This window comes from Micromonospora sp. NPDC005220 (genome assembly GCF_040607895.1).
Taxonomy (GTDB): Bacteria; Actinomycetota; Actinomycetes; order Mycobacteriales; family Micromonosporaceae; genus Micromonospora.
Window position 1 is genome coordinate 1 of sequence record NZ_JBEXHP010000008.1, and the last position, 115,343, is coordinate 115,343.

Here is a 115,343-nt window from a genome sequence, read left to right on the forward strand (position 1 = left end):
AATCTATTTTTTTTAGCTGGGTTCGTGGGGGGGGGGGGGGGGGGGGGGGGGGGGGGGGGGGGGGGGGGGGGGGGGGGGGGGGGGGGGGGGTTAGGGGGTTTTGGTGAAGGTTTTGGTGATTGCTGCGCAGAAGGCGGGGAGGTCGTCGGGGTTGCGGCTGCTGGTCAGGTTGCCGTCGGTGACGCACTCCTCGTCCACCCAGGTGGCTCCCGCGTTGGTCAGGTCGGTACGCAGCGTGGGCCAGGAGGTGATTCGTCGACCACGCACCACGTCCGCCTCGATCAGCGTCCACGGGCCGTGACAGATCACCCCGACGGGCTTGCCCGCGTCGAAGAACGCCTTCACGAACCGCACCGCGTCCGGGTCGCCCCGCAGGAAGTCCGGGTTCGCCACCCCTCCGGGCAGCACCAGCGCGTCGTAGCCGGCGGCGTCCGCCTTGTCGACGGTCACGTCCACGTCGTAGGTCTTGGAGTGGTCCAGGTGGTTGAAGGACTGAATGGAACGGGCCTTCAGCGAAACCAGCTCGGCCGTCGCGCCGGCGTTCTCGACCGCCTCTCGCGGCTGGACGTACTCGACCTCCTCGACACCGTCGGCGGCCAGGAAGGCGATCCGCTTGCCCTGCAATGTCGCTGCCATCTCGGTACATCTCCTCTCCGGGGTACCCCCATCCCCTTCCCGCCCACGAACGCCCGAAACAGGTCGGACGGCGTCGGACCGGCCCGGACGACGTCGGACCGGCCCGGACCGGTCAGGAGCCATCGAATGTCGCATGGCCAGCGACGGGACCGTCGGCGCGCAGGTTTGTGGGCCAGGCCGCTGGGGACCCGGGGAGGCATGGCAGGAGCAGCAGCGGAACAGCGCCGGCTCGCCACCGTCGTGGAGAGCTGGCTCGGACGCCCAGTCCTGATCGTCGGTGACGCCATGTTGGACGAATGGCGGTTCGCCGACTCCGACCGTCTCTGCCGGGAGGCGCCCGCCCCGGTCCTCACCCTGCGTCGGCGGATCTCCGCCGCCGGTGGGGCCGCGAACACCGCCGTCAACGTCGCCGCCCTCGGCGGCCGGGCGGTGCTGGTGGCACCGGTCGGCGCCGACGTCGCCGGGGACGAACTGCACGACTGCCTGGACCGGGCGAGCGTCTGGGACCGTACGGTCAACCAGCCTGGACGGCCCACCCCGGTGAAGCGGCGGATGTTGGCCGGCAACCAGATCCTGCTGCGCGAGGACTCCGGCGACCCGGAGGATGCCCTGGACCACGACGGGGTGACCCGGCTGCTCACCGCCCTGAGCTGCGCCACCGAGGAGTTGCGCGCCGCCGCCGGTGGGGAGGCGCCGACCCTGGTGGTCTGCGACTACGGTCTGGGCGCGCTGCCCGCGCCGGTCCGCGGGTGGCTGGTCGAGAACCGCCAGCGGTACGCCACTGTCGCGCTGGACGCCCACGACCTGGCCGACTGGCGGGGGCTCGCGCCGACAGTGGTCACCCCCAGCTTCGCCGAGGCGACAAGGCTGTTGGCCCGCGCGGGCGGTACGAGCCGACCGACTGGCGGCACGGAACTGCACCTGGAACACCCGGACGGCGACCCGGCCGACGGGCCCTCCGAGATGACCGCGGGCGCCGCCCCGGGCGCGGTACGCGCCGACGACGCCACCGCCGAGTTGGCCCGAGCCGACCGCCCGGGACCGGTCGGCGAGCCCACCCCGGGCGAGGGACGGGTGGCCTTCACCGGTGACGGGCTCAGCGTCACCGGCACCGGCGTCACAGTGAACACCCGGGCCGGGGAGGGCGTCGACCGGGCCGTCCTGGCCGAGTCACGCCTGGCCGAACTGCGTGCCCACACCGGCGCGGACGTGGTCGCGGTGACCCTGGACACCGAGGGTGCGGTGGTCGGCGGTGCCGACGGGGAGCCGCGACGCAGCCACAGCACCCCGGTGCCGGCGAGCCACGCCGTGGGTGCCGGTGACGCGTACCTGGCGGCGATGACGTTGGCCCTGGCCGCCGGCGCGCCGCTGCCCACCGCGGCCCAACTCGCCCAGCTCGCGGCCACCATCACCGTCTCGGAAACCGGCACCTGCGTGTGCCGGCGGGACGACCTTCTCGCCGCGCTCGACCAGCCGACCGGCACCACGAGCCACCCCGCGATGGTCGGCGGCGCCGAGTTGGACGCGATCGTCGCCGAGTACCGCGAGGCGGGACGGTCGGTGGTCTTCACCAACGGCTGCTTCGACGTGCTGCATCGGGGGCACGTGCGCTACCTGGAGCAGGCCCGTGCGTTGGGCGACCTGCTCATCGTCGCGGTCAACTCGGACGGCAGCGTACGGCGGCTGAAGGGCCCGGACCGGCCGGTCAACCCGGTCGAGGACCGGGGTGCCCTGCTCGCCGCGCTCGCCTGCGTGGACCACGTGGTGGTCTTCGAGGAGGACTCACCCGCCGCGCTGATCGAGGCGGTCCGACCGGACGTGTACGTCAAGGGCGGCGACTATCCGCCGGAGCTGGTGCCGGAGGCGCCGCTGGTGCGCCGGCTGGGCGGTCAGGTGCGCACCCTCGGGTACGTGCCGGACCGGTCCACCTCCGCGATCATCGAGCGGATCCGGTCGCACAGTCAGGACCCGTCGCCACAGCTCGACGACCGGGAGCCGGACCCGCTGCGCACCCGCACCCAGGCGTCGTGAACCGCCCCCTCGACTTCGGGGCCGCGGCGGAGTTCCGTGCCGATCGGCTGGTCGACGTGCTGATTCCGACCCGGAACCGGCCCGCCGAGCTGGCCGTCACCCTGGCCGGGCTCGCCGCCCAGGACGGGTTGCCCGGCTTCGGCGTGGTCGTCAGCGACCAGTCCGACGGGGATCCGGCGTACGCGCAACCCGCCGCGGCCACCATGGTCCGGGCGCTGCGCCAGCGGGGTCACCCGGTGCTGCTGACCCGCCGGCTGCCCCGACGAGGGTTGGCCGAACACCGGGCGTACCTGCTCGCCGCCTCGGCCGCCCGGTACGTCCTCACCCTCGACGACGACATCTGGCTGGAACCGGGTGCGCTGCACCGACTGGTCACCGCGATCGGTGAGCTGGGCTGCGGGTTCGTCGGCAACGGTGTGCACGGGCTCTCGTACACCGATGACGTGCGGCCGGAGTCGCACGGCCACTACGAGGAGTGGGCCGGTCCGCCCACACCGGAGCGGATCCGACCCGGCACCCCGGAGTGGGACCGGGCCCGGATCCACTCGGCCGCCAACCTGCTGCACATCACCGAGCAGTTGGCGTTGCCGCCGGGCGCGTGGCGGGCGTACAAGGTCTCCTGGATCGGCGGGTGCGTGCTCTACGACCGGGCCAAGCTGGTGGACGCCGGGGGCTTCGACTTCTGGCGTCGGGTGCAGGAGAACCACCAGGGCGAGGACGTGGCAGCGCAGCTCGCGGTGTTGTCCCGCTACGGCGGCGCGGGCATCCTGCCCAGCGGCGCGTACCACCTGGAGTCCCCCACCACGGTCACCGACCGGGACGTGGAGGCGTGGGAGGTCGTCCTCGCCGACGAGGACACCCCGCAGCCGGCCTGACCTACCGGGTGAGCAACTCCCGGGCGGCTTCCAGCACCTCGATCACCGGTACGTCGGTGACGAACGAGTCCCGGTGCGGGCACTCGCCGTCGCCGGGCCGGTGGGGATAGATGCCCGGTGTGCAGTCGACCCCGCAGACCGGGCAGTGCACCGTCCACGAGCTGATCGGCCGGTGCCGGCCCCGCAGCGGGCTGGCCCCGTTGATCAGGTTGCCGACCCAGAAGATGCCCACCGTGGGCGCGCCCACCGCGGCGGCCAGGTGCAGCGGGCCGGTGTCGTTCGAGACGACCAACGCGCAGTCGCTGTAGCAGCCCACCAGCCCACCGAGGCTGAGCGTGCCCACCTGTGGGCGTACCGGCACCTGCGCCGCGGCGACAACCCCGTCCACCACCTCCTGCTCGGACGGGGTGCCGGTGACCAGCACCTCGTAGCCGTCCGCATGCAGCGCACGAGCCACCTCGGCGAAACGCTCGGCGGGCCAGCGGCGGCGGGTGTCGGTGGCACCCGGATGCAGCGCCACCCGGGGACGATCGGCCGGGCCGAGCACCCGGGCGGCCTCGGCCCGGTCGGTGTCGGTCACCGCCAGCGTCGGCGTGATGGTGGTGGCCGGCGCGCCCACCAGCGCCACCACCTCCAGGTAGCGGATCACCTCGTGCTGGTAGTAGACGTAGCGGAGCCAACGGTCCAGCGGCGGCGCATCGTCGGCGCGCAGGCCGACGGTCAACCGGGCACCGAGCCGACTGATCAGCGGGTTGGAGTTGGCGCCCCCGCCGTGGATCTGCACGGCCAGGTCGAATTCCGCGCCGGTGGCGGCGGCCAGGAAGTCGTCCATCGACGACTCCGGCTCGCCCGGCTCCGGCGTCCGGATTCCGGACGCCGGCGGCACCACCAGCACCCGGTCCACCGGGCCGGGCCGGTCGCGCCAGAGCTTCGCGTGCCACGGCGCACCGAGCAGCACGATCTCCGCCGAGGGGTACGCGCTGCGCAGCGCGTCCAGCGCCGGCAGGGCGAAGATGAAATCGCCGAGCGCGTTGGCCCGCAGCACGGCGATCCGCCGCACGTCGGGAAGGCGCTCGACGGTCGGGCCGAGCAGGGACGGGGTGACCACCCGGCCGGCTACGGCCGGTCGATCTCAGCGGCGGTGTCCGGGCGGTGCAGCTCCCGGTCCGCGGCGGGATCGGCAGGCGTCGGCGTACCCGTGGAGAGGTCGCCGGAGCGCGGCCCGGCGCGGCCCACGGTGATGGTGCGCGGCGCGGGTCGGGTCGCCCGAGGCAGACGGACCCGGAGCAGGCCGTGGTCCATCACCGCGTCGATGGCGTCCGGCTCGACCCGCGACGGCAGGGTGACCCGGTACTCGAAGCCGCGCGTCTCGAAGCCGCCGGGGATGCCCTGGTCGGCGTTGACCTCCGCCTCCGAGCGGGCCCGCACGCACAACTCGCGGTCGTCCAACTCGACCGCCACCTCCTCCGGCGCCACCCCGGGCAGCCGGACGACGACCTCCCAGCCGTCCGAGGTCTCGGTCAACTCGACGTCGGACGTCCCGGCGCGACCACCGACCAGGCGGCTCAACTCGGCGCGCAGCGACTGCAACTCGCCCATCGGGTCCCAGCCCTGCTGCCGGCTGCCCCGCCACCCCCGGCCGAAGCCACCGAACTGCTGCTCGCTCATCACACCTCTCCGATCCGCTGGGCGGCCGTCGGCGGCCGAAGTGAGCTGGGCGCGTCCAGGCCGGCATCGCGGTCGACGCCCACACCGAGCCGGTCGACCAGCTCACCACCGAGCCAGGCGCTGACGCCGAGGATCGCCACCGCGACCACCTCGATGGCGACCAACGCGCCGCCAGCGGCCCGCGAATCGGCATTGAGCCGCACCGCCCACACGGCGGCGAAGAGCAGGATCACCGCGACGTTGGCGCCGGCGTGCAGCAGACCCACCCGCTTGGCGCGGGTGCCGGTCGGGATCGCCAGCAGGTCGAACGAGCCGGCCGCCGCGGCGAGCAGGCCGCCGATCAGGCCGACGGTGATGTTCCAGTACGCGACCTCGCCGAGGAAGTCGGGACCGCCGACGGTGTCGACCACGTCGAACAGCACCGCCGTGGTCAGCAGCGCGACCGGGAACATGACCAGCATCGGATGGACCGGATGGCCCAGTACCTTGAGTCGGCTCTCCATCTCCCGGCCTCCACTGCTCGGCGTCCTGCGGAACGGTCACGTGCGGCGAACGCGTCGGGTCCGGCCGTACCCCCGGCAACCCCGCACAAACCTCGCGCTGGTCAGGGCGGCCTAGGCTGACGACGGTGGTGCCCGCCACCGGATCAACGGCTGAGGGAGGATCACGTGACGGTGGAGATCACCACACACGCGGAGTTGCGCGAGTTGCTCGGCGTACCGAACGCGCGGGCCGCCAACAAGGACCGCGCCCGCCTGCACGAGCGGGACCGCGAGTGGCTCGCCGCCTCGCCGTTCTGTCTGATGGCCACGGCCGGCGCGGACGGCAGCTGCGACGTCTCGCCCAAGGGCGACCCGGCCGGGTTCGCCCGGGTGCTGGACGACACGACCATCGCGCTGCCCGAGCGGCCGGGCAACAAGCGGGCCGACGGCTACCGCAACATCCTCGACAACCCGCACGTCGGGCTGCTCTTCCTGATTCCCGGGCGGACCGACACGCTGCGCATCAACGGCCGAGCCCGCCTGGTCAGCGACGCGCCCTGGTTCGACGACATGGTGGTCAAGGGGCACCGGCCGGTGCTCGCCGTGGTGGTGGAGATCGAGCAGATCTTCTACCACTGCGCGAAGGCGTTCCTGCGGTCCGCGCTGTGGCGGCCGGAGACCTGGCAGCCCGAGGCACTCCCGTCCCGGGCACGCCTGATCAAGGAGGTCGAGGCCCCGACGGAGAGCCTCGAAGACCTGGAACGGCACTACGGCCCGGAGTACGCCACGAAGATCTACGTCTGAACGGCTCCGTCAACCTTCGCTCACCGAGGGCAATGACCCCGAGGGGCTGGCTGATAGCTTTCGTCGATGAGCTCGTCAACGGGGCAGGGCGCGGCGGGCCACGTCGGTCGTGTCGCTGACTACTACGACGACAACACCCGACGGTTCCTCCTGGTTGCCGAGAGCCCGGGCAGTGACGCCATCCACCGTGGCGTGTGGACGCCGGATGTCGCGAACGCGGCAGCGGCCATGGACACCGTCAACCGCCTGATGATCGAGCGTCTGCGCGGGTGCGTCCCGGCGGACGGCGCAAGGGTGCTCGACCTTGGCTGCGGCGTCGGTGGGACGATGGTTCGCCTGGCCCGCGAGGTGGACGGGTTCGTCTCCGGGGTGACCATCAGCCGGGTGCAGGCCGAGATCGCAACGAAACGGTTCGCCCGCGAAGGACTGACCGATCGCTGTGACGTGATCTGCGCCGATTTCGCCGAGCTGCCCACCGAACCGCACTACGACGCCATGGTCGCCGTGGAGGCGGTGGTCCATTCACCGTCGCTGGAGAACCTGATCCCGTCCCTGGTGGATCGGCTGCGCCCGGGAGGCCGCCTCATTCTGTGCGACGACTGGATGACCGAGAAGGATCGCGGGCTCGCCGCCCGGGAGCGTTGTCTCGACCAGTTCCGCGCCGGATGGCGGGTCGGAAGCCTGCATACCGTGGCCGAGCTGGTCGCCATGTCCGATCGTGCTGGCCTGCGCCTGGTCGAGGACCTGGATCTCACCCCGTACCTGCGTCTCGGTCGGCCCCGCGACCGCGCGATCAAGCTGGCCGTCGGCGCCACAGCCGTACTTCCACGGCTCCGCGATCGTCTTGTCGAGGTGCCATTCTGGGCCAACATGATCGGCGGTTCGGCGTTGCAGGCGGGATTGTCGCGGCGTTGGCTGGAGTACCGCTTGATCGTGCTCGAAAAGGTGTGAGCTCTGAGCCGCCGCGACGGAGGCAGCCCCCACCTCGGCAGTGCGACCCGGGCTTCGGTCAGGCCGACCAGCCGGCCGGGTTGCCGAACGACTCCCGCGAGATGCCCGAGCCGGTCTCCGGCCACGAAGCGAACCGGTCGTTGTGCAGGTGGGCGAAGAAGTAACACATGCCTTCGCACTCGGCGTCCGGCAGCGCCATCGAGGGGTCGGCGAGAACCGCGTCGTAGTACGCCCGCCCCAGGGCCACGATGAAACCTCGGGCGTAGAGGAAGCCGTCGTCCGACCCGTCGGTCACCTCGTGGATCTCCTCACGGTCGATGTCGTGCAGCTTGCGCTCCACCACCCGGTCGAGATCGGTCAACTCCGGCCCGGTCAGCTCGACGGTCAACCGCCCGAGGTGGTCCAGAAACCGGTCCAGCCAGTCGTCGATCGCGGAGGACGGGTCGTCATCGTCGTCGTCGCCGGCCGGGTCGCGTTCGACGAGGGCCTGCCGGAGCGCGGCAGGCTCCGCGCCCAACTCGGCCCACGCCGACTCGATGAGTGCCCACAGCCGGGCCTCGTCGGCGGGGGTGGGCAACGTGCCAGGGGCATCAGTGGTCACGGTCACCGATGGACCGTATCCACCACCACCGACGCTTTCAGGACCCCGAATCGGCCGAGACCATCCACAGGTGACCGTCCGGGTCGGCGAAGACTCCCGCGTACCCCCAGGGTTGTGCTGTCGGCTCGGTGACCACGTCGGCGCCGGCAGCGCGCGTCCGGTCGACGACCGCGTCCGCGTCCGCCGGTGCGGCGACGCCGAGGTTGAGCACGCACTCACTCTGCCCCTTCGGGGCCACCTGGTGTCGACCGATGACCCAGCCGAAACCTCCGGTTGGGACGAGCATCAGGCGTCTAGGCCCGCTGGGGAACACGCCCACCGTCGGGCCGGGTGGTCTCGGCCGGATACGACGGATCCTGCACCCCGCCACGCCCCCCGAAGAAGGCGTTGGCGGGTGGGAGTGCGAGCAGGACGAGGGCGACCAGGAGCGCGGGCGACGCCACGAACCCCGCCGCGGTGCTGACCGGCTCGGCCCACCCGGGCATCAGTTGAGCGGCGACCTCCTCGACCCGACTCGCGTCGGGACTCTCCGGGGTGTCGTCGCCCGAGGCGGTGAAGATGAGGCCCAGGAACAGCCAACCGGCCGACACCGCTACCGTCACGCCGCCGACCACCCAGGTGACGATCCGGGTCCAGTTTCGACCGGCGAGATTGGCCAGCGCCAGTGCCAGCACGACAAGGGCGGTGAACGCCACGACCAGGCCGACGCCCATGAGGAACACCATCGGCAGGGCAGCGAAGCCACTCGGCGTGCCCACCTGCTCGTGCGCTCTCAAGTAGGTGTTTTCTTGAACCGCCTCGGCCGCCACCTGCGCGAGCCGGGTGAGGCCACTCAGCCCCAGCAACACACTGGACGCGACGACGACGCGCCGCCCTGGCCGGACTGCCGTCCCTGGAACCCCTGCGTCCATGAGCGAATACTAGGCGCGGGCGGAACTGCCACCGATGTGGCCGGCCCGGGGTCGATTCCGGCGACGCCGCTCAGCCCGACCGGCCGGCCGGGTGCGGACCGCTTCGTAGTACGCCCTGCCCAGGGCGACGATGAAGCCTCGCGCGTAGAGGAAGCCGTCGTCCGACCCGTCGGTCACCTCGTGGATGTCCTCCCGATCGATGTCGTGCAGCTTGCGCTCCACCACCGGGTCGAGGTTGGTCGCAGTGCCAGCGGCATCGGTGGTCACGGTCACCGCCGGACCATATCGACCACCGCCGACACTTGCACCGCCACCGCTCCACAGTGGTCTCTTGCCGTGTCGCTGCTCTAGCGTTGCCGGGTGGACGACGACTGCTGGTTGACAGCGACCCGCACCTCCTACGACACGGTCGCGGTCAGCTACGCGCACCTGGTGCGTGACCTCCTGGCGGAGGCACCTCACGAGCGAACAGCTCTGGCATCGTTCGCCGAACTCGTGCTGGACGCCGGCGGCGGGCCGGTCGCGGATGTGGGCTGCGGGACCGGCCGCATCACCGCCCACCTGCACACGCTCGGCATCGACGCCTTCGGGATCGACCTCTCGCCCGGGATGATCGACGTGGCCCGCCGGGACCACCCAGAGCTGAGGTTCGAGGTCGGCTCGATGACCGACCTCGCACTGGCCGACGGCTCGGTCGCCGGCCTGGTCGCCTGGTACTCCCTCATCCACATCCCCGACGACCGGATCGGCGTCGTGTTCGCCCACTTCCGACGGGTGGTACGCCCCGGTGGCCCACTGCTGCTCGGCTTCCACGTGGGCGACGAGACCACCCTCAAGACGGAGGGCTACGGCGGCCACCCGATGAACGTGCACGTCCATCGTCGGCAGCCGGCCCAGGTAGCGGCCTGGCTGCGCCAGGGCGGCTTCACGATCGACTCGCAGACCACCGTCACTTCGGCAGAGAGCCGGCTCGGCGGGATCATCGTCGGACGACGGGAGCCCTGAGCGGGTATGCCCGCCTGGCAGCGCTGGTCCGGCCGGCTTCTCTCACCGCTCCCCCGCCATCCGCCGATTCTCGCGCGCCGCCACGCCGCTCACTCGCTGCCATCCCACCACCCACAAACCGGAACCGACTACCGGCAAGGCGATCGCCAAGCGCTAATGACCGACGGACTGAGCGATGGCGACGGTGTGCTGGTACTCGCGCCAGTGGGCCAGTTTGCCGTCCCGGGTTCGCAGCACCCCGATGAACGGCGCCGAGGCGGTTACCCCGGTGGCTGTGTGAGTGCCGACGAGTTCGTACTCGACCACGATCACCTCGGGGTCAGTGGTCTCGTGCACGACCACGTTGCGGCAGTCATCGAATCGGACCGGGAACGCCGCCTGACTCCCCTGCGTGTACTCGAGCACCTGCTGCTTTCCCTCGGTACGCGTAGGACGGCCGGGCGCGGCGAACGGTGTCTCGACCACCACGTCGTCCGCGAGCAGATCGGCCTCGAAGGTGGACTGGTTGGCGAGCCACTGGGCGCGCATGCCGTCGAAGATCGCTCTTGGTGTCACGGTCGTCCCCCCTGATAATGAGTCGGCACTCGACTTGTGCCGAGAATAGTGAGTGGAGACTCATTTTGGTAGAGGGTCCGCCGTTGCGCGCCGACGCGCAGCGCAACCGAGCACGCATCCTGGACGCCGCCGAGGCCGTCTTCGCCGAGTTCGGCCCCCGAGCCTCCACCGAGGAGGTGGCCCGGCGGGCCGGCGTCGCCATCGGCACGGTCTTCCGCCACTTCCCCACAAAGGACGACCTACTCGCCGCGATCATGAAGCGACTGCTGACACAGCTAGTCGAGGAAGCCGGACAGCGAGACTTTTTTGCCTTCTTTGCCCACATGGTGACGCAGGCCGCAGCGAAGAAGACCGTCGTCGACCTGCTTGCCGGTTCCGGGGTGAACATCCAGCTGCCCGACGCAGTCGGTCACCTGGAGGAGGCGGTGGGCCGGCTGCTCGAACAGGCCCAAGCCGCCGGAACCGTCGCCCCGCCAGTACGGCTACCCGAAGTGATGGCGCTTCTCGCCAGCGTTTGCCAAGGGGCCTTGCACGGGGGATGGGACGAGCAGCTTCAGGACCGTACGCTCGCGGTCATCTTCGCTGGCCTGAAACGCAACTGACCGCCAGCCTCGTGGATCAGACCCGTGCCTGCCGCAGCGACCCGGGCTGCCCGACGCACCGTCCGGTGCTTGTTCGAGTATCCGCACATCGACACGACAGGGCGCTGATCGTCGGCCAGCTGGTGCCCGGCCGACTAGACCTGCCGCGCAATGGTGGTGTCTCGTCACATGCCTGTAGCCGGGGCTCGGGCACGCCGCGGCGTCGATGACCGTGGACGTGTACGCGGACCTGTTCGGTGACGACCTGGACGCGGTCGCCAACCGCCTGGACGAAGCGTTCGCGGCACGGAACAAGGACCATCTAAGGACCGGCACCACGAACGGCGGCGAGATCGACCTCGGAAAACGGCGAAGCCCAGGTCGTTGACCTGGGCTTCCGTACGGAGCCGCCTGACGGAATCGAACCGTCGACCTACGCATTACGAGTCGCTCCAAGGCGCTGATCCGCCGCCTGCCGATCCTGCTCGACGTGGTGTCAGGGTCCGTGACCGTTCGCTGTCGCTCGCCGGCTTGGCTGCTTGCTTGGCTGCTCGGCAAAGCCCGGAGGATTCCCTGCCTCATGCAGGCTTCTCAGCCGCATGCGGAAGAGCGGCGCGCAGCAAGTATCTCCACGGCCAACCGCTCTGCTTCCTGTGCGGGATCTGTAGAGTGCGTCGCCTGATTGCCAAGCTGCGCCTGCCACTCCCGTCGCCGCACTAAGGGAAACTCGCTCTCGGCGATCCGTGAGTAGTGGAAGCCACGGGCAAGCGGTTGTACCAACATAGCCTCCTGGAACGCCTCTCGCCGCAGGAGTCCCCCCTGCCTTAAATAATGGCGGAGCATCTTCGTTCTAAAAGTCATATAGTCGAGTTGGGGGAGCAGTAAAGCCTTAGCAGTAGGGACCGCCATAGCGTCATCTGGGATGGGATACCACAAGCCATCCCCCATCTCGTAGAGACTGGCTGGGCGCGCAACAAATTCGTCCATTCCGCAATGAACCGTTAGTTCGAAGTACTCCCCTTCGCTGGCGGACAGCCAGGCAATCTCCAAACGTTGAACCTGCGAGTCGTCGAAGAGCAGGCCGTCCGGACCCTTTATTGCGTCGTTGAGCAACTTCGCAAAGTTGTCGACGTCTGCACCACTCGGGCTCTCCCATCGGTCCTGCTCATCAAGGAAGAGGTGCCACCTAAGTCGAACCTCTCCAGAAAAGTAGAACCCGTAAGAACGTAGCTCTTCGCCTACCCGTTGCTTAAATTCTCGCTGCCGCGCCCCGCCAACTCCGTAGTGGAGCGGGTCAAATCTAAATTGATGCTGCATGCTTCCGTAGTAGGGTCGCCATTCCGCATCGATGCCAGAGTTCACCCAGGAAGGATGTCATGGGCGGTGATCGCTGTATAGCCGTCGACAGAGGCTTGGCTGGGTAAGCGGTTGTCGCTTCCGTCACCTTGACCGACTGCTGCGGACGAACAGGCGACGTCTTGCTTACAAGCTCTGTGCACCGCGTCCGCCCTCGTCCGGAAACGGGCCGCACGCTCGGAGCCTCGTCCATGCCAGCCCACGTCAGCGTGCCGCCGCCCGGCGCGGTTGCTGCCAGCGCTGCTGTCGACAGCTATTCCTCCGGCGACCCGCGCCGATCCCCGTCGAGGGGGATGCGGACTCGTTTTGTCGTGGGCTGCCATCTGGCGGGCGGCACGCACCGTTGAGCACGGAGTGGGCGGGGTCGGTTGATGTCCACGGCCCATTGCCATCGACGACCGCGCTGCCTCCTTGCTGCCTCACACTGGTGCGTCGGTTAGGGGATTTAAGAGCGCAGCAACAGCCCTCCCCATCCGTGGCCTTGGCCACCTGAAGCACTCGCCCCTTGGGGCTGGCTGGCCTGCGCGCCGCACCTTCGGCCCAATGTCGGTACGCCTGTCGCTGCCTCTATGGCAGAAGCGCGTCGGCATTATATGCCGAGGCAAGTGAGAGCTTTTCACCCAACTCTCGCCGCAGTTGGTTCACGAGCCCGCGTTCGAGTTCCCAAAAGATCAGCAGCTTATCGTCTAGGTGTGGGTCGCGCTCGGCGGCGGCTACCGCGATCCTGCGGGCGGCTCGCGAAACCAGGTGGGCTTGATTGACTGTTTTTGCTCCCCCGTGACCAGTTGGAGCCTGGGCCTCGCCGCTTCAGGAACCTCTGGGCTCCGCGCGCGCTACTTAAATGCGACTTTGGATGAAGCGAACCTCGTTTCGCATCTCCTCGCGGCTCAATTTCCGCCGGTCAGCACTATCTACCGCAACCCTCGTCCCAGTGAGTTTCTCGAACCAAGAGCCGGGAGAACCAAGGTCTCCAGAAAGGCGGGGTATCACGTGAAGATGAAGATGAGGCACAGTTTGCCCAGCAGCCTCGCCCTCCTGAATGATCCAGTCAAAACCATCAGCGTCATACACGTTCACCAATAGGCTCGTTACCTCACGGGCAAAGGAGAAGAAATCCGGGATGTCGTCCGCGCTCATATCCAACAAACGTGGAACGTGATACTTCGGCACAACAAGGCTGTGACCTGGCACAATCGGTGACTGATTATAGATGGCAAGAAAGAGGCCATTCTCCTCAATCACAATTTGAGTGTTGACGTGACAGAAAGGACAGTCGTCAACCGACCGACGACCTGAGACTATGCGCTGAGTGCTCATTGAGACCCGGTCACGCGAGTCGAGTTCCTGATCCACGACGGCTCCTCCCATTGCTCCCCATTGACCCAAACCTCGTCGAACTCCCGCTCAAAAGTGCGTATCCATTGACTAGGGCTTTCAAAGCATATGAGAGGGCGATCACGCTCGGTCTTTGTGTAAAGGAAGTTCAGTTGAACGATGAGACGCGCCACAGGGTCCTCCTCAAATTTCGCGAGGAGCATGCCGAAGGACGGGAGGCCGGAGGTCATGCGCACTTCAAAACCGGCATTATTTGTGCCCACGTTGTGCCTGATGTAACGGAGGCGAGCTGCAACAGCGTTAGCATGGTTGTACATTACGGTTTCGCCACCGCCGTCGCCAGCAGGATAGAGCCTGCTTCCTAGGTCCAAAACTGGCTCCATCAGCAGTATTCGGACCTTCCCTCCATTTCGGACGATGTTGGCAAGTTGCCCAGCATGCTGATTGAGTACGTTTACAAGGGTTCTACTGTAGATCTTGACATCACGTGCCCCATTCAGCATCCGTCCTGGGGCGTGCTCGCCCGCCTCATCCATCGTGACAAGTCGCACCTCGTCGGCGCCGTCGTTCCGGCCTAAGCCTGAGGTGCCGTCACCAAAAGCGAGAACCTTCTCGCGGGGACGAGTGATGACTGGACTCACAGGAGAAGGAGCTTGCAGAGGCTCCTCGCCCTGAACGCCGCCGGAGGGACGCTTCCAAGCTAGCCACGCAACCACCAGCGCGGCACCGCTCAAGCCAGCACTCCCCACGGCTGCCCACCAACTCGCCCGCTCCAGGCCCTCGCCACGCAGGAACAGCACGAGTATCGCTAGGCCTGCGCCAGCTAGCAGCAGGAGCCCAGCCGTGATGGGACTGCGCGTATTCATGCCCATCATGATGACCCCGATGCTCACTGGTTGCACCAGCCCGGCGACGGTATGTTCGCCTTGTGAGGTTCGGTGTCGTGTAGACGACATCCGCGCCGACAGCGATTTCGCCCAGGCGGTCGGAAACACTGATCAAGTCGCCCGTGGCCGCAACAGGTCTTTGCCGCCACTAGTAACGGCACCCCCTGATGTTCAGCTGGCAAACCAGTTCACCCGCCTGCCTGGCTGACGCCTCGCCTACAAGCTCTGTGCACCGCGTCCGCACACGTTCGGGAACGGCTGTCGCTCGGAGCATCGTCCGTCCAGCGCTCGTCAGGGTGCCATCGTCCGACCCCGTTGCTGTCGACTGGCGTTCCGCCGGCAGCTCAGCCCGACCCCCGCGGGGGGATGCGGTTCCCGGTCGTCGGCCACTGCCGATCGGTGGCGGCTCGCATCGGGCAGCAGCTGCGGGGTGCCGTCGGCCGGCGTTCGGCACCGACCCGGATCAAGGCTCCTGCTGCCTTCTCGCTGCCCCGCTGCCACCGTCCCCGCCAGGGGCCTCGTGGGTTTGGGTCGCACCGACCACCGCCAGCCGCCAAGACTGCCCGGTCTCGCCGAACTCTTCCGCTGCCGCCCACCGTGCTATCGGCACTCCGCCGCCACCAGGGACACCAGGCAACGGAACGGTTCGACGCCGACAACTGGGCCGACCCGGGTCTGGTCTTTGCCACGGCCGTCGGCACACCTATCCACCCGCGTAACGACAACCGGTCGTTCCGGGAAATCATCCGGCAGGCCGGCCTACGGCAGGTTCGTCTTCACGATCTGCGGCACACGGCGGCCAGTGTCCTTCTCGCCCAGGGCGTGCCCGCCCGCGTGGTCATGGAGATCCTCGGTAACTCTCAGATCAGCGTCACTCTCAACATCCACGCACACGTGGCCCCCGAGGTCGCGCGGGAAGCTGCGGCACGGCTGGAAGGGGCGCTGTGGTCCGGTGAGTAGGTTGGCTGCTCACTTGGCTGCTCAGCCTCGCAAGGGCAAGCAAAAGGCCCAGGTCATGATCGGCGATCAAGCCGGTGACCTGGGCCTTTCTGTGGAGCCGCCTGACGGAATCGAACCGTCGACCTACGCATTACGAGTGCGTCGCTCTAGCCGACTGAGCTAAGGCGGCAACGATCAGCAAGTGTACGGCACCTCGGCGGCACCGACCGAACGGGATACCCCCGTCGCGCCGGCCAGTACCAACCGGACAACGGCCGCCATCTGGACGTTTACCAGACAGCGGATGATCGGGTCCGGGACTACGCTGCGGCGGGTGAGCGACGAACGCGAGGATTCCCCCCACCCGGAGCGTCCTGACCGCCCGCCGGCCGGTGAACGCGCCGCCCACCGGCCGCGCAGCACCGACCCGCTGGAGTTGGGCTTCACACCCCGCAAGCCGGTGCCGTGGCTGGCGCCGTTCCTGCTGATCAGCACCGGCATCCGGACGCTGCTGGCGGTGCTCTTCGGGGCGTACCTCGACAAGCGCGAGTTGCAGAACGCGTTCGGCGACGACATCTTCCGCCAGGTCGGGCCGGACGGCGGGCTGTGGCTCGATTACGTGGCCGACCTGGGTGACGGCTTCAACGCCACGTACTCGATGGCGTACCTGCTGGCGCAGCCCGAGCTGACCGTCGACGGGCACCGCCTGCCCCGGGCGCAGACCCTGGTGATGGGCGGCGACCAGGTGTACCCGTCGGCGGCCTACGCCGCGTACGAGGACCGGTGCAAGGGCCCGTACCAGGCCGCGCTGCCGGTGGCGCCGGCCGAGAAGCCCACGCTCTTCGCGGTGCCGGGCAACCACGACTGGTACGACGGCCTCACCGCGTTCCTACGGTTGTTCGTCCGCTCCCGGGACCGCAACTTCGCGGGCTGGGGCACCGGGCAGTCCCGGTCGTACTTCGCTGTGGAGTTGCCGGGCGGTTGGTGGTTGCTCGGCGTGGACGACCAGTCCGGCTCGTACCTCGACGACCCGCAGCTGGCCTACTTCGACAAGGTGGCCCGGCGGCTCGGCCCGGAGTCAAAGGTGATCATCGCGGCGCCGGCGCCGACCTGGGTCAAGGCCGCCGACAATCCAACGGCGTACGACTCGATCGACTACTTCATTCGTACGATCATCGACCCGACCGGGGCGCGGGTGCGGCTGCTGCTCTCCGGCGACCTGCACCACTACGCCCGCTACTCCGGGCCGGACCGGCAGCTGATCACGTGCGGCGGGGGCGGCGCGTACCTCTACCCCACGCACAAGCTGCCGGAGCGCATCGAGGTGCCACCGCGGGACACGCTGGCCCGCAAGGCCAGCTCCGCCCAGCCGTACGAGCTGATGGCCCGCTACCCGGACGCCGCGCGGTCCCGCCGCTACGGCTGGGGCATCTTCCCCCGGTTGCCGTTCCGCAATCCCGGCTTCACCACGTTGCTCGGCACCCTGCACACCCTGCTGATGCTGGCCATGGCGGGTGCGGCGGCGAACTGGGGAAACAGCACCAACCAGCGGCTGTTCAGCGTCCCGCTGGTGGTGATGGTGCTGGTGACGGTGGTGGCGGCGGCCCTGTTCGCCAAGCCGCCGAGCGCGAGTGGAAAACGCCACGCGCGGCACTGGATCCTCGGCGTCGGTCACGGCGTGGCGCAGGTGGCGTTGGCGGCGGCCGGCACCTGGGTCTGGTTGGCGCTGCCGTTCTACGACTGGCCGTGGCCACTGCCGGCAGCCGCCGCCGCGGTGCTCTACGGCCCGGTGATCGGCCTGGTGGCAAGCCAGCTGGTAGCGGCGTACCTGCTGGTGGCGGGCTCGTTCGGGGTGAACGTCAACGAACTCTTCGCCGGCCAGGGCATCGAGGACTCCAAGTCGTTCCTGCGGCTGCGCATCGACCCGGACGGCACGTTGACCATCTACCCGATCGGGGTGGACCGGGTCTCCCGCGACTGGCAGGTGAACCCCGACCAGTCCCCCACCGCAAGCTGGCTGGTCCCCAAATCCCCCCTAACCCCCCACCTGACCGAACCCCCCACAGTCCTCCACTGAACCCACCCCACCCAGCACACTCCGTTGATCATGAAGTTATTGCGCCGACACGCCGGTGGCATGGCAATAACTTCATGATCAACGCGGGAACGGTGGGGTGGGTGGGCTGTTAGGGGGTGTAGTGCTGGTCGTGGGCTTGGCGGGGGCGGGCGCAGACGGAGGCCCGGGAGCAGGAGCAGCGGGAGCCGTCGGCGTCCAGCGTACGGTCACCGCGTCTCTCGGGACGCTGTGGCCGACGACCCGGCCGTCACCCTCCGGGGTGGAGACCCGACTACCGACAGCCGGGGCGGTCTCCTGAAAGCGCTGGTACAGCGGGTGCCGTCATTTGCTCGAAAGCATCACATATTTTAGATTCATCGTCATGACTCCGGCAACCCGGACCATCAAGAGCGCCGCCCGCCGCCGCGCAATGAAGGCAGCCTCCCCCGGCACCACCGCACCGCACGCCGTGCTCTACCTAAGGATGAGCATGGACCTGACCGGCGAGGGTGCTGGACTGGACCGTCAGGAGCAGGCATGCAGGGCGCTGGCCCTGGCTCGCGGGTGGGAGGTGGTCGCGGTCATCGATGACACCATCTCGGCCACAACCACCCGCCTGGCCGCGCGTCCGGGTTGGCGGCGAGTCGTCCAGATGATCGAGGCTGGCGAGGCCGACCTGATCGTTGCCTGGCACCTGGACCGGGTGACCCGTTCGATGAAGGATCTGGAGTCCCTGATCGATCTAGCGATCGACAAGGGCATCGGGTTGGCCACCGCGACCGGGGACATTGACCTGACGACCGACGTGGGTCGGATGGTCGCCCGCATCCTGGCAGCCGTCGCCTCGGCAGAGACCGAACGCAAGGCTGAGCGGCAAATCCTTACCAACGACCAGCGGGTGCAGGAGGGTCGACCGCAGTGGATCAGGCGACCCTTCGGGTACAACCCCGACGGCACCCTGCGCGAGGACGAGGCGGCGGCCGTCAAGAAGGCGTACCACGACGTGCTCGATGGAAAGCCGCTGTCTGCCATCGCCCGAGAATGGAACGAGGCAGGGTTCACCACGTCGGCCCCGAACCCGGAGACCGCCCGTCCCCGGGCACCGCGGACGCGGAACTATAGCCCCACGGGGAGGTGGAACAACGTGGCTGTTCGGTTTCTGTTGCGCAACCCCCGCAACATCGCCAAGTCGACCCTGTACGGGGAGGTGATGGGTGAGGGGAACTGGTCCCCGATCGTGGATGAGCCGACCTGGCGGGCCGTAGATCGTCGTCTGGCCGACCGAGAGCGGCCCGACTCGAACTGGGGGAAGCTGGCCAACCTACTGTCCGGCATTGCGAGTTGCTCCGTCTGCGAGGGACCGATGGGGGCGACCCGGCGACCGACGGCGGGAGAGTGCATCTACGTCTGCAAGGGCAGGATGGACCGGCCCGAGCTGGGCCGTGGGCACTGCTCCATCGGCATCGAGTTCGCCGATGGGTCGGTGGTGCGCCGGCTGGTGCAACGGCTGGAGATCACCGGCCGTACTGCGTTCAAGCCGCAGCCGCCAGTCATCGACGTCGCGCCCCTGATGCAGCGAGAAGCCGAGATCAGCCAGTTGATGGCCGAGCTGGTCGAGGACCGCACCGCCGGACTGATCGATCGCGCCGCACTGGTCACAGGCACCGCAAATCTACGGGCCGAACTGGCGGAGATCCAGGCCGAGCTGGCGAAGGCTGGCGGGCATGGTTCGGCCAAGGTGATCGACATCGAGGCTGCCTACGACGAGTTCGACGCGATGGACCTCGGTGAGCAGCGCGAGGTACTGCGGGACGCCTTCGATGCGATCGTGATGCGACCGAGAGGCAAGGGAAGGCCGAAGAATGGCGAGCCGACCTGGAAGGCCGATCTAATCGAGGTCACGTTCTCACAGGCGTGGTCGTAGGCCTTGCGCAAGCTCGTGGAGCGCTTGAACAGCTGTCGGAGGATCACAGAACCGAACAGGCTGCCGAGCCGCGGCAAGGGCTGATGGCGGTCGCTCAGCTGATCCCCGAGTCGTAGGCACGGCGGGAACCGCAGACGTCGGACAGGGAACAGCGCTTGGTCTCCCCACCGGAGATCTGCCGGACGGTGACGGTCTCGCTCGGCGGATGCCGGGACACAACTTTCCCCAGGCCATCGGGAGTCTCGACTCGCTGACCTGGAGACGGATAATTGCTACTGCCAGCGTATAGGGGATGCTCGTACTTGAGGCAGCACATCAACCGGCCGCACGCGCCGGAGATGCGCAGCGGGTTGAGCGGCAGGTCCTGGTCCTTCGCCATCCGGATGGTCACCGGCTCGAAGTCGGTGAGGAACGTGGCGCAGCACAGGTCCCGACCGCAGGAGCCGATGCCGCCCTGCACCCGCGCGGAGTCCCGGGCGGAGAGCTGGCGTAGCTCCACCCGACAGTGCAGGGTCGCGCCCAGGTCGCGGACCAGGGAACGGAAGTCCACCCGGTGCGGGGCGGTGAAGTAGACGGTGCTGCGCTCACCGCCGCTCTCGGCGGAACCGAGCACGTGGTCGACAGCCACCACCTTCATCGGCAGGCCGTGCGAGCGGATCAGCCGTTTCGCGGCCACCTTCGCCTCGGCCTTGCGCCGACGCAACGCCTCATCCCGGCGTAGGTCGTCGTCGCCGGCCAGCCCCACCAGGCGGGGGAAGCCGTCGGTGTCCTCGGTCACCCACTGCGCGGCCCACACGCACTCCGCCACCTCGGGCCCGTCATCGGTGGGCACCAGCACCCGGTCGCCCACCTGCGGACGCAACTCACCCGGATCGAGGTAGTAGAGCCGCCCGTACCGGTTGAAGCTGACCGCGCAGAGCATGCCCATCCCCCCACCCTACGACGGGTCACGGCGCAAGGCGCACCGGCCGGCTACGCGCCGCTGCCATTCATGACCGTCGACTTGACCTATTGCCGGGCGTCCCGTCGTGCCATTGCTCCTCGCCCGGACGGTTGAATCCGGCGGCGGGCAGGAGACAAGACGTGCCTCGGCGGCGTTGAGTGGAGGCAGACCTGCGGGGGGTGCAGGGGAAGACCACGGCGTCGCCGTGGGCGACGGCTCAGGCCAGGCGCCCGCGAGCGACGCCGTGGCCTGCCGGGGGCAACGCGGCCAAGGCCGGAGCACCGAAATCCGGGGCAACAGGTCGCCGCGCGCCACCGCCGTGGAGACCTGCGCGATGTTGCGGACCTGGGCGGTCAGGTTCGACGCGGACCACGGCCGGAGGACAGAGGCCCAGTTACCAGCCGACCCGGGTGGGCTGGTCGTAGCGGGGCCGCCCGTCGGTTGACGGACGCCACGCGGTCTCGGCCAGGCTCGGCGCCCACTGTCGCAGCAGCGTCTCCGCACCGTCGTACGCGACGCAGAGCACCGCCAGCACCCGTGCGGCGATCTCGGCCGCGTCGGCCGCTCCGGGCCCGACCGGCCCGGGGCGCGTCGACGCACCGGTGGCGGTGGCGGCGACCACGGCGACCGCCTCGGCCGAGCGGAGCACGTCGGCCAACGTGCGGGCCAGCGCGAGACGGCTGCCCTCCACCCAGTCGGCGAGGGCGTCGGCGTAACCGGCGGTGGATTCGAGCCGGCCGACCAGGCTGTCCGGCCCCTCGTCGAGATGGCGCAGCAGCGCCGCCCGCTGTTGCCCGTACGCCGTGGCGGCCGCGCCGGACCAGAGCACCGAGTCGGTGAGCGCGGCGGAGACGTCGTCGTACCCCCGGACGAGCCGGCGCACCGCGTGCCCGGCGCTGGCGAGCGGCACCGGGTGCAGGTCGAGGAAGCTGCGCACCGCGTCGCCCGGCAGCACCTGCATGCGGCGCAGCAGCGGCCAGACCCGGTGCCCCTCCGGGACGCCGGCCGCGATCAGTGTGTCCACCCGGCGGAGCAGGTCGAGGCCGGGCTCGGCGAGCCGGTCCAGCGCGTCCATCACGGTTCCCCGGCGAGCCGGCGGCGGGCCGCCCGGTCGACCTCGGTGTAGCGGTCGGTGGCCTCCCGCACCGCCGCCGCGGCGGCAGCCAGTCGACCGGCGGCGGCGCGGGCCTCCCGGGCCCGGTCGTCGGTGGCGGTGGTCCACTGCCGGTGCAGCGCCCGACCGATCTCGCCCGGACGGCCCGGCGCGTCGGCGCCGAACGCGGCCTGGGCCGGATCGCTGGCGGTGACGGTGTGCGAAACCATGGTGAGCGTGGCGCTCGCCTCGTCCAGCCGGGCGGCGAGCGCGCGCAGAGTGTCCATCTCAGGCCCCCGCGAGCGGTCGGTAGGCGGCGAACGTCTCGTTGTGCAGCTTTTCCCGGGCCCATTCGGCGGCGTCGGCCGCCGCGGTGACCGCGGCCTGCACGGAACCGGCCACGTCGCGCGGGCTGCGGGTGTGCAACGGCCCGAGGAACCGGACGTCGGTGATCCGTCCACCGGCGGTGACCACCACCTCGACCAGGCCGTCCGGCGAGCGGACGGTCACCTCGACGGTCGACACCGCCTGGTCGAACTCGGCCTGGAGCGACTCGATCCGGCGGTAGCGTCGCACCGCCTCCTCGATCCAGGCTTCGTCGATCTCCCCCCGCGGCATCGGCCGACTCCTCCCGGGTGATCCATCACTCAGTGTGCTGCCACCGTCACCACGGCACACGGACCGTACCGCACCGCAATCGGGCCTGTCGATGCCTGTGGACAACCGCCGGGAAGTGCGGGTCAGCCCTTCCAGAGGGCGAGCATCATCGCCTCGACCGCGATCCGTGGCTTGACGTTCGCCTCGATCGCCGCGCGGCAGGCGAGCACGGCCTCCAGGCGGCGCAGCGCCCCCTCGGCGTCCCACTTCTGCGCGCCGGCGCCGGCGAGCGCGGCGGTGTCGGTGTGCACCGGGGCGACGGGTGCGCGCAGCGCCATGGTGAGCGCGTCCCGGTAGAAGCCGGCCAGGTCGACCAGCGCCCGGTCCAGTGCGTCCCGCTGGGCCCGGGTGGCCCGGGACTTCTGCCGCTTCTCCAGCTCCTTGAGCTGCCCGGCGGCACCTCGCATGGCGCCGGCCGCCCCCCGGCCGGTGCCGCCCGCGCCGAGCGCGGTCTCCAGCGCCGCCCGCTCGGTCGTGTCTGCCTCGGTGACCGACGCCTCGGCCTCCGCCTCGGCCGCCTCGATCAGCGCGGACGCCGCGTCGAATGCCGCGCCGACACCGGTCAACCGGCGGGGCACCGCGAGCACCGCCTCGCGCCGTTTGCGGGCCTCCGGGTCGCGGGCCAGCCGGCGGGCCCGACCCACGTGACCCTGCGCGGCCGCCGCCGCCCACTGCGCCACGTCGGGCGCGATGCCGTCCCGACGGACCAGCACCTCGGCCACCGCGGCGGCCGGCGGCTGCCGCAGGGGTACGACGCGACAGCGCGACCGGATGGTCACCGAGATGTCGTCCGGGTGAGTGGACGGGGCGCAGAGCAGGAAGACCGTTCGCGGTGGAGGTTCCTCGATCGCCTTGAGCAGCGCGTTGCCGGCGGCCTCGGTGAGCCGGTCGGCGTCCTCGATGACCACCACCTGCCAGCGCCCGCCGGACGGGGTGCTGGCGGCGCGGAGCACCAGCGCGCGCATCTCGCCGACGCCGATGGAGAGCCCCTCCGGCACCACCATCCGCACGTCGGCGTGGGTGCCGCCCATCGTGGTGTGGCAGCCGGGGCAGTCACCGCAGCCGGTGCCGTGCACGCACTGAAGTGCGGCGGCGAACGCCCGTGCGGCGACCGAGCGGCCGGAGCCGGGCGGCCCGGTGAAGATCCACGCATGCGTCATCCCGGCGGACGGGTCAGCCGCGCCGGTCGCGGCGTGGTCGGCTGCGGGCGCGTCACCGCTGGCCGGGCCGGCGGCGACCAACGCGGATGCGCCAGCACGCAGTACGGCGGCGGCCGCGGCGGCGGCGCGACGCAGCTCGACCACCGCCTCGTCCTGACCGACCAGGTCGGCGAAGACGTCAGGCATCAGGTCTTGTGCTCCATCGTCACCAGTTCCGCGTCGGATAACTCAGGCTGCACCGAGGTGTCCGGGCCCTGCGCCGGCCGCGGGTGCACGATGCCGCCCGGCTTGTCGAGCATCTCCTCGACCCGGCGGACCACCAGCCCGGTGATCTCCTCGGCCGGCCGGGACGCGTCGAGCACCAGGTAGCGCTTCGGATCGGCGGCGGCGAGGTCGAGGAACGCGTACCGGACGCGCTCGTGGAAGGCGATCGACTCGGCCTCCAGCCGGTCGGTGCCGGTGTTGCGCGAGGTCACCCGGGACAGGCCGGTACGCGGCTCGACGTCCAGCAGCACCACCAGGTCGGGCTTGAGCCCACCGGTGGCCCAGGACGAGAGCCAGGAGACCTCGTCGACGGGCAGTGTCCGGCCGGCGCCCTGGTACGCCAGGGACGAGTCGACGTACCGATCGCTGATCACCACGCTGCCCCGGACCAGCGCGGGCCGGACGACGGTGGCCACGTGGTGTGCCCGGTCGGCTGCGTAGAGCAGCGCCTCGGCCCGGGGGGAGGGCGCGTCGTCGCCGGAGGTGTCCAGCACCAGCGACCGGATCCGCCGGCCGACGCCGGTGGCTCCCGGCTCGCGGGTGACCACGACGTCGTGGCCCTGGCCACGCAGCCGCTCGGCAAGCGCGGTGAGCTGGGTGGACTTCCCCGCGCCCTCACCGCCCTCGAAGACCACGAAGAGCCCGGCGGAGACGAACGGCTCGGAGGGCATCAGCGGACGACCCCGGATGGAGCCCCACAGGTCGGCGAGGACCGGTACGCCCTTCTTGTCGTCCATCTGGCCGAACGCGCTGATTCCGGCGAAGATGCCGGCAGCACCGGCGGCGAGTAGCAGCAGTCGGGTGGAGGAGACGGAGATGCCGAGGTCGGCGATGGTCAGTTTGCGGGAGCCGCCGACACCGACCAGCAGGCTGCTCAGCCCGATGGCCAGGATCAGCACCAGTCGGGTGCCGATCTGCACCACCGCGAAGACCCGGCCGCGCACCTCGTCGGCCACCTCCCCGCCGAGCAGTGTGGTGCCGGCCAGGAAGGCCATCCCGGCGCCGGCGCCGACCAGCACCGCGCCGACGATCGCCATGGACAGGTGGATGGCGAAGGCGAGGGTCATCACGGCGGCGCTGGCCAGCACGATGCTCATGCCGAACCAGCGGCGCCGGGACATCTCCTTGACGACCATCGGGCCGAGCCCGATGCCGAGCGCCAGGCCGACGAAGATCGCGCCGAAGAGCAGGAAGAAGGCGGCGTCGCCGGCGCCGAGCGAGGCGGCGAAGAACTTGGCCGTGCCGATGACGATGCCGCCGCCGGCGAACGCGCCGAAGATGCCGAGCACCAGGCCACGGACGAGCGGGGTCTGGCCGATGTACTTCCAGCCCTCGGAGAACTGCCGGAACATGCTCTGCTCGGTGCGCTGCCGGTCGCCGGTCTGCGCCCGGCTGATCTCCTTGATCCCGAATGCCACCACGAGGGCGGTGGCGAGCCGGGAGAAGGCGTTGACCCAGAGCGCGAGTTGGGCGGGCTCCGCCCAGCCGAGGTCATCGCCGCCGACGATGGCCCGGACGCTGCGGTCGAGCCCCGCGGCCACCAGCGCCGCGAGGATCGGGGTGAGGCCGTACGTGGTGATCAGCGTGAGCTGGTTGGCCGCCTCCAGCCGGGCGCGCGGGATCAGGTTGGGGACCGCGGCCTCCTTGGCCGGGATCCAGATCAGCGTGACCGACTCGATCAGGAAGGTGGCGATGGTCGCCCACAGAACCACCATCGCGCCACTGACGCCGGAGAGCGCCACCAGCGGGATCGAGGCGAAGAGCACGAACCGGAGCAGGTCGCTGATGACCATGGTCCACCGCCGGTCGAACCGGTCGGCGAGCACACCGGCGACCGGGCCGAGCACCAGGGCGGGGAGCAGCCGGATGGCGATGACGGTGCCGAAGGCCGCGCCCTTCGCGGTGTTGCCCTGCACCTGGGAGGCGGCGAAGACCGAGGTGGCCAGCAGGCCGAACCAGTCGCCGAAGGAGGCCGCGCCGAGCACGATCCAGAGCCGGCGGAACGGCCTGATGCGCAGCACGGAGCGGATCGCGGCATAACCGGACGGATCTACCTGACCGCCGTTGGGCTGCTTGGCGGCGTTGCCCGACTGGTCGCCTGAGCGCGACACGCCGGGCGACTCGCCGCTGTTCTGGCTTTCGATGGCCGTACCTCCACGTGCCGGCCCATCGCTGGGCACCTCCGGTGCAACACTCTAGACCCGGTGGGGCGCCACCCCCCGGCGACATTCTCCTGCTCGCTGAGCCTAGGCCGCCGAAGGCACCAGCCGCAGCCCGGGCGTACGCGAGGGTATTTCGCATTCTCCGTCGGACAGTTAGCGTGCACACGTGGCCATCGAAAGCGACAAACTTCGCGAGCGCCTGGATCGGGCGACTGCCCACCTCGACCCCCCGTACGCGGTGGTCGACGTCACCGCCTTCGACGCCAATGCGGCCGCCCTGGCAGCTCTCGCCGCCGGAAAGCCGGTCCGCCTCGCCAGCAAGTCGGTGCGCAGCCGGGAGTTGATCAGCCGAGCCCTCGCCCGGCCCGGCTGGCAGGGCGTGATGGCGTTCACACTGCCCGAGGCGATCTGGCTGGTCCGCGCCGGCGTCAGCGACGACGTGCTGGTCGCGTACCCGAGCGCGGACCGGGCCGCCCTCGCCGAGCTGGGTGCCGACCCGACGCTCGCCGCCGCGATCACCCTGATGATCGACGGCACCGGCCAACTCGACCTCATCGACACCATCGGGGCCCCGGGGCAGCGCGCCGAGCTACGGCTCTGCCTGGACCTGGACGCCTCCTGGCGACCGCTGCGCGGGGTGCACGTCGGCGTCCGCCGCTCACCCGTGCACAGCGCGCGGGCGGCCGGCGCGCTCGCCGCCGCCGTCGCCGGTCGGCCGGGCTTCCGGCTGGTCGGGCTGATGTCGTACGAGGCGCAGATCGCCGGCCTGGGCGACGCGCCGCCGGGCAGGACGCTGCTGGCCGGCGCGATCAGGCTGGCCCAGCGCGGGTCGTACCGCGAGTTGCTGGCCCGCCGTGGTGCGGCGGTCGCCGCGGTACGCGAGCACGCCGACCTGGAGTTCGTCAACGGCGGCGGCACCGGCAGCGTGGCCGCGACCAGCGCCGATCCCGCGGTCACCGAGGTCACCGCGGGATCGGGCCTGTACGGGCCGACTCTCTTCGACGCGTACCGCGCCTGGCGGCCCACCCCGGCGGCGTTCTTCGCCTGCGCGGTGGTCCGCCGACCGACGCCGGAGCTGGTGACGGTGCTCGGCGGCGGCTGGATCGCCTCCGGCCCGGCCGCCGACAGCCGACTGCCCCGGCCGTGGCTACCGGCCGGGCTGAAGCTGGTCGGCACCGAGGGCGCCGGCGAGGTGCAGACTCCGCTGTCCGGAGCGGCGGCGGCCGATCTGCACGTCGGCGACCGGGTGTGGTTCCGCCACGCCAAGGCAGGTGAGCTGTGTGAACGGGTCAACGAGCTGCACCTGATCGAGGGGGACGCGGTCGTGGCGACCATCCCCACCTACCGGGGTGAGGGGCGGGCCTTCCTCTGAGGGCGGGCAGCCACCCGCACCGCCGGTCGAGGCCCGCGCCCCGCGCCGCTTCAGACGGGCTGGGCCGCCTCGGCCTGATTCCCGACTGTGGACTGGCCGTTGTCCGCGCCGTCCACCTGGCGGTGCAGGTACTCCCGGATCAGCGCCTTCGCCTCCAGCAGCACCCGCTCGTCGCCGTCGGACTTCCGGCGGAACGCGAGCTTGATCAGCGCGTCCGCAGCCTCGACCGCGATCTCCAGCACGAAGCGCAGCTTGGGCACGTCGGTGAGCCCGAAACGCTCGGTGAGCACCCGGGCCAACTGGTCGGCGATCACGCCGTTGTTGTCCCGTTGCTCGTCGAGCAGGTGCAGGTCGACCACGTCGCCGAAGTGCAGGGTACGGAAGCCGGGGACGGTGCGGTGCATCGTGATGTACTCGTCGATGCCCGCGTCGACGCCGTCCCACCAGTGGGTCATCTCGTCGGACGCGAACCGCTCGTCGAGGCGCTGGAGGTAGGACTCCATGGTCCGCAGGGTCAACGCCTGCACGATCGCCCGCTTGTCCGGAAAGAACTGGTAGACCGACCCGATGGCCACCTCGGCCCGCTCGGCGAGCAGGGTGGTCGTCAGCCCCTCGTACCCCACCTCGTCGACGAGTTCTGCGCAGGCATCCAACATGCGCTGTACCCGCGCGACACTTCGACCTTGCACCGGTACGCGGCGCAGCGGCCCGGTCGTGGCGGCTGGTGTGGACACTCTGCGCCACCCCCCTTCGACGGATGAACATATCTCCACGTCACGAGTCCGTGACTACCGGTACAACGAGCGGATCGCAATTGCGGTATTTACCAGCTAGAACGTTCCTGATATGAAGTCAGTTCATATTCATCAATGAGGAGCGCGCATGGTCGGCACGGCATCGCTCACCACCCCCTGGTCCAACTGGGCCGGCAACCAGCGCGGCTCCGCCACCGCCATCCTCCGCCCCGGCTCGGTGGCCGACGTCACCGAGGCCGTCCGTGCCGCCGCCGCCGAGGGCCGCCGGATCCGGGTGACCGGCAGCGGCCACTCCTTCACCGCCATCGCGCTCGCCGACGACCGGCGGATGGAACTGTCCGAGTTGGACACCACCGTCAGCGTCGACGTCGCGAACCGGCTCGTCACCGTACCGGCCGGAATGACCCTGCACACGCTCAACAGCCTGCTCGCCCGGCACGGCCTCGCCCTGCCCAACCTCGGTGACATCGACGCGCAGACCGTCGCCGGCGCGATCTCCACGGGCACCCACGGCACCGGCGCCGGCTACGGCTGCCTGTCCACCTTCGTCGAGGCGATCACTCTGGTCACCGGCAGCGGAGAGGTGCTGCGCTGCTGCGCCGACGAGCACCCGGACGTCTTCGCCGCCGCCCGGGTGTCGCTCGGCGCGCTCGGGGTGCTGGTCGAGGTGACCCTGCGCTGCGTCGACGCCTTCGTCCTGCACGCCCACGAACGACCCGCCGCGCTGGCCGATGTGCTCGCCGACCTGCCCACTCTGATCGGCGGCCACGGCCACGTCGAGTTCTACTGGTTCCCCTACACGTCCCGGGTCCAGGTCAAGACCAACGACCGGGTACCCGCCAACGACCGGCCGCTGTCCCGCTGGCGCGGCTGGTTGGACGACGACTTCCTGTCCAACACGGTCTTCGCCGGCGCCTGCCGGATCGGCCGGGCCGTGCCGGCGCTGGCACCCGGCATCAGCGCCGTCTCCGCCCGCGCACTCACCGAACGGCAGTACACCGGGCGCTCCGACCGGGTGTTCTGCACCCCACGCCGGGTCCGCTTCGTGGAGATGGAGTACGGCCTGCCCCGCGAGGCGTTACCCGAGGCGCTCGCCGCGCTCCAGCGGATCGTCGACGGGCTGCCGTTCAAGGTGCTCTTCCCGGTGGAGGTGCGGTTCACCGCCGCCGACGACATCTGGCTGTCGCACGGCTACGGTCGGGACTCCGCGTACATCGCTGTGCACCAGTACGGCGGCATGCCGTACGAGCCGTACTTCCGAGCCTTCGAGGAGGTGGCCGCCGGGCTGGGTGGCCGCCCGCACTGGGGCAAGCTGCACTACCGGGACGCCGCCAGCCTGGCCCCCGCCTACCCGAGGTTCGCCGACTTCCTGGCCGTACGCGACCGCCTGGACCCCGACCACCGGTTCGCCAACGCCCACCTTGACCGCGTCCTCGGCGGCGGCGCTCAGCCGCCCGACGCCTCCACCTGGTCCGCGCCGGCACCGAGAGCCCGGACGTAGCCGAGCACCCGCTGGTACGCCGCCCGGTAGTCGCCCCGCAGACCTGGCGGGGTGCCCGGGTCGGCAAGCGCTGCGGTCAGGTCGACCAGTCGGAGGGCCGGCGCCAGGTCGGTCCAGGTTGGCAGTGCCTCCATCCGGGTCACCGTCCAGCGCCCCGGGGCGGTCTCGGTGAAGGTCGCCCGGGCCATCACACCCTCGCGGTTGTCGTCGATCGGCTCCTCGTGCCGGGCCAGTTCGTTGCCCATGCCGAAGACCACCCACTTGTCGCCGAAGCGCTGGAACGGCTGCACCGCGTGGGCGTGATGGCCCAGGATGAGGTCCACGTCGGGCGACGAGATCAGCTGCTGGGCCCAGGCCCGCTGGTCGGCGTCCGGCAGGTGCTGATACTCCGTACCCCAGTGCAGGCTGAGCACGACGATGTCGGCGCCGGCGACGCGCGCCTTGTGGGCGGCGGCGCGGATCTCGGGCGGATCGATCAGGTTGGCCAGCCACGGCTTGCCCGGGGGGCGGCTCAGCCCGTTGAAGTTCAGGCTGTACGCCAGGTGGGCGACGCGGACGTCGCCGACCTGGTAGATCCGGGGCCTGGCCGCTTCGGCGGCGCTGCGGGCACTGCCGGTGTGCCCCAGCCCGGCGGCGTCGAGGGCGCGGATGGTCCGGGCCACCCCGTCGGCGCCCTGGTCGAGGGTGTGGTTGGAGGCGGTCGAGCAGCCGTCGAATCCGGTGGCGCGCAGCCCGTCGAGCACCTGCGGGGGCGCGTTGAACGACGGATAGCCGGCGAACGGGCCGGCGGGATCGGCCAGTGGCGTCTCGAGGTGGCACAGCGCCAGGTCGGCGCCGCGGACCGCCGGGGCGACCCCGGCGAACATCGGGGCGAAGTCCATGCCGCCGGCACGGGCAGCGTCCCGGCGCGCCTGGTCGGTCACCGCTGGATGGATCAAAACGTCACCCGCGGCGACGAGTCGCACGGTCCGCCGGTTGGCCGGATCCCGGGTCGGCCCGGTGGACGGCCCGGGGGCGACGGTCTGCGGGGGAGCGTGCGACGCGGTGGCGCCGGCCGGCGAGGGGCTGTCCCCGTCCATCGTCCGGATGCCGACCGCGACCACGGCGAGCAGCAGCGTGCCCGCCGCAGCGCCGACGAGCGCACGGCGGCGCGAAACAGGGGCTGCGACCATCCCCTCACGTTAGACAGTCCACACCAGAGCCCCGCCACCGAATTGGACATTTAACCCATTAGGGGCGGCGTGCTGGCTGTCACTCCTCGGCAGGACTGGCGGTGGCCTTCTTCGGGGCCGCCTTCTTCGCCGGGGCCGCCTTCCTGGCCGCCGTCGCCTTGGCGGTGGTGGTCTTCTTCGCGGCGGTGGACTTGCTGGCAGCCGCCGTCTTCTTGGTGGCCGTGGCCTTCTTCGCGGGCGCCTTCTTCGCCGCCGCCTTCTTCCGCGGCGCCGGACCCTTCGCCCGCTTCTCGGCCAGCATCTCGGACGCTTCCTCGAGGCTCAACGCCTCCGGCGTCTGCCCGCGCCGCAGCGACGCGTTGAACTCCCCGTCGGTCACGTACGGCCCGAACCGGCCGTCCTTGATCACCAACGGCTTCTCGGTCGCCGGATCCACGCCCATCTCGCGCAACGGCGGTGCCGCAGCGCGCCGTCCACGGGCCTTCGGGGCGGCCAGCAGAGCCAGCGCCTCCTCCAGGCCGACGGTGAACATCTGCTCCTCGGACTCCAGCGAACGGAACTCCTCGCCCCGCTTGACGTACGGGCCGTAGCGACCGTTGTTCGCGAAGACCTCGACACCGTCCGGCGCGACACCGATCAGCCGGGGAAGGCTGAGCAGCTTGAGCGCCTCCTGGAGGGTCAGCGATTCCGGGGTCTGCGTACGCAGCAGCGACGACTTCCGCTCGCCGCTGGACACGTACGGGCCGAACCGGCCGGACTTGAGCACGATCGGCTCGCCGGTGGCGGGGTCGTCGCCGAGCTTGCGCTCGCCGCTGCCGCCGAGGAACAGCTCGTGCACCTTCTCCGGGGTCAGCTCGTCCGGGGCCAGGCCCTCGGGGATCGGCGCCCGGTCACCCTGGGTGCCGCCCTCCTCGCCCTCGCCTGCGGCCGGTGCCGGCTGCTCGCCGCCGGGCAGCTCCCGCTGCAGGTACGGCCCGTACCGGCCGACCCGCACGACGACCTCGCGGCCGTCGTCGTCGGTGAACAGCGGGATGGAGTTGACGCTGCGGGCGTCGATCTCGCTGAGGTTCTCGGTGACCAGCTTCTTCAGCCCGCCGGAACGGGCGATGTCCTGGTCACCGGCACCGTTGGAGCTGCCGAAGTAGAACGCCGTGAGGAAGTCGACAGCGGCGTGGTCACCGCCGGCGATCTCGTCCAGCTCGTTCTCCATGCTGGCGGTGAAGTCGTAGTCGATCAGGCGGGGGTAGTGCCGCTCCATCAGCCCGATCACCGCGAAGGCCAGGAAGGTCGGGATCATCGCCTGGCCGCGCTTGGTGACGTACCCCCGGTCCTGGATCGTCTGCATGATCGACGCGTAGGTGGACGGGCGGCCGATGCCCAGCTCTTCCAGGGCCTTGACCAGCGACGCCTCGGTGTAGCGCGACGGCGGCTGCGTGTGGTGACCCTGCGCGGCCAGCTCGTCGGCGGTCAGCGGCTGGTCCTTGACCAGGGTGGGCAGCCGGCGCTCGGCGTCCTCGGCCTCGGCGTTCTCGTCGTCGCTGGACTCGACGTACGCGCGCAGGAAGCCCGGGTCGGTGATGGTCTTGCCGGTCGCGCCGAAGTCGGCCTCCTCCTGCGAGGTGGAGACCGCGCGGATGCGCACCGAGACGCTGGAGCCGACCGCGTCGGTCATCTGCGAGGCGATGGTGCGCCGCCAGATCAGCTCGTAGAGCTTGAACTCCTCGGCGGACAGCTCCTTGGCCACCTCGCCCGGGGTGCGGAAGTTGTCCCCCGCCGGGCGGATCGCCTCGTGCGCCTCCTGCGCGTTCTTGACCTTGCCGGTGTAGCGACGCGGCTCCGGCGGAACACTGCGCTCGCCGTACAGCTCGACGATCTGCCGACGGGCCGCCGAGATGGCGGTCTCCGACAGGTTGACCGAGTCGGTACGCATATAGGTGATGTAACCGTTCTCGTACAGGCGCTGCGCGGTGCGCATCGTCTGCTGCGAGGACAGCCGCAGCTTGCGGGCCGCCTCCTGCTGGAGGGTCGAGGTGATGAACGGCGCGTACGGGCGGCGCCGGTAGGGCTTCTCCTCGACCCGGGTGACGGTGAACGGCCGCCCTTCGAGGCGGGCCGCGAGCCCTCGGGCACCGCCCTCGTCCAGGTGGACCACGCCAGCGCCGGCCCGGACCCGACCCGTGGTGGGCTCGAAGTCCTTACCGGTGGCGATCCGGTCGCCGTTCAACGCGATCAGGGTGGCGTTGAAGTTTCGCGGACCCTCGCCGGCGTTCGCCACGGCGAGGGTGGCCAGGATGTCCCAGTACTCGGCGGTGCGGAACGCCATCCGCTGCCGCTCCCGCTCGACCACGATGCGGGTCGCCACGGACTGCACCCGGCCGGCCGAGAGCCGCGGCATGACCTTCTTCCACAGCACCGGGGAGACCTCGTAGCCGTAGAGCCGGTCGAGGATCCGGCGCGCCTCCTGGGCGTCGACCAGGTCGCGGTCGATCTCCCGGGGGTTGGCCACCGCCGCCTGGATCGCCGGCTTGGTGATCTCGTGGAAGACCATCCGCTTGACCGGCACCTTGGGCTTGAGGGTCTCGACCAGGTGCCAGGCGATCGCCTCGCCCTCGCGGTCCTCATCCGTGGCCAGGAAGATCTCGTCGACCTCCTTGGCCAGCTTCATCAGCTTGCTGATCTGCTGCTTGCGGTCGGCGGAGACGACGTAGAGCGCGTGGAAGCCGTTGTCGACGTCCACCCCGAGCCGGGCCCAGGGCTCCTTCTTGTACTTGGCCGGCACGTCGGCGGCGTTGCGCGGCAGGTCGCGGACGTGACCGAAGCTGGCCTCCACGACGTACCCCGGGCCAAGGTAGCCCGAGATCGTCTTGGCCTTCGCCGGTGACTCGACGATGACCAGACGGGTGGTTCCAGCGTTGCTCGGCACGTCTCTCCCCGACCTCACTCCTGCTCGTGGCCTGCCGGCGCCCGGACAGCGACCGTTTTCGACCCCGCCGTCGCACCGGCGGTCCGGATGTCCAACGTAACGCGCCGCCCGCGTTTCGGGTTCGCGGGCCGCAAACCGCTTCGACGCTGCCGGACGGCGCCACCGTACACCGTGGGTAGGGCTCGAAGCGGGTCACTGTGACGATGGCGGACCCACGACCGAGGTCCGACCCGCCCGTTTTCCCCCGAATCAACCCGCCCCCTGTCCAACACCAGACACCCGCCCGCCGCTGCCCACCCACCCGCCCAGCCCCCCTTCAAACGGGTCGATCAAGGACTTATGGTGGGCGTTTTCACCCCGGGCAAGCAGTCTGTCCCCCACCACAACTGCATGATCGACGCGGCGGAGAGTGATCGACGCGCCGAGGGGTGGGGGTCAGGTTGGCCAGGCTCCGGCTGGCGCCGCACGCGGCGGGCCGCCGACCAACTCGGCGAGCCGGGCCAACCGGCGGCGGCCGGTGATCCGGTACGCCGGGCCACCCGAACCCGGGCCGAGCAGCGCCCCAGCCAGCCCGGCCGCGGCGAGCGCGTCGCCGATCGACTCCCAACACTCCTGGTCGTCGGCGCCGAGCCGCAACAGGAAGCCGTCCGGAGGCTCCGGCGTCCCGGCGGCGGCGAGCCACAACCGCAACCGCCGGCCAGTCAGGTGGAAGGCGGCCGGCGGGCGTTTCGTCGTACCGTGCAGCCAGGCCGCCGCGAGCGGCTTCAACACGCGGGTGTACGACGTACGAACGGCGTGTCGCTCGTCCTCGGTCGGCTCCCAGCTCGCCGCCAGCCCGCGCGACGCCAGTTCGGCGACGAGCACGTGCACCCGCCAGGCGGCGTCCACCTGCACCGACAGACGGGCGGTGCCGCCCATCCGGACCACCTCGCCGGGCCCGGCGAGCAGCCCGGCCAGGTCAGCGACGCTCGGTTCGGCGGCATCCGCGCCGAAGAAGACAAGTTGCCGGCCCGCGTCGTCACCCGGGGTCAAGCCGTTCTGCGACGCCCCCTGCTGCGGCGCGCCGCCGCGGCGTCGCCCGGGGGTGGGCGTGTCGGACTCGGGCGCGGGGAACAGCGCCGGGGGCGGCTCTGTCCTCTCGGTGTCACCGAGCCCGCTCAGCGACACTCCGGCACCTCGTCGAACGCCTGTTTCAACTCCTCGGAGTTGAGCTTGCTGGTGTCCAGCGCGCTGGCGTCGTACTCCTTGTTGAGGGTCTCCACGGCGGCCCGCACGCCGTCGTAGAAGACGGTCGGCTCACCGGTGCCCAGGCCGTCGATGGTGTCCCGGGCGCGGCCGTACGCGTCCCGCATCTTCCCCAGCGAACTGCGGAAACCCGCGGAGATGGCCTCCCCGTTGTCGGTCTCCGGGATGCCCGCCTTCTCCACCTTGTAGCGCGCGGCCTCGCTGGCCTGCTCCGCCCCATCGAAGAGCCGCACCAGGTTCTCCTTGGCCTGCGCCGGCGTGGTCTGCGCGGTCATCTGCTCGTCGGTACTGCTGGTCAGCTTGCTGATCTCGGAGCGCCACGGGGTGAGCGCGCCGCAGACCGACGCCGCCCAGGCCCGCGGGCTGGGGCCCCCGCCGCAGCCGGCCAGGACGACGATCGTGGCCAGGACCACCGTGAGCTTTCCGGCGGCAGACGCCCGGCACGTACGCATGCGTTGCAGCGTACGGCCTTTGGCCAGGTGTGGCAGCGGGCCGGACGGCCGGGGTCCCCGGTCGACGCGGCACGTCGACCGGGGACCCGGGGCCGTTCCCGGGTCAGGCGTTGACCGTCTCCGGGCGGTGATCGGTGCTGCCGGCGCCGGTGTTGCCATCGGCGTCGGAGTCGGACATCGCGATGCCCTTGCGCTTGCTGAACACCACCGACGCCACGATGATCGCCGTCGCGACCAGCGCGATGGTCACCCGCAGGCCGACGTTGCGGTCGTCGCCGACGCTCCAGGCCACCACGGCCGGGGCGATCAGCAGCGAGACCAGGTTCATCACCTTGATCAGCGGGTTGATCGCCGGGCCTGCGGTGTCCTTGAACGGGTCGCCGACGGTGTCGCCGATGACCGTGGCGGCGTGCGACTCGGAGCCCTTGCCGCCGTACGCGCCGTCCTCGACCAGCTTCTTGGCGTTGTCCCAGGCCCCACCGGAGTTGGACAGGAAGACCGCCATCAGGGTGCCGGCACCGATCGCCCCGGCCAGGTACGCCGCCAGCGCGCCGGGCCCGAGGCCGAAGCCGACCGCGATCGGCGCCAGGATGGCGAGCAGGCCGGGGGTCATCAGCTCGCGCTGCGCGTCCCGGGTGCAGATGTCGACGACCTTGCCGTACTCCGGGCGCTGGGTGCCGTCCATGATGCCGGGCAGCTCACGGAACTGCCGGCGGACCTCCATCACCACGGCACCGGCCGACCGGGAAACCGCGTTGATGGCCAGCCCGGAGAAGAGGAAGACCACCGCCGCGCCGATGATCAGGCCGACCAGGTTGCGCGGGTTCGCCACGTTCAGCGAGTTGAGGATCTCCGTCCCGACGTCGCCCACGCCAGCCGTCGCGTACGCGCTGCGGAGCGAGTCGGTGTACGAGCCGAACAGCGCGGTCGCGGCGAGCACCGCGGTGGCGATCGCGATGCCCTTGGTGATCGCCTTGGTGGTGTTGCCGACGGCGTCCAGCTCGGTGAGCGTGCGAGCGCCGTGCTCGTCGAGGTCACCGGACATCTCGGCGATGCCCTGGGCGTTGTCGGAGATCGGCCCGAAGGTGTCCATCGCGACGATCACGCCGACCGTGGTGAGCAGGCCGGTGCCGGCCAGCGCCACGGCGAACAGCGACAGCGTGATCGAGCTGCCGCCGAGGAGGAAGGCGCCGAAGACGCCGGCGCCGATCAGCAGCGCCGAGTAGACCGCCGACTCCAGGCCGATGCTGATGCCGGCCAGGATCACGGTGGCCGCACCGGTCTGCGAGCTCTTGCCGATGTCCTGCACCGGGCGCCGGTTGGTCTCGGTGAAGTAGCCGGTCAGCGCCTGGATCGCGGCGGCCAGCACGATGCCGATGACCACCGCGCCGATGGCGACCAGCCGGGGGTTGCCGGGCGCGTCGGTGAGACCGCTGTCGAACTCGCCGAAGGTCGCCGGGAGGTACGCGTAGGCGGCGATCGCCACCAGCACGGCGGAGAGCACCGCCGACAGGTAGAAGGCCCGGTTGATCGCGGTCAGGGCGTTGCGGTCGGACGCGCGCAGCCGGGTGATGAAGACGCCGACGATCGCGATCAGCACACCGATGGTGGAGATGATCAGCGGGAAGACCAGGCCCTCTTCGCCGAACGCGGCCCGGCCGAGGATCAGCGCGGCGACCAGCGTCACCGCGTACGACTCGAACAGGTCGGCGGCCATGCCGGCGCAGTCACCGACGTTGTCGCCCACGTTGTCGGCGATGGTGGCGGCGTTGCGCGGGTCATCCTCGGGGATGCCCTGCTCGACCTTGCCGACCAGGTCGGCGCCGACGTCGGCGGCCTTGGTGAAGATGCCGCCGCCGACCCGCATGAACATCGCGAGCAGCGCGGCGCCGAAGCCGAAGCCCTCCAGCACGGTGGGCGCGTCACCCCGGTAGACGAGGACGACAAGCGCCGCACCGAAGAGGCCGAGGCCGACGGTGAAGAAGCCGACCACGCCGCCGGTCCGGAAAGCGATCTTCATGGCCGCCTCGCGGCCGCCTACCCGCTCTCTCGCGGCGGCAGCCACCCGCAGGTTGGCTCGGGTGGCCAGCCACATGCCAGCGCCACCGATGAACGCGCTGAACAGGGCGCCCACCACGAAGAAGAGTGAGCGGCCGATCTTCACCGCGAGCTCACTGCCATCGGTGTCATGTACCGGAAGCAGGAAGAGCAGCACGACGGCGATGACGACGAAGATCGCGAGGGTACGGAATTGGCGAAGCAGGTAGGCCGAGGCGCCCTCCTGGACCGCCCCCGAGATCTCCTGCATTTTCTCGGTGCCCTTACCAGCGGCCAGCACCGTTCTTGTCAGGGCGGCAGCGAAACCGAGCGCCACCAACGCGACAACCGCGGCGATGACGACGTAGGTGACATTGCTTCCGGTAAGGGAAAGCCCGCCGCCGTCGGCGGCCAAGGTCTCGGACATCTGTGTCCTCCTGTTACCGAACAATCGCGCCGGTGAGTGGAGACGCACTGACCGACGCCTGGATGCGGACTCGCAAGCGCGCGCCAACCCACCAGCGGACCAGCGATGAACACCCATACCCGCTGGCTGCGGGTTAGGTCACTTGCTGACAACCCGGGTACTGTAGCCCTCCGCAGTGTTGGAGGTCACACCCAGGTGGCACCGTGTCGCGATGATCTTCGTCGCTGTGTTATGAAACGAAATCTGATATAGGGCCCGATCCATGCAAAGAAGGCCGCATCCCCAGTAGGGAACGCGGCCTGTCCAGCGGAACTGATCAGCGGCCGACCGGCCACACCATCCGAACCTCGGTGCCGATGCCCTCGTCGACCGGGCGCACCTGAAGGTCCTCGACGAAGCCGGCGAGCAGGGCGAAGCCGACACCGGTGGTCAGCGCCTCGTCGGTGAGCGACTCGTTGGCCAGCTCGTCCGGCGGCAGCGCGGTCAGACCGATACCCGCCTCGATCGGCGCCCGGTCCACCACCCGCACCGCGTACGAGCCGCCGTCGGACATCTCCACCAGCACCGGGTCGGCCAGGCCGTACTGCCGGTGCAGGGCCACCGCGCGGGTGCACGCCTCACCGATGGCCAGACGCACCTCGTCCAGCAGGTCCTCCCGCACCCCGGCGCGGCGGGCGACGGCGACGCCGACCAGGCGGGCGGTGCGCACATGCACCGGGGCGGGCGAGAACGAGAGCTTGACTGTCGCCATCACGCGCCGGCGCCCGCCGAGTCGGCGCTGATCGCCGCGTCGACCGTCGAGTGCAGCGGAAACACCTGGTCCAGCGCGGTGATCCGGAAGATCTTGAGCAGCGGCTCCTTGTCAATGACCAGGGCGAACGAACCGCCGGCCGAACGGAGCCGCTTGAGCGCGCCGACCAGCACGCCCAGCCCGGTGGAGTCGAGGAAATCCACCCGACCCAGGTCGACCACCACGTGCCGAGCCCCACCGTCGATCAGTTCGAGGAGCCGTTCCCGGAGCCGGGGCGCGGTGTAGACGTCCACCTCACCACCGACCTCGAGCACCGTGTGCTCGCCCACGGTGCGGGTCGCCAGTGACAGCTCCATCGGTCCTCCTCGCCAGAGCCGTAAACTCTCGTGGGCATCTAACCACTACCGCCTGGGCGGCCTGCGGACGCCAGCGGAGGCTTCCCCTTACCCGGGTGTCCGACTTTTCATCTCCGAACACCAGTGCGAGAGTGCAGGGCGTGACCTCCAACGACTTCAGCTTCGCGCGCCACGCACCGCGCGACGACCTGGAGTCGTCGTCCGCGGCCACCGTATCCGCTGGTCCCGGCCCCGGGCCAGCGCCGGCCGACCTGCTGCGCCGGCTACGCGCCCGGGGCGCCGCCGACCCGGTCACCCACGTCGAGCGGGTGCCGGCCCGCGCCGGGGTGCCCGCGCCATGGCCGTCGTGGGCACCGGCGGAGCTGCGCGCGGCGTTCACCCGACGCGGCGTGGTCGCGCCCTGGCAGCACCAGGCCGAGGCGGCCAACCTGGCGTACGAGGGCCAGCACGTGGTCGTCGCCACCGGCACCGCGTCCGGCAAGTCACTGGCATACCAACTGCCGGCCCTGGCCACCCTGCTCGCCGACCCCCGGGCCACAGTGCTCTACCTGGCGCCGACCAAGGCACTCGCCGCGGACCAGGTGCGCGCCGTCGCCGCGCTGGAGCTGGAGGGGGTACGCCCCGCCTGCTACGACGGGGACACTCCGCGCGCCGAGCGGGAGTGGATCCGCCGGCACTCCCGGTTCGTGCTGACCAACCCGGACATGCTGCACCACGGCATCCTGCCCGGGCACGCCCAGTGGTCCGGCTTCCTGCGCCGACTCGCGTACGTGGTGATCGACGAGTGCCACACCTACCGGGGCGTGTTCGGCTCGCACGTCGCGCACGTGCTGCGTCGGCTGCGCCGGCAGTGCGCCAGGTTCGGGGCCACCCCGGTGTTCGTGCTCGCCTCGGCGACCTCCGGCGACCCGGCCACCACGGCCGGGCGGCTGACCGGCCTACCGGTGACAGCGGTCACCGAGGACGCCTCTCCCCGTGGCGGGGTGACCTTCGCACTCTGGGAGCCGCCGCTGCTGCCACCCGACTCGGGCTCGGCCTTTCCCCCGGCGCTCCCGCGCGGCTCGTCTCCCTCCGCACCGCCGCACGACGCCTCCGACTCACTGCCGTCGCAGGGTTCTTCACCCTCAGCGCCGTCGCAGGGTTCCTCACCCTCAGCGCCGTCGCAGGGTTCCTCACCCTCAGCGCCGTCGCAGGCGGACGGTGGTCACGACGACCTCCGGCAGGTCCGCCGGTCGGCGCTGCGCGAGACCGCGGACCTGCTCGCCGACACGGTCGCCGAGGGGGTACGCACGCTCGCGTTCGTCCGCTCCCGCAAGGGCGCCGAGGTGGTGGCCGCCAACGCGCGTCGAGCCCTGGACGACGCGGTGCCGGGGCTCGGCGGCCGGGTGGCCGCCTACCGGGGCGGCTACCTGCGGGAGGAGCGGCGCGAGCTGGAACGGGCCCTGCTGCACGGCGACCTGCTCGGCCTGGCCTCGACCAACGCGCTGGAGCTGGGCGTGGATCTGGTCGGGCTCGACGCGGTGCTGATCTGCGGCTACCCGGGCACCCGGGCGTCGCTGTGGCAGCAGGCGGGCCGCGCCGGGCGCTCCGGGCAGGAGGCCCTCGCGGTGCTGGTGGCCCGGGACGACCCGCTGGACACCTACCTGGTGCACCACCCGGAGGCGATCTTCGGCGCGCCGGTGGAGGCGACGGTGCTCGACCCGGCCAACCCGTACGTGCTGGCACCGCAGCTCGCCTGCGCCGCGGTGGAGGCGCCGCTCACCCCGGCCGACCTGGCGCTCTTCGGTGAAGGGGCGAAGGAGGCGGTCGGCGAGCTGGTCGCGGCGGGGGCGCTGCGGCAACGGCCCACCGGTTGGTACTGGCGGCACCGGGAGCGGCCCGAGGTGGACCTGCGCGGCGAGGGTGGCGCTCCGGTCGCCGTGGTGGAGTCGTCGACCGGCCGGCTGCTCGGCACTGTCGACGGCGGCTCCTCGCACTTCCTGCTGCACCCCGGCGCGGTCTACCTGCACCAGGGCGTCTCGTACGTGGTCGACCAGCTCGACCTCGCCGACGGTTGCGCGCTGGTGCACGCCGAGGAGCCGGACTGGTCCACCCACGCCCGCGACGTCACCGACCTGTCCGTGGTGTCGGTGCGCTCGTACGTGGACGCCGGGCCGGTCGGCATGTTCCTCGGCGAGGTGGACGTGACCAGCCAGGTGGTGTCGTACCAGCGGCGGCGGATCGCCACCGGTGAGGTGATCGACACCCGACCGCTCGACCTGCCCACCCGGGAGCTGCGCACGGTGGCGGTCTGGTTCACCCTGTCACCGCGGTCGCTGGCCCTCGCCGGGGTCCAGCCGGCCGATGTGCCGGGTGCGCTGCACGCCGCCGAACACGCCGCGATCGGCCTGCTGCCGCTGATGGCCACCTGTGACCGGTGGGACATCGGCGGGCTCTCCACCGCTCTGCACCCGGACACCGAGGCGCCGACGGTCTTCGTCTACGACGGGCATCCGGGGGGCGCCGGGTTCGCCGAGCGGGCGTACGGGACGGCGGCGGCGTGGCTGCGGGCCACCCGGGACGCGATCGCGGAGTGCGGCTGCGAGACCGGATGCCCATCCTGCGTGCAGTCACCGAAATGCGGCAACGGCAACAACCCCCTCTCCAAACCGGACGCGATCCGGGTGCTCGACGTGGTGCTGACGAACCTGCCGGACTGAGCACCTTGCATGAATCCGCATGGCACGGGGCACAATGATGTGGGAGCGCTTCCATCGATGCCTATGTAGCTGATCGCCCCCCGTGCCCGAGGAGAAGCTGTGGCCGACACCATCGCCGAAACCGTCGACCTGCTCTACACCATCGACCAGGACAATCTCACCCTCGACCAGCAGATCGCGCTGGGGTCGGCACTCGCCGCCCTGGCCCAGGCGGAACGGCTGGAACAGATCAACGAGCGGCTGCGCGGCATCCACCAGGTGCTCAACACCTGGGCGCTGCGCGCCGCGACCTCCGTCGACAGTCGCTGAGGTCCCCCGGGGTGATCCCTGCAAGGGCACCAGTGACCACTCCGGGCTGGGTAGTCGTCCAACGGGCGCGACGGCTACCCAGCAGCTACTGATCATGGACGCAGAGGGCGCGACGGTCGTCGGGCTGTGCGAGACTCCGGCGCACCAACCCCCGGAGGAGTGCACATGCAGCTCGACAACTTGCAGGGCCAGCACCAGTTCCACATCCGCCAGCGACTGCGCATGATGGTCAACCAGTACGAGGTCCGGGCGGTCGCCCCGGACGGCTCCGAGGGTGAGCTGCTCGCGTTCGCGCAGCAGAAGCGCCTCGCTTTCAAGGAGCAGGTGACCATCTACACGGATGACTCCAAGCAGCAGCCGCTGCTCGGTTTCAAGGCCCGCCAGCGCATCGACCTCGGCGCCACCTACGACGTCACCGACGCGGCCGGCAACCCGATCGGTCTGTTCCGCAAGGACTTCGCCCAATCGCTGCTGCGGTCCACCTGGCATGTCGAGCAGTCCGGCCTGCCGCAGGTGACCGGCCAGGAGCGGAGCATGCCGGTGGCACTGCTGCGTCGATTCGTCGACTCGCTGTCCTGGCTGCCGTACCACTTCGACTTCACCGCGGGCGGCCAGCCGGTCTTCACCGTGGTCAAGAAGTGGGGCCTGCGCGACAAGTACATCGTCGAGGTGCAGAACCCGCAGATCGACCGCCGCCTGGTCATCGCGATGGCCGTCGCCCTCGACGCGCTCCAGGCCCGCTGACCCACCCGGCCCGGACCAGGGCGCCGCGGTGACCCTCAACGGTCGCCGTCGCGCCCACCCAGTCCTCGGCTGTCGGCCGGGGCCTGGAGACCTTCCTTGGCTACCGGCCGGGACCTGGAGACCTCGACCAGTCCCGGCCGGCAGGCGCCGCCACCGCGACTTCCGGCCGGCACGCCGCCGGCACCGCGGCTCCCGGTCGGCAGGCCGTTGGGCCGGTGACTTCCGGCCGGCAGGCCGCTGGGCCGGTAGCTCCCGCCCGGCAGGCTGGCTTTTGGGCGGCAGGCCGTTGGCGACTCGACCCCCGACGAGATTCGCTTCCCCTTTGGAGCTGATGTCGTAAACGCATCACGCCTGATGTCGTAAACGATTCAGCTCCACAGCGTCCACCAACCCCAGGTCAGCCCTGGCTCCTTCAGCAACCCTGGCTCCTCCATCCGCCCAGGCTCCTCCATCCACCGAGGCTCCCTCAGCCGCGCGGCGGACCCCCACCTGCGCCGGGGCCGGGACGCGGAGTCAGGGCGGGAACCCACAGCACGTCCTCTGCTCTGACCGTGCCCGCCGCTGGACCGAAGCGCGCCACCAGCGCCAGCGCCGTGCACCGCAAGCTGACGGCGAGCAGAGCCGCCTGTGCAGGCTCAGCCGCGAGGGTCAACCGCGCACCGGGCCAGCACGGGCGCTCGCCGCGGCCACCCGGGTCAGGCCGGGTAGTGCCGTGAACGCCACCTCGACCGTTACCAGCACGTCCAGCCCATCGAGGTGACAGCTGACCAGCCGGCCACCGTTGCGACCGGCGAGGTCGGACGCGGACGCGCAAGCCGCAACGTCGCCGTCGAGCGCCCGGGCTGCCCCGGCCAGCGCGCCGAGGTCGGCTGCTACCGCCGCCCGCTGACTCGCCATTCCGGCGGCGACGATGGCGGCGCCGAACGTCCCGAACACCACAAGGACGAGCCCCATCGCCAGCAGCAGGATCGTCGCGCCACCTCGCTGTGGGTCCGGCCGCAGATCATCAACGAGCCGTCCGGCAGCCGGTTCGCCGCCGCAACGGTGCGCCGGATCGCCAGTTGGTCGCACTACCAACTCCCCTCGTGAGCGCCCGGTTCCACGGCGGCGACGGCGGTGGCGACCACGGTGATTCGCGGTAGTCGTCCGCCCAGCGTCCGGACGGGTGCCCGCACCGTCGCCTGCACCCGGTCGCCGTCGACGGACACCGACACCGCTGCCCCCGGCGGCGCCGCACGACCACCCTCCGCGCTGCCGTCCGCGCCTCGGGCGGCGGCGAGCGCCGCTTCCCGGGCCGCGTGCAGGCAGCCCGCCTGTGCGCTGACCGCGTTGACGGCGCTCAGGCCGGCCAGCAGGAGCAGAAGCAGCGCCGGCAGGCCGGCCGCCAGTTCGGCGGTGAAGGACCCACGGTCCCCGCCAGCAGCCGTTACGGGGACGCGTGATCTCCGCCCGCCGCGTGCCGCCCGCCCGAAGACGCTCGGCCCTGAACCGCGGCCGGCCCGCCGGCGCTCGATCACTTCAGTGCCCGGTCGATGACGGCGGTCAACGCCGACTGGACATTCCCGGAGGTCAGCACCTTCAACAGGATCCCGGCGAAGGCGACTGCGGCGAGCGTGCCGACGGCGTACTCGGCCGTGTTCATTCCGGCATCGCCGCGCAGGCGAGCGATGAGTTTGCGCATGACTGTTTCCCTTCTCGATGGGTCAGAGCACGTCGCCGAGAACGGCGACGATCACCGGCACCAAGCCGGCGAGAATGAACGCCGGCAGGAAGCAGAGCCCCAGCGGCAGGACGATGAGCACACCCGCCCGGCGGGCCGACGCCTCGGCAGCGGTGGCCCGGTCGGCACGCAGGTCGTCGGCGAGCCGGGTCAGCGCGCCGGCGAGGGCAGCACCGCTGTTGGCCGAGCGCAACGCCGCCGCGGTCAGGCGCTCCGCGCCGGGCACCCCGTCCAGCCCGGACCATGCCTCCGCCGGACCACCGCCGAGCAGCAGCGTGCGGCCGACCCGGGCCAACCGGCCGGCGAGCGGCCCGTGCAGCGCCTCGGCGACGGCCAGCACCGAGCGATCCACCGGGGCGCCCGCCCGCATCGCCGCGGCCAGGAGGTCTGCGGCGAGCGGCAGGTCGGCGGCCTCCTGCTGCCGCCGCCTACGAACAGCGGGCGACTCGATCCGCCGCAGCAGGACATCGAGCAGTAAGGCGACAGGGAGAGCGCCGAGCAGCCCGAGCCAGCCCCCGACGACGATGGCCAGGGCAAGCCCACCCAGCACCGCCACCAGCCGGATCGCATCCGGCCGCCACCGAATGGTCGAGCCGCCGTGGCTCGCTGAGCCGCCGTGGCTCGCCGAGCTGGGCTGACCGGCTGAGCTGGGCTGGCCTGCTGAGCTGGGCTGGCCTGCTGAGCTGGGCTGGCCGGCTGAGCTGGGCTGGCCGGCTGAGCTGGGCTGGCCGGCTGAGCTGGGCTGGCCGGCTGAGCTGGGCTGGCCGGCTGGACTCCGGGCCGTCATCCTGCCCGCCCCGGTGTCGCGCCCAGCCGTTCCGCCCAGAGAAGGCCCACGACCTGCAGGGCGACCGCGACAACCGCGCAGGCGCCGCCGACTGTGCTGTGCAGGAGCACCGCCATCGGGTCGACACCGATGCCGTACCCCAGCCCGATGCCGCCGATCGGCAGCGCCGCCAGCAGCCAGGCGGTGGCCCGGGCACCGGCCGCCTGGGCTGCCGCTGCGGCCAGGCCCCGATCGGTCGCCCGGGCGTCCGCCTCGATCCGCTCGACGAGCTCTGCCAGCGGCGCGCCGGTCCGGTCGGCCAACCGCACCGCCGCCGAGGTCAGCTGACGTAGGCGGCCTGCCCCGTCAGGCTCGACGGCCGCAACCTCGAGCGCTTGTGGGACGGGCAGGCCGGCCCGCAGGTCCGCCGCGAGACCGCAGAGTTGGTCCAGCCCACGTCGTCGGTCCCGCTCGGCGCTCCGGTTCACGCGCCACCGCAGCACGCCTCGCACGGCCAGCGTGCCGTACCCGGCCATCGCGACCGCGGCCACCGGACCCGCGACCACGGCACCCACGCCGCCGCCGAGCAGACCGACCAGCGGCAGCACGCGGCTCGTCGATAGCGACATTCGCCTGACCGCCGTCGGGTCAGGTCGTTGTGCCGCAGCGAGCATCGTGGTGGCCTGGGTCGGCTCGGCGGTGCCGGCCGGGCGTCGGGGATCACGACGGGCCGGCGGGTGGGTCGGGCCCGCCGGACGCGTGAACCCGCCTGCCGCTCCCGGCCACCGCGGGCTGCGGGTGACGTCCCGGTCGGGCCAGCCGAGCGCCGTCCGACTTCCGGTGGAACCCGCGGTGTTAGCTGGCTCATGAGCGATGCCGACCGGATGGCCCGAGGTCGGGGCGGCACCGGTGCCGTCGGCCGGCCCGTCCGGCGTGCGACCGAGTTCCCTGATCCACTGCACCAGAGCGTCATCCGGATCAACCCCGCCGCCGCTCCGTCCCGGTGCCAGCACGCGACGTCGACGGGCCCGAACGCTGTGCACCGGCCACGCCACCAGGGCAGCAGCGATCAGGAGCAGCGCGGCCACCAGCGTCGTCTCGCCGCTCATGCCGGGCCCGCCGATCCGGGCCACGGCTCGCTGAGGATGGGCGGCACCGCCACCCCCCGTTCCCGCAGCAGCGCCCCGAGGGCGCGGGCGGCAAGCCCGAGCCCACTGCCGCGCACCCAGGCGGGCACCACGGTCACCATCCGTTCGGGCCCCTCGGGCAGCAGCAGGCAGACCGACTCCAGGACGCGACCCCGATCGCCGCGTCGCACCTGGAACAACACCTGCAACGCGGCGGCCACCTGGGCGTGCAGTGCGGCCCGAGGCAGCCCACCCAACATGCCCAGGGCCTCCAGACGGGCCGGCACGTCCGACGGTGTGTTGGCGTGCAGCGTGCCGGCGCCCCCGTCATGGCCGGTGTTGAGCGCGGCCAGCAGATCGACCACCTCACCGCCCCGGCACTCCCCGACCACCAGCCGGTCCGGGCGCATCCGCAACGCCTGTCGGACCAGGTCCGCCAGACTCACCACGCCGGTGCCCTCCACATTGGCGGTACGCGCCTGGAGCCCCACCACGTGCGGATGCCCCGGACGCAGCTCGGCGGCGTCCTCCACCAGCACGATCCGTTCGGTGGCTGGCACCATCCCCAGCAGGGTGTTGAGTAGGGTGGTCTTGCCCGAGCCGGTGCCCCCGGTCACCAGGTACGCCAGCCGGGCCGCGACGACGGCGGCGAGCAGTGGCGCCAGCGGTCGCGGCACCGTCCCCTGGCGCACCAACTCGTCGAGGGTGAACGGCCGGTGCCGGAAGGTTCGCAAGGACAGGTAGGGACCTTCGGTCGCCACCGGCGGCAGCACGGCATGCAGTCGGGTGCCGTCGGGAAGCCGCGCGTCCGCGTACGGGGAGCCGTCGTCGAGCCGCCGCCCCGCGCTGGCGATCAGCCGCTGCGCCAACCGGCGGACGTCCTCCACCGAGCCCACCGGAACGGCGACCTGGTGCAGCCCCGATCCGCGGTCGACCCAGACCCGAGCGCCGTTGACGAGGACGTCGGTGACCTCCGGGTCGGCGAGCAGCGGCGCCAACGGCCCGGCGCCGACGAGATCGTCGCGCACCCGGTCGGCGATCCGCAGCATGGCCGTGTCACCGAGCACGGCGGCGGTGGGCTCGGCCCGTACCGCGGAGACGATCGCCGCCGCGTTGACCGGGGTGGTGGCGGCGGCGATCCGCTGCCGTACCCGGGCGGCGAGCGTGCCGTCCTCCGGCCCGGCGGTCATGCCGCACCCGTGGCCGGCACGCCGGTCAGCTCGGTGACGATCCGTTGGCAGAGTGCGGCCAGTGGGCCCTTCCCCCCGGCGGCCGGCGCCTCACCCCGTTCCAGCCCACGGCAGAGCCCGGGCTCGGGGCGCAGCGTGCCGGCCAGGGGGAGACCCAGCGCGCGGGCCACCTCGGTCGCCCGTAGCCGGCCCGGGGCGGGCCCGCGCACCACCACCGAGAGCGCGGCGCAGTGCGGGGCGGCTGCGGCCACCACCCGGGTGGCCGCAGCAGTGGCACGCAACTCGGCCGGCACGACGACGAACGCCTGGTCGGCGGCTTGCAACGCCACCACGGCCGCGTCGTCCAACTGTCGGGGCAGGTCGATCACGACGAAGTCCCGCCCCCGGCGGGCCGCGTCGACGGTCGCCGCCATCGCCGCCGCCGGCAACGCCAGCATCTCGCCGCGATCCCAGGAGAGCACCACGAGATCACCACGGCTGGGCAGGGCCTGCACCAGCGCCGGGGCGTCCACCCGCCCGTCGGCACCGGTGAGCGCCGGCCAGCGCAGGCCTTCCAACTGCTCCCAGCCCAGCACGAGATCGAGGCCACCACCGAGCGGGTCGGCGTCGACCAGGAGAGTGCGCAGCCGCGCCCGAGCGGCGGTCACCGCGAGACCACCGGCGAGCACACTCGCGCCCGCACCGCCCCGACCACCGAGGACGGCGACGACCCGGGCGCCGACGCCGGCCGGACGATCTGGGTCGTGCTCGGCGAATCGATCCACCAGCCAGGGCTCCGCGGCTGGCAGCGTGGCGACGTGTTCGGCCCCGATCAGCTCGGCGATCTGCCAGCCCGGGTCGAGCTGACCAGCCCGGCCGACCAGCACCAGCCGGGGCCGCTGCGGCAACCGGGCGCGCAGACACGCCTGTGCCTGATCCGCGCCGAGCAGCACAAGGGGCGCGGGAAGCCAACGGGTACGGGCAGCCGCCGGGTCGCGGGCGAGCTCCACCTCGGTCCCGCCGACGGCGGCGAGCCGGAGCACATCGTCGAGCAGATCGTCGTCGCCGGTGACGACCAGTGGGAGACGGCGGATCGGCGGAACCGTGGTACGGGGTGGCATCGCGGCCTCCAGCGGTCGGGCTCTGGTATGCCGCCGACCCTGCTCGGAATCCGCCCCACGAGCCGCCTCGATGTCGTCGCCTGTGGACAACCTGGTGGCCTGTGGAAAACCCCCGCCGAGAGAGTTGATCTGCTACGAGTGCGGGCAACGTCGCAGCTAGCGCCGCTGCGGAAAAACAGCGGGGCCGCCCCCGAAAGGAGCGGCCCCGCGAGTCGATGGTCAGCCGGGCTGATTCGTCCGGGCGGCATCGAGGAACACCTGGTACGAGCTGATCCGCACGGGCGACAGCGTCAACAGCTCATGGGCGAGCAATTCGCCCGTCCTCGGATCGAAGACCAGAAGAGATTGCTGGTCGTGTTCGCGGTCGTCGAAGGTGACTGCGACTCCGTTCCGGCCGGCACGGTCCGTGACCTGCCCCCGCCAGCGCAAGCCGGGCACGTCGGCGAGGACCCGCAGGACCGCCGCTCGGGTCGCACGCGGTACGACGTACCGCCCGTAGAGCGTGCCGACCTCCTTGCTCGCCGCCCCCGCGCCGTACTCGACCTTCAGCCGCTCCCGGAGCTCGGACGGGTCGGCCGACAGCGGCCTGAGCTCCTCGGGCGACAGCGGAATGATCCTTGGTGCGGGGGTGCCGGTGGCTGCTGGTTGCGCAGCGCCTTCGCGCTGCCAGTAGTCCCGAGACTCCTGATCGGGGTACTGCGGCTCCAGTTGGGTAGTGATTTGGTTACCGGTCCCGTCGGCGGCCTGCCAGACCTTCGTCTCGTCGGCGAAGGCGACGTGGTGGCGGCCGTCGGCCGAGGTCATCACCGGGTCGCCCCACACCTTCGTGTGGTGGTACATGTAACGCCCGCTCTGGTGGTCGTACGCCGCGTCTTTGATCTTGTCGGCCAGCATGCGCAGCTGCGGGCCGGCGGCCGGCGGATCGGCGTCGAACTGGTACGCGACCGGCACGAGCACCGTCCCCGTGGCCGAGCCCGGGGTGTCCGGTGTGGCCGCACCGAACGGCTGGAGCACCGCCACGGCGCCGACCGCGACCGCCAGCGTCCCGGCCGTCAGAACCAGCCGGCGGGTCGGGTGTACGCGACGACGCCCGGTCACCGTCTCGGTACCGTCGGCGCGGTCGATCAGCTCGCGCGCCGAGACCAGCGGTGGCCCGACGGCGGCGTTCCGGGCCGGGTCGGCCGGGCCGAGAAGAGTACGGGTTCGCTGTGCTCCGAACATCACAGATCCTCTCGAATGGTCACCAACACCGGGCTACGGCGGGTCTGCGCGGGCCGGTCCGACATCGCTTCGGCAAGACGGCGGCGGGCGCGATGCAGGCGAACTGCGGCGGTCGCCCCGGTGCAACCGAGAACCTTGGCCGCCTCGGACACCGTCAGCTCCTCCCAGCCGACCAGCCGGAGGATTTCCTGGTCGAGGTCGTTGAGGTTGGCCAGAGCGGACCAGATGTCGGCGAGCTCGACGCTCGTGTCGGCACCTGACGATCCAGCCAGTCGCTCGAGGTCGACATCGGTGATCGAGAGGAGATCCGGGGCGGCACGTCGCGACCGCCACTGGTTCGCGAGGAGGCGCCGGGCCACCCCGTACAGCCAGGGCAGGCTGCGCTCCGGCACCTCGGCGCGGCGACGCCAGGCGACGACGAAGACCTCCTGAGCAAGCTCCGCGGACGCATCCCGGTCAGCGAGCCGGCGCAGGCCGTATCGGACTATGTGCTCGTACTCGGCGGCGTAGAGACTGGTGAACCAGCCCTCGTCCCGCCGCTGCGGTGGACCCACGCGAACCCCCAACTGCCTCGGCGACTCTCACAGTGGCTTGTGTCGCTGAGGGGCCCCGGGATTACCGCGCGACCGAGGTCGGGTTCCGCCCACCGGGAAACCGAGCGATGCGGTCAGTCGTCGATCGCCTGGTAGACGGTGGTCCAGAAGTCGTGCCACATCGGCAGCCGCTGGTCGCCAGCGTGCGCACGCTGCATGAACACCATCGCCGTCAGGTCTTCGGCGGGATCGTTGTACCAGGCGGTGCCATAGAAGCCGGACCATCCATAGCTGCCGACCGAGGGCCCGAGGTGCGTGCGGCGGGTGCGGACCGACAATCCGAGACCCCAGCTGATGGCATTGAAGTACCCGGGCCAGAACCCCGAGATGGCTTTCTGCTCCGAGGTCAGCTGGTCGCTCGTCATCAGCGTCACCGCCGGCCGCGACAGCATCCGCTCGCCGCGATGGGCGCCGCCGGCGAGCAGAGCCGAGGCGAAGGCGAGATAGTCCTGGGCGGTCGAGACGAGCCCGCCGCCACCGGACTCGAACATCCGCGGCCGGCTGAACCGCCCGTCGGGGGCGTCCTCGACGACCGGCTCGCCGGTGGCGGCGTTGTCCTGCTCGTACGCCGTCGCGAACCGGTCGATGCTCTCGCTACCCACGTTGAAGGCGGTGTCGGTCATTCCCAGTGGCTTGCAGACCCGCTCACGGATGGCGTCGCCGAAGGACATGCCGGTGGCCCGTGCAATGAGCACACCGGCCACGTTGGCGGCGGTGTCGTACATCCAACGCTCACCTGGTTGGTGGACGAGGGGGAGGGCACCGAGCTGGCGGATCCACTCGTCCGGCGACGGATATTCGAGCGCGTTCAGCGCGTCGGCGATCGGCACCGTCCCCGGCTCGGCGGGGACCATGCCGGTGCCCAGGGTGCCGTCCAGCACGTCCCGCAGCGTTATCGGGCGCTTCGCCGGAACGGTGTCGTCCAGCGGGCCGTGGGGATCGGCGAGCACTGTCATGTCCGCCAACTCTGGGATGAGATCGTCGACCGGGTCGTCGAGGCGGAGGGTGCAGTCCTCGACGAGGGTCATCGCGCACACGGCGACGATCGGCTTCGTCATCGAGCCCAGACGGCAGATCGTGTCGGCCGCCATCGGCGTCCGCGACCCGGGGCCCTCGAACGCCAGCTGACCCGTCGCCTCGATGTGCACCTCACCGTGCCGAGCGAGGACGGCCACCACGCCCGGGACGAAGCCGGACTCGACGCGGCGCTCAAGCCACCCCTGCACCCGAGCCAGCCGTTTCGGCGAGAAGCCACCAGCAGCCACCTGTTTCCTCCTCGGCTCGTCCCGTTGGCAAATTACACGCCACACGGCGATCGCACGGGCCGCGACGAGGCGGGGAGGAAACCGGAGAACCGCTGCCTCGCTGCCGCCACCGCCTCGTTCAGAGTCGGGGCGCATCGCGGCATGGCCGAACCGTCGGCGATGGGGTGCCGCGCCCGGTCAGCGACCGGGGCGCAGCAGATCCGGACACCTGGGCGTCCCCTTTGGCTGGAACGAGCTTGTCCTATCCCCGTGCTCCAATCCCGTCATGCATGTCGTCGTTACCGGTGCACTCGTTGAAGACGGCGCGGTCCTGCTGGTGCACCGCAGACCGACCAAACGGGCATACCCAGATGTCTGGGACCTACCTGGCGGGCAGGTCGAAGCGGGTGAGTCGGAATTACAGGCCCTCGCGCGTGAGATGCACGAGGAGCTCGGTGTGCACATCAAGACGGAGTCCGCTTCACGGTTGGGCGTCTTGCATTCCGGCACTGGCGAAGACGCCCTTCACGTGGGCGTCTGGCAAGTTGACGACTGGGTCGGCTCTCCCGCCAACCGTGCACCTGACGAGCATGACGACATCGCATGGGTCCGGATCAGCGAGCTGGGCGGCCTTCCCCTCATGCATGGCGTCCTGGCGGCGATGGTTCGTTCGCTCCCTGAATTCGAGTGCGCCCGCAGGCACTCAAATATCACCGACGGTGACCCGGGCCACCGAGTAACCAGAGCCGGCTGTCGTGCATGTGCTGAGACGGATTGGTCAATCATCAGCTGGAACTAGATGCCCCGGCAGTCGGATGTCCGGGTTCAGGATGTGGGTGACTCATCCGGCTAGACGCCCTGGGGGCCGATCCACTGCACCCGAGCCAGCCGTTTCGGAGAGAATCCACCAGCAGCCACCTGTTTCCTCCTCGGCTCGTCCCGTTCGGCAAATTACACGCCAAGCGGCGATCGCACGGCCCGCGACGAGCTGGGGAGGGGCCTCGTCCGAGTAGCACCACTGACACAGGCTCTTCCTGCAGTGGAGCGTTTCCACGGGCAAAGGGGCAGCCCCGTCGGCGGAAGTGACCTGACGTGGTAGCGATCAAGTGCGGTGCCGCGCGCCACACATAAGCTGACGGATCATGGAGTTGAAGGGGATATGCGCTGCCTTGCCTTTAGGCGGACTCCTGGGCGAGGCGGCCCCGTTGGCCAGGCAGATACCTCGTGCGACAGGGCGATCTGGATCGGGCGTACGTGGATGGCACCGCACCCGAGCTGGTGCTGAACGAGTTCATCGAGGCGGTGCGGCGGAGAAGTCGGTGCCGCTGACAAATGACGATGAGATCGTGGCGGTCGTGGTGTCGCCTAGGGTGGCAGAGGCTGGCCTGCGAGCGCTGAGCCGGTAGCCGGGCTACACGAGACGGCTCGTGTAGCCGGCGGCGATCAGGCGGCTGTAGGCGGCGCGGACGTCGTCGGGGACATGCTGGGGGATGGCAAAGCCGAGTTCGGCGTACCTGCCGATGCGTTGGGTGTCGCCGACGAGCATGTCGATGACCTTCTTGGTGTTGCCGATGCTGGTGACATAGTCGTCGAGTGTGAGCGGGTGGGACGCGCAGATCACTGTGACGTCGGGCCAGAGTTTCTTGCAGGTGGCGTACGCGCGGCGTTGTTGGTAGGGGCGGGAGATCAGGATTACCGACTGGGCCTGGACCTGGTGCTCTGCGAGGAGCGCGCGTGTGTACTCGATGTTCTGACCGGTGTTGGTCGCCTGCGTGTCGATGAGAATCGCATCGGCTGAGACGCCGTGAGCTATGGCGTACTCGCGGTAGTGGACGGCCTCCCCCCGAGGGAAGGTCTCGATGGTGGTCGCGGCGTTGGCGCCGGTGAAGACCAGCGTCGGAAACATCCCTCGGTGGTATAGATCGGTGGCCGCCTTGGCAACTCCGAGGTCGTGACTGCCGAGTCCGATGCCGACGTCTACCGGCCGAATCTCGTGGTGCATGTTGTGGTAGTCCCACAGGCGCTCGACGTCCGCGCGGTACTCGGCGGGGATGGTCGTGGGAGTCCTCGGCATCGCTAATCCCTCAGTCGGGGATCTTGAAGGTGTACGTCCAGGTGAAGCGGGATGCGGCGTGCACCCCTCGGGCGAACTCGACTGGTCGGCCGCTCTCGGTGAACGTCGTGCGGTGCAAAACCATGACCGGTTCACCGGCGGGGAGGCGGAGGAGATGCGTCTCCTCGGGGGTGGGCATCCGGGCGTGGACGGTTTCGGTGATCGTGTCTGGTGCCTGTCCTCGGTCGGCGAGGATAGCGAAGCCTCCACCCCTTCCGGCCGGCCCTGGTGTCGGATCGATGAGGGATGTTCCTTCCACGTCTTCCGGCCGGTAGTAGCTGGTCAGAGTGTGGGTGGGGACGTCGGCTTCCTTGACCAGGCGGGCGCGTTCGTAAACGGGCGCTCCGGTTGCCAGTCCGAGCGCGTCGGCGGTCTCGGCGTCCGCCTTCGTCAGTCGCACCTCGTTGGTCTGGTCTCCTGGCACCCAAGCGCGGCCGGTAGCTTCACGATCGGCGGCGAACGCGACCAGCCCTGACTTCCACTTGCTTCTGGCGTAGCGATCGATACCGAGCCGTTTCATGGCCATGCGTGGCCGGACCACGGTGCCGCGCCTGCGGACGGGCGTGACGAGTCCTTCGGCTTCGAGTAGTCGCACTGCTTGCCGGACAGTGTTGATGTTGACCCCGTGCTCCGCGGCGATCTCGTCCTGCTTCGGCAGGGTGCTGCCTTCGGCGTAGTCGCCGCGCTGGATGGCTTCGCGCAGGAGCACAGCGAGATCCCGGTACCCGATGCCCATCGCTCCTCCTGGCCGCGTGCTGCGTAGAGCCATCTCTGTCAGCAGTATGCCTCACTCACAAACATTAGAGCTAGTTCTATTGACAGCGCGACAGGCGATCGGGTCACATAGAGCTAGTTCTAATGCCTAGCGGGGTGGGGAGATTGTGATGCTTTGTGCTGCAAGGTTTCGAACACGTCCAGACCACCGCCGGTTCAGCTTGCCGGCTTCCGCGCCCCGTCGCTCCAGGCGTTGTCAAGGCTTGGCGGAGCCAGCTCACCCTGCTCCGGCAGGGGCATGGAAGTTCGTCCGCCAGTGGGGTGACCTACACGCCATCAGGCAGGCATTTTCCACGGGCTGGCAGCTCGTGCGGCATCCACTCCTGGGCTGCGCGGGTTCCGGTCGCGCGGCAGCCTGCTAAGGCTGGCCCGGGGTGGGTGCTGGCGTGAGATCCCGACCCGAACGACGGCCCGTGAAAGGCCCGCCCGCCCCGGTGCCTCGCACAGCCACGCCTCGCCGGCCGGGTGTCCCCGTTCCGGGTGACCTGGTGCTGATAGACGCTCGGGCGTCGGTGCAGTTCGGCGGTGATCGGGCTTTGTGGCTGCGGGTGACCTCGGTTTGCGACAAGCCGACGTACCACGGCTGGGTGTGGCTGACCGGCTACTCCATCAACCTGTCCACCGGCAAGGCCCTGGAACGACGGGAAGTCTTCGCCCAGATCGCCGGCCTCCAGATCCAACGACGCACCATCGACAGCGCGCCGCCGCTCAACAACACGGCGCCAGCGACGAGGAGCCGCGGTGTTTGACGTTCGGGTACGACTCGGCGCGGTGCTGGATATCGACGCGGTCGATCGCCTTCTGCCATCCGACGGGCCGGTGCGGTTGTGGGTAACCGGGGTACGGCTGGTGGCCAATCGGCCGCCCCAGGACGAGTGGATCTGGGTCGAAGGGGTCAGACTCTTCCCGTCGGGCTGTCGTGGCCCTCAAGTACAAATCCTGGTACGCGCGAGCAAGCTTCGATCGGAGGGCTCAATCCACTGATCGTCTCCTCGTCGTCGTGACCGGATCGGAACGGCCGGAAGCCGCGGGCAATTTCCGACCGAAGCGGCGGCGGTGGCGCACTCCGCGCCGGCACAACACACAGGCCCGAGGACTAGGCCACCAGCGCGGCCAACCTTCGCTGACTCTCCGCCGTTGCCTCGATCGGCGGACCCGGTAGACACGCCTTCACCTGGCCGGAAGCGCTCCCGGGAAAGGGACGACCCCCGTCGGGGGGATGCGGACTCAATCTATCGGCCGCTGTCAGTCGCTGTCGGTCCGCGTCAACGAGCAGGTGCCGGACGCCGTCGATTCACGTTCGGGGTTGACCCGCGTCGGCGCTCTCGCTGCCTCCTTGCTGCCCCGCTGCCTGACACCTCGCTTACAAGCGCTGCGTAGGTTGTCCGGCACCAAATGCAAGATCCAGTCCGCCTACCTTGCCAGGTCGCCAACTGGTCATACTCTGACCCAGTGCTAGCCGCAGAAGCTCCAAAGATCACTGACTGGATGCAGGCGTGGGGCAGTCTTGCCGGACTGCTGATGTCAGGCATCGCTGCGATTGCAACCCTACTGCTCCTTCGACACGAAATTCGTGTGCGTCGTGAGGAGCAGAGAGACCAGGAGTCAGCGCAAGCGCGGTTAATTATTGCAAGACTGACCGGTTCAAGAAGGGAGGCAACCGATCCCGAGACGGGGGTCGATAGCGGCCCGTTCGTGGCGTTAACGTGGGAAGTGATCAACTATAGTTCGCAGCCGATCATGGACGCGCAGGTTGGGATCAGCTCCTCAAAGTACCCTCAGGACGATACCGAGGGCTGGGGCGACGAGTACGTTGACGTCATAGCAAAAAAATTCAACGGCTCGACAGAGTTGTCACCGCCCGTGAAGGTGGACCCGCTGCGCGAGTTCCAACCGGGAAACGATTTCGACATTTCAATCGAGTTCTACGATGCCGCTGGACTGAATTGGCTCCGAAAGAACCGCGAGACACCGCGACGCCTTCTCCCATCATCGTGGGAGCCATCAAGGTGGACGCGGTTCAAATTCGGGTTCTGGCACAAAGTGGCCGCTCTCAAATGGAAATTTAGAAAGATCATTTGGCGTTTCTGGCCGCCCGACAAGTCGGATCCCTTCTGGGATGCGCCTCCTTTTTGAACAGACCAACTGACCTACTGACGGATAAGCACCGCGAGAAAAGCGGCGCGAGCATCACGGGCAGGCCCTCGCCGCCTGCTGGAAAAGCGAGCAGCCCACGTCAAGCTTGCCTTGACGGCACGCGACGGGTCGGCTGCGCGACAAGGTCGTGGTGGGGATGCGGCGCGCGTATCACGGGCAGGCCCCCGCCTGCCGGCAACGCCGGCCCGAGGGGTCGCAGAGGCTCCGGGGTCAAGGGCGGCCCGTAGGGCCGTCGCGTAGCGATGCGTAGCACCCTTGAGGTCGGAGGGGCGGCCCCGCATCCTTCGTGCCGCATCCCCACCACGGCCGGCGGTGACCCGCCCCACGGCGCGGCGGTACGACGGCCGCCGCGCCCCGGCCGGCTGCCGGCCCACCAACCTCAACCACACTCAGCGCTACCGTCTGCGGCGGCCCCGGGCTTCCCGCCCTCCGCGCCAGCCGACAGGCGTTCTGCGTGGCCGGCGTGAAGCGACAGCGGAGCGACGGACGCGTGCCCAGGCGGCGGCGCGTGCGGCCCGTTCAGGGCCGCCTTGAAGACGTACAGAAACTTTGAACCGTCTCGCCGGCAGCCGGCCATTCGAGACCGGGCATTCGCTCGGAGGGCACAGTTGGTGTTACCCCCCGGCTTGCTCGCCGTCGTCACGTTCGGCAAGCAGAATCTCCAGGTTGTGCATCGCCTCGGTGTGGCCGGCGGCGGCTGCCCGCCGATACCACTGCTCCGCCTCCTGGTCATCACCACGCTCTTCTAGCACAGCTCCCAGGCCGAACATTGCCCCCATGTCGCCGGCATTAGCCGCCCTCCGAAACCACTGCTCCGCCTCCTGGTGATCACCACGCTTGAAGAGCAGAAACCCCAGGCAGAACATCGCCCGGGGGTGGCCGGCGTCGGCCGCCCTCCAAAACCACTGCTCCGCCTCCCGGTCATCACCCTTCTCATTAGTAAGCAAAAGCCCAAGGTTGTTCATCGCCTGGGTTTCGTCGGCGGCGGCTGCCCGCCTATACCACTCTTCTGCCGCCTGAGCATCACTACGCCCGGCAAACAAGACCCCCAGGTTGTTCATCGCCCCGGTGTTGCCGGCGGCGGCTGCCCGCCGATACCACTCCTCCGCTTCCCGATCATCACCACGCCCGGCAAGCAGAACTCCCAGGTTGTTCATCGCCCTGTTGTTGCCGGCGGCGGCTGCCCGCCGATACCAGTCCTCCGCTTCCCGATCATCATCACGCTCGGCAAACAAAACCCCCAGGTAGAACGTCGCCCTGGTGTCACCAGCATCTGCGGCGATGCGCCAGGCATGTTCGGCGACTTCTGGCCGTGGGGTGTCGTAGGCCTGAACGCCGATCCTGACGGCTTGGCGTGCAGTGGCGATGGCGAGCAAGGTGGTCCAGACGTGGTCGGGGACTGGGGTGGTGGCGAGGGGGCCTTGGCCGATGGCGGTGCGGTCGAGCAGGTAGTCGGAGGCGGTGTAGGTACCGCCCTCGTGAGGCAGCAGGCACGAGCTGGCACCGAGGACGCGCTCGCACGCCCATGCGAGTCCTTCGCCAATGGTGGGCAGGTCGGCGCGGTGTCTCCAGGCCAGGGACAGGTAAGGGCGGTAAAGCTTGGCCAGGATGTCGCGGGAGACAGGGGCGGTGTAGCCGGCGCGGCGGCAGTCCACCCCCGCACTGATGAGGGCATGTCCGACCTCGAACATGGGTCCGTCGCCTACAGACCAGCGGCGCATCATCGCCGGACCGGCGGCGAGATACTCGGCGAACCCAACTCCGGCGGTCAGGGCGGCGGCAATCCGGGCGTCCCCGGTGTTCTCGGCGGCTGTGCGTTCCTGATCGGTGAGGTACTGGCCAACCAGGATTCGGCGTCGGCCGCGGATCTGGGCCACGAGCTTGGCGGCGGCCTCGTCCATGCCAGCGACAAGTTCTGTGCCATCTCGGCCGAGGATGGCGGCGTGGTCCAGGCGGGAGAGTTCCTCGTCGCGGATGGTGGCCACCAGCACCACATCGGCCCGCCCAGGGGGGCACAGTCGCTGAAGCAGTGCCTGATCGACGCCCCCAGGTGTGAGGAAACGTTCCAGGTCATCGAGCCACACCACGGCGTCGCTAATCGGATAGCCGGCCTCGACCAGTTCCCTGAGCGCGCCCGGCTTTGCCGGGACGAACAGCCGGTGTCTAGGACGTAGCCGGCGGATGGCCTCAAGAGCACTGCGGCTCTTACCAGCGGCTGCCCTGCCATGCAACAGCACGATCCCGCCCTCGGCGATGGCCCATTCCAGGTTGTCGTCACCGGTGCGAGCAACATAGAGGGGAAGGTCGCGGGCGTGGTCAAGGGAGTCGATGGCGGGTTTAACGCCTAGATCGAGCGGGTCGACCTGCTCTACCAGTGGCGGCTGCCCGTCTTCTCTCAGGTGCAGCAGACGCCCGGGAGCCACCGACTTCGCCGCGCCTGCGGTCTCGGGTTTCCTGCCGGGTCGTGTCGTCAGCCAACTAGCTACCAACCCCACCGACCCGAGGAGCCCGAAGCTGATGCTGGTGATCTTCTCGGCTCGGTCCAGACCTTGTTTCACCAGGAATTGCACGACCGGGACGGCTAAGGCGCCCGCTGACATCACCACCACGACCCAGCGGAGCCAGCGGCGCATCGACATGAAGACCACACGTCATTCTGAAGGCAGCAGCGCGCAAATTAAACGACACCGAAGCCAGTGACCCGGACCCGCGAGCCCTCGTTTTCCGCGACCGGGTAGTGCGCCCACTGCGCCGGTCGAACTTCCGGCGTCGGATCTGGCTCCCTCGCTCGTCCGCGCGGGCCTGCTCGGCCAAATCGCCAACACCGGTCCGCACCGGTACCGCGCTACGTGGCCCGATCGGGAGGGCATCGAGTGGTCGGCCGAGTTCACCACCGAACGGGAGGCCGTCGCCTGTGTCGCGGCCAAGGCTGTCGGCGGAATACGGTTCCACGACTTGCGGCACGCCTACGCCACCTGGCTGGTCACCGACGGAGTCCCGATCAACCTGGTGCAGCGGGTCATGGGCCACGAGCAGGCATCCACGACGCTCAACCGGTACACCCACACCCCGGACCACTACGCCGCTCGGGTTCCTAGAGGCGTTCGACGGCTGCCTCTCTGCTGCCTCCGGCCGTAGAAACGCCCTCCCTGGACGGGCCCGAGGACGACCTGTGAGCTGCGGTGGAGCGCTCCCGGAAAAGGGACGACCCCCGTCGGGGGGAGACGGGGGTCGTCGGAGGTTCGGCTCCGGGGGGGTCGAGCCGAACCACTCAGCGGCCACGGGGGGTGCAACCGCTGAGGGTCTGCCTGTTTCGAGGATGTGAAAGCTCGTCGTACGGACAAGTCTGCCTGAGCGGGCCCGTCACGTCGAGTGGTGCTGCCTCCACTCACTGCGAAAATCTCCTCGCAGAGTGTGAGCGTGATCACGCGGAGCGGAGAGCCCGCAGGTCTGAGGGGTGGCAGGACCCCGGGCACCCGCCGACGATAGACCATCCGGCTAGACTTTCGCGCCGTGGGCCGAAGTGCCGCTTTCTTCGATCTGGACAAGACCGTCATCGCCAAGTCGAGCGCCCTGGCGTTCGGTCGGCCGTTCTACCGGGATGGGCTGATCACCCGGCGTGACGTGGTCAAGTCGGCGTACGCGCAGCTGATGTTCCGGCTGGGCGGCACCGACGAGCAGACCATGGCCCGAACACGGGACTATCTGGCTACGCTCTGCAAGGGCTGGCAGGTGGAGCAGGTCCGCCAGATCGTCGCGGAGACACTGCACGAGCTGATCAACCCCTACGTGTACGCCGAAGCCGCGGCCCTGATCGAGGAGCACCAGGCGGCCGGGCGGGACGTGGTGCTGGTGTCGGCGTCCGGTGAGGAGATGGTCCGGCCGATCGGCGAGTTGCTCGGGGTGACCGACGTGATCGCCACCCGGATGACGGTGCGGGACGGCCGGTACAGCGGCGAGGTCGAGTTCTACGCGGCGGGCCCGAGCAAGGTCGAGGCGGTCACCGAGTTGGCCGCCGCCCGGGACTACGACCTGGCTGATTCGTACGCCTACTCCGACTCGTACAGCGATCGTCCGCTGTTGGAGTGCGTGGGCCACCCGAGCGTGGTCAACCCGGACCGGCAGTTGCGGAAGCTGGCCTCGGAGAACGCGTGGCCGGTGCTGGAGTTCCGGCACCCGATCCCGCTGGGCCGGCGGCTGCGGGAACGGCCCGCGGTCCCGGTGGCCGCCGCGGCCCTGGGGGTAGGGGTGGGCGTGGCCATCGGCATCGCCTGGTACGGCCGCCACCGCCGCACCCGAGCCGCCACCACCGCCTGACCGCGCCAGCTCAGGCGGCGGCGAGGATTTCGTCTCCGATGGTGGTGAGCTGGTCGGCGCCGACCTCGACGGCGGCCATGTAGTGGCGTAGCCAGGAGCGCAGCCCGTCCGGGGTGCCGGTGGCGAAGGCACCGGCCGCGCCGACGTACTCGGGTTCCCGCTCGCGGTGCCCGACGTCGACGGCGAGCAGGCCACGCGGGTCGAGGCCGCTGGCGAGCAGCACCAGCCGGGCGGCGCCGCGGGCCACCACGCCGGACGGCCCGGCGAACGGCCGCAGGTTCAGCAACTCCCCGTGTACGACAGCGGCGAGCACCAGCGGGGAGACCTTCGTGCCGCCGGCGACGAGGCCGGCCAGCCCGTCCAGCCGGGTGGCGACCACGGGGTCGGCCACCGGGCGGCCCAGCTCGGCTTCCGACACCAGGTCCCGGGCGGCGAGCACGTGCAGCTTCGCGAGCGCCTGGCGGGGCGCCTTCGGCCACAGCTCGCTCAGGCCCGGCAGCGCTCCGGCGACCCGCAGCGCCCCCTGGAGCACCGGGTCGGTGACGGTGCCGGCCCGGACCGCCTCGCGCTCGTGTCCGGCCCCCTCGAGGGCCGCGCTGGCCACGGCTGAGCGCAGGCTGACCTCGGCGGCGACCTGTCCGCCGTGCCGGCGCAGCGCCCGGTGCCCGAGCGCCTGGTCGAACCGCTCGCGGGCCTTCTCGACGGCGGCGGTGATGTCGGCGAGCGCGAGCAACGGGGCGAGCGGGTCGGTGGTCACCCCGCCACGCTAACGACCCGACCCGACCCGGCGGGCCGCACCCGCCCGCAACGCGACCCGGACCACCCGACTCGGGGGCGCGTCGGCGGGGACGGGCCGTCGGGCGCGCGGCGGGGGCCACTCGGCGCGAGGGAGCGGGCAGCCGTGGCCGGTCGAGGGACCCGCGACTACCCTCGTGCCATCGAGACCCAGGTCACCCCGAGGATGAGGAGTCACGGCATGAGCGAGGCATTGGCCAATCTGCTGAACGAGACGCGCCAGTTCCCCCCGCCGGCCGAACTCGCCGCGCACGCCAACGTCACCGTCGACGCGTACGCCGAGGCTGAGGCCGACCGGCTGGCCTTCTGGGCGAAGCAGGCCGATCGTCTGGCCTGGTCGAAGAAGTGGGATGAGGTGCTCGACTGGTCGAACCCGCCGTTCGCGAAGTGGTTCGTGGGTGGGCAGCTCAACGTGGCGTACAACTGCCTGGACCGGCACGTCGAGGCGGGCCGGGGCGACAAGGTGGCGATCCACTGGGAGGGCGAGCCGGGCGACACCCGCACCATCACGTACGCCGACCTGCACGCGCTGACCTGCCGGGCGGCGAACGCGCTCACCGACCTCGGGGTGACCGCCGGCGACCGGGTGGCGATCTACCTGCCGATGATCCCGGAGGCGGCGGTGGCGATGCTGGCCTGCGCCCGGATCGGCGCCGCGCACAGTGTGGTCTTCGGCGGCTTCTCCGCGGACTCGTTGAGCAACCGGATCCAGGACGCCAGCGCCAAGGTGGTGATCACCGCGGACGGTGGTTACCGGCGGGGCAAGCCGTCGGCGTTGAAGCCCACTGTGGATGAGGCGGTGGCGAACTCCCCGTCGGTGGAGCACGTACTCGTGGTCCGCCGCACCAGCGAGGAGGTCGCCTGGTCGGAGAAGGACCACTGGTGGCACGAGACGGTGGAAACCGCGTCGGCCGAGCACACCGCGCAGCCGTTCGACGCCGAGCACCCGCTGTTCATCCTGTACACCAGCGGCACCACGGCCCGCCCGAAGGGCATCCTGCACACCACCGGCGGCTACCTCACCCAGGCGTCGTACACCGCGCACGCGGTCTTTGACCTGAAGCCGGAGACGGACGTCTACTGGTGCACCGCGGACATCGGCTGGGTCACCGGGCACTCCTACATCGTGTACGGCCCGCTCTCCAACGGCGTCACCCAGGTGATGTACGAGGGCACCCCGGACACGCCGCACAAGGGCCGGTTCTGGGAGATCATCGACAAGTACGGGGTGAGCATCCTGTACACCGCTCCCACCCTGATCCGGACGATGATGAAGTGGGGCGACGACATCCCGGCCGGCTTCGACCTGTCCTCGCTGCGCCTGCTGGGCAGCGTCGGCGAGCCGATCAACCCGGAGGCGTGGATCTGGTACCGGCAGCACATCGGCCGGGGCGAACTGCCGGTCGTGGACACCTGGTGGCAGACCGAGACGGGCGCCATCATGATCTCGCCGTTGCCGGGGGTGACCGCGGCCAAGCCGGGTTCGGCGATGACGCCGCTGCCGGGCATCGTGGCCGACGTGGTGGACGACCAGGGCCAGTCGGTGCCGAACGGTGGTGGCGGCTACCTGGTGCTGCGCGAGCCGTGGCCGTCGATGCTGCGCACCATCTGGGGTGACGACGACCGGTTCATCGACACGTACTGGTCGCGGTTCCAGGGCATGTACTTCGCCGGCGACGGTGCGAAGAAGGACGACGACGGGCACATCTGGCTGCTCGGCCGGGTGGACGACGTGATGTTGGTGTCCGGGCACAACATCTCGACGACCGAGGTGGAGTCGGCGTTGGTGTCGCACCCGTCGGTGGCCGAGGCGGCTGTCGTCGGCGCGACCGACCCGACCACCGGTCAGGCTATCGTCGCGTTCGCCATTCCGCGCGGCACCACGGACATCGTCGGCGAGGCGGGCGAGCAACTCATCGCCGACCTGCGCAACCACGTGTCGAAGACGCTCGGCCCGATCGCCAAGCCGCGGCAGATCATGCTGGTGCCGGAGCTGCCGAAGACCCGCTCCGGCAAGATCATGCGCCGGTTGCTGCGAGACGTGGCGGAGAACCGGTCGCTGGGCGACGTGACCACGTTGCAGGACTCCTCGGTGATGGACCTTATCTCCTCAGGGATGAGCGGCACGAAGTCCGACGAGGACTGACGGTAGGCGTACCCATTGGAGGGTGGCGGTCCGTGCGGACCGCCACCCTCCGTCATGTCTTACGGGTACGGTTCGTGCCACCTCACGACTGTCACATCGGTCGGTCGGGGGAGTCGGGAGAAGCTGAACGGGCACAGGAGTCGACCACCACTGTCCTTTCGGCCGGTTGTGCTTTAGGTTCACGCAGGTTGGCAGAGTTCGACAGACATCGCTTCGATTGTCGGCCATCCCAACGTCCTCCTCTCCATGCCCGAGAAACGGAGCGGCATGAACCACAAACCGCAGTCCAGGGCGCGGCGACGACTACTCGTCGCGCTGCCCGCCATCGCCCTCGCGGCCACATCACTGACCGTGAGTGGCAGCGCGGCCGCCAAGCCGTCGTCCGGCACCCCCGTGGCGGTGATCGGCGCCGACGAGCACTACATCAACTACGCCGAGCCCGAGGTGCAGCCGGACACCACCGGTCGTGAGGTGAAGGGCAAGGGTGGCATCTACACCCCTGCCGCGGAGTCCGCGCGCGAGTTCGACCGCAAGCACGCCCGGGGTAACCCGGTGACCGCACGGCAGTTGGCCAAGGACGAGGCCAAGTCGCTGAAGACGGGCCAGAACCCCCGCAAGTTCAAGAAGGCCCCGACCACCCAGACGGCGAAGCTGCTGACGCTGCTTGTCGAGTTCAACGACAAGGCCAACGACGACTTCACCAACGTGATGGTCCCCAAGACGGTGTTCGAGGACCGCACCTGTGTCCCCGGCACGGTCCAGAACGGGCCGAAGCACAACAAGATCCCGGACCCGGCGCGACTGCCCCACGAGGACAACAACTCGATGTGGGTGCCGGACTTCTCGCCGTCGCACTACAACAAGATGCTCTACACCAAGAAGGGCATCACCGAGCGGGTCCGCACGGACCTGAAGGGCCCGGACGGCAAGAAGGGCATCGACCTGTCCGGTCGCACCATGCACAACATGTACCTGGAGATGTCCAAGAACGCGTACACGGTGGACGGGCAGGCCAGCCCGTGGATCACCGTGCCGCACTCGGAGGGCTGGTACGCGGCCAACCGCTGCTTCCAGGACGAGACCGGCGCCTGGGTCCCCGGCCGTGAGCAGTCGATGAACGGCCACCCGGACAACCCGGCCGGCGCGGGCCGCCTGGCGACTGACGCGATCGACGCGCTCGTCGCGAAGGACCCCAACTTCCCGTGGGCCGACTACGACATCGAGGACCAGGCCGACCGCGACGGTGACGGCAACGTCTTCGAGCCGGACGGCGTGATCGACCACCTGGTGCTGGTGCACGCCGGTCAGGGCAAGTCCCGCGGCGGCGGCGACCAGGGCGTGTACGCCGTCTGGGCGCACTCCTCCACGGTCGCCGGTGGCTACACCATCCCGGGCACCAACCTGAAGGCGTCGAACTACATCGTGCAGCCGGAGGACGCGGGCGTCGGCGTCTTCGCTCACGAGTTCGGCCACGACCTGGGCCTGCCGGACCTCTACGACACGTCCGGCAACGCCGACTCCGACGTGGACTTCTGGGACCTGATGGCCTCGGGCTCGCACTCGGGTGAGATCTTCCAGGCGCTCCCGACGCACATGGGCATCTGGGACAAGTGGGTGCTCGGTTGGGCCGACCCGCTGACCATCCGCCCCGGGTCGAACCCCCGCGAGGTGAAGCTCGGCCAGACGTCGCGCACCCCGATCGACTCCGAGGACGGCATCAAGGTCGACCTTCCGGACAAGGTGACCACGCTGGCCACGCCGCACAGCGGCACCAAGATGTGGCACAGCAACAACGACCAGGAGTGGGCTGACGTCAAGCTGAGCCGCTCGGTCGACGTGCCGGCGGCCGCCGACTCGAAGTTCTGGATGTGGAACAACTACATCATCGAGGAGGACTGGGACTACGGCTTCGTCGAGCTCTCCACCGACGGCGGTACGACCTGGACCGAGCAGAAGGTGTACGACGAGGGCGGCACGGTGGTCACCACGCCGGACGGCTACCCGGACCCGAACGGCCGGATGAACGACTTCGGCGGCAAGAAGTACGGCCTGACCGGCAGCACCGACGGCTGGCGGCACGACTACGTCGACCTGTCGGCGTACGCCGGGACGACGGTTCAGGTGCGGCTGCGGCTGGCCACCGACGAGGCCTTCGAGGAGCGCAACTGGTTCGTCGACGACTTCTCGGTCACCGGCGGTGGCGCCACCACCTGGAGTGACGACGTCGAGGGCGGCGCCAACGGCTGGACGGCCACCGGCGGCACCTTCGTCGACACCACGGGTGCGGGCTGGAAGGTCTCCAGCGGCACCGAGGTGCACGCCCAGTACTACCTGGCGGAGTGGCGCAACTTCGACGGCTTCGACAAGGGCCTCAAGTACGCCTACGACACCATCTACTCGCACGAGGCGTGGAAGGTGGACCGGATCTCCTACAACGCGCCGGGCATGCTGGTCTGGTACCGGGACACCGCGCTCGGCGAGGTCAACCACGTCACCGGGCAGATGACCGCGCTGCCCAGCTACGGCGCGAAGGGCGGGTTGCTCATCGTCGACTCGCACTTCGACCCGTTGCGGCGTACCGGCGAGGCGGCCGTGAAGGACCCGTCGGTGACGGACAACCTGCCCAGCCGCCCGCAGTCGTCGAACGCGGCGTTCACGCTGAACAGGACGTACCCGTTCACCGAGTGCCTGGAGGCGGCGAACGAGCCGTACAGCGCCTACTGCACGAAGTTCAAGGGGCTGCCGCCGGTGAAGGCGTTCACCGACGCCAAGGGCTGGTACCCGGGCATCGAGATGCGCAATGGCGCTGCCTACGCGCGGGACAACGACGCGTCGGTGGTCCTGCCGTCGCGCAACAACGCGCCGTACACCACCCGGGTCACCAACCCGGACGGCAGCCCCGCGCCGGAGTTCTACGGCGTGGCCCTGGGCGGCGGAGCGATCGTGCTGGGCACCGGTAACCCTGGCGACGCGGGCGTGAACTACGGCGTCTCGCTGACCATCAAGAAGGCGGCCGCGGACAACTCGTCCGCCACGATCTTCGTCACCCCGGCGAAGAAGTAACGGTTTTCACGGTTCGACAACTGACGGTGGGGCCGGTGGCGGAGACGCTGCCGGCCCCACTGTCGTATCTCGATCACATTGATCGAAATAGGTCGTTGTAATCCGAGCCATCTGGTCCGCGCTGGTCACCGTGGCTGATGAAGCGCGGGTGTGTGACGGTGGAAAGCATTCCCAACAAAATCTTGCAACAAATCGACGCGACCGTCTTCCCACCCGTCCCGCCAGTAACTATGTTCACCAATGGTCCCCCTAGTGGGATCGATCTCCCACCGGCCCGTACCCCCGTTGGGCCGGTTCCCTCACACCGGAGGTACCACGTGCGCAAAGTCGCAGTGGGTCTGCTCGGGCTCTCACTGACGGCGACGGGCCTGGCTTTCGGCCCGTCCGCCTCGGCGGCGCCTCAGCCCAAACTGCCGGCGGCAGCACCGGCCGCTGCCGAACCACAGGCACTGAAGGATGAGCTCCCCGACAAGCTTGAGGACAAGCGCCGCGCACTGCGTGAGCAGGGGCTCAGCGACGTGCTGAGTGGCCGTAGCAAGCCGATCGAGCGCAACGGCAGCACTGTCGTCAAGGTCGGCCAGGTCGGTAAGACGGCCACCAACGCCAACGCGCGCTCTGCCGGCGCGAAGGCCACCAAGGACCAGTACGTCGAGCTCAAGCGGGAGCGGACCGACAAGATCTTCGTGATCCTGGCCGAGTTCGGGGACGAGCGGCACCCGTCCTACCCGGACAAGGACATGAACCCGGACATCGCCGGACCGACGACGTTCGAGGGTCCGCTGCACAACAAGATCCCCGAGCCCAACCGGGCCGTGGACAACTCCACCATCTGGCAGCCGGACTTCAGCCCGGAGCACTTCCGTCAGCTGTACTTCGGCACCAACCCGGGCGACGAGTCGCTCAAGCAGTACTACGAGGCGCAGTCCTCGGGTCGCTACACCGTCGACGGTGAGGTGACCGACTGGGTCAAGGTCCGGTACAACGAGGCCCGCTACGGTCGCTCCGACGACCCGATCCCGGACCCGGAGCCCGGCCAGGAACCGGACCCGCGGGACGACCCGGCCGTCTGCGCCGACAACGTGTGCTCGAACACCTGGGCGCTGGTCCGCGACGCCGCCAACCAGTGGGTCGCCGACCAGAAGGCCAAGGGCCGGACGGACGCGCAGATCGCCACCGAGATGAAGTCCTTCGACCAGTGGGACCGCTTCGACTACGACGGTGACGGCGACTTCAACGAGCCGGACGGCTACATCGACCACTTCCAGATCGTCCACTCCGGCGGCGACCAGGCCGACGGTGACCCGCAGCAGGGTGAGGACGCCATCTGGAGCCACCGCTGGTCGGCGTACAACAGCTCGCCCGTCGGCCCGCCGAACTTCCCGATCGGCGGCACCCAGATCGGCAACACCGGCGTCTGGATCCGCGACTACACGATCCAGCCGGAAAACGGCGGCCGTAGCGTCTTCTACCACGAGTACGGCCACGACCTGGGCCTGCCGGACGACTACGGCCCGGGGGACAACAACAACGAGCACTGGACCCTGATGGCCCAGAGCCGGCTCGGCGCCAAGAACGACGCCGGCATCGGCGACCGTGGCGGCGACCTCGGCGCGTGGAACAAGCTCCAGCTCGGTTGGCTCGACCACGAGGTGATCGTGGCGGGGCAGAAGCGCTCGCTGGAGCTCGGCCCGCAGGAGTACAACTCCACCAAGGCGCAGGCCGCGGTGGTGGTGCTGCCCAAGCGGGAGTACACCTTCAACTACGGCGCACCGTTCGAAGGGTCCAAGCAGTACTTCTCCGGAAACGAGGACGACCTCGACAGCAAAATGACGAGGACGTTCGACCTCACCGGGAAGTCCTCGGCGGCGCTGTCGCTCAAGGGCAAGTACAGCATCGAGGCCGGATACGACTACCTCTACTTCGAGGCGTCCACGGACGGCGGTAAGACCTGGACCGACCTGGACGGCACTGTCAACGGCACCCCGATCGGCGTCGACGGCGCGGGCCGCCCGGCCCTCGCCGGCACCAGCAGGGGCGCCTGGACGGACATCAACATCCCGCTGACCTCGGTCGCCGGCAAGGTGGCGCAGGTCCGCCTGCACTACGTCACCGACGGTGGCGTCTCCGAGGGCGGCTTCTTCGGTGACGCGATCACCGTGACCGCCGACGGCCAGACCGTGTTCAGCGACGGCGCCGAGACCGACGCCGGCTGGGCCCTGGAGAAGTTCCAGGTCGTCGGGGCGAACTACACCCGGCTGTTCGACAACTTCTACATCGCCGGCAACCGGTCGTACGTCTCGTACGACAAGTACCTGAAGACCGGCCCGTACTTCTTCGGCTACGCGAACACCCGCCCGGACTGGGTGGACCACTACGCGTACCAGGAGGGCCTGCTCATCTCGTACTGGAACACCCGCTGGTCGGACAACAACACCGCCCCGGTGTCCCCGACCAACCCGGGTGGTCACCCGGGTGAGGGTCGCAACCTGTACATCGACGCGCACCCGCGCCCGATCTACAACCTGACCGGGGCACCCTGGCGCGCTCGCGTCCAGGTGTACGACGCCCCGTTCAGCCTGAACAAGGCCGACTCGTTCACCCTGCACCTCAACAGCCAGCCGCAGTACATCCGTGGCCAGGCTGCCGAGCCGCTGTTCGACGACACCAAGAAGTACTTCTACGAGGAGCTGCCGAACCACGGCGTCAAGCTTCCCGCGACCGGTGTCAAGATCAGGGTTCTGGAGCAGGACGGCACCTCGATGAAGATCCGGATCAGCTGACCACTGATCCCGCACCAACCAGCGACGCCCGGGCAGGTCAACTGCCCGGGCGTCGCCCTTTGTCCGACACCTCCCGGATGGCTCGGACCGGGTTCTCCTGGGGCAGTCGAGCCACCTCCCCTGGTCTCCGTCCGGGGGCAACCCGGGGCTTTCCCCTGTTCAACGCGACCACCGGGGCCGCCTGCGGCAACCGGGTCCTAGGCTGTCTGCCATGACCGACCAGCGCGGCGGGGCCGTCGACGAGTCCTGTGTCCTCACCGAGGGGCCGTGGACGCACCGTTTCGTCGGCGCCAACGGCAGCCGGTTCCACGTTGTCGAGGCCGGCACCGGCCCGATGGTGCTCTTCCTGCACGGCTTCCCCGAGCACTGGTGGGCCTGGCACCAGATGCTGCCGGCGGTCGCCGACGCCGGCTTCCGGGCGGTCGCCGTCGACCTGCGCGGCTACGGCGCCAGCGACAAACCACCCCGGGGGTACGACGGCTACACCCTCGCCGCCGACATCGCCGGCCTGATCCGCGCGCTCGGTGAACGATCCGCGACGATCGTCGGCAGCGGCCTCGGCGGCATGGTGGCCTGGACTGTCGCCTCGTTCCACCCGTCCCTGGTCCGCCGGCTCGTGGTGCTGGGGGCACCGCACCCGCTGCGACTGCGCGCCGCCATCTTCGCCGACCCGCGCGGGCAGTTCACCGCCTCCACCCCGGCCCTGAAGTTCCAGCTACCCCGCTACGAGCACGTGCTGACCCGCGACGGCGCGGCGGCCGTCGGCGAGATCATGCGCCGCTGGGGCGGCCCACAGTGGGTCGACGGGCCGGACTTCGAGGCGTACGCCGAGCGGTGCCGGGAGGCGATGCGCATCCCGCAGGCCGCCTTCTGCGCTCTGGAGGGTTACCGCTGGGCGTTCCGCTCGCTGCTGCGGCTGCACGGCTACCGGTTCGTCCGCCTGATGCAGAAGCCGCTGTCCACCCCGACCCTGCAACTGCACGGCGCCCTGGACACCGCCTCCCTGCCCCGGACCGCGCTGGGCTCGGGCCGGTACGTCGTCGCCCCGTACGAGTGGCGACTGCTCGACGGGGTGGGGCACTTCCCGCACCTGGAGACACCGGAGCTGGTGCTTGGTGAAATCCTGCGGTGGGCGAAGACCTGACCGGTCAGACCCGCTGCTCCCGCAGATCGGTGACCTCGGCGGCCGGCGCCCAACCCTGGTAGACACCGAAGTCGAAGACCTCCAGCCGCATCGCCTCGGCCACCGGCCAGCGACCACCGGTGTACTCCACCCGCAGCCAGGCGTCGTGCTCGCCGAGCACGATGAACGGCTGCCCCTTCCAGGTGCAGGTGGTCCGCACGTACGCCAGATCCTCGATCTCGCTCGCCGGCAGCACCCGGACGTAGCGGCCCGCGCGGACCTCCTCGAAACCCTCGCCCGGCTCGGGCTGGTAGAGGCGGATGTTGTCGCCGTCCGGGCTGGCCTGGTATTCCCGGCCCTGCCAACGGGCCACGTAACCGTCGCGCATCACGCCTCCCCGACCCGTCGCCAGGTGACCGAGTCGGTGTCCAGTTCCGCGACCACCCGCTCGGTGCCGTCCGCGCCGATCCGCCAGAGCTGGGCGCCGTGCGGCAGGCGTGCGCTGTCCACTTTGAACTCGGCCACGACGTCGCTGCTCTCGCCCGGGGCGAAGCCGTTGCCCCGGAACGGCGGGCGTTCGATGACCCAGCCCTCCATGGCCCGCATCGCCGGCTCGTTCTGACCGCCGTACGGGATGCGGTAGAGGCTCGGCCGGTGCGCCGGCCAGCGCAGCACGTAGATCTCCTCGGCGTCCGGGGCGAACGGCGAGCCGGGGTAGCTGAGGCCCAGCGCGTCGTGCAGCTGAGCCGGTGTGGTCAGGTGGGACAGCTCACCGGCCCGGTGCACGAACCCGGACACCCGGTCGTACCCGCGATCCAGGTAGTACGCGAGCTGGCTGGGCGCGATCGCCTTCTGCATGACCGTGGGCCGGGTCGGGTCGACCGCCGCGGGGGCGTACCGGGGGCGGGCGGTGGGCTCGGCCACGGCCGGCGCTTCCTCCTGGTCCACCTCCAGGTCGTCCCCGAGCCCCACCTCGGCGGCCCAGTTGGCCAACGCGACGATCTGCTCACCGGGCAGCTTGGCACCGACCGGCGTGCCCGGGTTGACGGCGAACGACCAGTCCTCGTCGGGCCAGCGACGGATCAGTTGGGCGAACTTCACCCGGACCGTGTCGACGTCCTCCTCGACGTGGTCGGCGAGGCGTTCCGCCGAGGTGTAGACCACCACGTACGTCTCGCCGTCGAGCTGCCCGGTACGCCAGACGAAGCCGGGATCCCCCGGGCGGCTCCCCCGCACCGAGTCCGGTGCCGCCGGCAGCAGCACCCGGGCCAGCAGCAGCGTGGACAGGAACGTGTCGGTGCTGCCGGAGCTGGCGGCGCTGAGCAGGTCCTCCTCGACCGTGTTGGCCGGCTCGAACTCCACCGGCGGCGGCTCGTCGGCCGGCGACCGCGGACCGTCGCCCGCGATCGCGCTCTCGCCGCTGCCGGCCCGGTCCGTACCGGTCGGCCCGACCGACGAACTACCGCCGTCGGCGCGGTCGCCACTGACCGGGGCGTCGACTCGGCGGTCGATAGCCGGATCACCCGGGCCGTCGCCGACCTCTGTCGGCGTTACGAGGTGTGGGCTGGACGGGTTCGAGGCGGGCCGACCGGGCGTGAACGACGCGGGCCCGGACGGGCTGGGACCGAAGGACGACGGACCGAACAGGCCCGGACCGGGAGGCGCCGATCCGAACGACGGCGGCGCGGCCTCGGCGGGGCTGGCAGACGACGGACCGAACAGGCCCGGACCGGAGGGCGCCGGGCCGAACGGCGGGGCGGCCTCGGTGGGGCTGGGCCGGCGGGGCGTCTGGGCCGGCGCGCTGCTCTCCACCGGCTCGGTGAGGTCGCGGGACTCGATGATGGTGCCCTCGATGACGATGGGCGTGAAGCCGCGGCGCGGCGCGGGTGGCCCGGAGACCGGTTCCGCGACGGACGGTGGCAGCTCCTCCGGCGGCGGCCCGAACCGGCCCGACCGGTCCTGGGGGATCGCCTGCGTCTCCTCGGCCGACGGACCGGGCCGCCCAGGCGCGCCGACCAGTGGCGACTCACCGGTGATCCGGAACGCGCGGGTGGGCTCCTCGGCCAGCGGGTTGTGCCGGCGCGGCGGCAGCGGCTGGGTGATCTCCTCGCCGGGTGGCGGTGCGCCCACCCCACGGGACGCGCCGAGGCCGCCCTCCGGCCGGGACGCGCCGAGGCGACCCTCCGGCCGACGCACCGGCTGGGTGGCTGCCGGGTCCGCCGCCATCGGAAACGCCCGTGTCGCGGTCTCGTCGCCCGGCGCTTCGGCTGGGCGGCGGCGCGGGAAGGGCTGGCTGCCTCGCCCGAACCGGCTCGGCGGGGCCGCCCGGTCAGCGGGACGCCCCCCGCCCGAGGCCGGGTCGCGGGCCGGGCTGGGGTCGAAGAAGGAGCGCCGAGGTGCCGCCTGGGGGCCGCCGTTGCCGTTACCCGCGGCGGGGCCGTCGACGTCGCCCGGCCGGGTCGCTGCCGGCCAGCCCACGCTCGGACCGGGCTGATCGGTGGTGGGAGTGGCGGACGCCAACGGGGTGAACCGGGACGGCCGCCCGGTGCGGGGCAGGGCTCCGCTGCCCGGCGCGGGCCGGGGCGGTGGCTCGGTCGGGTGCCGCTGAACGCCGGCGGGCAGGTCCTCCTCGCCGGGTCGGCGCGGCGGCTCGGCGGGGACGGGTGGTCGGGGCGCCGGGCCCGGCACCGGAGGGGCACCCACCCGAGGGGCCCGCCGGGGCGAGATCGGGGCAGCCGGACCCGGTTCGGGCCCGGCAGCCGGCGGCGACCCGGCGGCCGGCGCGGCGTCCCGAGGTGGCATGCCGGGCCGGGTGCGGGCCAACGTCTCGGCCCGCTCCAGGCGAGCGCGGGCACCCATGGCGCGGCCGGGCAGTCGCACGTCGCCGCGGGACAGCTGCGACACGAACCAGGCCGGCAGGTAACCCTCGACCGGCAGACCCGGATTGACGGCGAGCCACCACTCGTGGTTGGGCCAGCTGGCCGCGAGATCGGCGAAGGGGATGCGTCGGTTGCCGCCGGCGTTGTCGCCGAGGCAGGCCTGCAAGGCGGCGGCGGAGGTGAAGGCCAGGACGTGGGTCCGGCCGCCGGTGGTCCAGGTGCCCCATCCGGCGGGTGGCTGGCCGGGCTGCGTCGGCGCGGAGACCGGCAGCAGCACATCGGTGCGGGACAGGAGTCGGAAGTAGAGCTCCTGGTCGTTGGCGCGCAGCGCGTCGCGCATCGCCACCTCGGCCTCCGTGGCCGGCTCCCATTCGGTCACGGCCACCTCCCCTTCCGAGAACAGGCCACAGGTATCGCGTACAACCTACAAGGTGGTACCAAGATCACAATGGCTGGCCGGCGGCGGTCTGCCCGGGAGCGGGGGAGGCGATAACATCCCGTTCCGGAGCCGACACGATACGGAGGGTGTCGATGTCCCGATCGATCACGCGCCCGGTGCTCGCAGGTCTGGCCGCCAGCCTGTTGACCGTACCGGCCCTGCCGACCGCCGCCGCCACCGCCGGGCTCCGGGCGGCACCGGCCTGCGCGACCCCACTCGCCCCCGTCCGGCCGGTCGCGGCCACACCCTGGCCCCAGCGACGGTACGACCCGGCGCGGCTCGCGCCGCTGGCCACCGGCGTCGGGGTGACCGTCGCGGTGGTCGACTCCGGGGTGGACCGGGTGCACCCGCAGTTGGCGGGGCGGGTGCTGGCCGGCACCGATCTGCTCGACCCCGGCGGGGACGGTGGCCGGGACTGCGCCGGGCACGGCACCGGTGTGGCGAGCATCATCGCGGCGGCACCCCGCCCCGACGTTGCCTTCCGCGGCCTGGCGCCGGGCGCTCGAATCCTGCCGGTGCGGGTGAGCGAGCAGCAGGTGGTGCAGGGGCGGGAGTCGGGGCGTACGGTCAGCGCCGACGAGTTCGCCCGGGCCATCCGGTGGGCCGTCGACCACGACGCCGACGTGGTGAACCTGTCCGTGGTGCTGTACGCGGACGACCCGGAGGTCCGTTCGGCCGTGCGGTACGCGGTCGACCGGAACGTGGTGCTGGTGGCCGCCGCCGGCAACCTGCACGACAGCGGGAACCCTCGACCGTTCCCCGCCGGCTACGACGGGGTGCTCGGCGTGGGCGCGATCGGGGCGGACGGCGGGCGCGCGACGTTCTCGCAGACCGGCCCGTACGTCGATCTGGTGGCACCGGGCAGTGAGGTGCTGACCGCCGCACCCGGCGCCGGCCACCATCGGGTCGAGGGCACCAGTTACGCGGCGCCCTTCGTGGCCGCCACCGCCGCGTTGCTGCGGGAGTACCGGCCGGAGTTGACCGCCGCCCAGGTGGTGGAGCGGATCATCGCCACCGCCGATCCAGCTCCGGGTGCGGGCCGGGGCGGCGGGTACGGCGCCGGGGTGCTGAACCCCTACCGGGCGGTCACCGAGACCGGCGGCGGCCGTGCGACCGGCGCGCGGGCGGTCGCCGGGCTGGCCGACGATCGGGCCGACCCGGCGCAGCTCGCCCGGCAGGCCCGCCGGGACGCCGCGCGGGACCGGGCCCTGCTGGTCGGCGCGGTGGCCGGCATGACGGCGGTCACCGTGGCGCTGCTCGCCCTGGTGGTGCCCCGGGGCGCCCGCCGACGCTGGCGCCCAGCCGGCCCGGCCTGAGCCCGCCCGCGCACGATCTGACCCCGCCCGCGCACGATCTGACCCCGCTCGCGCCCGGCCTGACCCCGCTCGCGCCCGGCCCCGACCTCCGACCGGCTGCGGGCGGGGCGCTGACCCGGACACGGTCAGCGCTCCCGGCCCACAACGCTCACTGGAACAGCCCGGTGTTCTTCTTCTCGGTGTCCAGGTAGTCGGTGGCGGAGTCGTTCACCGCCAACCTGATGTCACGCAGCATCCCCTGCAGGTCCTGCGAGGCCGAGCGCCACCGCGCCTGCCGCTGCTCGTAGGCCTGCCGCGCCTCGCCCGTCCAGCTCGCCACCAGTGGGGCGGCGTCCCGTTCGAGTTGGCCGAGTTGCGCGTCGAGGGTGTTCAACGCCTTCTGAATGTCAGCGCCGGCCTGCTGTAGCGCGGCGAAGTTGACGACCAGCACACCATGGTCCATCGGATTCCCTCCCCAGTGGGATCAGAGCGGCAGTTGGATGCCGCCGCGGTTGGTGCCGGCCACCCGGCTGGCCACCTCGTCGTCGGACACGTCGTACTGCCGGCCGGCGGTGCGGATCGCACCGGCGGTCTCGCGCAGCGCGCGGTGCAGCGCGGCCTGGTCCTGTGACCACTGCTGCTTGACCTGCTCGAACGACCGGCCACCAGCGCCACGCCAGGCCTGCTGCAACACCTCCAGCTCGGCCAGCAGGCCGGTCAGCATGGACTGCAACGACTGGTCCACCTGCTCGAACTTCGCGGCGGTCTGCTGCATCACCGCGGCTTCTGCCTTGGTCTGGGACACCCGGACATCACCTCGTCTCTCGGATCGCACTGGCCGTCGACGCGCCCACCCTGGACGGACGCGTCGTCGCTTGGCCCGGTCGTCGAGCACTGAGACACGGGTCAGCGAAGGACTTCGTGGCTGACGGTAGCGACCTCGTAGCAGTTCTGCTACCCCACCGGCTTCCCCTGTGGACAACCGAGCGGCCATCGGTCGCTTACGATGTGCCGCAGCCACGTCGCGGCGCGTGACGGGCCGTCGGAGGGCGGCCGGCCGCCCGACCCGGTCCCCACTGGTCGAGGAGGCACGGTGCCGGCGATCACCACCGGAGGGCCGCGCCCACCGACCCCGGTCGGGTCGCGGGCAGCCGCCTCCCCAGCGGCGACCGGGCCAGGTCGCCCCACCGACCGCGGCCCGGGGTCGGCCGACCAGCGCGCCCCCCGTCGCCGGTCGCCGGTGGACCGTTGGGTCACACTCGGCCGTCGCGCGGGCACCGGGGCGCGAGCCGGCCAGCTGGTCACCGCGCAGGTCGCGGCGGCGCTCGTCCTCGTCGCCCTCGGCCGACCCGCACCGGTCGTCGCGGTGGCCGCACTGGTGGCCGTGCTGCTGGTGGCGGCCGCCTGGGTGCCGGTTCGGGGGCGGTGGCTCTTCGAGTGGTTGGGCACCGCCGTCGGGCACCTCACCCACCGGCGGGCGCTGACCGGGCCGGCCGGACCGGCGGACCTGCTCGACCTGGTCGCACCGGGCACCGTGGTCCGCTCGACCGAGCTGACCGGCGGGCCCGCGGCCGTCCTGGAGGACACCACCGGCATGGTCGCGCTCCTGGAGCTCGGCGACCCCGGCGATCTGCTGGGCGACGCCTCCCAGCCGATCCCCACCCCGGCCGCGTTGCTCCCCCCGGCCGGGCCGGACCTGCCTCCGCTGCTGGTCCAGCTGCTGCTCGCCGGTGCACCGGCACCGGTGCCGGGCGCCGGTGGAACGGTCGGCACGTCGTACCGGCAGCTCACCGACGGGCGACTGGCGGGGCGCGAACGGGCGGTGGTGGCGGTCCGGGTGCTGCGCGGGAACGGTTGGTCCGAGGAGGACCTGCGCCGGGTACTCGCCGGCACGGTCCGCCGGATCGTCCGCCGGCTCGGGCCGTTGGCGGCGCGGCCACTCGGGGTGCCCGCGGCGCTGCGCGTCCTGGCCGAGCTGGCCCACCACGACGGCGAACCGGTCCGGGAGTCCTGGCCGGCGATCCGGTCCGGCACCCTGGTCCAGGCCACCTTCCGGCTGATCCAGTGGCCCGATGCCGGCGGTGCGGCTGGACGCCGGTTGGTGCCCCGCCTGCTCGCGCTGCCGGCGACGGCTACGACGGTGTCGATGTGCTCGGGTCCGTCGCCGATGATGTCGATGTCGTCGGGCCCGTCGGTGAGCAGCGGCGTGCCGACCGAGCTGACCGTACGCCTGGCTGCCGGGTCGGCGACCGAGTTGGCGGTGGCCACCGAGGCGCTGGTTCGCCTGGTGACCGACCTGGGTGGAAAGCTGCGACGGCTCGACGGGGCCCAGCTGGGCGGGTTGGCCGCCACGTTGCCGTTGGCGCTGAGGGCGCCCGGGGCGCAGCCCCGCCCAGGGGTGCCGGGGGCGCTTCCGGGCCCGGCGGTGGACGACTGGGAGCTGTCCCTGGGCGACGCGGGAATGATGGTCGGCACCAACCGGCACGGCCGAGCCGTCACGGTGCGACTGTTCCGGCCGGAGAGCACCCGGGTGCTTCTGGTCGGCGGGGTGCGCGCCGCCCAGCTGGTGGCCCTCCGCGCGCTGGCGCTCGGTGCCCTGGTGGTGGTGCAGACCGCCCGGCCGCGCGCCTGGGAGCCGTTCGTGCGCGGGGTTGGCGCTCCGGGCGGCACGATCCCGTTGCTCCCCCCGGGTCGGGCGGTAGCCGACGGAGTGGGCACCGCGCTACGTCCGTTGCTGCTGATCGTCGACGCCGGGCCGGTGGCGGCCGAGGCCGCGCCGGGCCCGCCGTGGCGGGCCACCCTGGTGGTACGGGACGAGCTGACCCCGGCCGATGTGGACGCGTTGAGCCGGGCCGACCTGGCGTTGCTCCAGCCGCTGACCTCCGCCGAGGCATCCCTGGCCGGCGCCGCGCTGGGGCTGGGCGGCTCGGCCGAGTGGCTGACCAGGATCAGGGAGGACATGGTGGCCGTGGTCAACCGCCGAGCGCTGCGCTGGGCACTGCTCTCCACCACGCCGATCGAGGCGCAACTGATCGGTTCGCCGGTACGCGGCTGATCCGCCAGGATGGCCGGCTGTCGGGTTACGCCGGTGCGTGGTCCGTGGCACGATCCCGGCCATGGATTTTCTGAAAGGTCTGCTGATTCGGCTGGCCAGCACAGCTCTGGCGTTCTGGCTGGCCACGCTCCTCATCCCGGGCATCTCCCTGGATTCGAACTCGGCCACCGAGACGGTGACCACAGTGCTTCTGGTGGCGGTGATCTTCGGGGTGGTCAACGCGGTCCTCCAGCCGATCATCAAGACCGTCGGTTGTGGCTTCTACCTGCTGACCCTGGGTCTCATCGCCCTGGTGGTGAACGGGCTGCTGTTCCTGCTCACCAGTTGGATCGCCGACCAGGCCGGGCTGCCGTTCGCGGTGGACGGTTTCTGGCCGGCAGCCGTGCTCGGCGCCCTCTTCGTGAGCATCGTGACCTGGATCCTCGGCGCCGTCCTCGATCGGGACTGACCGGCGACCAGCCAGCACCCACCCGGCCCGTCCGGGGTTCCGACCTCGGCCGGAGCCCCGGACGGACCGGTGACCAGAGTTCGGGAATTGGCCGGCCGCAGCGCCCACCTCGACGATTAACGTCGCGGCATGTTCTCGCTGACCTACCCCGACGGCCACCTGCTCAGCACCGATCCGGCGCGGATCGACCTGGACCTGGTGCACCACTGGTTGTCCACCGACGCGTACTGGGCGCTCGGACGGGACCGGGAGACCACCGAGCGCGCGTTCGCCGGCGCACTGCCGTTCGGCATCTACCGGCCGGAGGACGGCCGCCAGGTGGCGGTGGCCCGGGTCGTCACGGACCGCGCCACCTTCGCCTGGCTCTGCGACGTGTACGTCGACCGCGCCGCCCGGGGCCGCGGGCTGGGCGGATGGCTGGCCGGCGCGGTCCGCGACCACCTGGCCGAGTTCGGCGTACGCCGGATCCTGCTCTGCACCAACGACGCGCACCAGGTGTACGCGCGGGTGGGCTTCGCGCCGCTGGGTGCCCCGGAGCGGTGGATGCAGCTGGACCAGCGACCCCCGGTGACCCCGATCACCGGAAAGGAACAAAGCAGCACTACGCCCCTTACGGTAGAGGCGTGACGCCACTCCGCCTGGGATACCTCTACGGCCTCGGCGCGTACCTGCTCTGGGGTTTCTTTCCGCTCTACCTGAAGTTGCTGCGACCCGCCGGCCCGCTGGAGATCCTGGCCCACCGGATCGTCTGGTCGGTGGTCTTCGTGGCCCTGTTGCTGGCGGCGCTGCGCAATGTCGGCTTCCTGCGGGCGCTGCTGCGCCGCCCCTGGGCGATGGCGGGGATCGCCGCCGCCGCCGCGTTGATCGCGGTCAACTGGGGCACCTACATCTACGGGGTCAACTCCGACCGGGTGGTGGAGACCGCGCTCGGCTACTTCATCAACCCGCTGGTCGTGGTGCTGCTCGGGGTGACGGTGCTGCGGGAGCGGCTACGCCCGGCGCAGTGGGTGGCGCTGGGGATCGGCGGGTCGGCGGTCGCGGTGCTCACCGTGGACTACGGCCGGTTGCCCTGGCTGGCGTTGACCCTGGCGTTCAGCTTCGCCGGGTACGGCCTGGTCAAGAAGCGCCTCGGGCTGCCGGCGGCCGAGGGGCTCTTCGTCGAGTCGGCGGTGCTGGCGTTGCCGGCGCTGGGCTACCTCGGCTGGCTGACGGCAAACGCGGACCTGACCTTCGGGCACGTCTCGGCCGGGCACACCGCGCTGTTGGTGCTGGCCGGCGCGGCCACCGCGATTCCGCTGCTCATGTTCGCCGGGGCGGCCAACCGGCTGCCGCTGAGCAGCCTCGGCATGATCCAGTACCTGGCGCCGATCCTCCAGCTCGGCTGCGGTGTGCTGATCTTCCACGAGCCGATGCCGCCGGCCCGGCTGGCCGGCTTCGCACTGGTCTGGCTGGCCCTGATCGTCTTCACCGCCGACGCCGTCCGAACCTCCCACCGCACCCGCCAGTCCCGCCACTCCCCACCCCCACCCACGGTCGATCATGCAGTTATGGTGCCCGTCCAGCACTAGTTTGGGCGATTTGTCACCCACCACAACTCCTTGATCGACGCGGATGGGCGGGGCGGGGTGGGGTGGGGCGCGGCGGACGCGGATAAGCGGGGCGGGGTTACGGGACGGCGTAGGTGAGGAGCGGGGTGCCGTCGGCTCTCTGGAGCTCCACGCTGACCAGCTCGGCGTCGGTGAACCTGGTGGCGCCGGTGAAGCTGAGGTCGTCGCCGGGGGCCGCCAGCCAGGAGCCGATCTGCTCGGTGGCGCCGTTCGGGCCGCGCGCCACCAGCCGGAACGGGTACGCCTTGCCGTAGCTCGTCCGCGCGTCGTACCCGCAGCGCATCCGCACCTCGGTGCCCCACTTGGTGCCGGTGAGCCCGAGGTCGGCGTGCACCGGCCCGGCGGCGGCCACCGGTCGCATGGCGACCATCGACACCTGCGGGGCCGGGTTGCCCTGCGCGCCGGGGGGCCCGGAGGGGTTCCCCGGTCGAGGCAGCGCCACTGCGGTGCCCACACCGACCAGCAGCGCCAGCCCGGCGGCGGCCAGTGTGGTCAGTGCGTACCGTCGCCGGTCCGCGGCGCGTTCCCGACGACGGCGCTGGCGGGCCTCGTCGAGCAGCGCGGGCACCCGGGGCGGGGCCGGCGGCGGCAGGATCTGCTCCAACCCCGCCGGGTCGAGGCGGCCGAGCAGACCGGGCAGCACGGCGATCTCGGCGACCGCCTCCCGGCACGAGGCGCAGCCGCCGAGGTGCCGCTCGTAGGCCGCCCGTTCGGCGGGGGCCAGGGCTCCCAGCACGTACGCGCCGTCGTCGTACGCGAACTCGCACCGGGTCATCCCGTCACCCCCATCTCGGCCAGGACCAACCGTAGAGACCGCAGCGCGTAGTGGGTGCGGGACTTCACGGTCCCTGGCGGTACGCCCAGGCGGGACGCCGCCTCGGCCACCGACCGCCCCTGGTAGAAGCACTCGACCAGCACTTCCCGGTGGGTCGGGCTCAGCCGGTTCAGGGCCTCGGCGACGGTCCACGCCTCCACCGCCCGCTCGGCCTCGTCGATCACCTCGGGTGGTTCCGGCAGGTCGTCGGTGAACACCTCGCCGACCCGGGTGGATCGCCGCCGCCAGGCGTCGATGGCCAGGTTGCGGGCGGTGGTGAACAGCCAGGACCGCACCGACCCGCGCCTCGGGTCGAGGGACTCCGGATGTCGCCAGGCCCGCAGCAGCGTCTCCTGCACCAGGTCCTCGGCCCGCTGCCGGTCCCCGTTGACCAGCCGCAGGGCATGGGCGTACAGCGCCTCCGCGTGCTCGTCGTGCAGCGCGCGCAGCAGTTGGGCGTCGTGGTCGCTGATGGCTGTCTCCTCGCTTCCGGCGCGCGTCCGGCGGTGCGTCCGCTCGGGAATACGTGCGGTCACGCCGATCGGTTCAGACCGAGGTCAGACCGGTTGCCTGGTGGTTGCCACCCACGAAGGTGTTCACGCCCGGTTCACATCGTGGCCGACGGGCGCTCACCACGTCCTCCTAGCGTCCGGCTGGTACGCCGCCTGTCGTGCCACCGACTTCTCTGGAGGCTTCCCCCATGAGCGACCGTCCCCGGCTGCTCCCCCTGTTGACCGGCACCCGCCATGGCACCCGTGACGCCATGACCTGCCTGTACCGGTGCGGAAACGCGTGTGACCACCCGGTGCCGAACACCTCCGACAACGCGTACTTCGGTGATGTGGTGAACGCCGAGGTGTCGCGGCGTGGCGTGGTCCGGGCCGGCGCGGTCGGCGCGCTGGTGCTCGGCTTCGGCGGCGCGGCAGCCGGTGCGCTCGCCGGCGCGGCTCCGGCCGTGGCGGCCCCGGGCACGCCGGACGTCCCGGAGGCCTTCGGTTTCGGCCGCCCCGGCACCGGGGTCGGCAGCGGCGCGCTGACCTTCAAGCCGATCCCACCGAACAAGCTGGACACCCTGGTCGTGCCGAACGGCTACGACCACGCCGTGGTGATCAAGTGGGGTGACCCGGTGCTGCCGGGCGCGCCGGAGTTCAACCTGCACCACCAGACCGCCGCCGCGCAGTCCAGGCAGTTCGGCTACAACAACGACTTCGTGGGCGTGCTGCCGCTGGACAAGCAGGGCAAGCGGGCGCTGCTCGTGGTCAACCACGAGTACACCAACGAGGACCTGATGTTCCCCGGCTTCCCCGGCCTGGACGGGCTCTCCGTGGAGCAGCTGCGCACCGCCATGGCCGCGCACGGCATGTCCGTGGTGGAGCTGGAGCGGGTCGCCGGCACCGGGCAGTGGAAGCCGGTCGACAAGGGTCCGCGGCCGTACAACCGGCGGGTCACCGCGCTGAGCACCAAGTTCGACCTGACCGGCCCGGCCGCCGGCTCGGCGTGGTTGAAGACCGCCGCCGATCCCAAGGGCCGCACCGTCGTCGGCACGCTGAACAACTGCGCCGGTGGGGTGACCCCGTGGGGCACCGTGCTCTCCGGCGAGGAAAACTTCAACCAGTACTTCGTCGGCGCCGACGCCGCCCCGGCCGAGCTGAAGCCGAAGCTGGACCGCTACGGCATCAGCACCGCCAGCCGCTACCCCAGCGGCAGCCGCAAGTGGGAGCGCGCGGACGAACGCTTCGACCTGGCGAAGCACCCCAACGAGGCACACCGGTTCGGTTGGGTCGTCGAGATCGACCCGTTCGACCCGGAGAGCCGCCCGCGCAAGCACACCGCGATGGGCCGGTTCAAGCACGAGGGCGCCAACGTGATCGTGGCGAAGGACGGCCACGTGGTCGCGTACATGGGCGACGACGAGCGCTTCGACTACCTGTACAAGTTCGTCTCGGACCAGAAGTTCATGAAGGGCAACTCCTGGGCTGCCCGCAAGCACAACCTGACCCTGCTGGAGTCCGGCACGCTCTACGTGGCGAAGCTCGACCAGACCAGCGCCGCCGAGATCGACGGCTCGGGCAAGCTCCCCACCGACGGCGCGTTCAACGGCCGGGGTAGCTGGATCAAGCTGGTCAGCGGCAACCGGTCGTTCGTCGACGGGATGACCGCCGCGGACGTGCTCACCTTCACCCGGCTCGCCGGTGACAAGGTCGGCGCGACCAAGATGGACCGCCCCGAGGACGTCGAGCCGAGCCTGCTCATCGGCAAGGTGTACGTGGCGCTGACCAACAACACCAACCGGGGCGTCGGCAGCAACCCGAAGGCGGACGAGGCCAACCCGCGCACTGCGAACAAGCACGGGCAGATCCTGGAGCTGGTCGAGGACCGCAACGACAACACCTCGGAGACCTTCGCCTGGTCACTGCCGATCGTCTGCGGCGACCCGACCGACCCGTCGACCTTCTTCGCCGGGTACGACAAGACCAAGGTCTCCCCGATCTCCTGCCCGGACAACGTCGCCTTCGACGCCACCGGCAACCTCTGGATCTCCACCGACGGCAACGCGCTGGGCAGCAACGACGGCCTGTTCGCCGTCGCCGTGGAGGGTCCGGAGCGGGGTCACCTCAAGCAGTTCCTGACCGTGCCGCTCGGCGCGGAGACCTGCGGCCCGTTCATCACCGGCGACAACCGCTCGGTCTTCGTCGCGGTGCAGCACCCGGGCGAGATCACCGGTGCCTCGGTGGAGAACCCGGCGTCGAACTGGCCGGACGGTGACTACGCCAAGCCGGGCGTGGTGGTCACCTGGCGCCTCGACGGCGGCCCGGTGGGCAGCTGAGGTCGTAGCCGCGGCCGATCGGCCGCTGACGTTGTTCCGGCGGTTCGGCGCTGCCGCCCCGAGAGGCCCTCTCCCAGCCCGGGAGAGGGCCTCTCGGCGGTCAGTTGTCGGCGGCGATGCCGTCGGCCACGCTGCGGGCCACGGTGAGCAGCTTGGCGCGTACCACCCGGGCGGAGGTCATCATCTCGCTGGCCGGCAACGCGCAGGCCAGCACGGTACGGCGTTCCATGTCCTTGTCCGGCGCGACGAGCACCGCCGCGCAGGCCACTCCCTGCCGGAACTGCCCCATCTCCAGCTGCATGCCGCGCCGGTCCCCGGCAGCCAGGTCGGCCTCCAAACTGTCGGTGGTGGTCAGCGTGGCGGTGGTGAACGGGCGCATGCCGTACTCGCGCAGATAGCGGTAGCGCTGGTCGGTCGTCAGGGTGGCGAGCAGCGACTTGCCGAGCGCGGTCGCGTGCGCCCCCTCGTCGAAGCCGGGGACCAGGTCCTCCAGGTAGGGCGAGCGGTGCCCCTCGGCGACCGCGGTGACGGCCACCTGACCGCCGACGAACCGACCGAGGTAGTGGCTGTAGCCGGTGTCCAGGGCGGCCCGGCGCAGCGTCTCACCGACCGCCGGCGGGCCCCGGAACGCCGTCACCAGCTCCCGGTACCGGTCGGCCACCTCCAACCCCACGATGTACGTGCCGTCCTCGCGACGGATCACGTAGCCCTCGTAGGCGAGGGTGCGGACCAGGTGGTAGGTGGTGGCCACGGTCAGCTCGCAGCGCCGGGCGATCTGCTTGACGGTCAGGCCCTTCGGGGCGCGACCGACCGACTCCAGCACCCGTAGCGCTCGGGACACGCTGCGAATCAGGTCCGAAGGTTCTGCCAAGGGGTCGCGCACAACCACCTCCGCCGCCGGGGACTTACACCATATGAAAAACAGGCCCGGTGCGAAATGCCTGTTCGGGTCGAGGATGCCAGATCACCATCCACAGCTTGTGCCCCGCCGGTCACCAGGAGTGCTCTGAGCCGGGCTCGCGTAGGTTTGCCGAACGATGACCGACACCTCGATCACCCCCGATCCGGCGATCGTCCGACCCCGCCCGATCTGGGCCAGCGCCGGCGCAGTCGTCACCACCGTGGCCTGCGTACTCCCCGTCTTCCTGCTCGGCGGTCTGGCCGTGCAGATGGGCACCGACCTCGGCTTCTCGCCGGCCGGTCTGGGCCTGGCCGTCTCCGTCTACTTCGGGGTCAGCGCGCTGGCCTCGGTGCCCTCCGGCCGGCTGGTCGAACGGTACGGACCGGCAGTTGTCGCCCGCTGCGGCATCCTGCTGGCCGCCGGTTCGATGCTGGCCGTGGCCGCCTTCGCCCGGTCGTACCCGGTGCTGGTCGGCCTGGTGGCGCTCAGCGCCGCCGCGAACGCGCTCGGCCAACTGGCCAGCAACGCCGCGCTGGCCCAGCACGTGCCGGCCCGGCGGCAGGGGCTCTCGTTCGGTGTCAAGCAGGCCGCCATCCCGGTCTCCACCCTGCTGGCCGGGGCGGCGGTGCCCACCATCGCGCTCACCGCCGGCTGGCGCTGGGCGTTCGTGGCCGCCGCCGTGGCCGCGCTGACGACGCTGGCCGCCGTACCCCGGCAGTTGCCCGGCCCGGCCCGGCGGCCCGGCGCCACCCGCGCCGGGCGGGCCACGGCGGCGCTGGTGGTGGTCGGCGCGGCGGCGACGTTGGCCTCGGGCGCGGCCAACGCGCTGGGCACCTTCCTGGTGGACTCCGCCGCGGCCCGGGGCCTGTCGCCGGGCCTCGCCGGCCTCACCCTGACCCTGGGTAGCGCGGTCTGCGTGGCGGCCCGGGTGGGCGCCGGCTGGTTGGCCGACCGCCGCGACTCCGGCCACGTCGCCCTCATCGCCGCGATGCTGCTCGTCGGCGCGATCGGGCTGGGCCTGCTCGCGTTGACCGGCTCGGTGCCGCTGGTGGTCGGCGTGGTGCTCGGCTTCGGCCTGGGCTGGGCCTGGCCGGGCCTGATGAACTTCGCGGTGGTCCGGCTGCACCCACAGTCACCGGCCGCCGCCACGTCGATCACCCAGACCGGGGTGTACGCGGGCGGTTGTCTCGGCCCGTTGAGCCTCGGCCCACTCGCCGCCCACCTCGGCTACCCGGCGATGTGGACCACCGCGGCGGTGGCGATGCTGCTCGCCGCCGCCCTGATGCTCGTCGGCAGCCGACAGTTGACCCGCGCCGCCGCAGCCGGCCGGGGCGGGGGTCAGCTGGTGCGGTCGGCGATGTAGTCGCAGAGCGACTCGAGCGCGCTGCGGGACGGGCCGTGCGGGAGCGGGGCGAGCTGCGCGCGGGCCTCCTCGGCGTAGCTGCGCACGGTCTCCCGGGCCCGCTTCAGCGCCGGGCTCTCCCGGAGCAGCCCCAACGCCTCGGCGTGCAGGGCGTCGTCGGTCAACGGGCCGGTCGCCAGGATCTCCCGCAGCCGCACCGACGACGCGTCGGAGTCGTCCGCCTCACGGGCGTAGAGCACCGGCAGCGTCGGGACGCCCTCGCGCAGGTCCGTGCCGGGGGTCTTGCCCGACTGCACCGACTCGGAGGAGATGTCCAGCAGGTCGTCGGAGAGCTGGAAGGCCACACCGATCGTCTCGCCGTAACCCGCGAGGGCCTCGATGTGCTCCGGAGAGGCGCCACCGAACATGCCGCCGAATCGGAGCGAGGTGGCGATCAGCGAGCCGGTCTTGTCGGCGATCACGTTCAGGTAGTGCGCCACCGGGTCATCGTCGACGCGCGGCCCGACGGTCTCCGCGATCTGACCGTGCACCAGCCGGGCGAAGGTGCGCGCCTGCAACCGGACGGCCTCGATGCCCAGTTCGGCAGCGATGTCCGCCGCGCGGGCGAACAGGTAGTCGCCGACGAGGATGGCCACCGAGTTGGTCCAGCGGGAGTTGACGCTCGGGGCGCCTCGCCGGACGGCCGCCTCGTCCATCACGTCGTCGTGGTAGAGCGTGGCCAGGTGTGTGAGCTCCATCACCACGGCGGCCGGGACGACCTGCGCGCCGGTCGGGTCGCCGAACTGGGCGCCCAACGCCACCAGCAGCGGGCGGAACCGCTTACCGCCGGCCTCCACCAGGTGCCGGGCCGCCTCCGTGACGAACGGGTCGGCGCTTGCCACACTGGCCCGCAGCTCGACCTCGACCGCGTCCAGCACGCTCAGCACGGACGCTTCGACGCGTGGATCGGCGAGATGGAGGCCGACCGCGCCGAACTGACTCGTGCTCGCCCGACCCCGTCGACCGCCGGAGCCGGAGGCACCTGAACGCTCGCCCGCCGGATTCACCACGCCATCAACCATGCCACACCCGTTCGACCTGCTCCGGGCCGGGGATAGGCACCGGAGGCCGGCACGCGAACGCGTACCGGCCTCCGATTGTCGAGACTCGCGTCATCGTACGAATTCGGCGGCTCCGGCGGCCAGATCGAGCAGCGGCGCCGGGGCAACGCCCAGCACCAGGGTGGCCAGCACACCGATCATCAGCGCGGCCGAGGTGAGCCCACCCGGCACGGTGACGGTCGGGGTGGACTCGCCCGGCTCGGAGAGCCACATCATCACCACGACCCGCAGGTACGGGAACGCCAGCACCATGCTGGTCAGCACACCGGCGATCACCAGCCAGGCCTGACCACCCTCCAGAGCCGGCCCGAAGATGGCGAACTTGCTGGTGAACCCGCTGGTCAGCGGGATACCGGCGAAGGCCAGCAGGATGAAGGTGAACAGCGCGGCGAAGAACGGTGACCGCCGGCCCAGCCCGGCCCAACGGGACAGGTGGGTGGCTTCGCCGTCGGCGTCGCGGACCAGCGTCACCACGGCGAACGCGGCCAGCACCGAGAAGCCGTACGCGACCAGGTAGAACATCGTGCCGGCGAGCCCGTCGCGGCTCGGCGCCAACACGCCGACCAGCAGGTAGCCGGCGTTGGCGATCGAGGAGTACGCGAGCAGCCGCTTGATGTCGGTCTGGGTGACCGCGAGCACCGCGCCCACCAGCATGGTCAGCACCGCCACCGCGCCGAGGACCGGGGTGAAGTCCCAGTTGGCGTCGGCGAACGCGACCTGGAAGACGCGCAGCAGCGCACCGAACGCGGCGACCTTGGTGCAGGCCGCCATGAACCCGGTGACCGGGGTCGGCGCCCCCTGGTAGACGTCCGGGGTCCAGACGTGGAACGGGGCCGCCGCGGCCTTGAAGAGCAGACCGATGGCGAGCAGCGCCATGCCGGCGAAGAGCAGCACCGGGCTGGCCGGCGACTCGCTCACCGCCGCGTGGATGGTGGCGAAGTCGACGCCGGCCGAGCGGCCCGGGATGCCAGCGGTGAAGCCGTAGATCAGGGCCACGCCGAACAGGAAGAACGCGGAGGCGTACGCGCCGAGCAGGAAGTACTTCATCGCCGCCTCCTGGCTCAGCAGCCGCCGGCGACGGGCCAGCGCGCAGAGCAGGTAGAGCGGCAGGGAGAAGACCTCCAGCGCGATGAACATGGTCAGCAGGTCGTTCGCCGCCACGAAGATCAGCATGCCGCCGATCGCGAACGTGGTCAGCGGGTAGACCTCGGTGAGCCCGTTGCGCCCCTCGGCCTGCCGCCGGTCGTCGGCCGACTCGGCGGTCACCGCGGCCTGGGCGACGAACGCCCCGCCCCGCTCGACCGAACGGTCACCGATCAGCAGCAGCGCCATCGCGGCCAGCACCAGGATCGCGCCCTGGAGGAAGAGCGTCGGCCCGTCGATGGCCAGGGCCTGGCCGGCGGTGATGATCCGCTCGTCGGCGCTGAGCACCACCATGGTCAACGCCGCGAGGACCGCGAGCAGCGCCAGCGTCAGCTGCACCACGTGCCGCCAACGCCGCGGCACCAGGGCCTCGACCAGCACGCCGAGCAGCGCCGTGCCCAGCATGATCAGGATCGGAGCGATCGCCGCGTAGTCGATCGACGGCAGTTTCAACTCGGTCACAGTGCCGGCCTTTCGTTCGCGACTGCGCAACACTCTGCCCGCGACTGCGGGGCTCGCTTCGCTCTCTCCTCGCGCGGCCGGGTGGGGCTCGCAAGCTCACTCCTCGCGCTCACCGGCCTGCCTCCTGGACGGTGTCGCCCACGGACGGCGCCGGGTCGGTTCTGCCGATGTCGTCCATTGTCGCCTGGACGGCGGGGTTGATCACGTCAGTGACCGGCTTGGGGAAGAAGCCGAGCAGCACGATCAGCGCGATCAGCGGGGCCACCACGACCTTCTCGCGCAGGTTGAGGTCCCGGCGCATGCCGTCGACCTCGGTCAGCGCCGGGTTGAGGGTGCCCTGGGTGGTGCGCTGCACCATCCACAGCACGTACGCGGCGGCCAGGATGATGCCGACCGTGGCGATGACCGCCACCGGCTTGTTCACCGTGAAGGTGCCGATCAGCACCAGGAACTCGGAGATGAACGGCGCGGTGCCGGGCAGCGCGAGCGAGGCGAGACCGGCGAAGAACAGCACCCCGGCGAGCACCGGGACCAGCTTGCCGGCGCCGCCGAAGTCGCTGATCAACGACGAGCCACGCCGGGAGATCAGCATGCCGACCACCAGGAACAGCAGGCCGGTGGCCAGGCCGTGGTTGAGCATGTAGAGCACCGCGCCCGTACCGGCCTGCGTGGTGAAGGCGAAGATGCCCACCCCGATGAACCCGAAGTGCGCGATCGAGGTGTACGACACCAGCCGCTTGAGGTCGTTCTGGCCGACCGCCAGCAGCGCGGCGTAGACGATGCCGATCACGCCCAGGGCCAGCGCCCACGGCGCGAACCACTTCGACGCCTCGGGGAACAGCGGCAGGCAGTAGCGCAGGATCCCGAACGTGCCGACCTTGTCCAGCACACCGACCAGCAGCGCGGCGGCGCCCGCCGGGGCGGCGCCACCGGCATCGGGCAGCCAGGTGTGGAACGGGAAGAACGGCGCCTTGATGGCGAACGCGAGGAAGAAGCCGAGGAACAGCCACCGCTCGGTGCCGGTGCTGATGTCGACCTGCGAGAGCGCCTGCCAGTCGAAGGTCTTCCCGCCGACCACCCAGAGGCCGATCACCGCGGCCAGCATGAACAGACCGCCGACCAGCGAGTAGAGGAAGAACTTCACCGCCGCGTACTGCCGCTGGTGGCCGCCGTAGCTGCCGATGAGGAAGTACATCGGCACCAGCATGACCTCGAAGAACACGTAGAACAGGAAGACGTCGGCGGCCGCGAAGACACCGATCATCGTGCATTCGAGGACCAGCAGCAGCGCGAAGTAGACCGGCACCGACCGCTTCGACGACTCGGCGTCGTGCCAGGACGCCAGGATCACCAACGGCACCAGCACCGCGATCAGCATCAGCATCACCAGCGCGATGCCGTCGGCGGCGAAGGTGAAGCTGACACCCCAGTTCGGAATCCACGAGTACGACTCGCGGAACTGGAACCGGTCACCGCCGGCGTTGAAGCTGACCCACATCACCACCGAGAGCACCAGCACGAGCAGCGACCAGGCGAACGCCACCTGCTTGGCCAGCTCCGGGCGGTGGCGCGGCAGGAAGGCCACCACCAGGGCGCCCACCAGCGGCGCCACGGTGAGCACCGAGAGGAACGGGAAGTTGGACATTATGCGGCCTTACCTCCGTCGTCACTGCGTGGTCCGCCGGCGGGGGCGGCCGGAAAGAGGTCGATCACGCCAACCACCCCGCCTGCACCGCCAGGAACGCCGCCATCACCAGCAGCGCACCGGCCAGGATCGAGGTGGCGTACGAGCGGACAAAGCCGGTCTGCATCCGGCGGAGGCGACCCGAGCCCCCTCCGACCGCGGCGGCGAGCCCGTTGACGAGCCCGTCGATGCCCCGGTTGTCGAGGTACACGAGCGCCCGGGTGAGGAAGATGCCCGGCTTCTCGAAGACCGCCTCGTTGACCGCGTCGGTGTAGAGGTTGCGTCGGGCGGCGGTGACGAGCACCCCGGCCGGCTGCGGCGCGGTGGCCGTGCCGGCCCGGAACAGGAACCAGGCGAGCCCGGCGCCGAGCACGGTGACCAGCAGCGACAGCGTGGTGATCACGGCGTGCGAGAGGACCGCCTCGTGCTCGGCGTGCTCGCCGCCGAGCCCGGCGGTCTCCGTCAGCCAGTCCGGAACGGAGGTGGAGAGCAGGAAGCCGGCGCCGACCGACCCGACCGCCAGCAGGATCAGCGGGATGGTCATCAGCTTCGGCGACTCGTGCGGGTGCTCGATGTCCTCGGTCCACCGCTTCGGGCCGTGGAAGGTGAGCACGAACAGCCGCGTCATGTAGAACGCGGTCAGCCCGGCGCCGAGCAGCGCCGCCCCGCCGAAGAGCCAGGCGGTCCAGTCGTCCCGCTCGAAGGCGGCCACGATGATCGGCTCCTTGGAGAAGAAGCCGGAGAACGGGAACATGCCGATGATGGCCAGCCAGCCCATCATGAAGGTCAGCCAGGTGACCTTCATGTACTTCGACAGCCCGCCGAACCGGCGGATGTCGACCTGGTCCTTCATCCCGTGCATCACCGAGCCGGCGCCCAGGAACATGTTGGCCTTGAAGAAACCGTGCGCCAGCAGGTGCACGATGGCCAGCGCGTACGCCGCGCCGCCGAGGCCGACGCCGAGGAACATGTAGCCGATCTGGCTCACCGTCGACCAGGCGAGCACCCGCTTGATGTCGTCCTTGGCCGCACCGATGATGCAGCCGATCAGCAGGGTGAGCGCGCCGACACTGACCACCACGAGTTGCAGCGTCGAGTTGGCGGAGAAGATCGGGTTGGACCGGGCGATCAGGTAGACGCCCGCCGTGACCATGGTGGCGGCGTGGATGAGCGCCGACACCGGGGTCGGGCCCTCCATCGCGTCCGGCAACCACGCCTGGAGCGGGAACTGACCGGACTTACCGGCCGCGCCGAGCAGCAGCAACAGGCCGAGGACCAGCACCGTGGTGCCGGTCAGCGCGCCGACACCGTTGAACACCTCGTCGTACTGGGTGGTGCCCAGGGTGGCGAACATGATGAAGATGCCGATGGCCAGGCCGGTGTCACCGACCCGGTTCATCAGGAACGCCTTCTTGCCGGCGGTGGCCGCGCTCGGCCGCTCGGTCCAGAAGGAGATCAGCAGGTACGACGCCAGACCGACGCCCTCCCAGCCGAAGTACAGCATCACGTAGTTGTTGCCGAGCACCAGCAGCAGCATGGCCGCGACGAACAGGTTGAAGTACGCGAAGAACCGACGACGGCCGGCGTCGTGCGACATGTACTCCACCGCGTACAGGTGGATCAGGAAACCCACCCCGGTGATCAGCAGTACGAAGACCGCGGCCAGCGGGTCGAAGAGCAGGCCGAAGTCGACGCGCAGATCACCGACCGCGATGAAGTCCCAGAGGCTCAGCTCGACCGACTTGTTCTCCAGGCCACGCAGCTGGAAGAAGAAGCTCAGGCCGAGCACGAACGCGGCGCCGATGGCGGCGACGCCCAACCAGTGCCCCCAGCGGTCGGCCCGGCGGCCGAGCAGCAGCAGGATGGCCGCGCTGACCAGCGGGATCGCCACCAGCAGCCAGACGCCCCCGAGCAGCCCCGTGGCCTGGGCGTATTCCACAGTCTCTTCCACCGGTGGACCCCTCTAGTACTTGAGCAGGTTGGCGTCGTCGACACTCGCCGAGCGTCGCGTCCGGAAGATGGACATGATGATCGCGAGCCCGACCACGACCTCGGCCGCCGCCACCACCATCACGAAGAACGCCATGATCTGGCCGTTGAGGTCACCGTTGATCCGGCTGAAGGTGACCAGCGTCAGGTTGGCCGCGTTGAGCATCAGCTCCACGCACATGAACAGCACGATCGCGTTGCGCCGGACGAGCACACCGGCGGCGCCGATGGTGAACAGCACCGCCGCGAGCACCAGGTAGTAGTCAGGCGTCATGGCTGAGGCGTCCTTTCGTTCGCGACTGCGGGGCTCCGCTTCGCTGCACTCCTCGCGCTCACCGTTGGTCCGTACCTTTCAGCGTGGTCTCCTGCGCGGTCAGCTCGCGCACCGGCAGGATGTCCGGCGTGCTCCGCTCGGAGAGGCGGCCGTCCGGCAGTCGGGCCGGGGTGGCCACCGAGGACGAGGTCGCGAAGACACCAGGGCCCGGCTTGGGGCCGGGGTAGTTGCCCGGCGCGAACCGGGCCCGCATGGTCGACACCTGGTCGACCTTGTCCTGCTTACGGCGCTCGATGTGCGCGAGCACCATGGCACCGACCGCCGCGGTGATCAGCAGCGCCGAGGTCAGCTCGAACGCGAACACGTACTTGGTGAAGAGGAGTCGGGCGATGCCCTGCACGTTGCCCTCGGCGTTGGCCTGCTCCAGACCGACCGGGGTGGTGCCCTCCAGCGCCCGGTAGAGCGCGCCGCCGACCAGACCGGCGAAGCCCAGCCCCAGCACGATCGCGGCGACCCGCTGGCCGCGCAGCGTCTCGATCAGCGAGTCGGTGGAGTCCCGACCGACGAGCATCAGCACGAAGAGGAAGAGCATCATGATCGCGCCGGTGTAGACGATGATCTGCACCATGCCGATGAACGGCCCCGCCTGGAGCACGTAGAACACGCCCAGACAGAGCATGGTGAGCACCAGCCAGAGCGCGGAGTGCACCGCGTTGCGCGCGGCCACCATCCCGATCGCGCCGATGAGCGCGAGCGGCCCGAGGATCCAGAAGGTGACCTCCTCGCCGCCGGACACCCCACCCGCCGCGGCCAGCACCGTAGACGTGGTCATGACTTCTCTCCCTTGCCGGCCGCGACCCGCTGGGCGGCCTGCTCGGCGCCCGGGAACGTCACGCCGGGGTGCTCCTCGACCTGGTAGCGGCCGGGGCCCATCGGCGACGTCTCCGCACCGGCGGAGGTGCCCGGGTTGTCCAGCGCGCCGACGTAGTAGTCCTTCTCGCTGTCACCCAGCCGCATCGGGTGCGGCGGCTGCTCCATGCCCTCGAGCAGCGGCGCGAGCAGCTGCTCCTTGGTGAAGATCAGGTCCTGCCGGTTGTCCCGGGCCAGCTCGTACTCGTTGCTCATGGTGAGCGACCGGGTCGGGCAGGCCTCGATGCACAGCCCGCAGAAGATGCACCGGGCGTAGTTGATCTGGTAGATGCTGGCGTACCGCTCACCCGGCGAGAAGCGCTGCTCGTCGGTGTTGTCGCCACCCTCGACGTAGATCGCGTCCGCCGGGCAGGCCCAGGCGCACAGCTCACAGCCGATGCACTTCTCCAGGCCGTCCGGGTGCCGGTTGAGGATGTGCCGCCCGTGGTAGCGCGGCGCCGACACCGGCGGCTTGAACGGGTAGTCGGTGGTGACGACCTTCCTGAACATGTGCGAGAAGGTGACACCGAATCCCTTGAACGTTCCGGTGATCGCGCCCACGTCACACCTCCCTGGAGTCCGAGCCGGCAACGATGTTGGCCGGCTCCCGCTCGGCGACCACGCGCGTGATACGCGGGCTCGGTGGTACCTGAAGATCCATCGGTGGCAGCGGGAAGCTCCCGTGCGGCCGGTTGTCGACCTGTTCCTGCGTCGTCGGCTGCGGCGTCGGGCGCCGGCTGGGCCAGAAGATCGTGGCGATCAGCAGGATGCCGGCCGGAATGCCGACGGCGATGACCTTGCTGCGGGTGTCCCAGTCCTCGATGGAGCGCAGGCCCGACAGGACCAGGATCCAGACCAGGTTGATCGGCAGCAGCACCTTCCAGCCCAGCCGCATGAACTGGTCGTAGCGCAGCCGGGGCAGCGTGCCACGCAGCCACACGAAGACGAAGACCAGCGCGATCACCTTGCCGAAGAACCAGAGCATCGGCCACCAACCGGAGTTGGCGCCCTCCCAGATGGTGATCGGCCACGGCGCCCGCCAACCGCCCAGGAACAGCGTGGTGGTGACCGCCGACATGGTCACCATCGCGACGTACTCGCTGAGCATGAAGAGCGCGAACTTCAGCGAGCTGTACTCGGTCATGAAGCCCGCGACCAGCTCGGACTCGGCCTCGGGCAGGTCGAACGGCGCCCGGTTGGTCTCACCCACGGTGGCGATGAAGAAGATGACGAAGCTGGGCAGCAGCAGGATCGCGTACCAGCCCGGCGCCGGGACCGTCTGCCCGAAGATGGTCAGCTGGGTGCCGTCGCCCTGAGCGGCGACGATCCCGCTGGTGCTCATCGTGCCGGCGGTCATGAAGACCGCCACGATGCTGAGCCCCATGGCGACCTCGTAGGAGATCATCTGGGCGCTCGACCGCAGACCACCGAGCAGCGGGTACGTCGAGCCGGAGGCCCAGCCACCCAGCACCACGCCGTAGACGCCCATCGAGGAGCAGGCGAGCAGCAGCAGCACCGCCACCGGCACGTCGGTGACCTGCAACGGCGTGTGGTGACCGAAGATGCTCACCATCGGGCCGAACGGCACCACCGACAGGGCGGTGACCGCGCAGATCACCGAGATGGTCGGGGCGAAGAAGTAGACGACCTTGTCGGCCGCCTTCGGCAGGATGTCCTCCTTGAAGGCCATCTTCAGGCCGTCGGCGAGGGTCTGCAGCAGGCCGAACGGGCCGACCTGGTTGGGGCCGGGCCGCACCTGCATGTAGCCGACCACGCGCCGCTCGAACCAGACCCCCAGCAGGGTGGCCAGCAGCCCGAAGGCGAACGCGAAGACAATCTTGCCGAGAACCAGCCACCACGGATCGCGGCCGAAGTCGGCCAGCGTCGGATCCTGGGCGAGAAGGGGACTCACAGTGCCCACCTTTCGTTCGCGACTGCGGGGCTCACTCGCTGCGCTCGTTCACTCCTCGCGCTCACTGGTTACCCCCGGAGTTGAGGAGCGGACCCGGGAGACCGGTCTCGTCGGCCGCCGCGCGCCCGGCCGGGATGGCCGTGCGCGGTGCGGGGACGGAGATCCGGACGACCGCGCCGGACGATGCCCCGAGGCTGCGCCGCACGGTCGAGCCGGGTGAGTTGGTCGGCAACCAGACCACGCCGTCCGGCATCTCGGTGAGCTCCGCCGGCAGGGTCAGCGCCCCCCGGTCGGTGCCGACCGTGACCGGGTCACCGTCGACCACACCGAGCGCCTCGGCGGTGCCCTTACCCAGCCGGACCACCGGCGGGCGGGCGGTCCCGGCGAGGTTCTCGTCGCCCTCGGTCAGGGTGCCGAGGTCCACCAGCTGGTGCCAGGTGGCCAGCACGGCCTCCCCGGCGCCCGGCTCCGGCACCCGGCCCGGCGCGACCGACGGCGCAGCCGGCCGAGACATCCGCGTCGCCGGCAGCGAGCCCAGCTCACGACGCACGCTCAGCACGTCGGCCGTGCCGAGACGCACGTCGAGCAGCGCGGCCAGCGCGTCGAGCACCCGACCGTCGGTCATCGCGGCGGTGTTCAACACCGCCTCGAACGGGCGCAGCCGACCCTCCCAGTCGAGGAAGCTGCCGGCCTTCTCGACCACCGGGGCGACCGGCAGTACCACGTTCGCCCGCCGGGTCACCGCACTGGCCCGCAGCTCCAGGCTGACCAGGAACGGCACCGCGTCCAGGGCGGACTCGGCCAGTCTCGGGTCGGCCAGGTCCGCCGGGTCGACACCGCCGACGACAAGCGCGCCGAGCTGCCCGTTGGCGGCCGCGGCCAGGATGCCGTCGGTGTCCCGACCGGCCTGGCTCGGGATCACCCCGGCCGGGATGTCCCACGCCTCGCCCAGCTCGGCCCGCGCGGTCGGCTCGGTGACCAGGCGTCCGCCGGGGAGCAGGTTGGGCAGGCAGCCCGCGTCGACCGCGCCGCGGTCACCCGCGCGCCGCGGCACCCAGGCCAGCTTCGCGCCGGTACGCCGAGCCACGTCGGCCGCGGCGGAGAGCCCGCCCGGCACGGTGGCCAACCGCTCGCCGACGATCAGGATCGCGCCCGGTGCGCTCAGCGCCTCGGTGACCGTGGCGTGCTCGGCGAGCACGCTGGCCTCCTCGCCCGGCACCACCCGGGCCAGCTTGGCACCGAGCTTCTCCAGGCCGCGGGTGGCGAAGGGCGCCAGCGCGTACACCGTCAGGGTCTTCTTCAGGTACGCCTTGCGCAGCCGCAGGAAGAGGATCGGGCACTCCTCCTCCGGCTCCAGGCCGACCAGCACCACGGCCGGCGCGTTCTCCACGTCGGTGTAGGTGACGTCGGTGACCCCGGCGACCGAGCTGGCCAGGAAGTCGGCCTCCTCGCGGGAGACCGGCCGGGCCCGGAAGTCGATGTCGTTGGTGTTCAGCGCGACCCGGGCGAACTTGGCGTACGCGTAGGCGTCCTCGACGGTCAGCCGACCGCCGGTGAGCACCGCCGTGCCCTGCCCGCTCTCCCGTGCGGCGTGCAGCCCTTCGGCGGCCACGGTGAGGGCCTCGCTCCAGGACGCCTCCCGCAGCTCACCGGTGCGCTCGTCGCGGACCAGCGGGGTGGTCAGCCGGTCGGCGGCCCGGGTGTACTGGAAGCCCCACCGGCCCTTGTCGCAGTTCCACTCCTCGTTCACCTCCGGCTCGTCGCCGGCCAGCCGGCGCAGCACCTTGCCGCGCCGCCAGTCGGTGCGCTGCCCGCAGCCGGCCGAGCAGTGCTCGCAGACGCTGGGGCTGGACACCAGGTCGAACGGGCGGGCCCGGAACCGGTACTGGGCGCCGGTCAGCGCGCCCACCGGGCAGATCTGGACGGTGTTGCCGGAGAAGTAGGAGTTGAACGGGACGTCCCCGCTGTCCTCCCCGGACTCCGCGCCGTACGCGTCGTCGCGGTAGATGTTGATCTCCTCGGCGGACGACCGGCCCATCAGGTCGATGAACTTGTCGCCGGCGATCTCCTCGGAGAACCGGGTGCACCGCTGGCAGAGCACGCACCGCTCGCGGTCCAGCAGCACCTGGCTGCTGATCGCCATCGGCTTCTCGTACTCCCGCTTGTGCTCGTGGAAGCGCGAGTCGGTGCGGCCGGTGGACATCGCCTGGTTCTGGAGCGGGCACTCGCCGCCCTTGTCACACATCGGGCAGTCCAGCGGGTGGTTGAGCAGCAGCAGCTCCATCACCCCCTCCTGCGCCTTCTTGGCCACCGGGGAGGTGATCTGGGTACGCACGACCATGCCGTCGGCGACGGTCTGGGTGCAGGAGGCGACCGGCTTGCGCTGCCCCTCCACCTCGACCAGGCACTGCCGGCACGCGCCGGCCGGGGCCAGCAGCGGGTGGTCGCAGAACCGGGGGATCTCGGTGCCCATCTGCTCGGCGACCCGGATCAGCAGCGTCCCCTTGGGGGCGGTGACCTCGACGCCGTCGATGGTGAGGGTGACGGTCTCGGTCTGCTTGGCTACGTCGGTCATTAGTGCGCCCCTACCAGGGTCTTCTCCGACAGCTTGGGTGCGGTCCGACCCTCGATGTAGTCGAGGTAGTCCTGCTTGAAGTACTTCAGCGAGGAGGTCACCGAGCTGGTCGCGCCGTCACCCAGACCGCAGAACGAGCGGCCGAGGATGTTGTCGCAGGTGTCCAGCAGGGTGTCCAGGTCTTCGTGGGTGCCCTGACCGGCGAGGATCCGCCGGTAGACCCGGACCATCCAGTAGTTGCCCTCGCGGCACGGGGTGCACTTGCCACACGACTCGTGGTGGTAGAACTCCAGCCACCGGTACGTCGCGTAGACCGGGCAGTCCTGGTCGGAGAAGATCTGGGTGGCCGTGGTGCCGAGGATCGAGCCGGCCGCCGCCACCCCCTCGAAGTCCAGTGGCACGTCCAGGTGCTCGGCGGCGAGCAGCGGGGTGGACGATCCGCCCGGGGTCCAGAACTTCAGGTTGTGGCCGGGCTGCATGCCACCGGCCAGCTCCAGCAGCTCGCGCAGCGTGACGCCCATCGAGCACTCGTACTGGCCAGGGTTGGCGACCCGGCCGGAGAGCGAGTAGATCATCGGCCCGGAGGACTTCTCGGTGCCCATGCTCTTCCACCAGTCGGCCCCACCGAGCACGATCGGCGGCACGCTGGCGATGGTGCCGACGTTGTTCACCACCGTCGGGCTCGCGTACAGGCCGTGGGTGGCCGGGAACGGCGGGCGCAGCCGGGGCTGACCCCGGAACCCCTCCAGCGAGTCAAGCAGCGCCGTCTCCTCGCCGCAGATGTACGCCCCGGCGCCGGAGTGCACCACCAGCTCCAGGTCGTAGCCGCTGCGCAGGATGTTCCGACCCAGGTAACCCTTGTCGTACGCCTCCTGGACCGCGTTGCGCAGCCGACGCGCGGCGTGCACCGCCTCGCCCCGGATGTAGATGTAGGCGCGGGCGGCCCGGATCGCGTACGACGCGATGATCACGCCCTCGACCAGCGCGTGCGGGTCGTGGGTCATCAGCGGCAGGTCCTTGCAGGTGCCCGGCTCGCCCTCGTCGGCGTTGACCACCAGGTAGTGCGGCTTGCCGTCGCCCTGCGGAATGAAGCCCCACTTGAGGCCGGTCGGGAAGCCGGCGCCGCCTCGGCCCCGCAGCCCGGAGTCCTTGATCAGCTGGATCAGGTCGTCCGGGTGGGCCTTGAGCGCCTTGCGCAGCGCGGCGTAGCCGTCCAGCTGCTCGTACGTGCCGATCCGCCAGGCGTCCGGCGACAGCCAGCGCTTGGTCAGCACCGGCGTCAGCTTGGCCAGCGTCTCCGGGCGGGGAGTGGTCACTTCTGGGCCCCCGTTTCGTTCGCGTCGGCGCTGTTCGCGTCATCGGCGCTCGCCGACGCTTCGGTGAGGTTGCGCTCCTGCGCGCCGGTGGAGTCACCGGCGGGCTTGCCGTCGCCGGCCGGCGCGTTGGCCGCGACGCCGGCGGCCTCCGCCTTCTGCGCGTCGGGCGACGCCGGCGGCGAGGTGTCCGTCGGGACCTTGGTGCCGGCCGCTCCCGTCGGGGCGGACGCCCCGTCGCCACCCTTGACCGGCGCCGCGCTGGCCTCGGCGGGCGCCGGCTTGGCGGCCTCCGCCTTCGCCTTCGCCTCGGCGGCGGCCTTGTCGGCCTCGGCCTTGCTGCGGATCGGGGTGTTCGGGTCGAAGCCCGGCACCGAGACACCGTGCTGCTGGGCCAGCCGCAGCCCGCGCAGGGTGGGCTCGCCCGGCCCGCCGTCGGCGACCGCACCGTCGCGCTCGTCGGCGAAACCGGCGAGCTGCACCGCCATCTCCTTGAGGGTGCAGAGCCGGGCGCCCCGGGTCGGCATCGGCCGGCCGCCGGCCCGCAGCTCGTCGACGACGCCGACCGCGGTGGCGGCGTCCACGCCGTCGAAGAAGTCGTAGTTGACGGTCATCACCGGGCCGTAGTCGCACGCCGCCAGGCACTCGGCGTGCTCCAGCGTGATCGTGCCGTCGGCGGTGGTCTCGTCGTGCCCGACGCCCAGGTGCTCGGCGAGGGTGTCGTAGACCTCCTGGCCACCGAGGACGTTGCACATGGTGTTGGTGCAGACGCTGACCAGGAAGTCACCGGTCGGCTTGCGCTTGTACATGGTGTAGAAGGTGGCCACCGCGCCGACCTGGGCCTTGTTCAACCCCAGCACCTCGGCGCAGAACGCGACCCCGGCCGGGGAGACGTACCCCTCTTCGGCCTGCACCAGGTGCAGCAGCGGCAGCAGCGCCGAGCGGGACCGGTCCGCCGGGTAACGGGCGATGATCTCGCGCGCCCGCTCCCGGGTCTCGTCAGTGAAAGTCGTCATCAGCGGTCACACCCACCCATCACCGGGTCCAACGAGGCACCGCCGGCGATCACGTCGGCGATCAGACCGCCCTCGGCCATCGCCGGGAGGGCCTGGAGGTTGACGAAGCTCGGCTCCCGGTAGTGCACCCGGTAGGGCCGGGTGCCGCCGTCGGAGACCGCGTGCACGCCCAGCTCGCCGCGGGGCGCCTCGATGGCGACGTACACCTGGCCGGGCGGAACCCGGAAGCCCTCGGTCACCAGCTTGAAGTGGTGGATCAGCGACTCCATCGACTGACCCATGATCTTCGCGACGTGCTCCAGCGAGTTGCCCATGCCGTCCACGCCGATGGCCAGCTGCGCCGGCCAGGCGATCTTGCGGTCGGCGACCATCACCGGGCCCGGGCGGAGCCGGTCCAGCGCCTGCTCGACCAGCTTCAGCGACTCCCGGATCTCGGCGAGCCGGACCTGGTAGCGACCCCAGACGTCACCGTCGGGGTGGGTCGGCACGTCGAACTCGTACGTCTCGTAGCCGCAGTACGGCATGGTCTTGCGCAGGTCCCAGGCGAGCCCGGCGGAGCGCAGCACCGGGCCGGTGATGCCGAGCGCCACGCAGCCGGTGACGTCCAGCACCGCGACGTTCTTCGTCCGCTCGGTCCAGATCGGCTGGCCGGAGAGGAGGTCCTCGTACTCCTTGAGCTTCTTCGGCATCATCTTGAGGAACTCACGGATCTTGACGACCGCGTCGTCCGGCACGTCCTGCGCCACACCGCCCGGCCGCACGTACGCGTGGTTCATCCGCAGACCGGTGATGGTCTCGAAGATGTCGAGGATGTACTCCCGCTCGCGGAAGCCGTACAGCATGATCGAGATCGCGCCCAGCTCCATGCCGGTGGTGGCCAGCCAGACCAGGTGCGACGAGATCCGGTTGAGCTCCATCATCAGCACGCGGATGGTGGTGGCCCGCTCGGTGATGTCGTCAGTGATGCCGAGCAGCTTCTCCACCGCGAGGGCGTACGCCGTCTCGTTGAAGATCGGGGCGAGGTAGTCCATCCGGGTCACGAACGTCGAGCCCTGGACCCAGTTGCGGTATTCGAGGTTCTTCTCGATGCCGGTGTGCAGGTAGCCGACGACCGAGCGGGCCTCGCGGACCGTCTCGCCCTCGAGCTCCAGGATCAGTCGCAGCACCCCGTGCGTGGACGGGTGCTGCGGACCCATGTTGACCACGATCCGCTCGTCCTTGATCGGGTCGGTGCCCGAGACGATCGTGTCCCAGTCCCCACCGGTGACGGTGAAGACCCGGCCCTCGTCGGTCTCCCGCTCGCTGGCGTAGTTCGTCGCGCTCACTGGTACGACCTCCGCTCGTTCGGCGGCTGGATCTCCGCGCCCTTGTACTCGACGGGGATGCCGCCGAGCGGGTAGTCCTTGCGCTGCGGGTGGCCCTCCCAGTCGTCCGGCATGAGGATCCGGGTCAGGCTGGGGTGGCCGTCGAAGACGATGCCGAACATGTCGTACGCCTCCCGCTCCTGCCAGTCCGCGGTCGGGTAGATGGCGGTCACGCTGGGCAGGTGCGGGGCCTCGACGGAGACCGCCGCCTCCAGCCGGACCCGCCGCCGGTACGTCATCGAGGTGAGCAGGTAGACCACGTGCAGCCGGCGTTCGTCGGCGCCCAGGTAGTCCGCGCCGGACACCGAGGAGCACAGCTCGAACCGCAGCGCCAGGTCGTCGCGCATCACCTGGCAGACCTCGGCGATCCGCTCCGGGCGTACGTGCAGGGTCAGCTCACCCCGGTCGACCACGACCTTCTCGATGGCGTCGTTGAAGGCCGGGTACGCCTCCTCCAGCGCGTCGCGGACCTCGTCGAAGTAGCCCCCGTACGGCCGGGACGCCTCCTCGATGGGCTGGCGCTGGCGGACCAGGCCGCCGTAGCCGGACACGTCGCCGGTGCCCTGGTTGCCGAACATCCCGCGACCCGCCCGGCTGGCCGGCGGGTGTTCGGCGGGGGCACCACTGGTGGCGCCGGCCGGCACCACCGGCAGTGGTACGCCGCCGTCGTTTGGCTTGTCCGTGGGTGACGTCATTTCGGGCCTACCTGCGGGTGGAGGTGGTTCTGAGCGTTCATCCAGTTCTCGATGCGCAACTGCTCCTCGCGACCTTCGCGGACCGCCCGGGTCCACTCGGCGCGCCGGGCCTTGTCGTTGCGGTACGAGGAGGGCATGGAGCCGTAGGGCACGACGGGAACGTCGCCGCGCTCCTGGCGGGCAGCGAGCATCTTGCGACCGTTCGGGCCCAGCGGCTCGTACATGATCTTCTCGCGGAGCTTGAGGATCGCGTCGATGAGCATCTCCGGCCGGGGCGGACAGCCGGGCAGGTACATGTCGACCGGCACCACATGGTCGACGCCCTGCACGATCGCGTAGTTGTTGAACATGCCGCCGCTGCTGGCGCAGACGCCCATCGAGAGCACCCAGCGCGGCTCGGCCATCTGGTCGTAGATCTGGCGCAGCACCGGGGCCATCTTCTGGCTCACCCGGCCGGCCACGATCATCAGGTCGGCCTGCCGGGGCGACGCCCGGAAGACCTCCATGCCCCAGCGGCCCATGTCGTAGTGCGGACCACCGGCGGCCATCATCTCGATGGCGCAGCAGGCCAGGCCGAAGGTGGCGCCCCACACGGACGACTTCCGAGACCAGTTGACCAGCTTCTCCACCGAGGTGAGCAGGACGCCGGCGGGAAGCTTCTCCTCGATGCCCATCTGACGTTCCTTCCTCAGTCCCAGTCCAGGCCGCCGCGCCGCCACACGTAGGCGTACGCAACGAAGACCGCGACGATGAACAGGACCATCTCCACGAAGCCGAAGATCGGCAGAGCGTCGAACGAGACCGCCCAGGGGTAGAGGAAGATGATCTCGATGTCGAAGACGATGAAGAGCATCGCCGTCAGGTAGAACTTGATCGGGAACCGCCCGCCGCCGACCGGCTGCGGGCTGGGCTCGATGCCGCACTCGTAAGCCTCGAGTTTGGCCTTGTTGTAGCGACGGGGACCGGCGAAGCGGGCGGCGCCGACGGAAAACAGCGAGAACGCCGCGGCGAGGGCGAACAGCCCGATGATCGGTGCGTAAGGCGAGAGCGACATCGTTTTCTCCTGCTCGTCCTTCCCTGCCCTCGGTGCTTGACGAAAATCACACTATTCACGTCCCTCGCAGTGGCAGTCAGCGGGGGTCGATCTTTGTCGGCATCGAGGCTGCGACCAGCGCCGATGCCGTCCTACTTATACGGCTGGGGCGACCTTCGTCATCGCGTTGATGACCCGGTCCATCGCGTCCCCGCCGCGCGGGTCGGTCAGGTTGGCCAACAGCTTGAGCACGAAACGCATCAGCGTCGGGTGCGGCATGCCGTGCTTGGTGGCGATCCGCATGATCTCGGGGCGGCCGATCAGTTTCACGAAAATGCCGCCCAGCCGGTAGTAACCGCCGAGCCGGGCCTTCAGCTCGTTCGGGTACGCCATCAGCGCGCGCTCGCGTTCCGGGCCGGCCGGCCGGGCGAGGGCCTGGACCACGACCTCCGCGGCCAGTTCGCCGGATTCCATCGCGTACGCGATGCCCTCACCGTTGAACGGGTTGACCATGCCGCCCGAGTCGCCGACCAGCAGCACGCCCCGGGTGTAGTGGGGCACCCGGTTGAAGCCCATCGGCAGCGCGGCACCGAGGATCGGGCCGTCGGCGTTGGTCTCGTCGGTCATCCCCCAGTCAACCGGCGTGTTGGCGAGCCAGTCGGTGAGCAGTCGGCGGTAGTTGGTCTTGCCGAACGCCGAGGACGAGTTGAGCACGCCGAGGCCCACGTTCACCCGCCCGTCACCCAGGCCGAAGATCCAGCCGTACCCGGGCAGCAGGTTGTCGCCGCTGTCCTTGCTGCGCAGCTCCAGCCAGGACTCCAGGTAGTTGTCCTCGTGCTTGGCCGGCGAGCGGTAGTAGCGGCGGACGGCCACACCGATCGGCCGGTCCTCCCGCTTGGCCAGCCCGAGCGCGAGCGGGAACCGGCCGGAGACGCCGTCCGCCGCGACGACCAGCGGGGCGTGGAAGGTGGTGGGCTCCTTGCCCGGCCCGACCTCCGCCTCGACGCCGGTGACGCGGCCATCGCCGTCGAGGACCGGGCCGAGCACGTTGACGCTGGTCCGCAGCTTCGCGCCGGCGGCCACCGCCCGCTGGGCGAGCAGGTCGTCGAAGTCCAGTCGCGTTCGCACCAGACCGTAGTTGGGGAAGCTGGCCAGCTCCGGCCAGTCCAGTTCGAGGCGTACCCCGCCGCCGATGACCCGCAGGCCGCGGTTGTGCAGCCAGCCCGCCTCGGGAGAGGTGTCCACACCCATCCGGATGAGTTGGCGCACCGCGCGCGGGGTCAGCCCGTCGCCGCAGACCTTCTCCCGGGGGAACTCGGTCTTCTCCAACAACAGCACCCGTACGCCGTGCCGGGCCAGGTGGTACGCAGTAGCTGATCCACCGGGACCGGCGCCCACGACAATGACGTCGGCGTCGTGTTCCACCGCGGTCATCCGCGCCTCCTCCCGCACGCTCGTGAAATGCTTCACAAGCCAGACGGGACGAGTGTATGACCGGCGTCATACCTGCGCAGGATCAGGGGTACCTAACTCGCCGATGTGACACTCGACCACCGTCCACAGCAGTCAGGTGTCAGGCCGGGCTGGGGGCGTCGAGGCCGGCGTCGACCCGGATCGCCTCCGGCAGATGTTCACGGAGCGCTCCGCCCGCCGCCCGGTCCAGCGCCGCCAACACCTCGGCGACCACCTGCCGGACCTCCAGCGGGTCGGCCCCGGCCAACGCGCGCAACTGGGCGATGAGTTCGGCCGCGTCGTCGTCGGTGGCGACCACCGGGGCCGCCGGGTCTGCTCCCGTCATGCGATCGAGCCTACGGGGCAAAGTGGACTAAAGACCGATATTCACGGAATCTGAAATATTGTCCGCTCCGGTCTCTGCGGCGTCCGCCGCTACTCCCGGATCCCCCGGTGCAGGGCCACCACGCCACCGGTCAGGTTGCGCCACGCCACGCGCCCCCACCCGGCCGCGGCCACCCGCCCGGCCAGCGCGGACTGCGCCGGCCAGGCCCGGACCGACTCGGCCAGATAGACGTACGCCTCGGGGTTGCTCGACACCGTGCGGGCCACCGCCGGCAGCGACCGCATCAGGTACGACAGGTAGACCGTGCGGAAGACCGGGTTGACCGGGGTGCTGAACTCGCACACCACCAGCCGGCCACCCGGCCGGGTCACCCGGGCCAGCTCACGCAGCGCCGCGTCGGTGTCGTTGACGTTGCGCAACGCGAACGAGATGGTCACCGCGTCGAAGCTGGCGTCGGCGAACGGCAGCCGCAGCGCGTCTCCGGCCAGCAGCGGCACCTCGGGTCGGGCCCGCTTGCCGGTGTGCAGCATGCCCAGCGACAGGTCGACCCCGACCGCGTACGCCCCGGACTGGGCCAGCTCGCGCGTCGAGACGCCGGTGCCCGCGCCCACGTCCAGCACCCGCTCGCCCGGCCGCAGCCCGAGCGCCGCCCGGGTGGCCCGGCGCCAGGAGCGGTCCTGCCCCAGCGAGATCACTGTGTTGGTCAGGTCGTAACGCTCCGCCACGCCGTCGAACATCGCGGCGACCTCGTGCGGCTGCTTGTCCAGGCTGGCTCGCTGGCCCTGCGGGGTACGGCTCACCCCTCCACTCTGCCAGCCGCCCGCCAACCGACGTCCGCAGGGTGGGGTGACACGCACCCCGTACGCGAGCGGGCGGGGTGGTCGCCCACCCCGCCCTCACGTCGTGCCCGCGTCCAGGACGCCTCGGTCAGGACACGTGTCGCCAGCGCACCCGTCGCGGTCGCGCCTCCTCGGCGCGCCGTTCGTCAGGGCACCGGTGTCAGTCGGTCGACTTCTCGTCGGTCGGCGAGACCAGGACCACCTTGCGCCGACGGGTGAGCACCAGCAGCGCTCCGCCCACCAGCAGGATGACCACGCCGATGCCACCGATCAGGCCGACCTGCACACCGGTCACCGGCAGGCCGCCACCGCCCGAGCCGGCGCCGCCGCCACCGGCACCCGGCGAGACGGTCGTGCCGGGCGTCGTCGTACCGCTCGGGCTCGGCGTCGGGGTGGCCGTCGCGGTCGGCGTGACCGTCGCGGTCGGGGTGGCCGTCGCGGTCGGGGTGGCCGTCGCGGTCGGCGTCGGCGTCTCCGTCGGGGTAGCCGTCGGCGTCGGGCTCGGCGTCTCGGTCGGCGTGGGCGTTTCCGTCGGCGTCGGCGTCTCCGTCGGAGTGACCGTCGGCGTCGGAGTGACCGTCGGCGTCGGCGTGGGCGTCTCCGTCGGGGTCTCGGTCGGCGTCGGCGTCTCGGTCGGCGTGACGGTCGGCGTGGGCGTGGGCGTCTCGGTCGGCGTCGGCGTCTCCGTCGGCGCCGGGGTCCCGGTCGGAGTGACCGTCGGCGTCGGCGTGGGCGTCTCCGTCGGGGTCGGCGTCTCCGTCGGGGTCGGCGACTCGGTCGGAGTGACCGTCGGCGACGGGCTCGGCGTTTGCGTCGGCGTGGGCGTCGGCGTCGGGTCCACGGCCAGGTCGACGAAGACGTCGAAGATGGCCTGGTTGTCGCCCTCGTCGACCTCGGTGAAGGCCTTGCGCTGAGCGGTGCTGGCCCGCCGCGGCTGCTCCTCGGGCTTGCCGGCTGCGGCGTCCAGACCGTGTGCCACCAGCTCACCGACCCGCAGCACCGGCTCGGTGACGTCCTTGCCGACGGTCACCTTGATATCCGCCGTGTAGTAGTCACCGGGCCGGATCACCGCGCCGTCGTCCTGACAGAGCGCCTGGACGACGCCGAAGGTCTGGGTGGTGCAGGTGTCCGGCAGGGTGTCGAAGGTGACGCCCGCCGGGAGGGTGAGCACGTAGGCGAGGCCGGTGGCCTTGCGGCTGCCGTCGTTGTAGACCGCCCAGTCGACCGGCACCGTCTCGCCCGGCCGCACCGGCCGAAGGTCGGGGTCGTCGCCGTTGACGCCGTTCACCACGACGTTCGCGTTGACGTCCTGCACCCAACTGGTCAGGTCGTACCCGGGCTCGGTGACGGTGATGTCGTGCGCGACCCTGTTGTCTTCCTTGTTCGGGTCGTCGGTCGCCGAGCGGATGGTGACCACCAGCGTGCCGGCGGCGCCCTTACCACCGGTGGAGAAGATCGGAATGCCGAAGTCCTCGCTGGTGCCGGCGGCCAGGTCGCCGAGGCGGCAGGTGAACTTCTCGCCGTTCACCCGGCAGCCGTCGGGCACCACGACCCGGACCTTGTTCGTCTTCAGCTTGCTGGTGTCCACGGTGTAACTGACGCCCTTGGCGTCTTCCTTGCTGCGGGTGTTGTCGACCGAGAACTTGAACGGCTTGCTCTTGGCCTCCGTGACACCCTTCGCCAGGTTGTAGCTGAGCGGCACCAGGGCCAGATCGGCCTGCTCGGCCGCCAGCACTGGGGCGGCCACTGCGGCGATGCCGCCGGCCGCGATCAGCGCCACGACGCTGGCGCGCACCAGCGTCGAACGGTGGAACGCTGTCATCAGTCCCCCGGGGGTAGGGAAGAAAGAATGGTTGCGGAACGAGCGGACGCTATCGGAGGCCGATCTTCCACGCCAGCAGGCGGACCCGTTTTCATCCGTCCGGCCTGAGCTGGGCAGACAGTACGGGCGGGATGGTCACCCATCCCGCCCGTACTGCCGTGCGTTATATGAACGACCCTCATGGGTCGATGGAGGACCGCCTCAGTCGGCCGTACGCTCGTCGCCCGGCGTTACCAGCACCACCCGGCGGCGTCGCGCGACCAGCACCATCACACCACCGGTGATCAGGACCGCCGCACCGATTCCGCCGACCAGACCCACCTGTGTACCGGTGACGGGCAGGCCGCCGCCGGAGCCGCCCTGGCCACCCTCGCCGGGGTTGTCACCGGGGCTGTCGCCGCCGCCGGAGCCGGCCTTGGCTGCCACGATGACCGCGAAGTCGTCCCGGTCGTCCGACGGGTCCACGTCGGTGACACGCTCAGCTGCGGCCACCGCCTTGACGTTCTTGATCGCACTCCGGTGGGCCGCCCCAGGCACCGGGGTACCGGCCGGGGCAACGCCGAGCGCCTTGGCTGCCAGCGAACCGCCCGGCAGCGCAGCCGGGGCCGGCACGCCCGCCGCCACCACGATCGGGAAGGTGATCAGCGCCCCGACTGACTCGCCGAACAGGAAGTCATCGTCGGTGCAGGTTGCGGTGCGGTTGTCGGCGGAGTACTCGCAGCCCTCGTACTGCTCGGTGAGGGTGACGCCCTTCGGCAGTTGGACGGTGAACTCGAGACCCTTGGCGATCCGGTCGCCCTGGTTGACGATCTCACCGACGAAGACGGCGCGGTCACCCGCGTACAGCGGAGCCTGTTCCGTCACCACGCCGTCGACCAGGCGGAGCGCGGTCTTGACGTCGCTCGCGATCACGCCCACATCGACGCCGCTCTCGTCGCTGACGTCGACGCGAACGGTGGCCGAGTTGTTGCCCGGTGTGGTGTCGTCCGGCGACTCGATGGTCACGGTGACCGGCGCGGAGTACGGCTCGTCGACTTCCAGCGTCCGCTTGATCAGCACGATCGGCAGCTCAATGGTCCCCCCGGGCCCCGGGATGTCCTCCGCGGCCACGACACAGGTCCAGAGCACGGGTTTGACGGTGCCCTCGCCGCTGCACTCGCCGCCGGCCGGGATGACCGCCACCTTGTCGAAATCGATCTGCGACGTGTCGGCCTTGACCACAAGTGCCCGCGGCGTGCCCGGACCATTGTTCGTGACCTTGGCGAACGCCGCCTTGACCTGCGTTCCCTCGGCGAGCTTCGCGCCGACGACGGCCTTGATCGAGAGGTCGGTGCCGTCGATTGCGGCAGTGGCTGGCGCGGCGGCCATCGCGCAGAGACCACCGGCAAGCAGCGCGACCGCGCCGACTCGCGCCAGCGGCCGGTTACGGAAGATCATGAACGCCCCCCGCGGGCTAGAGAAAAGGTACGGGCGGGGACGTTAGCGGGCATCGATCACTGCCGCCAGCCCCGAGCTGGGGGAAGCCGGCCGTGACGTCGCGAGTGACTTGAGGATTGTCCGGATTGATGACGGTTGCTATCCCGGATCGACGGTGACCGTCGGCACAAGAGTCACCGAACCGGCATTCGTGGGTGACCGTTCAGCTGGTGGACCATCGGTTGTCGCGGAGCCGAGTGGTCAACGCGCATCCACCAGGGGCAGGGACTTCCCCGCGCCGCCGCCGGGCAACGCGATCGAGGAGAAGTGCGAGACCACCCGCTCGTCGGTCGGGTCGTCGGCCGGCGTGTGGTGCACGGCGAGCCGGTTGTAGAGGGTGTCGCGCTGTGCGGGGATCCGGTCCGCCGACCGGATCATGCCGATCAGCTCGTGCAGGTTGGAGCGGTGCCGCGCACCGGCGGAGGAGATGACGTTCTCCTCCAGCATGATCGAGCCGAGGTCGTCCACGCCCATGTGCAGGGCGAGCTGCCCGACGTCCTTGCCGGTGGTCAGCCAGGACGCCTGCAGGTGGGGCACGGTCTCGAAGAAGAGGCGGGCCACCGCGACCAGCCGCAGGTATTCCAGCGTGGTGGCCTGGGTGCGGCCCTTCAGGTGGTTGTTCTCCGGCTGGTACGTCCACGGGATGAAGGACCGGAACCCGCGGGTGCGGTCCTGCACGTCCCGGATCATGCGCAGGTGCTCGATCCGCTCGGCGTGCGTCTCGCCGGTGCCCATCATCATGGTGGCGGTCGACTCGATGCCCTGCCGGTGGGCCAGCTCCATGACCTCCAGCCAGCGCTCGCCCGACTCCTTGAGGGGGGCGATGGCCTTGCGGGGCCGCTCGGGCAGCATCTCCGCGCCGGCACCGGCGATCGAGTCCAGGCCGGCGGTCTTGATCCGGGCGATGGCCTCGTCCAGGCTCACCCCGGAGACCTTGGCCATGTGCAGGATCTCGCTCGGGCCGATCGAGTGGATGACCAGCTGCGGGTACGCCTGCTTGACCGAGGAGAACAGCTCCTCGTAGTACTCCACGCCGTAGTCCGGGTGGTGCCCGCCCTGGAGCATCACCTGGGTGGCGCCCAGCTCGACCGCCTCGCCGCACCGGCGCAGAATCTCCTCGGTCGGGTGGGTCCACCCTTCCTTGTGCTTGGGCGCCCGGTAGAACGCGCAGAACTTGCACGCCGTCACGCAGACGTTCGTGTAGTTGATGTTGCGGTCGATCAGGTACGTGACGACGTTGTCCGGGTAGCGCCGCCGACGCACCGCGTCCGCCGCCTCGCCGAGCGCGTGGAAGGGCGCCTCGGTGTAGAGCAGCAGCGCCTCCTCGGGCGTGATCCGCCCGCCGTCCGCGCCGCGCTGCAGGATGTCGTCGATCTCCCGGCTCACCGTCACACCCCGAGCCTACGTCGCCCGTTCGGCGGCCGACGCGCCCCTCCGTCGCCGGTGACGAGCACCCCAGTACGACGCCCGGCCTGTCCGGCCCGAGATCTTGGACAGTTTCCGTTCAGGCGTGACGGAAACTGTCCAAGATCTGCGATACGGGTGCTTGCTCAGGCGTCGTAGTCGACAGTGAGCTTGTCCGTTGTCGGGCTGGACTGGCAGGTCAGCACGTAGCCGGCGGCCAGTTCGTCGGGCTCCAGCGCGTAGTTGCGGGCCATCGTGACCGCGCCGTCGACGACCTTCGCCTTGCAGGTCGAGCAGACGCCACCCTTGCAGGCGTACGGCAGCTCGCCCCGCACCTTCAGCGCGGCGTCCAGCACCCGTTCCTCGCGACCCATGGTGAAGCTCGACGACCGGCCGTCCAGCACGATGGTCACCTCGGCCCCGGCGCCCGCCTGGTCGACGGGTCGGCGCACCGGCTCGGGTGGCGTGTCGACGTGGAACAGCTCGGTGTGCACCGCCGACTCGGGCAGCCCGCGTGCGGTCAGCACGTCCCGGACGTCGACCACCATGCCGTACGGGCCGCAGAGGAACCACTCCTCGATCAGGTCGCCCGGCACGATGGTGCGCAGCAACCGGCCCAGCCGCTCGGCGTCGATCCGACCGGAGAGCAGCGGCGACTCGCCCTGTTCCCGGGAGAGCACGTGCACCAGGTGCAGCCGGGTGGGGTGGCGGTCCTTCAGGTCGGCCAACTCCTCGGCGAACATCACCGTGTTCGCCGTGCGGTTGCCGTACACCACTGTGAAGGTGCTGGCCGGCTCGACGGCCAGGGCGGTCGCGACCAGCGCGAGCACCGGGGTGATGCCGGAGCCGGCGACGACAGCGCCGTAGTGCCGCGCGCGGTCCGGCGCGAACGCCGTGGTGAAGGTGCCCAGCGGGGGCAGCACCTCGACGGTGTCGCCGCCGCGCAGCGCCCCGCAGGCGAACGCCGAGAAGGCGCCGCCGGGGATCTCCCGTACCCCGATCCGCAACCGGCCGTGCCGGGCCAGATCGTCCGGGGTGGAGCAGATCGAGTACGACCGGCGCACGTCCGCGCCGTCCGGCGCGGCGCCACCTGGAAGACGCACGGTGAGGTGCTGGCCGGCGCGGAACGCGAAGGTCTCCCGCAACTCCTCGGGTACGGCGAAGGTCACCGCCACGGAGTCGTCGGTGAGCCGGTCGACGGCGGCGACGGACAACGGGTGGAAGACCGGCCGGCGGCGAACCGGGCGGGTGATGGTGACAGTCACAGCGCCTTCAGGTGGTCGAAGGGTTCGGAGCAGGAACGGCACCGCCACAGTGCCTTGCACGCGGTGGAGCCGAACCGGCTGACCTGCTCGGTCTCCGGTGAGCCGCACCGCGGGCAGCGGACCGCGAGCGTCAACGACACGACGCCGGGGGCGGGCACCGGGGCCGGCGGGGCGATCCCGGCGGCGGCGAGCTTCGCCCGCCCACCCTCGGAGATCCAGTCGGTGCTCCACGGTGGGCTGTAGACGGTCCGGACCTCGGCGTCCGGGTGGCCGACAGCGGCGAGCGCGCGGCTGATGTCGGCCCGGATCACGTCCATCGCCGGGCAGCCGGTGTAGGTCGGGGTGATGGTGACGGTGACCCGACCAGTGGCCGGATCCTCCTCGACCGCCCGCAGGATGCCCAGCTCGTCGATGGTGATGACCCGGATCTCCGGGTCCACGACGCTCGCGACGGCCATCCGTGCGCTCGCCCTGTCGGTGCCGTTCGCGACTGCGGGGCTCCGCTGCGCTGCGCTCCTCGCGCTCACCGAGCCGTCTTCGTTCGCGACTGCGGGGCTCCGCTGCGCTGCGCTCCTCGTGCTCACCAGGTCGCCCCGGGGTGGGCGCGGTGCAGCACCTGCATCTCGGCGAGCAGGTAGGCAAGGTGCTCGGTGTGCACCCCGGCCCGCCCGCCGGCCGGGGCCCAGGCACTCTCCGGCCGGGTGAGCGTCGCCTCGGCCAGCACCGGGCCGACGACCTCGTCGAACGCCGGCCGCAGGGTGACCGGGTCGACCGGCGCCGCCGGGTCCGCGGCGAACAGCTCATGGGTGTACGGCCACACCTGGTCGACGGCCGCCTGCATCCGACGATGCGACTCCTCGGTGCCGTCACCGAGCCGCTTCACCCACAGCGCGCCGTGGTCCAGGTGGTACGCCGACTCCTTGCGCGCCTTCGCGCCGATCGCGGCCAACCGCTCGTCCGCACAGCCGGCCAGCGCCGTGTACAGCGGCAGTTGGTACGCCGACAAGAAGAACAGCTTCGCCATCGTCACCGCGAAGTCGCCGTTGGGCAGCTCGACCACTAGCGCGTTGCGGAACTCGCGGTCGTCGCGCAGGTACGCCAACGCGTCCTCGTCGCGCCCGGCGCCCTCCAGCTCGCCCGCGTACGACAGCAGCAGGCGCGCCGCGCCGAGCTGGTCGAGGGCGATGTTGGCCAGCGCGATGTCCTCTTCCATCTCCGGGGCACGGGTGGTCCACTCGGCCAGCCGCTGAGCCGCGATCAACGCGTCGTCAGCGAGAGCGAGGGTGAAGTCGAAGGGCCCGTTCACAGGTGTGCCACCCCGTCCGGCACCTCGTAGAAGGTGGGATGGCGGTAGACCTTGTCGGCGGCCGGGTCGAAGAAGGCGTCCTTCTCGTCCGGGCTGGACGCGGTGATCGCGCTGGCCGGCACCACCCAGATCGACACGCCCTCCTGGCGGCGGGTGTAGAGGTCACGGGCGTTGCGCAGGGCAAGCTCGGCGTCCGGGGCGTGCAGGCTGCCGACGTGCGTGTGTGACAGCCCGCGCCGGGCCCGCACGAAGACCTCCCACAACGGCGAGTGTTCGGTGCTCACGCGGCCACCTTCTCCTTCTTTTCCGCCCGCTTCGCGGCGTACGCCGCGGCGGCCTCACGTACCCAGCTGCCGTCGGCGTGCGCGGCCCGGCGGTTGGCAATCCGTTCGCGGTTGCACGGCCCGTCGCCGGAGATCACCCGCATCAGCTCGTCGTAGTCCGGCTGGGTGTAGTCGTACGCCTGCCGCTCGTCGTTCCAGCGCAGGTCCGCGTCGGGGATGCGCAGCCCGAGGATCTCGGCCTGCTGGACGCACATGTCGACGAAGCGTTGCCGCAGATCGTCGTTCGAGAACCGCTTGATCTTCCAGGCCATCGACTGGCCGGAGTGCGTGGAGTCGCCGTCCGGCGGGCCGAACATGGCCAGCGACGGGTACCACCAACGGTCCACCGCGTCCTGGGCCATCGCCTGCTGCGCGGGGGTGCCGTGCGCCAGGGTGTGCAGGATCTCGTAGCCCTGCCGCTGGTGGAACGACTCTTCCTTGCAGACCCGGATCATCGCGCGGGCGTACGGGCCGTAGGAGCAGCGGCAGAGCGGCACCTGGTTGACGATCGCCGCGCCGTCCACCAGCCACCCGATGGCGCCCACGTCAGCCCAGCTGAGGGTCGGGTAGTTGAAGATCGAGCTGTACTTCTGGCGACCGTCGAGCAGCAGCTGGACCAGCTCGTCGCGGCTGATGCCGAGGGTCTCCGCGGCGGCGTACAGGTAGAGGCCGTGACCTGCCTCGTCCTGCACCTTGGCCAGCAGGATCGCCTTGCGCTTGAGCGACGGCGCCCGACTGATCCAGTTGCCCTCCGGTTGCATGCCGATGATCTCGGAGTGGGCGTGCTGGGCGATCTGCCGGATCAGCGTCCGCCGGTACGCGTCGGGCATCCAGTCGCGCGGCTCGATCTTCTGCTCGGCGTCGACCACCTCGGCGAAGTACGCCGCCAGGTCCTCGTCCGGGGCGGGCCCGCCGCGCCGCCCGCGTGCCGCCGCAGCCCGCAGCTCAGCCTCGGCGGCCTCGACCTCGCCCAGCAGGCCGCCGGGCACCCCGTCCGGGGCGTCGTTCGGGGCGGAGAAGTCGTTGCCATACATGAGGCTAAGTGTTACAGCTTCCGCCACGTTGCACCAGGGGGTGTAACAGGAATCCGGGCATCCCATCCGTAGTCGAATGAGTGCTTTGTGCTACCTGGCCGTCGTCGGGCCGCCGTGACTTAGGCCACGAA

Annotated in this window: 102 protein-coding genes, 2 tRNA genes and 3 pseudogenes; 31 read left to right on the top strand and 76 right to left on the bottom strand. The window is 70.6% G+C overall.

What is annotated here, in order from left to right; all coding sequences use genetic code 11:
- Positions 1-90 precede the first annotated feature (90 nt).
- Positions 91-636, bottom strand: coding sequence for a type 1 glutamine amidotransferase domain-containing protein (locus tag ABZU52_RS05500; RefSeq protein ID WP_354969875.1), 546 nt, complete (start codon positions 634-636; stop codon positions 91-93).
- 198 nt (positions 637-834) lie between these two features.
- Here ABZU52_RS05500 and rfaE2 point away from each other — a divergent pair, with 198 nt between their 5' ends.
- Together rfaE2 and ABZU52_RS05510 are read left to right on the top strand one after the other, a co-directional pair.
- Positions 835-2,667 (top strand): D-glycero-beta-D-manno-heptose 1-phosphate adenylyltransferase, encoded by a 1,833-nt coding sequence (rfaE2, locus tag ABZU52_RS05505; RefSeq protein ID WP_354969876.1) that lies wholly within the window; start codon positions 835-837, stop codon positions 2,665-2,667.
- On the top strand, positions 2,664-3,542 hold the full coding sequence (locus tag ABZU52_RS05510) for a glycosyltransferase (protein WP_354969877.1): 879 nt from the start codon (positions 2,664-2,666) through the stop codon (positions 3,540-3,542). The genes rfaE2 and ABZU52_RS05510 overlap by 4 nt, the downstream gene beginning before the upstream one ends.
- Position 3,543: 1 nt before the next feature.
- Here the strand turns inward: ABZU52_RS05510 and ABZU52_RS05515 are convergent, their stop codons facing one another.
- Genes ABZU52_RS05515 through ABZU52_RS05525 form a run of 3 tightly spaced genes read right to left on the bottom strand, consistent with a single transcriptional unit; the run spans position 3,544 to position 5,713 of the window.
- Positions 3,544-4,650: a glycosyltransferase family 9 protein gene (locus ABZU52_RS05515; RefSeq protein ID WP_354969878.1), complete on the bottom strand. Its 1,107-nt coding sequence runs from the start codon at positions 4,648-4,650 to the stop codon at positions 3,544-3,546.
- 8 nt (positions 4,651-4,658) lie between these two features.
- Complete coding sequence (locus ABZU52_RS05520) at positions 4,659-5,210, bottom strand: Hsp20/alpha crystallin family protein (protein WP_354969879.1); 552 nt, start codon at positions 5,208-5,210, stop codon at positions 4,659-4,661.
- Positions 5,210-5,713 (bottom strand): DUF2231 domain-containing protein, encoded by a 504-nt coding sequence (locus tag ABZU52_RS05525; protein ID WP_354969880.1) that lies wholly within the window; start codon positions 5,711-5,713, stop codon positions 5,210-5,212. Before ABZU52_RS05525 ends, ABZU52_RS05520 begins: the two co-directional genes overlap by 1 nt.
- Positions 5,714-5,878: 165 nt before the next feature.
- Here ABZU52_RS05525 and ABZU52_RS05530 point away from each other — a divergent pair, with 165 nt between their 5' ends.
- Together ABZU52_RS05530 and ABZU52_RS05535 are read left to right on the top strand one after the other, a co-directional pair.
- Entirely contained in the window at positions 5,879-6,496 is a 618-nt protein-coding gene (locus tag ABZU52_RS05530; RefSeq protein ID WP_354969881.1) for a pyridoxamine 5'-phosphate oxidase family protein, read from the top strand.
- A 66-nt stretch (positions 6,497-6,562) separates the two neighbouring features.
- Positions 6,563-7,447: a class I SAM-dependent methyltransferase gene (locus tag ABZU52_RS05535; RefSeq protein WP_354969882.1), complete on the top strand. Its 885-nt coding sequence runs from the start codon at positions 6,563-6,565 to the stop codon at positions 7,445-7,447.
- Between the two features lie 58 nt (positions 7,448-7,505).
- Here ABZU52_RS05535 and ABZU52_RS05540 read toward each other — a convergent pair whose 3' ends face one another.
- The 4 genes from ABZU52_RS05540 to ABZU52_RS05555 all read right to left on the bottom strand — a co-directional run bounded on the left by ABZU52_RS05540 (position 7,506) and on the right by ABZU52_RS05555 (position 9,232).
- Positions 7,506-8,054: a DUF4240 domain-containing protein gene (locus tag ABZU52_RS05540; protein WP_354969883.1), complete on the bottom strand. Its 549-nt coding sequence runs from the start codon at positions 8,052-8,054 to the stop codon at positions 7,506-7,508.
- A 31-nt stretch (positions 8,055-8,085) separates the two neighbouring features.
- On the bottom strand, positions 8,086-8,334 hold the full coding sequence (locus ABZU52_RS05545) for a VOC family protein (RefSeq protein ID WP_354969884.1): 249 nt from the start codon (positions 8,332-8,334) through the stop codon (positions 8,086-8,088).
- A 7-nt stretch (positions 8,335-8,341) separates the two neighbouring features.
- Entirely contained in the window at positions 8,342-8,824 is a 483-nt protein-coding gene (locus ABZU52_RS05550) for a hypothetical protein (RefSeq protein WP_354969885.1), read from the bottom strand.
- A gap of 144 nt (positions 8,825-8,968) precedes the next feature.
- Positions 8,969-9,232: a hypothetical protein gene (locus tag ABZU52_RS05555; protein ID WP_354969886.1), complete on the bottom strand. Its 264-nt coding sequence runs from the start codon at positions 9,230-9,232 to the stop codon at positions 8,969-8,971.
- 87 nt (positions 9,233-9,319) lie between these two features.
- Here ABZU52_RS05555 and ABZU52_RS05560 point away from each other — a divergent pair, with 87 nt between their 5' ends.
- Entirely contained in the window at positions 9,320-9,964 is a 645-nt protein-coding gene (locus ABZU52_RS05560; protein ID WP_354969887.1) for a class I SAM-dependent methyltransferase, read from the top strand.
- 153 nt (positions 9,965-10,117) lie between these two features.
- Here ABZU52_RS05560 and ABZU52_RS05565 read toward each other — a convergent pair whose 3' ends face one another.
- Entirely contained in the window at positions 10,118-10,519 is a 402-nt protein-coding gene (locus tag ABZU52_RS05565) for a nuclear transport factor 2 family protein (protein WP_354969888.1), read from the bottom strand.
- Positions 10,520-10,602: 83 nt separating this feature from the next.
- Here ABZU52_RS05565 and ABZU52_RS05570 point away from each other — a divergent pair, with 83 nt between their 5' ends.
- Together ABZU52_RS05570 and ABZU52_RS05575 are read left to right on the top strand one after the other, a co-directional pair.
- A complete protein-coding gene (locus ABZU52_RS05570; RefSeq protein WP_354969889.1) occupies positions 10,603-11,121 on the top strand; it encodes a helix-turn-helix domain-containing protein in 519 nt (172 codons plus the stop codon).
- A gap of 205 nt (positions 11,122-11,326) precedes the next feature.
- On the top strand, positions 11,327-11,488 hold the full coding sequence (locus ABZU52_RS05575) for a hypothetical protein (protein ID WP_354969890.1): 162 nt from the start codon (positions 11,327-11,329) through the stop codon (positions 11,486-11,488).
- A 20-nt stretch (positions 11,489-11,508) separates the two neighbouring features.
- Here the strand turns inward: ABZU52_RS05575 and ABZU52_RS05580 are convergent.
- From ABZU52_RS05580 to ABZU52_RS05595, 4 genes are all read right to left on the bottom strand, one after another.
- Positions 11,509-11,582: transfer RNA gene (locus ABZU52_RS05580), tRNA-OTHER, on the bottom strand.
- Between the two features lie 109 nt (positions 11,583-11,691).
- Complete coding sequence (locus ABZU52_RS05585; RefSeq protein ID WP_354969891.1) at positions 11,692-12,462, bottom strand: hypothetical protein; 771 nt, start codon at positions 12,460-12,462, stop codon at positions 11,692-11,694.
- A gap of 831 nt (positions 12,463-13,293) precedes the next feature.
- Positions 13,294-13,824: an HIT family protein gene (locus tag ABZU52_RS05590; protein ID WP_354969892.1), complete on the bottom strand. Its 531-nt coding sequence runs from the start codon at positions 13,822-13,824 to the stop codon at positions 13,294-13,296.
- Positions 13,770-14,684, bottom strand: coding sequence for a hypothetical protein (locus tag ABZU52_RS05595; RefSeq protein ID WP_354969893.1), 915 nt, complete (start codon positions 14,682-14,684; stop codon positions 13,770-13,772). Before ABZU52_RS05595 ends, ABZU52_RS05590 begins: the two co-directional genes overlap by 55 nt.
- 360 nt (positions 14,685-15,044) lie before the next feature.
- Between ABZU52_RS05595 and ABZU52_RS05600 the strand changes: the two genes are divergently transcribed.
- The gene (locus ABZU52_RS05600) at positions 15,045-15,638 is read left to right on the top strand and encodes a site-specific integrase (protein ID WP_354969894.1); all 594 of its coding nucleotides are present in this window, start codon (positions 15,045-15,047) and stop codon (positions 15,636-15,638) included.
- 92 nt (positions 15,639-15,730) lie between these two features.
- Here the strand turns inward: ABZU52_RS05600 and ABZU52_RS05605 are convergent.
- Positions 15,731-15,807 (bottom strand) — tRNA-Thr (locus ABZU52_RS05605).
- A gap of 144 nt (positions 15,808-15,951) precedes the next feature.
- Here ABZU52_RS05605 and ABZU52_RS05610 point away from each other — a divergent pair.
- Positions 15,952-17,694, top strand: a complete 1,743-nt coding sequence (locus ABZU52_RS05610; RefSeq protein ID WP_354969895.1) for a metallophosphoesterase — start codon at positions 15,952-15,954, stop codon at positions 17,692-17,694.
- 109 nt (positions 17,695-17,803) lie between these two features.
- On the opposite strand, the pseudogene ABZU52_RS05615 reads toward ABZU52_RS05610, so the two are convergent.
- A pseudogene (locus tag ABZU52_RS05615) lies at positions 17,804-18,012 on the bottom strand (regulatory iron-sulfur-containing complex subunit RicT); the annotation flags it as partial.
- A 43-nt stretch (positions 18,013-18,055) separates the two neighbouring features.
- Here ABZU52_RS05615 and ABZU52_RS05620 point away from each other — a divergent pair.
- Positions 18,056-19,597, top strand: a complete 1,542-nt coding sequence (locus ABZU52_RS05620) for a recombinase family protein (RefSeq protein WP_354969896.1) — start codon at positions 18,056-18,058, stop codon at positions 19,595-19,597.
- 94 nt (positions 19,598-19,691) lie between these two features.
- Here the strand turns inward: ABZU52_RS05620 and ricT are convergent, their stop codons facing one another.
- From ricT to tmk, 6 genes are all read right to left on the bottom strand, one after another.
- Entirely contained in the window at positions 19,692-20,525 is an 834-nt protein-coding gene (ricT, locus tag ABZU52_RS05625; RefSeq protein ID WP_354969897.1) for a regulatory iron-sulfur-containing complex subunit RicT, read from the bottom strand.
- 409 nt (positions 20,526-20,934) lie between these two features.
- The gene (locus ABZU52_RS05630) at positions 20,935-21,615 is read right to left on the bottom strand and encodes a hypothetical protein (protein WP_354969898.1); all 681 of its coding nucleotides are present in this window, start codon (positions 21,613-21,615) and stop codon (positions 20,935-20,937) included.
- Entirely contained in the window at positions 21,615-21,920 is a 306-nt protein-coding gene (locus ABZU52_RS05635; RefSeq protein WP_354969899.1) for a hypothetical protein, read from the bottom strand. Before ABZU52_RS05635 ends, ABZU52_RS05630 begins: the two co-directional genes overlap by 1 nt.
- A 1-nt stretch (position 21,921) precedes the next feature.
- Positions 21,922-22,251 carry a YbaB/EbfC family nucleoid-associated protein gene (locus ABZU52_RS05640; protein WP_007454690.1) on the bottom strand — a complete coding sequence of 110 codons (330 nt, stop codon included), beginning with the start codon at positions 22,249-22,251 and terminating at the stop codon, positions 21,922-21,924.
- A gap of 122 nt (positions 22,252-22,373) precedes the next feature.
- Complete coding sequence (locus ABZU52_RS05645) at positions 22,374-23,636, bottom strand: DNA polymerase III subunit delta' (protein WP_354969900.1); 1,263 nt, start codon at positions 23,634-23,636, stop codon at positions 22,374-22,376.
- On the bottom strand, positions 23,636-25,735 hold the full coding sequence (tmk, locus tag ABZU52_RS05650; RefSeq protein ID WP_354969974.1) for a dTMP kinase: 2,100 nt from the start codon (positions 25,733-25,735) through the stop codon (positions 23,636-23,638). The genes ABZU52_RS05645 and tmk overlap by 1 nt, the downstream gene beginning before the upstream one ends.
- A gap of 307 nt (positions 25,736-26,042) precedes the next feature.
- Between tmk and ABZU52_RS05655 the strand changes: the two genes are divergently transcribed.
- Complete coding sequence (locus ABZU52_RS05655) at positions 26,043-27,248, top strand: amino acid deaminase/aldolase (RefSeq protein ID WP_354969901.1); 1,206 nt, start codon at positions 26,043-26,045, stop codon at positions 27,246-27,248.
- A gap of 50 nt (positions 27,249-27,298) precedes the next feature.
- On the opposite strand, the gene ABZU52_RS05660 is transcribed toward ABZU52_RS05655, so the two are convergent.
- Positions 27,299-27,904: a TetR family transcriptional regulator gene (locus ABZU52_RS05660; RefSeq protein WP_354969902.1), complete on the bottom strand. Its 606-nt coding sequence runs from the start codon at positions 27,902-27,904 to the stop codon at positions 27,299-27,301.
- A gap of 226 nt (positions 27,905-28,130) precedes the next feature.
- Between ABZU52_RS05660 and ABZU52_RS05665 the strand changes: the two are divergent.
- A pseudogene (locus ABZU52_RS05665) lies at positions 28,131-29,441 on the top strand (D-arabinono-1,4-lactone oxidase); the annotation flags it as partial.
- An 8-nt stretch (positions 29,442-29,449) separates the two neighbouring features.
- On the opposite strand, the gene ABZU52_RS05670 reads toward ABZU52_RS05665, so the two are convergent.
- The 7 genes from ABZU52_RS05670 to ABZU52_RS05700 form a co-directional block, all read right to left on the bottom strand.
- Positions 29,450-30,676 carry a CapA family protein gene (locus ABZU52_RS05670; protein ID WP_354969903.1) on the bottom strand — a complete coding sequence of 409 codons (1,227 nt, stop codon included), beginning with the start codon at positions 30,674-30,676 and terminating at the stop codon, positions 29,450-29,452.
- Positions 30,677-30,755: 79 nt separating this feature from the next.
- Entirely contained in the window at positions 30,756-33,599 is a 2,844-nt protein-coding gene (gene topA / locus ABZU52_RS05675; protein ID WP_354969904.1) for a type I DNA topoisomerase, read from the bottom strand.
- Between the two features lie 435 nt (positions 33,600-34,034).
- Positions 34,035-34,631: a hypothetical protein gene (locus tag ABZU52_RS05680; RefSeq protein WP_354969975.1), complete on the bottom strand. Its 597-nt coding sequence runs from the start codon at positions 34,629-34,631 to the stop codon at positions 34,035-34,037.
- Between the two features lie 125 nt (positions 34,632-34,756).
- Complete coding sequence (locus ABZU52_RS05685) at positions 34,757-35,296, bottom strand: hypothetical protein (RefSeq protein ID WP_354969905.1); 540 nt, start codon at positions 35,294-35,296, stop codon at positions 34,757-34,759.
- 103 nt (positions 35,297-35,399) lie between these two features.
- Positions 35,400-37,760, bottom strand: a complete 2,361-nt coding sequence (locus ABZU52_RS05690) for a sodium-translocating pyrophosphatase (RefSeq protein WP_354969906.1) — start codon at positions 37,758-37,760, stop codon at positions 35,400-35,402.
- 316 nt (positions 37,761-38,076) lie between these two features.
- Positions 38,077-38,514, bottom strand: a complete 438-nt coding sequence (locus ABZU52_RS05695; protein ID WP_030334228.1) for an ATP-binding protein — start codon at positions 38,512-38,514, stop codon at positions 38,077-38,079.
- A complete protein-coding gene (locus ABZU52_RS05700) occupies positions 38,511-38,867 on the bottom strand; it encodes an STAS domain-containing protein (RefSeq protein ID WP_354969907.1) in 357 nt (118 codons plus the stop codon). The genes ABZU52_RS05695 and ABZU52_RS05700 overlap by 4 nt, the downstream gene beginning before the upstream one ends.
- Positions 38,868-39,007: 140 nt before the next feature.
- On the opposite strand from ABZU52_RS05700, the gene ABZU52_RS05705 reads away from it, so the two are divergent.
- The 3 genes from ABZU52_RS05705 to ABZU52_RS05715 all read left to right on the top strand — a co-directional run bounded on the left by ABZU52_RS05705 (position 39,008) and on the right by ABZU52_RS05715 (position 42,619).
- Positions 39,008-41,566 carry a DEAD/DEAH box helicase gene (locus ABZU52_RS05705; RefSeq protein WP_354969908.1) on the top strand — a complete coding sequence of 853 codons (2,559 nt, stop codon included), beginning with the start codon at positions 39,008-39,010 and terminating at the stop codon, positions 41,564-41,566.
- Positions 41,567-41,665: 99 nt separating this feature from the next.
- Positions 41,666-41,875 (top strand): hypothetical protein, encoded by a 210-nt coding sequence (locus ABZU52_RS05710; RefSeq protein ID WP_030334221.1) that lies wholly within the window; start codon positions 41,666-41,668, stop codon positions 41,873-41,875.
- A 165-nt stretch (positions 41,876-42,040) separates the two neighbouring features.
- Positions 42,041-42,619 (top strand): hypothetical protein, encoded by a 579-nt coding sequence (locus tag ABZU52_RS05715; RefSeq protein WP_354969909.1) that lies wholly within the window; start codon positions 42,041-42,043, stop codon positions 42,617-42,619.
- A gap of 648 nt (positions 42,620-43,267) precedes the next feature.
- On the opposite strand, the gene ABZU52_RS05720 is transcribed toward ABZU52_RS05715, so the two are convergent.
- The 10 genes from ABZU52_RS05720 to ABZU52_RS05765 form a co-directional block, all read right to left on the bottom strand.
- A complete protein-coding gene (locus ABZU52_RS05720) occupies positions 43,268-43,621 on the bottom strand; it encodes an Rv3654c family TadE-like protein (protein WP_354969976.1) in 354 nt (117 codons plus the stop codon).
- A gap of 68 nt (positions 43,622-43,689) precedes the next feature.
- On the bottom strand, positions 43,690-44,007 hold the full coding sequence (locus ABZU52_RS05725; protein ID WP_354969977.1) for a TadE family type IV pilus minor pilin: 318 nt from the start codon (positions 44,005-44,007) through the stop codon (positions 43,690-43,692).
- 125 nt (positions 44,008-44,132) lie between these two features.
- A complete protein-coding gene (locus ABZU52_RS05730; RefSeq protein ID WP_081883916.1) occupies positions 44,133-44,300 on the bottom strand; it encodes a DUF4244 domain-containing protein in 168 nt (55 codons plus the stop codon).
- Between the two features lie 22 nt (positions 44,301-44,322).
- Entirely contained in the window at positions 44,323-44,925 is a 603-nt protein-coding gene (locus tag ABZU52_RS05735; RefSeq protein WP_354969978.1) for a type II secretion system F family protein, read from the bottom strand.
- Between the two features lie 197 nt (positions 44,926-45,122).
- Positions 45,123-46,214: a hypothetical protein gene (locus ABZU52_RS05740; RefSeq protein ID WP_354969910.1), complete on the bottom strand. Its 1,092-nt coding sequence runs from the start codon at positions 46,212-46,214 to the stop codon at positions 45,123-45,125.
- Positions 46,211-47,422 (bottom strand): TadA family conjugal transfer-associated ATPase, encoded by a 1,212-nt coding sequence (locus tag ABZU52_RS05745; protein WP_354969911.1) that lies wholly within the window; start codon positions 47,420-47,422, stop codon positions 46,211-46,213. Before ABZU52_RS05745 ends, ABZU52_RS05740 begins: the two co-directional genes overlap by 4 nt.
- On the bottom strand, positions 47,419-48,522 hold the full coding sequence (gene ssd / locus ABZU52_RS05750; protein WP_354969912.1) for a septum site-determining protein Ssd: 1,104 nt from the start codon (positions 48,520-48,522) through the stop codon (positions 47,419-47,421). Before ssd ends, ABZU52_RS05745 begins: the two co-directional genes overlap by 4 nt.
- A 219-nt stretch (positions 48,523-48,741) precedes the next feature.
- On the bottom strand, positions 48,742-49,743 hold the full coding sequence (locus tag ABZU52_RS05755) for a CU044_5270 family protein (protein ID WP_354969913.1): 1,002 nt from the start codon (positions 49,741-49,743) through the stop codon (positions 48,742-48,744).
- Positions 49,743-50,297 (bottom strand): sigma-70 family RNA polymerase sigma factor, encoded by a 555-nt coding sequence (locus ABZU52_RS05760; RefSeq protein ID WP_354969914.1) that lies wholly within the window; start codon positions 50,295-50,297, stop codon positions 49,743-49,745. Before ABZU52_RS05760 ends, ABZU52_RS05755 begins: the two co-directional genes overlap by 1 nt.
- 113 nt (positions 50,298-50,410) lie before the next feature.
- A complete protein-coding gene (locus ABZU52_RS05765; RefSeq protein WP_354969915.1) occupies positions 50,411-51,601 on the bottom strand; it encodes a serine hydrolase domain-containing protein in 1,191 nt (396 codons plus the stop codon).
- A gap of 265 nt (positions 51,602-51,866) precedes the next feature.
- Here ABZU52_RS05765 and ABZU52_RS05770 point away from each other — a divergent pair, with 265 nt between their 5' ends.
- Positions 51,867-52,379, top strand: a complete 513-nt coding sequence (locus tag ABZU52_RS05770; protein ID WP_354969916.1) for an NUDIX domain-containing protein — start codon at positions 51,867-51,869, stop codon at positions 52,377-52,379.
- 612 nt (positions 52,380-52,991) lie between these two features.
- On the opposite strand, the gene ABZU52_RS05775 is transcribed toward ABZU52_RS05770, so the two are convergent.
- Together ABZU52_RS05775 and ABZU52_RS05780 are read right to left on the bottom strand one after the other, a co-directional pair.
- The gene (locus ABZU52_RS05775) at positions 52,992-53,654 is read right to left on the bottom strand and encodes a YdcF family protein (RefSeq protein ID WP_354969917.1); all 663 of its coding nucleotides are present in this window, start codon (positions 53,652-53,654) and stop codon (positions 52,992-52,994) included.
- 10 nt (positions 53,655-53,664) lie between these two features.
- A complete protein-coding gene (locus ABZU52_RS05780; RefSeq protein ID WP_354969918.1) occupies positions 53,665-54,429 on the bottom strand; it encodes a GntR family transcriptional regulator in 765 nt (254 codons plus the stop codon).
- A gap of 526 nt (positions 54,430-54,955) precedes the next feature.
- On the opposite strand from ABZU52_RS05780, the gene ABZU52_RS05785 reads away from it, so the two are divergent.
- Positions 54,956-55,216 carry a hypothetical protein gene (locus ABZU52_RS05785; RefSeq protein ID WP_354969919.1) on the top strand — a complete coding sequence of 87 codons (261 nt, stop codon included), beginning with the start codon at positions 54,956-54,958 and terminating at the stop codon, positions 55,214-55,216.
- Positions 55,217-55,919: 703 nt separating this feature from the next.
- Positions 55,920-56,603 (top strand): hypothetical protein, encoded by a 684-nt coding sequence (locus ABZU52_RS05790; RefSeq protein WP_354969920.1) that lies wholly within the window; start codon positions 55,920-55,922, stop codon positions 56,601-56,603.
- Positions 56,604-57,238: 635 nt separating this feature from the next.
- Here the strand turns inward: ABZU52_RS05790 and ABZU52_RS05795 are convergent.
- Positions 57,239-59,263, bottom strand: a complete 2,025-nt coding sequence (locus tag ABZU52_RS05795; protein WP_354969979.1) for a tetratricopeptide repeat protein — start codon at positions 59,261-59,263, stop codon at positions 57,239-57,241.
- A 316-nt stretch (positions 59,264-59,579) separates the two neighbouring features.
- Here ABZU52_RS05795 and ABZU52_RS05800 point away from each other — a divergent pair, with 316 nt between their 5' ends.
- A complete protein-coding gene (locus ABZU52_RS05800) occupies positions 59,580-59,762 on the top strand; it encodes a tyrosine-type recombinase/integrase (RefSeq protein ID WP_354969921.1) in 183 nt (60 codons plus the stop codon).
- 375 nt (positions 59,763-60,137) lie between these two features.
- Complete coding sequence (locus ABZU52_RS05805; RefSeq protein WP_354969922.1) at positions 60,138-60,941, top strand: HAD-IB family hydrolase; 804 nt, start codon at positions 60,138-60,140, stop codon at positions 60,939-60,941.
- Between the two features lie 10 nt (positions 60,942-60,951).
- Here the strand turns inward: ABZU52_RS05805 and ABZU52_RS05810 are convergent, their stop codons facing one another.
- Positions 60,952-61,698 (bottom strand): oxidoreductase, encoded by a 747-nt coding sequence (locus ABZU52_RS05810; RefSeq protein WP_354969923.1) that lies wholly within the window; start codon positions 61,696-61,698, stop codon positions 60,952-60,954.
- 219 nt (positions 61,699-61,917) lie between these two features.
- On the opposite strand from ABZU52_RS05810, the gene acs reads away from it, so the two are divergent.
- From acs to ABZU52_RS05830, 4 genes are all read left to right on the top strand, one after another.
- Entirely contained in the window at positions 61,918-63,882 is a 1,965-nt protein-coding gene (gene acs / locus ABZU52_RS05815; protein ID WP_354969924.1) for an acetate--CoA ligase, read from the top strand.
- A gap of 267 nt (positions 63,883-64,149) precedes the next feature.
- On the top strand, positions 64,150-66,945 hold the full coding sequence (locus ABZU52_RS05820) for an immune inhibitor A domain-containing protein (RefSeq protein ID WP_354969925.1): 2,796 nt from the start codon (positions 64,150-64,152) through the stop codon (positions 66,943-66,945).
- Positions 66,946-67,277: 332 nt separating this feature from the next.
- Positions 67,278-69,725 (top strand): immune inhibitor A domain-containing protein, encoded by a 2,448-nt coding sequence (locus ABZU52_RS05825; RefSeq protein WP_354969980.1) that lies wholly within the window; start codon positions 67,278-67,280, stop codon positions 69,723-69,725.
- Positions 69,726-69,936: 211 nt separating this feature from the next.
- Positions 69,937-70,869 carry an alpha/beta hydrolase gene (locus ABZU52_RS05830; RefSeq protein ID WP_354969926.1) on the top strand — a complete coding sequence of 311 codons (933 nt, stop codon included), beginning with the start codon at positions 69,937-69,939 and terminating at the stop codon, positions 70,867-70,869.
- A 4-nt stretch (positions 70,870-70,873) separates the two neighbouring features.
- Here ABZU52_RS05830 and ABZU52_RS05835 read toward each other — a convergent pair whose 3' ends face one another.
- Entirely contained in the window at positions 70,874-71,239 is a 366-nt protein-coding gene (locus ABZU52_RS05835) for a hypothetical protein (RefSeq protein WP_112585716.1), read from the bottom strand.
- Positions 71,236-74,106, bottom strand: a complete 2,871-nt coding sequence (locus ABZU52_RS05840) for an SseB family protein (RefSeq protein ID WP_354969927.1) — start codon at positions 74,104-74,106, stop codon at positions 71,236-71,238. The genes ABZU52_RS05835 and ABZU52_RS05840 overlap by 4 nt, the downstream gene beginning before the upstream one ends.
- Before the next feature lie 152 nt (positions 74,107-74,258).
- On the opposite strand from ABZU52_RS05840, the gene mycP reads away from it, so the two are divergent.
- Positions 74,259-75,482: a type VII secretion-associated serine protease mycosin gene (gene mycP / locus ABZU52_RS05845; protein WP_354969928.1), complete on the top strand. Its 1,224-nt coding sequence runs from the start codon at positions 74,259-74,261 to the stop codon at positions 75,480-75,482.
- A 148-nt stretch (positions 75,483-75,630) separates the two neighbouring features.
- Here the strand turns inward: mycP and ABZU52_RS05850 are convergent, their stop codons facing one another.
- The gene (locus tag ABZU52_RS05850) at positions 75,631-75,924 is read right to left on the bottom strand and encodes a WXG100 family type VII secretion target (protein ID WP_112585712.1); all 294 of its coding nucleotides are present in this window, start codon (positions 75,922-75,924) and stop codon (positions 75,631-75,633) included.
- A gap of 21 nt (positions 75,925-75,945) precedes the next feature.
- Positions 75,946-76,266 carry a WXG100 family type VII secretion target gene (locus tag ABZU52_RS05855; protein WP_030334170.1) on the bottom strand — a complete coding sequence of 107 codons (321 nt, stop codon included), beginning with the start codon at positions 76,264-76,266 and terminating at the stop codon, positions 75,946-75,948.
- A 288-nt stretch (positions 76,267-76,554) separates the two neighbouring features.
- On the opposite strand from ABZU52_RS05855, the gene eccE reads away from it, so the two are divergent.
- From eccE to rarD, 4 genes are all read left to right on the top strand, one after another.
- Positions 76,555-78,516: a type VII secretion protein EccE gene (gene eccE / locus ABZU52_RS05860; RefSeq protein ID WP_354969929.1), complete on the top strand. Its 1,962-nt coding sequence runs from the start codon at positions 76,555-76,557 to the stop codon at positions 78,514-78,516.
- 61 nt (positions 78,517-78,577) lie between these two features.
- Entirely contained in the window at positions 78,578-78,964 is a 387-nt protein-coding gene (locus tag ABZU52_RS05865) for a phage holin family protein (protein ID WP_354969930.1), read from the top strand.
- A 129-nt stretch (positions 78,965-79,093) separates the two neighbouring features.
- Entirely contained in the window at positions 79,094-79,591 is a 498-nt protein-coding gene (locus ABZU52_RS05870; RefSeq protein ID WP_354969931.1) for a GNAT family N-acetyltransferase, read from the top strand.
- Entirely contained in the window at positions 79,588-80,532 is a 945-nt protein-coding gene (gene rarD / locus ABZU52_RS05875; protein WP_354969932.1) for an EamA family transporter RarD, read from the top strand. The genes ABZU52_RS05870 and rarD overlap by 4 nt, the downstream gene beginning before the upstream one ends.
- A gap of 97 nt (positions 80,533-80,629) precedes the next feature.
- On the opposite strand, the gene ABZU52_RS05880 is transcribed toward rarD, so the two are convergent.
- Both ABZU52_RS05880 and ABZU52_RS05885 read right to left on the bottom strand, forming a co-directional pair.
- Entirely contained in the window at positions 80,630-81,346 is a 717-nt protein-coding gene (locus ABZU52_RS05880; protein ID WP_354969933.1) for a zf-HC2 domain-containing protein, read from the bottom strand.
- The gene (locus ABZU52_RS05885; RefSeq protein ID WP_051708644.1) at positions 81,343-81,858 is read right to left on the bottom strand and encodes a sigma-70 family RNA polymerase sigma factor; all 516 of its coding nucleotides are present in this window, start codon (positions 81,856-81,858) and stop codon (positions 81,343-81,345) included. The genes ABZU52_RS05880 and ABZU52_RS05885 overlap by 4 nt, the downstream gene beginning before the upstream one ends.
- A 227-nt stretch (positions 81,859-82,085) precedes the next feature.
- On the opposite strand from ABZU52_RS05885, the gene ABZU52_RS05890 reads away from it, so the two are divergent.
- Positions 82,086-84,212, top strand: a complete 2,127-nt coding sequence (locus ABZU52_RS05890; protein ID WP_354969934.1) for a PhoX family phosphatase — start codon at positions 82,086-82,088, stop codon at positions 84,210-84,212.
- 100 nt (positions 84,213-84,312) lie between these two features.
- On the opposite strand, the gene ABZU52_RS05895 is transcribed toward ABZU52_RS05890, so the two are convergent.
- Positions 84,313-85,095, bottom strand: a complete 783-nt coding sequence (locus ABZU52_RS05895; RefSeq protein ID WP_354969935.1) for an IclR family transcriptional regulator C-terminal domain-containing protein — start codon at positions 85,093-85,095, stop codon at positions 84,313-84,315.
- A 154-nt stretch (positions 85,096-85,249) separates the two neighbouring features.
- On the opposite strand from ABZU52_RS05895, the gene ABZU52_RS05900 reads away from it, so the two are divergent.
- Positions 85,250-86,476, top strand: coding sequence for an MFS transporter (locus ABZU52_RS05900; protein WP_354969936.1), 1,227 nt, complete (start codon positions 85,250-85,252; stop codon positions 86,474-86,476).
- On the opposite strand, the gene ABZU52_RS05905 is transcribed toward ABZU52_RS05900, so the two are convergent.
- The 26 genes and pseudogenes from ABZU52_RS05905 to paaA all read right to left on the bottom strand — a co-directional run bounded on the left by ABZU52_RS05905 (position 86,452) and on the right by paaA (position 115,212).
- The gene (locus tag ABZU52_RS05905; RefSeq protein ID WP_354969937.1) at positions 86,452-87,537 is read right to left on the bottom strand and encodes a polyprenyl synthetase family protein; all 1,086 of its coding nucleotides are present in this window, start codon (positions 87,535-87,537) and stop codon (positions 86,452-86,454) included. The genes ABZU52_RS05900 and ABZU52_RS05905 overlap by 25 nt on opposite strands.
- A gap of 90 nt (positions 87,538-87,627) precedes the next feature.
- Complete coding sequence (gene nuoN / locus ABZU52_RS05910; RefSeq protein WP_354969938.1) at positions 87,628-89,181, bottom strand: NADH-quinone oxidoreductase subunit NuoN; 1,554 nt, start codon at positions 89,179-89,181, stop codon at positions 87,628-87,630.
- Between the two features lie 109 nt (positions 89,182-89,290).
- Positions 89,291-90,826 carry an NADH-quinone oxidoreductase subunit M gene (locus tag ABZU52_RS05915; RefSeq protein WP_354969939.1) on the bottom strand — a complete coding sequence of 512 codons (1,536 nt, stop codon included), beginning with the start codon at positions 90,824-90,826 and terminating at the stop codon, positions 89,291-89,293.
- Positions 90,827-90,890: 64 nt separating this feature from the next.
- Positions 90,891-92,816, bottom strand: coding sequence for an NADH-quinone oxidoreductase subunit L (gene nuoL, locus ABZU52_RS05920; protein ID WP_354969940.1), 1,926 nt, complete (start codon positions 92,814-92,816; stop codon positions 90,891-90,893).
- Positions 92,817-92,828: 12 nt separating this feature from the next.
- A complete protein-coding gene (gene nuoK / locus ABZU52_RS05925) occupies positions 92,829-93,128 on the bottom strand; it encodes an NADH-quinone oxidoreductase subunit NuoK (RefSeq protein WP_030486270.1) in 300 nt (99 codons plus the stop codon).
- A 58-nt stretch (positions 93,129-93,186) separates the two neighbouring features.
- Positions 93,187-93,960 (bottom strand): NADH-quinone oxidoreductase subunit J, encoded by a 774-nt coding sequence (locus ABZU52_RS05930; protein WP_354969941.1) that lies wholly within the window; start codon positions 93,958-93,960, stop codon positions 93,187-93,189.
- On the bottom strand, positions 93,957-94,598 hold the full coding sequence (gene nuoI, locus ABZU52_RS05935; RefSeq protein WP_354969942.1) for an NADH-quinone oxidoreductase subunit NuoI: 642 nt from the start codon (positions 94,596-94,598) through the stop codon (positions 93,957-93,959). Before nuoI ends, ABZU52_RS05930 begins: the two co-directional genes overlap by 4 nt.
- A gap of 1 nt (position 94,599) precedes the next feature.
- Positions 94,600-95,949 (bottom strand): NADH-quinone oxidoreductase subunit NuoH, encoded by a 1,350-nt coding sequence (gene nuoH, locus ABZU52_RS05940; RefSeq protein ID WP_354969943.1) that lies wholly within the window; start codon positions 95,947-95,949, stop codon positions 94,600-94,602.
- Positions 95,950-96,010: 61 nt separating this feature from the next.
- On the bottom strand, positions 96,011-98,524 hold the full coding sequence (locus ABZU52_RS05945) for an NADH-quinone oxidoreductase subunit G (protein WP_354969944.1): 2,514 nt from the start codon (positions 98,522-98,524) through the stop codon (positions 96,011-96,013).
- Positions 98,524-99,840: an NADH-quinone oxidoreductase subunit NuoF gene (gene nuoF, locus ABZU52_RS05950; protein ID WP_354969945.1), complete on the bottom strand. Its 1,317-nt coding sequence runs from the start codon at positions 99,838-99,840 to the stop codon at positions 98,524-98,526. The genes ABZU52_RS05945 and nuoF overlap by 1 nt, the downstream gene beginning before the upstream one ends.
- Complete coding sequence (nuoE, locus tag ABZU52_RS05955) at positions 99,837-100,853, bottom strand: NADH-quinone oxidoreductase subunit NuoE (protein ID WP_354969946.1); 1,017 nt, start codon at positions 100,851-100,853, stop codon at positions 99,837-99,839. The genes nuoF and nuoE overlap by 4 nt, the downstream gene beginning before the upstream one ends.
- Complete coding sequence (locus tag ABZU52_RS05960; protein ID WP_354969947.1) at positions 100,853-102,178, bottom strand: NADH-quinone oxidoreductase subunit D; 1,326 nt, start codon at positions 102,176-102,178, stop codon at positions 100,853-100,855. The genes nuoE and ABZU52_RS05960 overlap by 1 nt, the downstream gene beginning before the upstream one ends.
- On the bottom strand, positions 102,175-102,912 hold the full coding sequence (locus tag ABZU52_RS05965) for an NADH-quinone oxidoreductase subunit C (RefSeq protein ID WP_354969948.1): 738 nt from the start codon (positions 102,910-102,912) through the stop codon (positions 102,175-102,177). Before ABZU52_RS05965 ends, ABZU52_RS05960 begins: the two co-directional genes overlap by 4 nt.
- Positions 102,909-103,586: an NADH-quinone oxidoreductase subunit B gene (locus tag ABZU52_RS05970; protein WP_145785918.1), complete on the bottom strand. Its 678-nt coding sequence runs from the start codon at positions 103,584-103,586 to the stop codon at positions 102,909-102,911. Before ABZU52_RS05970 ends, ABZU52_RS05965 begins: the two co-directional genes overlap by 4 nt.
- Positions 103,587-103,600: 14 nt before the next feature.
- Positions 103,601-103,966 (bottom strand): NADH-quinone oxidoreductase subunit A, encoded by a 366-nt coding sequence (locus ABZU52_RS05975; RefSeq protein WP_007454588.1) that lies wholly within the window; start codon positions 103,964-103,966, stop codon positions 103,601-103,603.
- A 135-nt stretch (positions 103,967-104,101) separates the two neighbouring features.
- On the bottom strand, positions 104,102-105,379 hold the full coding sequence (locus ABZU52_RS05980) for a geranylgeranyl reductase family protein (RefSeq protein ID WP_354969949.1): 1,278 nt from the start codon (positions 105,377-105,379) through the stop codon (positions 104,102-104,104).
- Positions 105,380-105,518: 139 nt separating this feature from the next.
- The gene (locus ABZU52_RS05985; protein ID WP_354969950.1) at positions 105,519-105,743 is read right to left on the bottom strand and encodes a hypothetical protein; all 225 of its coding nucleotides are present in this window, start codon (positions 105,741-105,743) and stop codon (positions 105,519-105,521) included.
- Between the two features lie 89 nt (positions 105,744-105,832).
- Complete coding sequence (locus ABZU52_RS05990; RefSeq protein WP_196920656.1) at positions 105,833-106,543, bottom strand: demethylmenaquinone methyltransferase; 711 nt, start codon at positions 106,541-106,543, stop codon at positions 105,833-105,835.
- A gap of 709 nt (positions 106,544-107,252) precedes the next feature.
- Positions 107,253-108,404: pseudogene (locus ABZU52_RS05995) on the bottom strand (cell wall anchor protein); the annotation flags it as partial.
- A 201-nt stretch (positions 108,405-108,605) separates the two neighbouring features.
- Positions 108,606-109,841: a hypothetical protein gene (locus ABZU52_RS06000; protein WP_354969951.1), complete on the bottom strand. Its 1,236-nt coding sequence runs from the start codon at positions 109,839-109,841 to the stop codon at positions 108,606-108,608.
- Positions 109,842-110,081: 240 nt separating this feature from the next.
- Positions 110,082-111,272: a cyclic dehypoxanthinyl futalosine synthase gene (mqnC, locus tag ABZU52_RS06005; protein ID WP_354969952.1), complete on the bottom strand. Its 1,191-nt coding sequence runs from the start codon at positions 111,270-111,272 to the stop codon at positions 110,082-110,084.
- A 158-nt stretch (positions 111,273-111,430) separates the two neighbouring features.
- Positions 111,431-112,549 carry a 1,2-phenylacetyl-CoA epoxidase subunit PaaE gene (gene paaE / locus ABZU52_RS06010; RefSeq protein ID WP_354969953.1) on the bottom strand — a complete coding sequence of 373 codons (1,119 nt, stop codon included), beginning with the start codon at positions 112,547-112,549 and terminating at the stop codon, positions 111,431-111,433.
- Entirely contained in the window at positions 112,546-113,007 is a 462-nt protein-coding gene (paaD, locus tag ABZU52_RS06015) for a 1,2-phenylacetyl-CoA epoxidase subunit PaaD (RefSeq protein WP_354969954.1), read from the bottom strand. The genes paaE and paaD overlap by 4 nt, the downstream gene beginning before the upstream one ends.
- 122 nt (positions 113,008-113,129) lie before the next feature.
- Entirely contained in the window at positions 113,130-113,855 is a 726-nt protein-coding gene (gene paaC, locus ABZU52_RS06020; protein ID WP_354969955.1) for a 1,2-phenylacetyl-CoA epoxidase subunit PaaC, read from the bottom strand.
- Positions 113,852-114,139, bottom strand: a complete 288-nt coding sequence (gene paaB / locus ABZU52_RS06025) for a 1,2-phenylacetyl-CoA epoxidase subunit PaaB (RefSeq protein ID WP_053652215.1) — start codon at positions 114,137-114,139, stop codon at positions 113,852-113,854. Before paaB ends, paaC begins: the two co-directional genes overlap by 4 nt.
- Entirely contained in the window at positions 114,136-115,212 is a 1,077-nt protein-coding gene (gene paaA, locus ABZU52_RS06030; protein ID WP_354969956.1) for a 1,2-phenylacetyl-CoA epoxidase subunit PaaA, read from the bottom strand. The genes paaB and paaA overlap by 4 nt, the downstream gene beginning before the upstream one ends.
- Positions 115,213-115,343 lie beyond the last annotated feature (131 nt).

Coding starts and splice junctions, on each gene's coding strand:
- ABZU52_RS05545 (WP_354969884.1), bottom strand. CDS start 8,334: ATGCTCGTCCCAACCGGAGGTTTCGGCTGGGTCATCGGTCGACACCAG.
- ABZU52_RS05500 (WP_354969875.1), bottom strand. CDS start 636: ATGGCAGCGACATTGCAGGGCAAGCGGATCGCCTTCCTGGCCGCCGAC.
- ABZU52_RS05900 (WP_354969936.1), top strand. CDS start 85,250: ATGACCGACACCTCGATCACCCCCGATCCGGCGATCGTCCGACCCCGC.
- ABZU52_RS05670 (WP_354969903.1), bottom strand. CDS start 30,676: ATGGTCGCAGCCCCTGTTTCGCGCCGCCGTGCGCTCGTCGGCGCTGCG.
- ABZU52_RS05715 (WP_354969909.1), top strand. CDS start 42,041: ATGCAGCTCGACAACTTGCAGGGCCAGCACCAGTTCCACATCCGCCAG.
- ABZU52_RS05645 (WP_354969900.1), bottom strand. CDS start 23,636: ATGCCTGACGTCTTCGCCGACCTGGTCGGTCAGGACGAGGCGGTGGTC.
- ABZU52_RS05880 (WP_354969933.1), bottom strand. CDS start 81,346: ATGACCCGGTGCGAGTTCGCGTACGACGACGGCGCGTACGTGCTGGGA.
- ABZU52_RS05820 (WP_354969925.1), top strand. CDS start 64,150: ATGAACCACAAACCGCAGTCCAGGGCGCGGCGACGACTACTCGTCGCG.
- ABZU52_RS05740 (WP_354969910.1), bottom strand. CDS start 46,214: ATGAGCGGCGAGACGACGCTGGTGGCCGCGCTGCTCCTGATCGCTGCT.
- ABZU52_RS05870 (WP_354969931.1), top strand. CDS start 79,094: ATGTTCTCGCTGACCTACCCCGACGGCCACCTGCTCAGCACCGATCCG.
- ABZU52_RS05905 (WP_354969937.1), bottom strand. CDS start 87,537: ATGGTTGATGGCGTGGTGAATCCGGCGGGCGAGCGTTCAGGTGCCTCC.
- ABZU52_RS05600 (WP_354969894.1), top strand. CDS start 15,045: ATGCGGTTCCCGGTCGTCGGCCACTGCCGATCGGTGGCGGCTCGCATC.
- ABZU52_RS05965 (WP_354969948.1), bottom strand. CDS start 102,912: ATGACGTCACCCACGGACAAGCCAAACGACGGCGGCGTACCACTGCCG.
- ABZU52_RS05850 (WP_112585712.1), bottom strand. CDS start 75,924: ATGGACCATGGTGTGCTGGTCGTCAACTTCGCCGCGCTACAGCAGGCC.
- ABZU52_RS05690 (WP_354969906.1), bottom strand. CDS start 37,760: ATGTCCGAGACCTTGGCCGCCGACGGCGGCGGGCTTTCCCTTACCGGA.
- ABZU52_RS05970 (WP_145785918.1), bottom strand. CDS start 103,586: ATGGGCATCGAGGAGAAGCTTCCCGCCGGCGTCCTGCTCACCTCGGTG.
- ABZU52_RS05915 (WP_354969939.1), bottom strand. CDS start 90,826: ATGTCCAACTTCCCGTTCCTCTCGGTGCTCACCGTGGCGCCGCTGGTG.
- ABZU52_RS05635 (WP_354969899.1), bottom strand. CDS start 21,920: ATGGACACTCTGCGCGCGCTCGCCGCCCGGCTGGACGAGGCGAGCGCC.
- mycP (WP_354969928.1), top strand. CDS start 74,259: ATGTCCCGATCGATCACGCGCCCGGTGCTCGCAGGTCTGGCCGCCAGC.
- ABZU52_RS05660 (WP_354969902.1), bottom strand. CDS start 27,904: ATGTTGGATGCCTGCGCAGAACTCGTCGACGAGGTGGGGTACGAGGGG.
- ABZU52_RS06000 (WP_354969951.1), bottom strand. CDS start 109,841: ATGATCTTCCGTAACCGGCCGCTGGCGCGAGTCGGCGCGGTCGCGCTG.
- paaD (WP_354969954.1), bottom strand. CDS start 113,007: ATGGCCGTCGCGAGCGTCGTGGACCCGGAGATCCGGGTCATCACCATC.
- ABZU52_RS05520 (WP_354969879.1), bottom strand. CDS start 5,210: ATGAGCGAGCAGCAGTTCGGTGGCTTCGGCCGGGGGTGGCGGGGCAGC.
- ABZU52_RS05795 (WP_354969979.1), bottom strand. CDS start 59,263: ATGTCGATGCGCCGCTGGCTCCGCTGGGTCGTGGTGGTGATGTCAGCG.
- ABZU52_RS05630 (WP_354969898.1), bottom strand. CDS start 21,615: ATGGACGCGCTGGACCGGCTCGCCGAGCCCGGCCTCGACCTGCTCCGC.
- nuoE (WP_354969946.1), bottom strand. CDS start 100,853: ATGACGACTTTCACTGACGAGACCCGGGAGCGGGCGCGCGAGATCATC.
- ABZU52_RS05775 (WP_354969917.1), bottom strand. CDS start 53,654: ATGCCGAGGACTCCCACGACCATCCCCGCCGAGTACCGCGCGGACGTC.
- ABZU52_RS05730 (WP_081883916.1), bottom strand. CDS start 44,300: ATGCGCAAACTCATCGCTCGCCTGCGCGGCGATGCCGGAATGAACACG.
- paaA (WP_354969956.1), bottom strand. CDS start 115,212: ATGTATGGCAACGACTTCTCCGCCCCGAACGACGCCCCGGACGGGGTG.
- ABZU52_RS05745 (WP_354969911.1), bottom strand. CDS start 47,422: ATGACCGCCGGGCCGGAGGACGGCACGCTCGCCGCCCGGGTACGGCAG.
- nuoK (WP_030486270.1), bottom strand. CDS start 93,128: ATGACGCCTGACTACTACCTGGTGCTCGCGGCGGTGCTGTTCACCATC.
- ABZU52_RS05685 (WP_354969905.1), bottom strand. CDS start 35,296: ATGCGTACGTGCCGGGCGTCTGCCGCCGGAAAGCTCACGGTGGTCCTG.
- ABZU52_RS05985 (WP_354969950.1), bottom strand. CDS start 105,743: ATGACGGGAGCAGACCCGGCGGCCCCGGTGGTCGCCACCGACGACGAC.
- ABZU52_RS05620 (WP_354969896.1), top strand. CDS start 18,056: ATGACTCCGGCAACCCGGACCATCAAGAGCGCCGCCCGCCGCCGCGCA.
- ABZU52_RS05590 (WP_354969892.1), bottom strand. CDS start 13,824: ATGGGAGGAGCCGTCGTGGATCAGGAACTCGACTCGCGTGACCGGGTC.
- ABZU52_RS05770 (WP_354969916.1), top strand. CDS start 51,867: ATGCATGTCGTCGTTACCGGTGCACTCGTTGAAGACGGCGCGGTCCTG.
- ABZU52_RS05945 (WP_354969944.1), bottom strand. CDS start 98,524: ATGACCGACGTAGCCAAGCAGACCGAGACCGTCACCCTCACCATCGAC.
- ABZU52_RS05980 (WP_354969949.1), bottom strand. CDS start 105,379: ATGACCGCGGTGGAACACGACGCCGACGTCATTGTCGTGGGCGCCGGT.
- ABZU52_RS05700 (WP_354969907.1), bottom strand. CDS start 38,867: ATGGAGCTGTCACTGGCGACCCGCACCGTGGGCGAGCACACGGTGCTC.
- ABZU52_RS05865 (WP_354969930.1), top strand. CDS start 78,578: ATGGATTTTCTGAAAGGTCTGCTGATTCGGCTGGCCAGCACAGCTCTG.
- ricT (WP_354969897.1), bottom strand. CDS start 20,525: ATGGGCATGCTCTGCGCGGTCAGCTTCAACCGGTACGGGCGGCTCTAC.
- ABZU52_RS05640 (WP_007454690.1), bottom strand. CDS start 22,251: ATGCCGCGGGGGGAGATCGACGAAGCCTGGATCGAGGAGGCGGTGCGA.
- rfaE2 (WP_354969876.1), top strand. CDS start 835: ATGGCAGGAGCAGCAGCGGAACAGCGCCGGCTCGCCACCGTCGTGGAG.
- ABZU52_RS05575 (WP_354969890.1), top strand. CDS start 11,327: ATGACCGTGGACGTGTACGCGGACCTGTTCGGTGACGACCTGGACGCG.
- ABZU52_RS05755 (WP_354969913.1), bottom strand. CDS start 49,743: ATGTTCGGAGCACAGCGAACCCGTACTCTTCTCGGCCCGGCCGACCCG.
- ABZU52_RS05525 (WP_354969880.1), bottom strand. CDS start 5,713: ATGGAGAGCCGACTCAAGGTACTGGGCCATCCGGTCCATCCGATGCTG.
- ABZU52_RS05535 (WP_354969882.1), top strand. CDS start 6,563: ATGAGCTCGTCAACGGGGCAGGGCGCGGCGGGCCACGTCGGTCGTGTC.
- ABZU52_RS05890 (WP_354969934.1), top strand. CDS start 82,086: ATGAGCGACCGTCCCCGGCTGCTCCCCCTGTTGACCGGCACCCGCCAT.
- ABZU52_RS05975 (WP_007454588.1), bottom strand. CDS start 103,966: ATGTCGCTCTCGCCTTACGCACCGATCATCGGGCTGTTCGCCCTCGCC.
- ABZU52_RS05930 (WP_354969941.1), bottom strand. CDS start 93,960: ATGACCACGTCTACGGTGCTGGCCGCGGCGGGTGGGGTGTCCGGCGGC.
- acs (WP_354969924.1), top strand. CDS start 61,918: ATGAGCGAGGCATTGGCCAATCTGCTGAACGAGACGCGCCAGTTCCCC.
- ABZU52_RS05830 (WP_354969926.1), top strand. CDS start 69,937: ATGACCGACCAGCGCGGCGGGGCCGTCGACGAGTCCTGTGTCCTCACC.
- ssd (WP_354969912.1), bottom strand. CDS start 48,522: ATGCCACCCCGTACCACGGTTCCGCCGATCCGCCGTCTCCCACTGGTC.
- ABZU52_RS05780 (WP_354969918.1), bottom strand. CDS start 54,429: ATGGGCATCGGGTACCGGGATCTCGCTGTGCTCCTGCGCGAAGCCATC.